General features: G+C 62.6%; 103 protein-coding genes, 3 tRNA genes, 1 pseudogene and 1 riboswitch (1 of these 108 only partly in view). Of the genes and pseudogenes, 55 read left to right on the top strand and 52 right to left on the bottom strand.

The genetic code is table 11. The features are described from left to right. The 3 genes in view from AB4037_RS18360 to AB4037_RS18350 are tightly spaced (at most 18 nt apart) and all read right to left on the bottom strand, a layout consistent with a single transcriptional unit that may run on beyond the window. Positions 1 to 220: the 5' end (the start) of a hypothetical protein gene (locus AB4037_RS18360; protein ID WP_434956067.1), read on the bottom strand. It extends 287 nt beyond the left edge of the window; 220 of the gene's 507 nt are visible here — the first part of the coding sequence; it begins with the start codon at positions 218 to 220; its stop codon lies off the left edge, out of view. Between the two features lie 18 nt (positions 221 to 238). After that, positions 239 to 1,750, bottom strand: a complete 1,512-nt coding sequence (gene trpE / locus AB4037_RS18355) for an anthranilate synthase component I (RefSeq protein WP_434956068.1) — start codon at positions 1,748 to 1,750, stop codon at positions 239 to 241. 9 nt (positions 1,751 to 1,759) lie between these two features. Then, a complete protein-coding gene (locus AB4037_RS18350; protein WP_441772491.1) occupies positions 1,760 to 3,655 on the bottom strand; it encodes a SurA N-terminal domain-containing protein in 1,896 nt (631 codons plus the stop codon). A 519-nt stretch (positions 3,656 to 4,174) separates the two neighbouring features. Between AB4037_RS18350 and tpiA the strand changes: the two genes are divergently transcribed. Then, positions 4,175 to 4,939, top strand: coding sequence for a triose-phosphate isomerase (gene tpiA, locus AB4037_RS18345; RefSeq protein ID WP_441772490.1), 765 nt, complete (start codon positions 4,175 to 4,177; stop codon positions 4,937 to 4,939). Then, entirely contained in the window at positions 4,936 to 5,403 is a 468-nt protein-coding gene (locus AB4037_RS18340) for a GNAT family N-acetyltransferase (RefSeq protein ID WP_434956071.1), read from the top strand. The genes tpiA and AB4037_RS18340 overlap by 4 nt, the downstream gene beginning before the upstream one ends. 206 nt (positions 5,404 to 5,609) lie before the next feature. Here the strand turns inward: AB4037_RS18340 and AB4037_RS18335 are convergent, their stop codons facing one another. The 8 genes from AB4037_RS18335 to AB4037_RS18300 form a co-directional block, all read right to left on the bottom strand. Further along, entirely contained in the window at positions 5,610 to 6,344 is a 735-nt protein-coding gene (locus AB4037_RS18335) for a phosphotransferase enzyme family protein (protein ID WP_434956072.1), read from the bottom strand. Positions 6,345 to 6,453: 109 nt separating this feature from the next. Continuing rightward, positions 6,454 to 7,302, bottom strand: coding sequence for an ABC transporter permease (locus AB4037_RS18330; protein WP_441772489.1), 849 nt, complete (start codon positions 7,300 to 7,302; stop codon positions 6,454 to 6,456). Positions 7,303 to 7,315: 13 nt separating this feature from the next. After that, positions 7,316 to 8,197, bottom strand: coding sequence for an ABC transporter permease (locus tag AB4037_RS18325; RefSeq protein ID WP_441772488.1), 882 nt, complete (start codon positions 8,195 to 8,197; stop codon positions 7,316 to 7,318). Further along, complete coding sequence (locus AB4037_RS18320) at positions 8,194 to 9,255, bottom strand: ABC transporter ATP-binding protein (protein WP_441772487.1); 1,062 nt, start codon at positions 9,253 to 9,255, stop codon at positions 8,194 to 8,196. Before AB4037_RS18320 ends, AB4037_RS18325 begins: the two co-directional genes overlap by 4 nt. 86 nt (positions 9,256 to 9,341) lie before the next feature. Continuing rightward, a complete protein-coding gene (locus tag AB4037_RS18315) occupies positions 9,342 to 10,526 on the bottom strand; it encodes an ABC transporter substrate-binding protein (RefSeq protein ID WP_434956076.1) in 1,185 nt (394 codons plus the stop codon). Between the two features lie 21 nt (positions 10,527 to 10,547). Further along, positions 10,548 to 11,291, bottom strand: coding sequence for a FadR/GntR family transcriptional regulator (locus AB4037_RS18310; RefSeq protein WP_434956077.1), 744 nt, complete (start codon positions 11,289 to 11,291; stop codon positions 10,548 to 10,550). A 125-nt stretch (positions 11,292 to 11,416) separates the two neighbouring features. Next, entirely contained in the window at positions 11,417 to 12,124 is a 708-nt protein-coding gene (locus AB4037_RS18305; protein WP_441772486.1) for an ArsR/SmtB family transcription factor, read from the bottom strand. Positions 12,125 to 12,212: 88 nt separating this feature from the next. Beyond that, positions 12,213 to 13,163 carry a LysR family transcriptional regulator gene (locus tag AB4037_RS18300; protein WP_441772485.1) on the bottom strand — a complete coding sequence of 317 codons (951 nt, stop codon included), beginning with the start codon at positions 13,161 to 13,163 and terminating at the stop codon, positions 12,213 to 12,215. Positions 13,164 to 13,355: 192 nt separating this feature from the next. Here AB4037_RS18300 and uraD point away from each other — a divergent pair, with 192 nt between their 5' ends. Next, a complete protein-coding gene (uraD, locus tag AB4037_RS18295) occupies positions 13,356 to 13,895 on the top strand; it encodes a 2-oxo-4-hydroxy-4-carboxy-5-ureidoimidazoline decarboxylase (RefSeq protein ID WP_441772484.1) in 540 nt (179 codons plus the stop codon). Positions 13,896 to 14,069: 174 nt separating this feature from the next. Continuing rightward, the gene (locus AB4037_RS18290; RefSeq protein ID WP_441772483.1) at positions 14,070 to 15,407 is read left to right on the top strand and encodes an MFS transporter; all 1,338 of its coding nucleotides are present in this window, start codon (positions 14,070 to 14,072) and stop codon (positions 15,405 to 15,407) included. A gap of 90 nt (positions 15,408 to 15,497) precedes the next feature. On the opposite strand, the gene AB4037_RS18285 is transcribed toward AB4037_RS18290, so the two are convergent. Both AB4037_RS18285 and AB4037_RS18280 read right to left on the bottom strand, forming a co-directional pair. Beyond that, a complete protein-coding gene (locus AB4037_RS18285; RefSeq protein ID WP_441772482.1) occupies positions 15,498 to 15,860 on the bottom strand; it encodes a hypothetical protein in 363 nt (120 codons plus the stop codon). 29 nt (positions 15,861 to 15,889) lie between these two features. Next, complete coding sequence (locus AB4037_RS18280; protein WP_434956083.1) at positions 15,890 to 17,008, bottom strand: 2'-deoxycytidine 5'-triphosphate deaminase; 1,119 nt, start codon at positions 17,006 to 17,008, stop codon at positions 15,890 to 15,892. A 92-nt stretch (positions 17,009 to 17,100) separates the two neighbouring features. Next, positions 17,101 to 17,180: riboswitch (SAM riboswitch) on the top strand. Between the two features lie 35 nt (positions 17,181 to 17,215). Here AB4037_RS18280 and AB4037_RS18275 point away from each other — a divergent pair. From AB4037_RS18275 to AB4037_RS18240, 8 genes are all read left to right on the top strand, one after another. After that, the gene (locus AB4037_RS18275; protein WP_434956084.1) at positions 17,216 to 18,424 is read left to right on the top strand and encodes an O-succinylhomoserine sulfhydrylase; all 1,209 of its coding nucleotides are present in this window, start codon (positions 17,216 to 17,218) and stop codon (positions 18,422 to 18,424) included. Positions 18,425 to 18,578: 154 nt separating this feature from the next. Then, on the top strand, positions 18,579 to 19,580 hold the full coding sequence (gene xdhC, locus AB4037_RS18270; RefSeq protein ID WP_441772481.1) for a xanthine dehydrogenase accessory protein XdhC: 1,002 nt from the start codon (positions 18,579 to 18,581) through the stop codon (positions 19,578 to 19,580). A 209-nt stretch (positions 19,581 to 19,789) separates the two neighbouring features. After that, positions 19,790 to 21,310 (top strand): ABC transporter ATP-binding protein, encoded by a 1,521-nt coding sequence (locus AB4037_RS18265; RefSeq protein ID WP_441772480.1) that lies wholly within the window; start codon positions 19,790 to 19,792, stop codon positions 21,308 to 21,310. Next, a complete protein-coding gene (locus AB4037_RS18260) occupies positions 21,300 to 22,370 on the top strand; it encodes an ABC transporter permease (RefSeq protein WP_441772479.1) in 1,071 nt (356 codons plus the stop codon). The genes AB4037_RS18265 and AB4037_RS18260 overlap by 11 nt, the downstream gene beginning before the upstream one ends. After that, positions 22,370 to 23,305, top strand: a complete 936-nt coding sequence (locus tag AB4037_RS18255; protein ID WP_441772478.1) for an ABC transporter permease — start codon at positions 22,370 to 22,372, stop codon at positions 23,303 to 23,305. Before AB4037_RS18260 ends, AB4037_RS18255 begins: the two co-directional genes overlap by 1 nt. Before the next feature lie 73 nt (positions 23,306 to 23,378). Continuing rightward, the gene (locus tag AB4037_RS18250; RefSeq protein WP_434956089.1) at positions 23,379 to 24,458 is read left to right on the top strand and encodes a BMP family ABC transporter substrate-binding protein; all 1,080 of its coding nucleotides are present in this window, start codon (positions 23,379 to 23,381) and stop codon (positions 24,456 to 24,458) included. A 226-nt stretch (positions 24,459 to 24,684) separates the two neighbouring features. Then, complete coding sequence (locus AB4037_RS18245; protein WP_441772477.1) at positions 24,685 to 25,953, top strand: allantoate amidohydrolase; 1,269 nt, start codon at positions 24,685 to 24,687, stop codon at positions 25,951 to 25,953. Positions 25,954 to 26,299: 346 nt separating this feature from the next. After that, positions 26,300 to 27,172, top strand: coding sequence for an EamA family transporter (locus tag AB4037_RS18240; RefSeq protein ID WP_441772476.1), 873 nt, complete (start codon positions 26,300 to 26,302; stop codon positions 27,170 to 27,172). On the opposite strand, the gene AB4037_RS18235 is transcribed toward AB4037_RS18240, so the two are convergent. From AB4037_RS18235 to rimO, 6 genes are all read right to left on the bottom strand, one after another. Further along, complete coding sequence (locus AB4037_RS18235) at positions 27,156 to 27,965, bottom strand: amino acid ABC transporter ATP-binding protein (protein ID WP_441772475.1); 810 nt, start codon at positions 27,963 to 27,965, stop codon at positions 27,156 to 27,158. The two genes, AB4037_RS18240 and AB4037_RS18235, sit on opposite strands and share 17 nt — an antisense overlap. 14 nt (positions 27,966 to 27,979) lie before the next feature. Next, complete coding sequence (locus AB4037_RS18230; protein WP_441772474.1) at positions 27,980 to 28,615, bottom strand: amino acid ABC transporter permease; 636 nt, start codon at positions 28,613 to 28,615, stop codon at positions 27,980 to 27,982. Positions 28,616 to 28,619: 4 nt separating this feature from the next. Then, on the bottom strand, positions 28,620 to 29,288 hold the full coding sequence (locus AB4037_RS18225) for an amino acid ABC transporter permease (protein WP_441772473.1): 669 nt from the start codon (positions 29,286 to 29,288) through the stop codon (positions 28,620 to 28,622). 107 nt (positions 29,289 to 29,395) lie between these two features. After that, positions 29,396 to 30,268 carry a transporter substrate-binding domain-containing protein gene (locus tag AB4037_RS18220; RefSeq protein ID WP_434956095.1) on the bottom strand — a complete coding sequence of 291 codons (873 nt, stop codon included), beginning with the start codon at positions 30,266 to 30,268 and terminating at the stop codon, positions 29,396 to 29,398. A gap of 216 nt (positions 30,269 to 30,484) precedes the next feature. Beyond that, positions 30,485 to 31,684, bottom strand: coding sequence for a class C beta-lactamase (gene ampC / locus AB4037_RS18215; RefSeq protein WP_441772472.1), 1,200 nt, complete (start codon positions 31,682 to 31,684; stop codon positions 30,485 to 30,487). 416 nt (positions 31,685 to 32,100) lie between these two features. Next, positions 32,101 to 33,453 (bottom strand): 30S ribosomal protein S12 methylthiotransferase RimO, encoded by a 1,353-nt coding sequence (gene rimO / locus AB4037_RS18210; RefSeq protein ID WP_441772471.1) that lies wholly within the window; start codon positions 33,451 to 33,453, stop codon positions 32,101 to 32,103. Positions 33,454 to 33,839: 386 nt separating this feature from the next. On the opposite strand from rimO, the gene AB4037_RS18205 reads away from it, so the two are divergent. The 8 genes from AB4037_RS18205 (at position 33,840) to AB4037_RS18170 (ending at position 41,897) form a co-directional block, all read left to right on the top strand. Beyond that, on the top strand, positions 33,840 to 34,493 hold the full coding sequence (locus AB4037_RS18205; protein WP_441772470.1) for a FadR/GntR family transcriptional regulator: 654 nt from the start codon (positions 33,840 to 33,842) through the stop codon (positions 34,491 to 34,493). 41 nt (positions 34,494 to 34,534) lie between these two features. Continuing rightward, positions 34,535 to 35,704, top strand: coding sequence for a PLP-dependent transferase (locus tag AB4037_RS18200; protein ID WP_441772643.1), 1,170 nt, complete (start codon positions 34,535 to 34,537; stop codon positions 35,702 to 35,704). A gap of 81 nt (positions 35,705 to 35,785) precedes the next feature. Then, entirely contained in the window at positions 35,786 to 37,051 is a 1,266-nt protein-coding gene (locus tag AB4037_RS18195) for an ABC transporter substrate-binding protein (protein ID WP_434956099.1), read from the top strand. Between the two features lie 256 nt (positions 37,052 to 37,307). Then, positions 37,308 to 38,231: a carbohydrate ABC transporter permease gene (locus tag AB4037_RS18190; RefSeq protein WP_434959629.1), complete on the top strand. Its 924-nt coding sequence runs from the start codon at positions 37,308 to 37,310 to the stop codon at positions 38,229 to 38,231. 2 nt (positions 38,232 to 38,233) lie between these two features. Continuing rightward, positions 38,234 to 39,073 (top strand): carbohydrate ABC transporter permease, encoded by an 840-nt coding sequence (locus AB4037_RS18185; RefSeq protein WP_441772469.1) that lies wholly within the window; start codon positions 38,234 to 38,236, stop codon positions 39,071 to 39,073. Between the two features lie 13 nt (positions 39,074 to 39,086). Continuing rightward, a complete protein-coding gene (locus tag AB4037_RS18180) occupies positions 39,087 to 40,154 on the top strand; it encodes an ABC transporter ATP-binding protein (protein ID WP_441772468.1) in 1,068 nt (355 codons plus the stop codon). A 161-nt stretch (positions 40,155 to 40,315) separates the two neighbouring features. Beyond that, positions 40,316 to 41,545, top strand: coding sequence for an MFS transporter (locus AB4037_RS18175; RefSeq protein WP_441772467.1), 1,230 nt, complete (start codon positions 40,316 to 40,318; stop codon positions 41,543 to 41,545). Position 41,546: 1 nt separating this feature from the next. Next, a complete protein-coding gene (locus tag AB4037_RS18170) occupies positions 41,547 to 41,897 on the top strand; it encodes an ArsC family reductase (protein ID WP_441772466.1) in 351 nt (116 codons plus the stop codon). Between the two features lie 128 nt (positions 41,898 to 42,025). Here the strand turns inward: AB4037_RS18170 and AB4037_RS18165 are convergent, their stop codons facing one another. The 6 genes and pseudogenes from AB4037_RS18165 to AB4037_RS18140 form a co-directional block, all read right to left on the bottom strand. Next, complete coding sequence (locus AB4037_RS18165; RefSeq protein WP_434956104.1) at positions 42,026 to 42,379, bottom strand: DUF1428 domain-containing protein; 354 nt, start codon at positions 42,377 to 42,379, stop codon at positions 42,026 to 42,028. A gap of 97 nt (positions 42,380 to 42,476) precedes the next feature. Continuing rightward, positions 42,477 to 42,968 (bottom strand): peptide deformylase, encoded by a 492-nt coding sequence (locus tag AB4037_RS18160; protein ID WP_441772465.1) that lies wholly within the window; start codon positions 42,966 to 42,968, stop codon positions 42,477 to 42,479. A gap of 31 nt (positions 42,969 to 42,999) precedes the next feature. Beyond that, positions 43,000 to 43,428: a Cu(I)-responsive transcriptional regulator gene (cueR, locus tag AB4037_RS18155; protein ID WP_434956106.1), complete on the bottom strand. Its 429-nt coding sequence runs from the start codon at positions 43,426 to 43,428 to the stop codon at positions 43,000 to 43,002. An 84-nt stretch (positions 43,429 to 43,512) separates the two neighbouring features. Then, a pseudogene (locus AB4037_RS18150) lies at positions 43,513 to 45,786 on the bottom strand (heavy metal translocating P-type ATPase); the annotation flags it as partial. Positions 45,787 to 46,029: 243 nt separating this feature from the next. Beyond that, on the bottom strand, positions 46,030 to 46,728 hold the full coding sequence (locus AB4037_RS18145; protein WP_441772464.1) for an SOS response-associated peptidase: 699 nt from the start codon (positions 46,726 to 46,728) through the stop codon (positions 46,030 to 46,032). 31 nt (positions 46,729 to 46,759) lie between these two features. After that, the gene (locus AB4037_RS18140; RefSeq protein WP_441772463.1) at positions 46,760 to 48,847 is read right to left on the bottom strand and encodes an ATP-dependent helicase; all 2,088 of its coding nucleotides are present in this window, start codon (positions 48,845 to 48,847) and stop codon (positions 46,760 to 46,762) included. A 294-nt stretch (positions 48,848 to 49,141) separates the two neighbouring features. Between AB4037_RS18140 and AB4037_RS18135 the strand changes: the two genes are divergently transcribed. The 6 genes from AB4037_RS18135 to AB4037_RS18110 are packed head-to-tail and all read left to right on the top strand — an operon-like array spanning position 49,142 to position 55,379. Beyond that, positions 49,142 to 49,822, top strand: a complete 681-nt coding sequence (locus tag AB4037_RS18135; protein ID WP_441772462.1) for a hypothetical protein — start codon at positions 49,142 to 49,144, stop codon at positions 49,820 to 49,822. Beyond that, the gene (locus AB4037_RS18130) at positions 49,819 to 51,054 is read left to right on the top strand and encodes a DUF4350 domain-containing protein (RefSeq protein WP_441772461.1); all 1,236 of its coding nucleotides are present in this window, start codon (positions 49,819 to 49,821) and stop codon (positions 51,052 to 51,054) included. The genes AB4037_RS18135 and AB4037_RS18130 overlap by 4 nt, the downstream gene beginning before the upstream one ends. Further along, positions 51,023 to 51,979 carry an AAA family ATPase gene (locus AB4037_RS18125; protein ID WP_434956111.1) on the top strand — a complete coding sequence of 319 codons (957 nt, stop codon included), beginning with the start codon at positions 51,023 to 51,025 and terminating at the stop codon, positions 51,977 to 51,979. The genes AB4037_RS18130 and AB4037_RS18125 overlap by 32 nt, the downstream gene beginning before the upstream one ends. Then, a complete protein-coding gene (locus AB4037_RS18120; RefSeq protein ID WP_441772460.1) occupies positions 51,976 to 53,286 on the top strand; it encodes a DUF58 domain-containing protein in 1,311 nt (436 codons plus the stop codon). Before AB4037_RS18125 ends, AB4037_RS18120 begins: the two co-directional genes overlap by 4 nt. Continuing rightward, a complete protein-coding gene (locus tag AB4037_RS18115) occupies positions 53,283 to 54,425 on the top strand; it encodes a stage II sporulation protein M (RefSeq protein ID WP_441772459.1) in 1,143 nt (380 codons plus the stop codon). Before AB4037_RS18120 ends, AB4037_RS18115 begins: the two co-directional genes overlap by 4 nt. A gap of 27 nt (positions 54,426 to 54,452) precedes the next feature. After that, complete coding sequence (locus tag AB4037_RS18110) at positions 54,453 to 55,379, top strand: RDD family protein (RefSeq protein WP_441772458.1); 927 nt, start codon at positions 54,453 to 54,455, stop codon at positions 55,377 to 55,379. A 28-nt stretch (positions 55,380 to 55,407) separates the two neighbouring features. Here AB4037_RS18110 and AB4037_RS18105 read toward each other — a convergent pair whose 3' ends face one another. Beyond that, the gene (locus AB4037_RS18105) at positions 55,408 to 56,376 is read right to left on the bottom strand and encodes a hypothetical protein (RefSeq protein WP_441772457.1); all 969 of its coding nucleotides are present in this window, start codon (positions 56,374 to 56,376) and stop codon (positions 55,408 to 55,410) included. A gap of 298 nt (positions 56,377 to 56,674) precedes the next feature. Continuing rightward, positions 56,675 to 57,784, bottom strand: a complete 1,110-nt coding sequence (locus tag AB4037_RS18100; protein WP_441772456.1) for a hypothetical protein — start codon at positions 57,782 to 57,784, stop codon at positions 56,675 to 56,677. Between the two features lie 403 nt (positions 57,785 to 58,187). On the opposite strand from AB4037_RS18100, the gene AB4037_RS18095 reads away from it, so the two are divergent. After that, complete coding sequence (locus AB4037_RS18095) at positions 58,188 to 59,051, top strand: hypothetical protein (RefSeq protein WP_441772455.1); 864 nt, start codon at positions 58,188 to 58,190, stop codon at positions 59,049 to 59,051. Between the two features lie 21 nt (positions 59,052 to 59,072). Here the strand turns inward: AB4037_RS18095 and AB4037_RS18090 are convergent, their stop codons facing one another. Then, the gene (locus tag AB4037_RS18090; protein ID WP_441772454.1) at positions 59,073 to 59,810 is read right to left on the bottom strand and encodes a hypothetical protein; all 738 of its coding nucleotides are present in this window, start codon (positions 59,808 to 59,810) and stop codon (positions 59,073 to 59,075) included. A 504-nt stretch (positions 59,811 to 60,314) separates the two neighbouring features. On the opposite strand from AB4037_RS18090, the gene AB4037_RS18085 reads away from it, so the two are divergent. Both AB4037_RS18085 and AB4037_RS18080 read left to right on the top strand, forming a co-directional pair. After that, on the top strand, positions 60,315 to 60,473 hold the full coding sequence (locus AB4037_RS18085) for a hypothetical protein (protein WP_441772453.1): 159 nt from the start codon (positions 60,315 to 60,317) through the stop codon (positions 60,471 to 60,473). A 455-nt stretch (positions 60,474 to 60,928) separates the two neighbouring features. Further along, positions 60,929 to 61,002, top strand: a tRNA-Gln gene (locus tag AB4037_RS18080). Between the two features lie 401 nt (positions 61,003 to 61,403). Here AB4037_RS18080 and AB4037_RS18075 read toward each other — a convergent pair. Then, entirely contained in the window at positions 61,404 to 62,198 is a 795-nt protein-coding gene (locus AB4037_RS18075; RefSeq protein WP_441772452.1) for a helix-turn-helix transcriptional regulator, read from the bottom strand. 518 nt (positions 62,199 to 62,716) lie between these two features. Between AB4037_RS18075 and AB4037_RS18070 the strand changes: the two genes are divergently transcribed. Further along, positions 62,717 to 63,112 (top strand): hypothetical protein, encoded by a 396-nt coding sequence (locus AB4037_RS18070; protein WP_434956122.1) that lies wholly within the window; start codon positions 62,717 to 62,719, stop codon positions 63,110 to 63,112. Positions 63,113 to 63,150: 38 nt separating this feature from the next. On the opposite strand, the gene AB4037_RS18065 is transcribed toward AB4037_RS18070, so the two are convergent. The 5 genes from AB4037_RS18065 to AB4037_RS18045 all read right to left on the bottom strand — a co-directional run bounded on the left by AB4037_RS18065 (position 63,151) and on the right by AB4037_RS18045 (position 69,114). Then, positions 63,151 to 64,080, bottom strand: coding sequence for a carbohydrate kinase family protein (locus tag AB4037_RS18065; RefSeq protein ID WP_441772451.1), 930 nt, complete (start codon positions 64,078 to 64,080; stop codon positions 63,151 to 63,153). Between the two features lie 9 nt (positions 64,081 to 64,089). Continuing rightward, positions 64,090 to 65,721 carry an HAL/PAL/TAL family ammonia-lyase gene (locus AB4037_RS18060; protein ID WP_441772450.1) on the bottom strand — a complete coding sequence of 544 codons (1,632 nt, stop codon included), beginning with the start codon at positions 65,719 to 65,721 and terminating at the stop codon, positions 64,090 to 64,092. A gap of 107 nt (positions 65,722 to 65,828) precedes the next feature. Continuing rightward, positions 65,829 to 66,980 carry a carboxylate-amine ligase gene (locus AB4037_RS18055; protein WP_441772449.1) on the bottom strand — a complete coding sequence of 384 codons (1,152 nt, stop codon included), beginning with the start codon at positions 66,978 to 66,980 and terminating at the stop codon, positions 65,829 to 65,831. 219 nt (positions 66,981 to 67,199) lie between these two features. Continuing rightward, positions 67,200 to 68,609: a type I glutamate--ammonia ligase gene (gene glnA, locus AB4037_RS18050; protein ID WP_434956126.1), complete on the bottom strand. Its 1,410-nt coding sequence runs from the start codon at positions 68,607 to 68,609 to the stop codon at positions 67,200 to 67,202. A 166-nt stretch (positions 68,610 to 68,775) separates the two neighbouring features. Beyond that, positions 68,776 to 69,114, bottom strand: coding sequence for a P-II family nitrogen regulator (locus tag AB4037_RS18045; RefSeq protein WP_068296275.1), 339 nt, complete (start codon positions 69,112 to 69,114; stop codon positions 68,776 to 68,778). A 286-nt stretch (positions 69,115 to 69,400) separates the two neighbouring features. Here AB4037_RS18045 and AB4037_RS18040 point away from each other — a divergent pair, with 286 nt between their 5' ends. Beyond that, the gene (locus AB4037_RS18040; RefSeq protein ID WP_441772642.1) at positions 69,401 to 70,870 is read left to right on the top strand and encodes an NAD(P)H-hydrate dehydratase; all 1,470 of its coding nucleotides are present in this window, start codon (positions 69,401 to 69,403) and stop codon (positions 70,868 to 70,870) included. A 171-nt stretch (positions 70,871 to 71,041) separates the two neighbouring features. Continuing rightward, entirely contained in the window at positions 71,042 to 71,875 is an 834-nt protein-coding gene (locus tag AB4037_RS18035) for a bestrophin-like domain (RefSeq protein ID WP_441772448.1), read from the top strand. Between the two features lie 20 nt (positions 71,876 to 71,895). Here AB4037_RS18035 and AB4037_RS18030 read toward each other — a convergent pair whose 3' ends face one another. Further along, positions 71,896 to 73,191: a multicopper oxidase family protein gene (locus AB4037_RS18030; RefSeq protein WP_441772447.1), complete on the bottom strand. Its 1,296-nt coding sequence runs from the start codon at positions 73,189 to 73,191 to the stop codon at positions 71,896 to 71,898. A 222-nt stretch (positions 73,192 to 73,413) separates the two neighbouring features. Between AB4037_RS18030 and AB4037_RS18025 the strand changes: the two genes are divergently transcribed. From AB4037_RS18025 to AB4037_RS18000, 6 genes are all read left to right on the top strand, one after another. Then, a tRNA-Leu gene (locus AB4037_RS18025) sits at positions 73,414 to 73,498 on the top strand. A gap of 61 nt (positions 73,499 to 73,559) precedes the next feature. After that, positions 73,560 to 74,978: a trigger factor gene (tig, locus tag AB4037_RS18020; RefSeq protein WP_434956129.1), complete on the top strand. Its 1,419-nt coding sequence runs from the start codon at positions 73,560 to 73,562 to the stop codon at positions 74,976 to 74,978. Positions 74,979 to 75,277: 299 nt separating this feature from the next. After that, positions 75,278 to 75,910 carry an ATP-dependent Clp protease proteolytic subunit gene (locus AB4037_RS18015; RefSeq protein WP_434956130.1) on the top strand — a complete coding sequence of 211 codons (633 nt, stop codon included), beginning with the start codon at positions 75,278 to 75,280 and terminating at the stop codon, positions 75,908 to 75,910. A 280-nt stretch (positions 75,911 to 76,190) separates the two neighbouring features. After that, positions 76,191 to 77,450 (top strand): ATP-dependent Clp protease ATP-binding subunit ClpX, encoded by a 1,260-nt coding sequence (gene clpX, locus AB4037_RS18010; RefSeq protein ID WP_434956131.1) that lies wholly within the window; start codon positions 76,191 to 76,193, stop codon positions 77,448 to 77,450. A gap of 533 nt (positions 77,451 to 77,983) precedes the next feature. Next, positions 77,984 to 80,407, top strand: a complete 2,424-nt coding sequence (gene lon / locus AB4037_RS18005; protein WP_434956132.1) for an endopeptidase La — start codon at positions 77,984 to 77,986, stop codon at positions 80,405 to 80,407. Positions 80,408 to 80,522: 115 nt separating this feature from the next. Next, a tRNA-Val gene (locus tag AB4037_RS18000) sits at positions 80,523 to 80,598 on the top strand. Positions 80,599 to 80,644: 46 nt separating this feature from the next. Here the strand turns inward: AB4037_RS18000 and AB4037_RS17995 are convergent. Further along, positions 80,645 to 80,857, bottom strand: a complete 213-nt coding sequence (locus AB4037_RS17995; RefSeq protein ID WP_441772446.1) for a hypothetical protein — start codon at positions 80,855 to 80,857, stop codon at positions 80,645 to 80,647. Between the two features lie 285 nt (positions 80,858 to 81,142). Here AB4037_RS17995 and AB4037_RS17990 point away from each other — a divergent pair, with 285 nt between their 5' ends. From AB4037_RS17990 to AB4037_RS17980, 3 genes are all read left to right on the top strand, one after another. Further along, a complete protein-coding gene (locus AB4037_RS17990; protein ID WP_434956134.1) occupies positions 81,143 to 81,634 on the top strand; it encodes a DUF4189 domain-containing protein in 492 nt (163 codons plus the stop codon). Positions 81,635 to 81,868: 234 nt separating this feature from the next. Continuing rightward, positions 81,869 to 82,126 carry a YjhX family toxin gene (locus AB4037_RS17985; protein WP_434956135.1) on the top strand — a complete coding sequence of 86 codons (258 nt, stop codon included), beginning with the start codon at positions 81,869 to 81,871 and terminating at the stop codon, positions 82,124 to 82,126. Positions 82,127 to 82,243: 117 nt separating this feature from the next. Beyond that, the gene (locus AB4037_RS17980) at positions 82,244 to 82,741 is read left to right on the top strand and encodes a GNAT family N-acetyltransferase (RefSeq protein WP_441772445.1); all 498 of its coding nucleotides are present in this window, start codon (positions 82,244 to 82,246) and stop codon (positions 82,739 to 82,741) included. A gap of 39 nt (positions 82,742 to 82,780) precedes the next feature. Here AB4037_RS17980 and AB4037_RS17975 read toward each other — a convergent pair whose 3' ends face one another. From AB4037_RS17975 to rfbF, 4 genes are read right to left on the bottom strand one after another with little or no spacing between them, the layout of a single operon-like run. Beyond that, positions 82,781 to 83,311, bottom strand: coding sequence for a dTDP-4-dehydrorhamnose 3,5-epimerase family protein (locus tag AB4037_RS17975; protein WP_441772444.1), 531 nt, complete (start codon positions 83,309 to 83,311; stop codon positions 82,781 to 82,783). Then, positions 83,308 to 84,552 (bottom strand): methyltransferase domain-containing protein, encoded by a 1,245-nt coding sequence (locus AB4037_RS17970; protein ID WP_441772443.1) that lies wholly within the window; start codon positions 84,550 to 84,552, stop codon positions 83,308 to 83,310. The genes AB4037_RS17975 and AB4037_RS17970 overlap by 4 nt, the downstream gene beginning before the upstream one ends. Positions 84,553 to 84,562: 10 nt before the next feature. Continuing rightward, a complete protein-coding gene (gene rfbG, locus AB4037_RS17965; protein ID WP_441772442.1) occupies positions 84,563 to 85,642 on the bottom strand; it encodes a CDP-glucose 4,6-dehydratase in 1,080 nt (359 codons plus the stop codon). After that, positions 85,639 to 86,412, bottom strand: a complete 774-nt coding sequence (gene rfbF / locus AB4037_RS17960; protein ID WP_434956140.1) for a glucose-1-phosphate cytidylyltransferase — start codon at positions 86,410 to 86,412, stop codon at positions 85,639 to 85,641. Before rfbF ends, rfbG begins: the two co-directional genes overlap by 4 nt. 75 nt (positions 86,413 to 86,487) lie before the next feature. Here rfbF and AB4037_RS17955 point away from each other — a divergent pair, with 75 nt between their 5' ends. Next, positions 86,488 to 87,666 (top strand): glycosyltransferase family 61 protein, encoded by a 1,179-nt coding sequence (locus AB4037_RS17955; RefSeq protein WP_434956141.1) that lies wholly within the window; start codon positions 86,488 to 86,490, stop codon positions 87,664 to 87,666. An 80-nt stretch (positions 87,667 to 87,746) separates the two neighbouring features. Continuing rightward, positions 87,747 to 88,109 (top strand): DMT family protein, encoded by a 363-nt coding sequence (locus AB4037_RS17950; protein ID WP_434956142.1) that lies wholly within the window; start codon positions 87,747 to 87,749, stop codon positions 88,107 to 88,109. Between the two features lie 6 nt (positions 88,110 to 88,115). Here the strand turns inward: AB4037_RS17950 and AB4037_RS17945 are convergent, their stop codons facing one another. Further along, on the bottom strand, positions 88,116 to 90,014 hold the full coding sequence (locus AB4037_RS17945) for a potassium transporter Kup (RefSeq protein ID WP_441772441.1): 1,899 nt from the start codon (positions 90,012 to 90,014) through the stop codon (positions 88,116 to 88,118). Positions 90,015 to 90,155: 141 nt separating this feature from the next. Here AB4037_RS17945 and recJ point away from each other — a divergent pair, with 141 nt between their 5' ends. Next, on the top strand, positions 90,156 to 91,961 hold the full coding sequence (recJ, locus tag AB4037_RS17940; RefSeq protein ID WP_441772440.1) for a single-stranded-DNA-specific exonuclease RecJ: 1,806 nt from the start codon (positions 90,156 to 90,158) through the stop codon (positions 91,959 to 91,961). Between the two features lie 18 nt (positions 91,962 to 91,979). Here the strand turns inward: recJ and AB4037_RS17935 are convergent, their stop codons facing one another. The 3 genes from AB4037_RS17935 to AB4037_RS17925 form a co-directional block, all read right to left on the bottom strand. Further along, the gene (locus AB4037_RS17935; protein ID WP_441772439.1) at positions 91,980 to 93,005 is read right to left on the bottom strand and encodes an aldo/keto reductase; all 1,026 of its coding nucleotides are present in this window, start codon (positions 93,003 to 93,005) and stop codon (positions 91,980 to 91,982) included. A gap of 240 nt (positions 93,006 to 93,245) precedes the next feature. After that, positions 93,246 to 95,072: a tetratricopeptide repeat protein gene (locus AB4037_RS17930; RefSeq protein WP_441772438.1), complete on the bottom strand. Its 1,827-nt coding sequence runs from the start codon at positions 95,070 to 95,072 to the stop codon at positions 93,246 to 93,248. A 349-nt stretch (positions 95,073 to 95,421) separates the two neighbouring features. Next, positions 95,422 to 96,084, bottom strand: coding sequence for a TetR/AcrR family transcriptional regulator (locus AB4037_RS17925; RefSeq protein ID WP_441772437.1), 663 nt, complete (start codon positions 96,082 to 96,084; stop codon positions 95,422 to 95,424). 112 nt (positions 96,085 to 96,196) lie between these two features. Here AB4037_RS17925 and AB4037_RS17920 point away from each other — a divergent pair, with 112 nt between their 5' ends. The 8 genes from AB4037_RS17920 (at position 96,197) to AB4037_RS17885 (ending at position 106,403) form a co-directional block, all read left to right on the top strand. Beyond that, positions 96,197 to 97,804, top strand: coding sequence for a carboxyl transferase domain-containing protein (locus tag AB4037_RS17920; RefSeq protein WP_441772436.1), 1,608 nt, complete (start codon positions 96,197 to 96,199; stop codon positions 97,802 to 97,804). Continuing rightward, positions 97,801 to 98,574 carry an enoyl-CoA hydratase/isomerase family protein gene (locus AB4037_RS17915; RefSeq protein WP_441772435.1) on the top strand — a complete coding sequence of 258 codons (774 nt, stop codon included), beginning with the start codon at positions 97,801 to 97,803 and terminating at the stop codon, positions 98,572 to 98,574. The genes AB4037_RS17920 and AB4037_RS17915 overlap by 4 nt, the downstream gene beginning before the upstream one ends. Continuing rightward, on the top strand, positions 98,571 to 100,583 hold the full coding sequence (locus tag AB4037_RS17910) for an acetyl/propionyl/methylcrotonyl-CoA carboxylase subunit alpha (RefSeq protein WP_441772434.1): 2,013 nt from the start codon (positions 98,571 to 98,573) through the stop codon (positions 100,581 to 100,583). The genes AB4037_RS17915 and AB4037_RS17910 overlap by 4 nt, the downstream gene beginning before the upstream one ends. Further along, complete coding sequence (locus AB4037_RS17905) at positions 100,580 to 101,551, top strand: hydroxymethylglutaryl-CoA lyase (protein WP_441772433.1); 972 nt, start codon at positions 100,580 to 100,582, stop codon at positions 101,549 to 101,551. Before AB4037_RS17910 ends, AB4037_RS17905 begins: the two co-directional genes overlap by 4 nt. Positions 101,552 to 101,566: 15 nt before the next feature. Then, the gene (locus AB4037_RS17900; protein WP_441772432.1) at positions 101,567 to 102,730 is read left to right on the top strand and encodes an isovaleryl-CoA dehydrogenase; all 1,164 of its coding nucleotides are present in this window, start codon (positions 101,567 to 101,569) and stop codon (positions 102,728 to 102,730) included. 98 nt (positions 102,731 to 102,828) lie between these two features. Then, a complete protein-coding gene (locus AB4037_RS17895) occupies positions 102,829 to 104,091 on the top strand; it encodes a thiamine pyrophosphate-dependent enzyme (protein ID WP_441772431.1) in 1,263 nt (420 codons plus the stop codon). Continuing rightward, entirely contained in the window at positions 104,091 to 105,104 is a 1,014-nt protein-coding gene (locus tag AB4037_RS17890; protein ID WP_434956154.1) for an alpha-ketoacid dehydrogenase subunit beta, read from the top strand. The genes AB4037_RS17895 and AB4037_RS17890 overlap by 1 nt, the downstream gene beginning before the upstream one ends. Positions 105,105 to 105,116: 12 nt before the next feature. Continuing rightward, positions 105,117 to 106,403 carry a dihydrolipoamide acetyltransferase family protein gene (locus AB4037_RS17885; RefSeq protein ID WP_441772430.1) on the top strand — a complete coding sequence of 429 codons (1,287 nt, stop codon included), beginning with the start codon at positions 105,117 to 105,119 and terminating at the stop codon, positions 106,401 to 106,403. Positions 106,404 to 106,451: 48 nt separating this feature from the next. Here the strand turns inward: AB4037_RS17885 and AB4037_RS17880 are convergent, their stop codons facing one another. The 3 genes from AB4037_RS17880 to AB4037_RS17870 all read right to left on the bottom strand — a co-directional run bounded on the left by AB4037_RS17880 (position 106,452) and on the right by AB4037_RS17870 (position 109,144). Then, positions 106,452 to 106,979, bottom strand: coding sequence for a DedA family protein (locus tag AB4037_RS17880; protein ID WP_441772429.1), 528 nt, complete (start codon positions 106,977 to 106,979; stop codon positions 106,452 to 106,454). 249 nt (positions 106,980 to 107,228) lie between these two features. After that, a complete protein-coding gene (locus tag AB4037_RS17875; protein WP_441772428.1) occupies positions 107,229 to 108,095 on the bottom strand; it encodes a glycosyltransferase family A protein in 867 nt (288 codons plus the stop codon). A gap of 29 nt (positions 108,096 to 108,124) precedes the next feature. Beyond that, positions 108,125 to 109,144, bottom strand: coding sequence for a class I SAM-dependent methyltransferase (locus AB4037_RS17870; protein WP_441772427.1), 1,020 nt, complete (start codon positions 109,142 to 109,144; stop codon positions 108,125 to 108,127). Positions 109,145 to 109,969: 825 nt separating this feature from the next. Between AB4037_RS17870 and AB4037_RS17865 the strand changes: the two genes are divergently transcribed. After that, on the top strand, positions 109,970 to 110,224 hold the full coding sequence (locus tag AB4037_RS17865; protein ID WP_441772426.1) for a hypothetical protein: 255 nt from the start codon (positions 109,970 to 109,972) through the stop codon (positions 110,222 to 110,224). A 6-nt stretch (positions 110,225 to 110,230) separates the two neighbouring features. Here AB4037_RS17865 and AB4037_RS17860 read toward each other — a convergent pair whose 3' ends face one another. The 5 genes from AB4037_RS17860 to AB4037_RS17840 all read right to left on the bottom strand — a co-directional run bounded on the left by AB4037_RS17860 (position 110,231) and on the right by AB4037_RS17840 (position 112,051). After that, the gene (locus tag AB4037_RS17860; protein ID WP_441772425.1) at positions 110,231 to 110,620 is read right to left on the bottom strand and encodes a cell envelope integrity protein TolA; all 390 of its coding nucleotides are present in this window, start codon (positions 110,618 to 110,620) and stop codon (positions 110,231 to 110,233) included. A gap of 36 nt (positions 110,621 to 110,656) precedes the next feature. Further along, entirely contained in the window at positions 110,657 to 110,956 is a 300-nt protein-coding gene (locus AB4037_RS17855) for a hypothetical protein (RefSeq protein WP_441772424.1), read from the bottom strand. Between the two features lie 292 nt (positions 110,957 to 111,248). Continuing rightward, positions 111,249 to 111,509 (bottom strand): hypothetical protein, encoded by a 261-nt coding sequence (locus tag AB4037_RS17850; protein WP_441772423.1) that lies wholly within the window; start codon positions 111,507 to 111,509, stop codon positions 111,249 to 111,251. Continuing rightward, positions 111,506 to 111,772: a hypothetical protein gene (locus AB4037_RS17845; protein WP_441772422.1), complete on the bottom strand. Its 267-nt coding sequence runs from the start codon at positions 111,770 to 111,772 to the stop codon at positions 111,506 to 111,508. The genes AB4037_RS17850 and AB4037_RS17845 overlap by 4 nt, the downstream gene beginning before the upstream one ends. A 15-nt stretch (positions 111,773 to 111,787) precedes the next feature. Then, complete coding sequence (locus AB4037_RS17840) at positions 111,788 to 112,051, bottom strand: hypothetical protein (RefSeq protein WP_441772421.1); 264 nt, start codon at positions 112,049 to 112,051, stop codon at positions 111,788 to 111,790. 161 nt (positions 112,052 to 112,212) lie between these two features. Here AB4037_RS17840 and AB4037_RS17835 point away from each other — a divergent pair, with 161 nt between their 5' ends. Together AB4037_RS17835 and AB4037_RS17830 are read left to right on the top strand one after the other, a co-directional pair. Continuing rightward, complete coding sequence (locus tag AB4037_RS17835) at positions 112,213 to 112,557, top strand: hypothetical protein (protein WP_441772420.1); 345 nt, start codon at positions 112,213 to 112,215, stop codon at positions 112,555 to 112,557. Positions 112,558 to 112,566: 9 nt separating this feature from the next. Then, positions 112,567 to 113,103, top strand: a 537-nt coding sequence (locus tag AB4037_RS17830) for an SOS response-associated peptidase (RefSeq protein WP_441772419.1), incomplete at its 3' end; no start/stop codon positions are given.

Genomic DNA, 113,103 nt, shown 5'->3' with positions numbered 1-113,103 from the left:
CGTAGTCGGCATAGGGTGCCGAGCGCTCGCTCTCGAACAGCCAATGGAAGAAGAAGATGCCATAGGCAGCGCCCAGGGCAGGCAGGGCAATCGCCAGCATCAGGGCGACGGCCTGCATGCCGCCCGGATAGAGGTAGAGATAGAAATCGGCGAACAGCACGACATAGGCGGCCCCGAAGGTCAGCAGGGCCGATCGCCGGGCACCGGGCCATTTAGCCATGGATGCCGTCCACCTGCCTTACTGTCCCCGCCCGGGCTGGCCGGCGAAGCGGACAGCTTCTTCGGCGGCGCGGAACAGGGCCTTGGCCTTGTTGACGCATTCGGCGTACTCGCTGGTCGGCACGCTGTCATAGACGATGCCGGCGCCGGACTGGACATGCATGGCACCGTCCTTGACCAGGGCGGTGCGCAGCACGATGCAGGTGTCCATCTGGCCGTCGGCGCCGAAATAGCCGATGGCGCCGGCATAGAGGCCGCGCTTGTCCCTTTCGAGTTCGTCGATGATCTGCATGGCGCGGACCTTGGGCGCGCCCGAAACCGTGCCGGCCGGAAAGCCTGCTGCGAGCGCATCGAGCGCGTCATGACCCGGCCCGATACTGCCTTCGACGTTGGAGACGATGTGCATCACATGGCTGTAGCGCTCGATGAAGAAGCGATCGGTCACGCTCACGCTGCCGATTGCCGAGACATGGCCGACGTCGTTTCGCCCGAGATCGAGCAGCATGAGATGTTCGGCCAGTTCCTTGGGATCGTTGAGCAGCGATTCGGCCAGCGCATCGTCCTCGGCCTTGGTCTTGCCCCGCGGGCGCGTGCCGGCGATGGGGCGGACCGTGACCTTGCCCTCGCGCAGCCGGACCAGGATTTCCGGGCTGGAACAGACCACGGAAAAGCCCTCGAGCTGGAGGTAGACCAGGAACGGGGCTGGGTTGATGCGGCGCAGGGCGCGATAGAGCGAGAAGGGCGGCAGCTGGAACGGGGCGCTGAAGCGCTGTGACAGCACGACCTGGAAGATGTCGCCGGCCTTGATGTACTCCTTGGCGCGGGCGACCATGGCCAGGTAATCCGCTTCGGCGGTGTTGGAGACCTGCTGGGCGTGGAGGGCGTCGAGATCGACGGTCTCGGCCAGCTTGGGCGTCGGGCGATCCAAGCCGTCGACGATGGTCATCAGCCGCTGTTCGGCACGCAAATAGGCCTGCTTGGCCGAGACATCCGCCTGCGGGCGAACCGGCGTCACGGCGGTGATGGCATCGCGCACCGCATCGAACACCACCATCACCGTAGGGCGCATTAAAATGGCGTCGGGAACCCCGATGGGATCCGGCTTGGCGGCGGGAAGCTCTTCCACCAGCCGCACCATGTCGTAGCCGAGATAGCCGAACAGGCCGGCCGCCATCGGCGGCGCGCCCTCAGGCAGCTCGATGCGGCTTTCCGCGATCAGGGCCCGCAGCGTCTCGAGGGGATGGCCATCCAACGCCTCGAAGGTCTGGTCCGGCAAATGGCGGTTGATCGAGGCCTTGCCGTTCTCGCAACGCCAGATCAGGTCAGGCTCCAGTCCGATCATGGAATAGCGCCCGCGCGTGGCGCCGCCTTCCACCGATTCCAGCAGGAAGGCGTTGGGCTTATCGCCCGCCAGCTTCATGAAGGCGGAAACCGGCGTCTCCAGATCGCCCACCAGCGTAAGCGTCAGGATCTGCGCCTTGCCGGCCGAGTAGGCGGCCGAGAAGGCCTCGAAGGAAGGTTCGAGAAGCATGGTATCGACTCAGAGGCTGCCGGTGCCGACAATACGGTCGACATTGGTCTGGTTGATGGTCACGCCGAGCTCACCTTCGACCTTCTTGACATATTCCGTCATCAGATCCTGGCCGATGCCGGCTGCAAGCTGCTTGGACAGAGTCTCGGTCTGCGGAGCCTTGGCATCGAGCTCGGGGATCACATTGTCCTCGACGTGGAAGATGATGCGATCGGTTCCGTTGGCGGCGAGCGCCGTACCAAAGCCCTTGAGCGGGGTGGCGAACACGGCAGTGACGACTGCCGGAGGCACGGGCTGGTTCTGGCCGTTGCGGGTGAGATCCCAAGCCGGCATGACCTGCAGGTTCAGGCCCTTAGCGAGGTCTTCGAGCGGCTTGCCGCCCCGCAACTGGGTCACGAGTTCGTCGGCCTTCTCCTTGAGCTTGGCGACTTTCTGATCCGCGGTCCAGGCAGTAATTACCTCGTTCTTGGCTTCGTCGAGCGTGCGGTCGCGAGCCGGAACGACGGTGTCGAGCGAGAACCACATCAGGCCTTCGTCGCGGCCGTCGACGGCTTCGGGATCGGAACCGGGTTCGGCGGTGAAGAGAGCGGGAAGGACCTGGGCGGCGAGCGGCACGGCAACCGGCTTGCCCTCGGCGTCGCGACCCTGCGTATCGACTGCGGGCAGCGTGACGGCCTTCAGCTTGAGCTTGCTGGCGATATCCTTGAGCGGGGCGCCGCCCATGCGCTCGTCCTCGATGGAATCACGCAGATTCTTGGCGGCTTCCGATGCGCGTTGGCGTTCCAGTTCCCCACGCAGGACGGTCTTGGCGTCGACGATCTTGGTGACCTTGACGATGACGTTGGCGAGGCTGCCCTGCACGGCGTCGGATGTGGCGCCTTCCTTCAGGGCGAAGGCTGCGTCGGCGATCTTCTGGTCGCCGAGCTGGCGCTTGGACACCGTGCCCAAATCGATGTCTTCGGGCTTGAGCTTGCGCTCAGTGACAAGGCCTTCGAAGGTGATCTGGCCCGAGGCGATTCGGGTGGCGGCGGCCTTGGCCTCATCCAGCGAGGGGAAGGCGATCTGCTCGACCGTGCGCTGCTCCAATGCTGCCGAGCCTGCCTTGTCCTTGTCGACGGCGGCCTGAACATCGGCATCGGTGACGGTGGCCCGGCCGGTCAACTCTGCCGGCGTCACGAGTATATAGCTCAGGCTGCGCAGTTCCTTGGTGCGGAATGCACCCTTGTTCTCGTCGTAATAGGTCTGCAGCGCGGTGCCGTCGGGCGGAGCGATGTCGCCCACGCTGCTCTGCGGCAGCACGACATAGGACGTATTGCGCTTTTCCTGTTCGTAGCGCGCCGCGGCCTGCAGGAGTGCCTGGGGAACGGGGCCACCGGCCGCCAGGCCCTGGTCGATCTGGCCGCGGACATAGACCTCGTGCTGGCGAGCGAAGAATATCGCTTCGTTCATGCCGTTGGTCTCGAGCATCTGACGGAAGGCGTTGGCGTCGAAGGCGGGCGGCTTGCCCGGCACGGAGACCTGGAAATCGGGGTCGTTCATCACGGTCTGAACCATGGCTTGGGGGTCGAGGCCGAGCCCAAGCCTGGCTGCCTGCACATCCATGGCCTTTTCCGAAATCAGGCCATTGAGCACCTGCTTGTCGATGCCGAAGGTGCGGGCGAGGTCGGGGGTGACTGCCTTGCCGGTGGCGCGGGTGATCTGCACGGTCCGCGCGCGATAGGCTTCGCTGTAGGTGTTGGCGGAAATCGAGGAACCGCCGACCGTAGCAACGTCGGAATTGCTGCCCCCCTGCAGCCAGCCTTCAACACCCCATAAGGCAAAGCTGCCGCTCAGGAGGAACATGAGCCCCGCCGTGATGATCTTGGCGGGTCCCTTGGTCATAACATCGCGGAATGAGCTCAGCATCGGTGTCTTGGTTCCATCAAGGCAAAAGGATTCTCCAGGCTCGTCTCGGAGAGCCCGGGAAACCCCGCATCGTTTCTACTCTTGTTCGAGCCCGCATGAACGGTCCCGGAAGGGGTGGCGCACGAAAAGCGGCGCATCATAGGGACGAGCACGTGGCGTCGCAATGGCGCGGCTGTGGGTTTCTTGCGGTGCCCACGCCTTGCTCCACCGGGATGAGGTTGCTAAGCACGCCAAGCAGAGTTTCTGGCAGAGTTTCTGGGCAAGGCCCGCGGATGGCCCTTGCCCAGAAACTCTGCAAATGTTTGATGCCTTGCGGCTTCCTCCCGATCGAACCACAGGTCCGATCGGGAGGAAGCCGCTCAGGTGAAGTCGGCGCATCGGGTGCGAGTTAATGAGCAAACCCGGCGCCAGCCCCGACAGGCGACAGGATTTTCGAGCCCGCCCCGCCGAGCAGCCTCGGCAATCCAGGGTGGTCTCAAATTTGAGACTGCCCTGTTTGACAGAAAGAGGATCAGCAAGATGACAGTAAACCGGCCGCGCCCGCTCGTCGCTGGCAATTGGAAGATGAACGGTCTCACCAAGGGGGTCACCGAGCTCGATGCCATTGCGACGGGCGTCGCAGCCGGAGAGGCCGGCGGTGCCGAGGTGCTGGTCTGTCCGCCCTTCACGCTGATTTCCCGCTTTGCGGCGCAGGCCGCGGGCCAGCATATCAAGATCGGGGCGCAGGACTGCCACGCCAAGGCCTCGGGTGCTCATACGGGCGACATCTCTGCCGAGATGCTGAAGGATGCCGGGGCGAGCTATGTCATCGTCGGTCATTCCGAGCGTCGCACCGATCACGGCGAGACGGACGCGACTGTCAAGGCCAAGGCCGAGGCGGCGCTGCGTGCCGGTCTTGTCGCCATCGTCTGTATCGGCGAGACCCGAGTGGAACGCGAATCGGGCAAGACCCTGGATGTCGTCGGGAGCCAGCTTGCGGGATCCCTGCCTGATGATGCCAACGCAGCCAATACCGTGATCGCCTACGAGCCCGTCTGGGCAATTGGCACCGGCCTGACCCCGACGGTAGCGGACGTGAAGCAGGTTCATGATTTCATCCGTGCCCGTCTGGTGAAGGCGCTCGGCGAAGAGGGCAATGGCGTGCGCGTGCTCTATGGCGGCTCGGTCAAGCCCAGCAATGCGGCCGAGCTGATGGGCGTCGACAATGTCGATGGTGCGCTGGTGGGCGGCGCTTCGCTCAAGGCCGAGGACTTTCTCGGCATCGCTTCCGCCTATCGTCGATGACCATGCGTATCCGCAAGGCGGAGGGAGAGCGGGATCTGAGTTTCATGCTCGGTCTCGGCCAGCGCCTTGCGGCGGTCATCGAAACCGAATTGCATGAGCAGGCCGAAATCCAGTCATTTCAGGATGCCTTTTCCGCCGCCAATCTCAGGGATCCCGCGGCGGGGAGTCTGAGCCTGATTGCCGAGGACGTCGTCGGCGTCGGCCTCGGTTTCCTGCATGCCTTGCCGGGGGCAGATGGCATAACCGGCCAGAAGATCGGCTATGTGGCGCTTCTGGCCGTCACCGATGCGGCCGAGGGCACGGGGGTGGCGAGGCAGTTGCTCACCGCCGCGGAGGACTGGGCGCGCGAGCAAGGCTATGCCGCCCTGTCCCTCGACGTCTTTGCCAGCAATCATCGTGGCCGGAATTTCTATGAAAAGAACGGCTTCGCCGCCGAAACATTGAGACTGGTCAAGAAGCTGTAGGCCGCGTGCGGGAAGCAGGCGCTCCAGCCGACGGCAATCGAATCTACCCGTCCGATGAAAGCTGCCTTTCGGACGGCGTACGATTGTGGGTCACAGACCTATTCTCAGCCGTAGCCTCGTGACGAGGGGGCGGGTTGAGGGGACCGCGTCGACCGAGCGGCGGAAAATCCGGCATTCGATGCGGGCTCGCGATTGGCTGCCGCTGCTCAGACTGCTCGAACTTCGGCAAGCCGCTTGACTGCATAATCGTCGTCCCAGCAGACGGCAGCCTCCCATGCGGCCGACGCTTGCGCGGCGATGTCATGAGCGCCGCCATCGAGGCCGGCGGCGTTGTGGGGCAGCGCTAGGTCAAGGTCGGGCACATCGACATGCGCCTCGTCCCAGTCGATCAATGCGACCCGATCCGCGGTCATGCGGATGTTGCCAGGGTTACTGGGATTGCCGTGGACGATGCATGTCTGACGTCCGATAAGCCGCGCCCACGCAACTCGGCATCGAGCAACGCCCTCAGGCGGCATCGCGCTGAGATTGATCTTGGTCCCGGTTTCGGCGTTGAGAAGATCGGTCGACGATCGCCAGCCCGGGCGCTGCGGCCAACCCCGCGTCAGGCGATGCAGCCGACGAAGCGTCTCGGCCACGCGACGCCAATCGGCCTCCGTTTCGGGCGGCCCGCCCTCCACATATGTCATCACCACCAGACCGTCCGCGAACAGCCTGCCGTCCGTCGTCGGAATCGGCATTGGCACGGTCAGACCTTCGCGGTCGAGATGCTGGAGGAGGTTGGTTTCCCAGGCGAGATCAGCATCGCTCCTGGCACCGAGACGACCAACCGCGAGGTGTCCGTCGACACGCACGCTCCAAACGTCGTTGGCAACTCCGCCAGCGAGCGGTTCGATGCGAGCGGCATCTTCACCCCACTGGCCGAGTGCTTCCCATCCCATTGGCAACATCATCCACCAACCCGACTGGTGCTTGATTCGTGCTTGAGCGCAAACTTCATCCCACTTCCGCGTCAGCGCAAGGCGGCTTGCGTCGGAGGGGGCGATTGGATCAGCGGGCAGGCTGGCGTTTTACCCGCGTCACCATCTGCGTCGGGTTGATGAAGCGAAGGGCGATGACCAGCCAGACCAGCGTGCTCAGCATGTAGATGACGGCCATGGCATCCACCGATTGCGGTGCCCTGACACCGGACGCCGTCACGGCGGCATAGAGCGAGACGACCAGCGTCTGGCTGTCCGAGCCCGCGATCAGGAAGGTCAGCTCGAACATGGCGATGGTACGCACCAGCACCAGCAGCAGGGCTGCAAGAGCTCCGGGCAGCAGTAGCGGGATCAGGACGTGCCGGAATACCGAGCCGGTGCGTGCCCCGAAGACCCGTGCCGCCGCCTCCAGGCGCGGATCGATCTGCTCGACGAAGGGAATCATCACCAGGATGACGAAGGGCAAAGCGGGCACCAGATTGGCGATGATGACCCCGGCCAGCGTACTGCCGAGCCCAGCCTTGTAGAGAACCGTCGTCAACGGAATGCCATAGGTAACGGGCGGTACCAGCAGCGGCAGCAGGAACAGCAAAGTCACCAGCTTCTTGCCCGGAAAATTCCGCCGCGCCAGGGCGTAAGCCGCCGGAATGCCGATCGCGGCCGAGAGCAGCACCACGCCGAACACAACCTGGAACGTAACGAGGAGCACGCCGCCGAGCTGGAACTCCTCCCAGGCCGAATCGTACCAGCGCGCAGTCCAGCCCTGCGGCAGCCAGGTTCCCAGCCAGCGCGTCGAGAAGGAACTGACGACAACCGCCGCGATGACGGCGAGGAGGTTGATCACAAAGAAGATGGTCAGCGCCCATACGGCCGTGGACCACAGGCGTTCTGAAAGCGGGCGGGAAATCCGGCGAACCATGGTCGTCTCCTCCCTAACCCTTGCCGCCGCCGGCCGGCCCGCGATAGGCGAGGGAGCGAAGGCCGAGCACGATGGCGATGACGACCAGCAGGATGGCGCCCATGATCATGGCGATCGCCGAGGCCATCGAATAATCATAGAGCTCGGTGGCGGCCTGGTAGGCTGGAATGGTGATGACGCGGGTGGGACCTGCCGGTGCGCCGAGCATCACGGCCGAGGGATAGACCGAGAAAGCCTGCACGAAGCTCAGGCAGAAGGTCACGGCGAGACCTGGCAGCAGCAGCGGCAGAAAGATGTAGCGAAAACGCGCGGCCGGCCTGGCGCCCAACGTTGCCGCCGCATTCTCCAGGGCCGGATCGATGCCGGTGACATAGGAGAGCGTCAGGAGGAAGGTGAACGGGAAGCCGGTGATCACCAGCGACAGGAACACCCCCCAGTAGTTGTGGACGAGCTTGACCGGGCCGACCCCCACAAGGGTGAGCGCCCGGTTGAACCAGCCTTGCGGCCCGAGATAGTTGAGCAGGCCCTCGGCTACCAGCACCGTGCCGAGTGTGATGGGCAGCACCAGGATGGTGGTGAGCAGGCGCTGATTGTCGAGAAGGCGGACGCGGAAAGCCACCGGTATGGCGGCGAGCAGGTTGAACAGTGTGGCCGGTACTGCGATCCACAGAGTGGTGGCGATCGTGCCGTAGAGTGCGGGGTCGCTGAAGAAGGCGATGTAATTGCCGAAGGTCGAGCCATCCTTGGGCTGGAACGACAGCCAGAGTCCGTAGAAGAACGGGTAGATGAACAGGGCCAGCAGGAACAGCACGGCCGGCAGGACGAGCAGGGTGACGCCATCGATACCGCGCGCGGCGAGGCGCGTCTTCAAACTGACGGCAGGCGGCATGTTCATCGCGCCACCTCGTTGAAGACCAGTACGCGCGCCGGATCCGCGCTCAGATGCACCTTGTCGCCCGGCTGCATGCGCTGCCGCGCCCTGAAGAAGAGCTCGTTGCCGGCAGGGCCCCGGGCTGCGCCGAAGAAGGCGTGGCCGCGATATTCGCAGATGTCGACGATGGCGGGGAAACCTCGTTCACCGGCCGTCAGGTCGTCGGGGCGAATCGCGGCGACCGCCCTTGGCCCGTTCAGCGCTTCACGGGGGACGCCGTCGATGCGCTCGCCGGCGATTTCCAGCGTAACGCCGTCGTCGGACGAGGCGATGATCGTGCCCGGCAGGCGGTTGCGGAATCCCATGAATTCGGCGACGTCCAGGGTCGCCGGGCGCTGATAGAGATCCTCGGGCGTGCCGATCTGGCGGATCTCGCCATCGCGCAGGACGATGATGCGGTCGGCAAGGGAAAGCGCCTCGTCCTGGTCATGGGTGACATAGAGGGTGATCGAGCCGAGCCCGGCATGGATGCGGCGGATCTCCTGGCGCATCTCAAGGCGGAGCTTGGCGTCGAGATTGGATAGGGGCTCATCCATCAACACGAGTGGCGGTTCCACCGCGATGGCGCGGGCGATGGCAACCCGCTGCTGCTGCCCGCCTGACAATTGGCCGGGCAATTTGGCGGCCTGGTCGGTGAGCCTGACCGTCGCCAATGCGGTGCCGATGCGCGCCGAGGCTTCATCCCGCGGCACGCTGCGCATGCGCAGGCCGAAGCCGACATTGTCCCTGACGCTCATATGAGGAAACAGGGCGTAGTTCTGGAACACCATGCCGAAACCGCGGTCTTCCGGACCGAGCGTGTCGATCCGCCGGTCGTCGAGCCAGATCGAGCCACGCGTGGTGGACAGCAGGCCGGCGATGCAGTTGAGGGCTGTCGACTTGCCGCAACCCGAGGGACCGAGCAGGGCGATGAACTCGCCCTGCTGAACCGTGAAGGACAGATCCTTCAAGGCGTTCATGGCGCCGAAGTCGCGCCCGACCTGGTCGAGCCTCAGATGGCTGAAGCTGTTGAGTGGTGACATCGAACCTGCCGCTTTACCGCGAATGCCGGAAAGGGAGGCCGCCACCCGGTGGGGAACGGTCTCCCGACGATACCCAAAAGTGGGCGTCATTTGGTCTTGGCGGCGCCGATCTGCTTGTCCCACATGTTGAATGCCACCACCATCTTGGCGGGCTCCAGCGGCAGTTCGGTGGGAATTTCGGCGATCAGCTTCTCATATTCCGGACGGCCGAATTCGCCGATGGCAGCCTGGCTATCCTCCGGTGCCATGGCGAGGGTGACGTTCTTGACCGCCGGTCCCGGATAGAAATAGCCCTGGTCGTAGGTATAGGCCTGCTGCTCAGGCGTCAGCATGAAGCTGATCAGGTCGAGCAGCACCGCGACCTTCTCGGGGGCGAGCCCCTTGGGAATGCAGGCGTAATGGGCGTCGGTGACCCAGTGAAAGCCTTTCAGCGTCGAGATCGCGGCGCTCTTGGGCACCACGCCGAGCACGCGCGGATTGATGTCCCAGCCAGTGGTGGAGACGGTCATATCGCGCGAGCCCTCGCCGAACTCCTTCATCGTCGCGCCCGTGCCGGTGGGATAATATTCGACGGTCTCGCCCAACTCCTTCAGATAGGCCCAGGTTTTCTCCCAGCCATTGACGGGGTCCTTCGGATCCTTGTCGCCGAGAATATAGGGAAGCCCCATCAGGAAAGTGCGTCCCGGGCCCGAATTGGCTGGCCGAGCGTAAATGAAGCGGTTCGGATTGGCCTTGGCATAGGCGAGCAGTTCTTCGGCCGTGGTTGGCGGCTTGGCAACGCGCTCGGGTGCATATTCGATCAATGGCCCGGAGGGATAGTAGGAAACGATGACGCCGGCGCCATTTGCCAGCCCCTGCATCCGGGCGGCCGGCGCGAGCAGGATGTCGTCGAGCTTGGGCAACGCCGAGGCGAGATCGGGCAGTAGCGGCACCCAGATCTTCTGATCCAGGCCGGCGGATAGCGCGTCCGTGCCGGTGAGAACGAGATCGATGTCGACCCGGCCAGCATCCTGCTGGGCCTTGAGCTTGCCGGGGAGGTCCGGTGCCGGTGCCTTGGTGAAGCTGATCTTCGATACCAGTTCCGGCTTGGCCTTGGCGTAGTTCTGGATGGCCTTCTGGGTGAGGGCGAGGTTGCCGGCAACATCGACGACATTGAGCGTGACAGGCGATTTCGGCAGGGCGGAGGTCTGCGCCCTGGCGCTCGCAAGGCCGAGCGTTGCGAAACCAATGCCGGCGCCGAGCGCCTGGCGGCGGGTTATCCGAGCAGTCATGACATCCTCCCGTTTTGATTATCAGCGGCGCGTCTTGCCGCGTGTGGCGTTCCCCGTCCGTATCGTGTGGCCGTCTTCCGCGGCATCCATCAGAAAATAGGCTTCGACATTGGCGATGTGAGCCTGCATGGCCCGGCGCGCCTTGTCGCCATCACCTGCGGCGATGGCATCGCGGATGGCTTGGTGGTCGGCCATATTGGTCCGCAGCTTGGTGGAGTTGTTGGTCAGTTCGCCCAGTCTGTCGAAGATGCGCCCGCGCATGTCCCCCCACAGGAGCTCCATCGTGCGGGTGAGCACCGGATTGCCGGTTGCCTCCGCGATGCCCAAATGGAAGGCGCGATCGGCCTCGAAGGAGTCTTCGCCCTTGAGATATTCCTGCCGGTACCAGGCCAGGGCTTGATCGAGGTGCTCGATATCTCCGTCCCCAGCCGCTGCAGCGGCGGTGGCTGCAATCTCGCCTTCTATGATACGGCGAGCGGCGAGGAGGTCGAAGGCGCTCGGGCCGGCGTCACCGAGTTCCCCGGAGCGGGACGAGTTGCTGCAAACATAGCTGCCCGTGCCGGTCTTCACTTCAACGAAGCCAGAGATCTCCAGGGCGATCATCGCCTCGCGTACGACAGGCCGGCTGACGCCCAGTTTCCTGGCCAGATCCCGCTCCGCGGGCAGGCGCGTGCCAGGCGGCAATTCGCCCGAGCGGATGAGCCCGACGACCTGCTCGGCAATCTGCTGAAACAATCTCTGCGACGCCACGGCCTGAAACGGCATGGTTCTGTCTCGCCGGTCATTCTGCTCGCTTCGAGCCTATCACCGACAGCTCAACATTCAAGTGGCTAGGTGGCCTGACCACACGACCCGAAAGCGGATATTATCCGGCCCCATGCAGGGAGGCCCTATGCCGCCAGGCTCGAAACGGGATCGATGCCGAGTTGCCGCCTGAGTTCGACCCAGCCCTTGGGCGTGACCTGAACCGCCCGCGACTCCTTGGCTCGGCGCAGCCATCCCAGGCTGCACATCACGCTCAGCAGGTTGACGCCGAGAGGGCCGGCGAGATGATGGCTTCGTTCGGTCCAGTCGAGACATTGACGGGCGAGCCCACGTGCGGTGGGTTTCAGAGCGTCGACATCGAGGCCTATCGACCTGAACCAGGCGGCCCCATTGGCCGTGACGTGAAACTGCTTGTCGGCGGCAGCGACAAGGTAGCCGTGCTCGACCAGGCCCTGAGTCACGGCGACGCCGACCTGTCCCGCCAGATGGTCGTAGCAGCACCGGCAGTAGCGCAATTCGCGCGCCTTGCCGCTGATCGCCTTGCGCCGGACCGGCTGCTCCGGTCCGAGCAGGGAAAGGTGCTCCAGTGCTTCGGCGACGTGGCTGCCCGCCAGACGATAATAGCGGTGACGCCCCTCCGTCTCGACGGCAACGAGGCCACCCGACAGCAATTTGGCCAGGTGCGAACTTGCGGTCTGAGGCGCAATCCGTGCGGCATAGGCCAGTTCACCGGCCGGCAAAGCGCGGCCGTCGAGCAGGGCGGTCAGCATCAGCGCGCGAGCAGGATCGGCGATCAGCGACGCAGTGGCGGCAAAATCCGGGATTTCTGGCATGGTATCCTCGTTCTGGCGTGATTATGCACCAATCCGCCACGGCATGCTTCGATGCCGACCGAAACATCCGGCGGCCGATAGACAGCTTCTAGACCTTGGAGTCCGGTCTGGCGGCGCGCGCGGTATCGATGCTGCTGCGCGAGCGGGCCATGAGTTCGCGCAGCCAGCGATGGGCCGGGGCATGATGCGAGCGCTCGTGCCACAATTGATAGAAGGTCATCGCCGGGAAACGGATCGGCGAGGTGCGGATCGCCAGGGGGAGGAAAGCCGTGAAATACCGTGCGAAATGGCGGCTGGTCGTGAAGATGAGATCGGATTCGAGCAGCAGATAGGGCGCCATGCCGAAATAGGACAACGCCACCGTCCGCTCGCGGACAAGCCGCAGGCGGCTCAGATGGGTTTCGACCAGGCCGCGATGGGCGACTGAGTAGGACACCGGCACGATATGGGCCGCGGAGAGATAGTCGGCCTGGGTGATCGGGCCATGTGCCAGGCGATGCTGGGCGCCCATGACACAGACGACCTCGTCTTCCAGCAGCACCGAGCGGCGCAAATAATTGGGCGGCGATGGCCAGTTGCCGATCACGGTATCGATCTCCCCCTTGGCCAGGGCACTTTCGAAGTCGAAATCGGGGCCCAGCGCCCGGATGACGAGGCGTACATTCGGCGCCTCGCGCCGGGCGGCCGCGATGACATCGCCCAGAAAGATGGGCGCCAGGTAGTCGGGGGAAGCGATCGTGAAGCTGTGATTGCTCGCCGATATGTCGAAGGGTGCAGTGTCCTCCGCCAGGGCTTCGGCATCCATCAAGAGGGCCTGGATGCGGGGCAGGATCGTCAGGGCACGGTCCGTCGGCACCATCCCGCCGCGCCCGCGCATCAGCAGTTGATCGCCGAAATGCTCCCGCAACCGACCTAGGGCGAGGCTGACCGCGGGCTGCGACATCTCCAGGCGCACGGCCGTGCGCGAGACGCTGCGCTCGCTCATCAGGATGCAGAAGACGCGAAGCAGACTGAGATCCACCAGTGCATCTTTCTTCATTCATCCTCTCCCCTGTTCAGGGTGGGCGTCAGAGGTCCGCCTCATCGATGCTGACCCCTTATTATTCGATTTTCCTAATATTGATCATTCATCTCATCAAATTGACCTAATATGTGTCAAGGCGCATCCTTTTGCTCACGGGAATTCAGCGATCCCGCCGGAGAACAACGACAAATCCCGTGGAGCGGTGCCTTGATCGATCTGACGAGCTTCAATACGGCCAGCCGCGAGGCATTTACCGCCCGGCTGGGGCCGGTCTTCGAGAATTCCCGCTGGGTGGCGGAAGCCGTTTGGCAGCGCAGGCCGTTCGACAGCGTGGATAGCCTGCATGCTGCGATGATGGCCGTCGTCCGCGGCCAGGATGAGGCGAGCCTTGCGGCCTTCCTGAACGCCCATCCCGATCTTGCCGGTCGCGAGGCCAAGCAGGGGACGATGACGGCCGAGTCGGTGGAAGAGCAGGGAACGGCCGGGCTTGATCGGCTTTCTGCCTCTGAAGTCGCGGCCATGGACGAACTGAACGGTAAATATCGCGCACGTCATGGCTTCCCGTTCATCATATGCGTGCGTCACTACACCAGGCTCGGCATCTTCGCGGAATTCCGCCACCGGCTCCTGCGCCGCAGCGACGAGGAGTGCCGCGAGGCCCTGCGCCAGATCGCGTTCATCAGCCGCTACCGGCTGGATGCCTTGCTCCATCACGAGGCCAGGCAGGCCGTGGCGCCTGCGGCCTGACGATCAGACTTCACCCTCCACCGCAGGTGCCGGGTGACAAGCGGTTCCGTCCCTGGACGAACCCGACAAGCGCACCGCTACCGGCATGAAGGCGGCTTGCGCAATGACGCAGACGGCGGGTTGCATCTCTCCGTTGCGAGGCCGGTCAATGAAAAAGACATAAGGGAGAAAACCATGACCGCAAATGCGATGACCGAGCCGGGAGGAGCACTCACGGATACGGCTGCTCCGCAACTGGAAGCGCTCTACAAGAAAGTGACCTGGCGCCTGCTGCCTTTCCTGATGTTCCTATGGGTGCTGGCATGGATCGACCGGGTCAATGTCGGTTTTGCCAAGCTGACCATGCTCCAGGACCTGCAGTTCAGCGAAACGGTCTACGGCCTGGGCGCGGGCGTGTTCTTCCTGGGCTACTTCTTCTTCGAAGTTCCGAGCAACATGCTGCTCGAACGGATCGGCGCCAAGCGAACCCTCGCCCGCATCACCATCGGCTGGGGCATCATCTGCATCCTGATGATGTTCGTCTCCGCGCCCTGGCAGTTCTACACGCTACGATTCCTGCTCGGCGTGTTCGAGGCCGGCTTCTATCCCGGCGTCATTCTCTACCTCACCTACTGGTTCCCATCCCTGCGCCGCGCCAAGGCCTTTGGCCTGTTCATGTCGGCCTCGGCATTGGCGGGCGTCGTGGGCGGGCCGATGGCGGGCACCATCATGACCCAGCTCGGCGGCGCGAATGGTTGGGCGGGCTGGCAGTGGGTGTTCCTGCTGGAAGGCGTCCCCTCGGTCCTGGCCGGCCTTGCCACCCTCTATTATCTGACCGACAAGCCCGACCATGCCCATTGGCTGACAGCGGATGAACGCGGGCTGCTGCTTAGCGATCTCGAGCGCGACCGCAAGGCGCTCGGGCATCGCGAGCACAATGTGCTGCAGTCATTGAAGAACCCGATCGTGTGGAAGTTCATCGCCATCTTCTTCTGCATCATCATGGCCAATTCCGCGCTGACCTTCTTCGGTCCCACCATCGTACGGGAGGTCGGCTTCACCAGCCCGGCCACGGTGGGCTGGATCATGGCGGCGATCTATGCCTGCGGAGCCGTCGGCATGATCTCCAACGGCATCCATTCCGACCGTGCCAATGAAGTGCGCTATCACTGCGGCCTGGCCGCTCTGGCCGGAGCGATCGGCCTCACCATCCTCGGTTTCGCCGTACCCGGCAGCGCGCCGCTTGCCCTAGGGGCGCTCGCCCTGGCGGTGGTCGGCACCATGTCGGCGATCCCGGTGTTCTGGCAGATGCCGAACCATTTCTTGGCCGGCTCGGCGGCCGCCGTCGGCATCGCCCTGATCAACTCGGTTGCCAATCTCGCAGGCTTCGGCGCGCCCTATCTGATGGGCTATCTCAGGGATGCCGGCGCCATGTCGACGGGCCTTTGGATCGTCGCCGCCGTGGAGGCCACCACCTTCCTTCTGATCGTCAAATTCGTCGTCTCCTTCGAGCGACGGGCGAAGCCGGCCTGACGCAACCATATCCGCAAACGAACAAAAGGGCGGCCCGCCGGGTCGCTCTTTCTCGTTACGACACCTCCGGCGAGAACATCCCGCCTGGGTTCACTTGCGTCTGGCCTGAGGTTTCAGCTCGATGAATTCGACCGAGCCATTCTTGAATTTTCGTGCAGCTCCTTCGCAGACACCTGCACCATATTGTCGTGAGGTCGAGGTGAATTCCTCATTACCAGTGACATTGGCAAGGGGGCGATTGCGCAGCGCCACCATCGCCCGCTCGAATTTGTCCCTCTTACTGGGGCGGATCTGAAATTGGGCAGGGCAGTCACGCACCACCTTGAAGGAGAATGCGGCCGCCCCGATTTCCTCGCAGCTGAAACCACCGAAGCAGTCCATGGCCCGCGCTTGCGGGGCATGAAATGTCAGAACCGAAACGCCAGCAGCAACGGCGATGACAAATTGCTTCAAGGTGCGAGACCCCAGCTAGAGGAAAAGCTTCATTTGAAATGCTTGGATAGTTTCAGCGCCTGGCCCTGATAGTTCGAATTGAGGCCGGAGCCGTATAGGATCTGGGGGCGTTCGAGCATGCGCTCATAGATCAGGCGCCCGACGATCTGGCCGTCCTCGACGATGAAGGGCACCTCGCGCGAGCGCACTTCCAGCACGGCCCTGGCCGCCTCCATGCCATCGGGCGAATAGCCGAAGCCGGGATCGAAGAAGCCGGCATAATGCACGCGGAACTCGCCCACGAGCGGGTCGAACGGCACCATTTCGGCCGCGAATTCCGGTGGCACATGCACGGCTTCCTTGGACGCCAGGATGTAGAACTCGTCCGGGTCGAGGATCATGTCGTTCTTGCCGCGATGCGGGATGGGCTCCCAGAAATCGAGCAGATCGCAGGCCGCCCGCTTGTCGACATCAACAACGGCGGTGTGGCGCTTGGCGCGGTAGCCGACGATACCGTCGCCGAAGCCGGTGAGGTCGACGGAGACGGCGACACCGCCGGCGATGTCCGGGTCGGGCGACGAAACCAGGCCCATGCGGCGCTGCAATTCGCGCAAGGAGGCATCGTCGATGCGGGCTTCGCCACGGCGGAAGCGGATCTGGCTCAGGCGCGATCCCGTCCGCACCAGCACCGGGAAGGTGCGCGGTCCGATTTCAGCATAGAGCGGCCCGTCATAACCCGCCTCGACCTGGTCGAAGGCGCGGGCATGGTCGGTGATGACACGGGTGAAGACGTCGAGGCGACCGGTCGAGCTCTTGGGATTGGTGGAAGCGAGAACGCCATCCGGCATTTGCAGGCTTTCGAGCAGGGGCACGATATAGACGCAGCCCGTCTCCAGCACGGCGCCCTTGGTCAGGTCGATCTCATGCAAGGCGAGGTCCCTGATGCGCTCGGCCACGGTGTTGCGCGGCCCCGGCAGGAAGCTCGCCCGCATGCGGTAGGCCTTGGCGCCGAGGCGCAGATCGAGACTGGCGGGCTGAATCTGATCCGAAGCCAGAGGTTGTTCGATGCGGACGGCTCCCGTCTCGACCAGGCCAGCAATCGCCTGGGAGGGCAGGATGCCAAAAGTGTGCAGAAGGCCTGGGGAATGCGGGATGTTCGGGGAGGGCATGGCTCTCGCTTTTTTCTGCCAGCTTATTGCGGTTCCTGGTCTTGCTAGACGAAACCATCCATTGACGCCATCCGGGAGTAGGGCTACTCAACAGTCTTCGTCGTGGTGGATTTGGGCCGGCCGGCTTGCAGCCACGTAAAACAACTCGCTAAAGGGCCGTGGGAAAGAGCGCTGGCGCTCGACTTGCGGCTATCGGGATTGCCGCAGATGACCAAACCTTTGACTTCAGCACCTTCCACCCGGGAATTGCGCCCGGCCACCCGGCTCGTGCATGCCGGCACGCTGCGCTCGCAATATGCGGAGACGTCGGAGGCGCTGTTCCTCACCCAGGGATTTGTCTACGAGAGTGCCGAACAGGCGGAGGCCCGCTTCAAGGGCGAGGATGTCGGCTTCATCTATAGCCGCTTTTCCAATCCCACCGTGGCGATGTTCGAGCAGCGCATGGCGGAACTGGAGGGAGCCGAGGCAGCTCGCGCCACCGCCTCGGGCATGGCCGCCGTCACCGCGACCCTGATCGGCCAGCTCAAGACCGGCGACCACGTCGTCGCCGCCAAGGCGCTGTTCGGCTCATGCCGCTATGTCATCGAGGAACTGCTGCCGCGCTTCGGCGTCACCTCCACCCTGGTCGACGGCACCGAGCTTGCCCAATGGCAGGCGGCGGTGCGGCCGGAGACGAAGGTGTTCTTCCTTGAAAGCCCGACCAATCCCACGCTCGAGATTCTCGACATCGCCGCCATAGCCAAGATCGCCAAGAGCGCCGGCGCCACGCTGGTGGTGGATAATGTCTTCGCGACGCCGCTGCTGCAGAGCCCGCTCGAACTCGGTGCCGATTGCGTGGTCTATTCGGCCACCAAGCATATTGACGGGCAGGGCCGCTGTCTGGCCGGCGTGATCCTGGCATCCGAGAAGTTCATCAACGACCATATCCAAACCTATTTGCGCCAGACCGGTCCCTCGATCTCGCCTTTCAATGCCTGGGTGATGCTCAAGGGCCTGGAGACTCTGGAACTCAGGGTCGAACGCCAGATCGCCAATGCGGTAAAGGTTGCCGATGCCCTGGGGAACCACAAGGCAGTCGAGCGCGTGATCTATCCCTTCCGCGACGATCATCCGCAGGTGGAACTCGCACGCCGCCAGATGAAGGCGGGCGGCACGCTGGTGACCTTCGAGGTGAAGGGCGGCAAGAGCGCGGCGTTCAAGGTTGCCAATGCGCTGAAGATCACCCGCATCTCCAACAATCTCGGCGACACCAAGAGCCTGATCACCCATCCTTCGACCACCACCCATCAGCGCTTCGAGGAAGACGCGCGCCTGGGCATGGGTATCCGCCAGGGCATGCTGCGCTTCTCGGCCGGCATCGAGAGCTCCGATGACCTGATCGCCGATTTCACGCAGGCGCTCGACAAGGCACTGTAATCGGGAGGCTGGTCCTCGGACCAGCCAGGAAATACCGCGCTCCCTGGAGGAGTCCGGGCTGGTCTGAAGACCGGCCCCCGAATTGAACTTTGGCGCGGTCGCCCCAAAGCGTTATCATGCTGGTACTTAAACCGGCATGGGTGCGGGCAGAGCGATGGGGATCTTCGCGACGCTGAAAGCCATGGTCGAGCGGGACGGCCGCGCCGTACTCGTCACCATCATGGACGCGCGTGGCTCGAGCCCGCGCGAGGCGGGCACGCGCATGGCCGTGCGGGCGGACGGGGCTTTTTCCGGCACGGTCGGGGGCGGTACCCTGGAATGGCAGGTGCTGGCGGAAGCTCAGGCTCTCCTCTCCGCCGGGGAGGGTCGCCGTCTACGTTCCATGGACAAGGCTCTGGGCCCTGATCTCGGCCAGTGCTGTGGTGGCCGGGTCGGCCTGATGCTGGAACGCCTGGAACGAGACGATCTCGTCTGGCTGAGCGAACTTGCGGCGCCATCGGTCAATAGGGGACATGTCCTCATCGGTATGCCGCAGGACCGGGGCGGTTTCATGCGTCGCCCGGCTACGGATGCCGAGGCGCAAGGGCTGCCCGCGGAAGCGGCCAGCCGTTTTCTGCCGGATGGGCGCCTGCTCGAAAGACTGGAGCCCGCCAACCCTTCTCTCTATCTGTTCGGAGCCGGCCATGTCGGTAGGGCGTTGATCCTGGCGTTGGCGCCTCTGCCGATCGATGTGGTCTGGTGCGATGCTCGGCCCGATGCCTTCCCGAGCCACGTGCCTCAGAATGTCGTGCTCCGCCGCGATGCGGAGCCCGGGCGGATCCTGGCCGGCGCGCCCGATCGTGCACGCATCGTCGTCATGACGCATAGCCATGCGCTCGATCTTGCCATCGTTTCGACGGCCTTGGCAGCGGACCGCTTTGCCTATGTCGGTGTGATCGGCTCCCAGACCAAGCGAGCCCGCTTCCTCTCGCAATTGCGGCAAGCGGGCCTGACAGAGCGCCTGATCGAGGGCATGATCTGCCCGATCGGGGTGCCCGGCATCGAGGGCAAGGAGCCGGCAGTCATAGCGGCTTCCGTCGTGGCCCAGATCTTGCAGTTACCCCGTCAGGCCGGCAGCCAGATGCCGGTCCTGAAAGACGGCCGGCGGCAGGCCTAGAGCAAAGCGCGTTCACGCTTGAACGCGTGTTTGCCCTAGCGTCTCTGCTTCGATGCGTCTTTGCGATTCTTGGTGATTCCACTCAATCGCAAAACGCTTCGGTCCTGGTACGTCGCTGAGTTGGGGAAAAGCTGCGTCACCATGCCTGAACTCTTCGCATCTGCTCTATTTGCGCCTATGGATTGGGCACGTCCATGAATGTGGCAGCAATGGCAGACGCTCACACGCCCCTGATCGAAGCGAGGGGTATCGTCAAGATCTTCGGTGCGCTGAGAGCGAATGACGGTATCGATCTCAAGATCATGCCGCATGAAATTCACGCCTTGTTGGGCGAGAACGGCGCCGGCAAGTCGACCTTCGTCAAGATTCTCTATGGCCTGCTGCAGCCGAACGAGGGACAGCTCTACTGGCAAGGCGAGCCGATCCAGCTGCCGCGCCCGGCTGCTGCCCGTGCGATGGGCATCGGCATGGTGTTCCAGCATTTCTCGTTGTTCGACAATCTCAGCGTGGCCGAGAATGTCGCCCTGGCGCAGCCGCCGGGTACGAAACTGCGGGATGTCGAGGAGGGCATCGCGGCAGTATCAGCCGCCTATGGGCTGCCGCTCGAGCCGCGCCGGCCGGTGCATACGCTCTCGGTGGGGGAGAGACAGCGCATCGAGATCGTGCGCTGTCTGATGCAGAATCCCAAGCTCCTCATTCTCGATGAGCCGACCTCGGTGCTGACACCGCAGGAGGCCGACCAGCTCTTCCTCACCCTTGAACGCATCACCGGCGAGGGCAGGGCGGTGCTCTATATCTCCCACCGGCTGGAAGAGGTGAAGCGCCTATGCCAAACGGCGACCGTGCTGCGTCATGGCAAGCTGGTGGCGACCTGCGATCCGCGCCGGGAAACTGCCGCCAGTCTTGCTCGCATGATGGTGGGCGCTGACGTCGCCATGGTCGAGCATGGTCGCCTGGCCAATCGGGACGGGCCCGTACGTCTCGCGCTGAAGGGGTTGAATCTACCGGCCGAAGACCTGCATGGCACCGCGCTGAAGGATCTCACGCTGAATGCCCGGGGCGGCGAGATTCTCGCCATTGCCGGCGTGGCGGGCAATGGCCAGAGCGAACTCTTCGCGGCCATCTCCGGCGAGCGGACGGTGGAGCCCGAGGCCGTGGCCGTCGACGGCAAGCCGGTGGGGGGGCTTGGCGTCACCGAGCGTCGGCGATTGCGTGCCGCCTTCGTGCCGGAGGAGCGGCTCGGCCATGCGGCGGCGCCGCGCATGACCCTATCGCAGAATGCGCTGCTGACTGGCCATGCCGCCAGCGGGCTGGTGTCATACGGTATGGTCGACATGCGCAAGGCTTCGGCCGAGGCAGTCAGGATTTCCGGCACGTTCGATGTGCGCAAGGGCAAGCCGGATCCCGAGGCCGGCTCGCTTTCCGGCGGCAATCTGCAGAAATTCGTGGTCGGCCGCGAGATGCTGCGCGAGCCCGGCGTGCTGGTGGTGAACCAGCCGACCTGGGGCGTGGATGCCGGTGCCGCCGCCCTGATCCGGCAGGCCCTGATCGATCTGTCGCGGCGCGGTGCGGCGGTGGTGGTGATCAGCCAGGATCTCGACGAAATCTTCGAGGTCGCCGACCATATCGCGGTCATCCATCATGGCCGGCTGTCAGCGCCGGAGCCCGTATCGACCATGACCCTCGAGCGGATTGGGCTGCTGATGGGGGGCGCCGATCATGCGGCTTGAACTCGAAAAGCGGGCCGAACGCTCTGTGGCGATGGCCCTGGTTTCGCCGCTCATCGCCATCCTGCTTACGGTGGTCTCGGCCGCCATCATCTTTGCGCTCTACGGCAAGGCGCCCGGCGAAGCGCTTTATGTCTATTTCATCAAGCCGCTAACCGGCCTGCGTACCGCTCAGGAACTGGTGGTGCGCGCCACCCCCTTGGTGATCATCGCCGTCGGCCTGTCGCTCTGCTACATCTCCAACAACTGGAATATCGGCGCGGAAGGCCAGTACATCATCGGCGCAACGGTGGGCGGGGGCGTCGCCCTGTTGTTCCAGGGCCAGACGCCCTTTTATGCCGTGCCGCTCATCCTCATCGGCGGCTTCGTCGGCGGTGCGCTCTGGGGCCTGATTCCGGCGATCCTGAAGACGCGCTTCAACACCAACGAAATCCTGACCAGCCTGATGCTGGTCTATATCGCGGACAAGATCCTCGATTATTGCGTGCGCGGTCCCTGGCGCGATCCGGCCGGGTTGAATTTCCCGCTGACCGCCAATTTCGACAATACGCTGCCGGCCCTGTTCAGGCGCAGCCCGATCCATCTCGATTCCATCTTCGCGCTGGTGGTGGTGGCCGCCGCGGCCGTGCTGCTGTGGCGCGGCCTCAAAGGGTTCGAGATCCGCCTTCTAGGGCAGGCACCACGCGCGGCCCTGTTCGCGGGTTTTTCGCCCCGGCGCATGACCTTGTTCGTCTTTGCCGTATCGGGTGGCCTTGCCGGCCTGGCCGGCATCAGCGTGGCCGACGGGACGATGGGATTGCTGCAACTTCCCTTTGCCAGCGGCTATGGCTTTACCGCCATCATCGTCGCCTTTCTCGGTCGGCTCAATCCGGTGGGCATCCTGTTATCAGGCCTGTTGCTGGCGCTGTCCTATCTCGGTGGCGAAGCGGCCCAGATCTCGCTCAAGGTGCCCATCGGCATCACCAGCGTCATCCAGGGCCTCCTGCTGTTCTACGTGCTCGCCTGCGACACGCTCATCCTCTACCGCATTCGCATCGTGCGCGGCGCAGTCAAGGTGGCCTGATGAATCTCACAGAAGCGATCATCCTCACCATCATCACCTCCTCGACGCCCTTCGTGCTGGCCGGCATCGGCGAACTCGTGGTGGAGCGCTCCGGCGTGCTCAATCTCGGGGTCGAGGGCATGATGATCATGGGCACGGTCTCAGGCTTTGCCATCGCCTACATGACCGGCAGCGCGCTGCTCGGCTTTCTTGCGGCGGTCCTGGCGGGGATGGTCTTCGCGGCGCTCTTTGCCTTTATGACCCTGGGGCTCGCCGCCAACCAGGTCGCCTCCGGCCTTGCTCTGACCATTCTCGGCCTCGGCCTGTCCGATCTCCTCGGCACCAGCTTCGTCGGGCTCAACCGGGCCAAGATCCCGTCGCTCGACATTCCCGGCCTGACCGATATCCCGGTGATCGGGCCTCTCCTCTTCGGCCAGGATGCCCTGGTCTATCTGTCGATCGTGCTGGTTGCCGCTGTCTGGTGGTTCCTTTATCGCAGCCGCAGCGGCCTGATCCTGCGGGCCGTCGGTGAAAACCATGTTTCGGCACATGCGCTGGGCTATCCCGTCAGGCTGATCCGCTTCGGGGCCGTGCTGTTCGGCGGGGCCTGCGCGGGCCTCGGCGGGGCCTATCTTTCCTTGGCCGACACGCCTTTCTGGGGCACGGGCATGACGGCCGGCCGCGGCTGGATCGCGCTGGCCCTGGTGGTCTTCGCGTCCTGGCGGCCCGGGCGGCTGTTGCTGGGCGCCTATTTCTTCGGGGCCATCTGGATCGGCAATCTGCACATGCAGGCGCTGGGCGGTTCGCTGCCGCATTGGCTGGTCTGGCCGCCGCAATTTTGGACGGGCCTGCCCTATCTTGCCACGGTGATCGTCCTGGTGATGATCTCTGCCGGCAAGGGGCGGCGCGGTGTGGCGCCAGCTTCGCTGGGCACTGCTTTTGTGCCTGATCGATAATTTTCGTTGGGCGCCGGGCATGGGCCGTGGCCCGGCGTTTCGATCCGTACGGCCCGCCATGAGGGGAAACTCTATGAAAAAAACGATATTGGCAGCCCTGGCCGTTTGCGGCCTCATGGCCGGTGCCGGGGTGACCTCGGCTAGCGCCGAGGAGAAGCTCAAGGTGGGCTTCATCTATGTCGGTCCGGTCGGCGATTTCGGCTGGTCCTACCAGCATGATGTCGGACGCAAGGCGCTGGTCAAGGCGCTCGGCGACAAGGTCGAAACCACCTATGTCGAGAGCGTACAGGAAGGCCCCGATGCCCAGCGCGCCATCGAGAACCTTGCCGATTCCGGTCACAAGCTGATCTTCACCACCTCCTTCGGCTTCATGGATCCCACCATCAAGGCCGCCAAGAACTTTCCGGACGTGAAGTTCGAGCACGCCACCGGCTTCAAGCGGGCCGAGAATGTCTCGACCTATGCCGGGCGCTTCTATGAAGGGCGCTATGTGGAGGGCGTGATCGCCGCCAAGATGTCGAAGAGCGGCATTGTCGGCTATGTCGCACCGTTCCCGATTCCCGAAGTGATCTCGGGCATCAATTCCTTCATGCGTGGCGCCCAGTCCGTACGCCCGGACATGAAGATCAAGATCGTCTGGACCTCGAGCTGGTATGATCCCGGCAAGGAAGCCGACGCTTCCAAGGCGCTGATCGCCCAGGGCGCCGACATCCTGGCGACCCATACCGACAGTCCCGCCGCCACCCAGGCCGCGGCCGAGAAGGGTATCAACTCCTTCGGCCAAGACTCCGACATGATCGCCTTCGGTCCGAAGACCCAGCTCACCGCGATCATCAACCACTGGGACGACTATTACATCGAGCGCGCCAAGGCCGTACTGGACGGGACCTGGAAGTCTGAGGATACCTGGGAAGGGCTCGACAAGGGCATGGTCAAGATGGCGCCCTACACCAACATGCCCGACGATGTGAAGAAGCTGGCGGAGGAGACCGAGGCGGGCCTCAAATCCGGCAAGATCCACCCCTTCACCTGCCCTGTCGCGAACCAGACGGGCGAGACGGTGGAATGCAAGGGCGGCGACAAGCTCGATGCCTCGCAGATCCTCGGCATGAACTGGTACGTCAAGGGCATCGACGACAAGTTCCCGAACTGATTGGCCCGCCGCGCATGCAGGCTCTACACTTGCTCGCGCATAGCGGCCCACGACCTCTCCGGTCCCCCCAACAAAAGGGGACCGGAGCGGCGTTTTCTGTTAGGGACGGGCTAACCTTTCGGAATGCCCTCCTGACGAGACCGTACCACCCCATGCCATTTGACCATGCCAGGCTCGATGCCATCCCCTATCCCGTGTTCTTCCTGCCGACAGGGGAGGCGACGAGATGATCGAACGAGCAATGGCGTTGGGCCGCGAGGCCGAGAGCATGATCCGCGCGCTTGCCACGATCAGTGCCGAGGAAGGACGCCTGACGCGTCTCTATCTCACACCCGAGCATCGGCAGGCGGCGGATCTGGTGGGCCGCTGGATGACGGAAGCCGGATTGGAGGTCAGCGAGGACGCGCTCGGCACGGTGCGAGGCCGGTTGGCACCGTCTTCGGGAACGCGCAATGCCGTGCAGCGGCTGCTGATCGGCTCGCATATCGACACCGTGATTGATGCCGGCGCCTATGACGGCACGTTCGGCGTCATCGCTGGTATCCTGGCGACACGCGAGATCCTCCGCAAACATGGCGCCATGCCCTTCGGTATCGATGTCCTCGCCTTCGGTGACGAAGAGGGCTCCCGTTTTGCGACGACGTTGCTCGGCTCCGAGGCCGTCGCAGGGCACTTCGATCCGGCGGTTTTGCAGATCGAATCCAACGATGGCGTCAAGCTGGTGGATGCCTTGCGACTCTATGGCAAAGATCCGGACGCCATTCCCTCGGCCGCCTATGAGCCCGGCGAGGCGGCGGCTTATGTCGAGGTTCATATCGAGCAGGGCCCGGTGTTGGAAGAGGCCGGCGAGGGGCTCGGTGTCGTGACAGCTATCGCCAGCCAGATACGCTATTCAGTGACGGTAGTGGGCGAAGCCGGCCATGCCGGCACGGTACCGATGACATTGAGGCGGGACGCCTTCTCGGCCTGCGCCGAAATGGCGCTTGCGCTCGAAAACCTCGCCAGAAGCCATGCCGATGATTTCATGGTCGGCACCATCGGCAAGTTGAGCCTGTCGCCCGGCGCCTCCAACGTCATTCCCGCCCGCATCGTCTTTACAGTCGATCTGCGCTCGCAGAGTGACGCCAGGCGCGTCGAGGCGATGAACGTCCTGCGCAAGGAGTTCCTCGCCATCGCCGAACGGCGCGGCGTCTCGGTCTGGATCGAGCAGACCCATGAAGCCAAGGCGGAGCCCTGCGATCCTTCCCTGCAGGCCGGATTTGCCGCAGCGATCATCGCCCAGGGCAGCAAGGCGATCCACCTGCCGTCGGGGGCCGGGCATGACGCCCAGTCGCTGGCCGCCCTCTGTCCGATCGGCATGCTGTTCGTGCGTTGCCGCGGCGGCGTCAGCCATAACCCTGCGGAATTCACCTCGATTCGCGACATGGGTCTGGCGGTGACGGCCCTGATCGATTTCATCGAGAAGTTCGATCCAGCGAAAGCAGCCGCGGGCTGAGAAGGAAGCGTCCTTCTTTCTCAAATCACGGCCGATCATGCTGCGAGCCGTCGCGCGGTCGGGTTGGCCGACCACCGTCGGGGAACTCTCTGGATCGTCTGAATGCGCCGATATTCCTTCCAAGATGAGGAGGTTTGTCGCCTCTGCCTCAGATTATCTATATATACTGATCTCCTGCCCGAATAGAATGATGCGAACTTTCCAGAGTTTGATCGCACGGACGGGAGGAGCGCAGCGATTGCAGGCACAGATCGGCATGCCCTGGGGCGGAAGCCGCAATTGTCATTTTGCCACTCTCCGCTTTGCCGTTTCGATGGTGTAGAAGCGCTCCCCTGAGGAGGGGACTTTGCAGGACAATTCAAGCAACGCGGCCGCAGCGTCGACATCGCAGACGGGCCTCGCCCTGGTCATGCTCACATGCTCGATGGTTTCGGTGCAGCTCGGCGCGGCTCTGGCTCATCCCACCATGGCCGCCTACGGTCCTTTCGCCACCACCTGGGGGCGGCTGGCCTGGGCAGCGATCATCCTCGGCATCATCGTGCGGCCGGATCTGCGCCGCTATCACCGCCGGGATATTCTGGCTGCGTTGGCGCTGGGCGCGGTTATCGCGATGATGACGCTCTTCTTCTTCGTAGCAATCACCCGTGTGCCGCTGGGCCTGGTGGTTGCGATCGAGTTCTTGGGGCCGCTAGGCGTCGCGGCCCTCGGCTTTGCCCGCAGTTGGCGGCTGATCTGGCTGGTGCTGGCCTTTGGCGGCGTGCTCCTGCTGGTGCGAAACCAGGCGGGCTGGAGCGTCGACATGCTCGGCTTCCTGTTCGCGCTTGCCGCCGGGACCGGGTGGGCCGCCTATATTCTTTTGAGCAAGCGGATCGGCAAATCCTTCAAGGGGCTGGAGGGGTTGGCGATCTCCTTCGCCGCGGCAGCCCTGATATCGACCCCCTTCGGCCTGTACGAAACCGGTTTTGCTCTTCCCGGCGGCCTCGCCCTGCAGACGGTCGGCCTGGCCGTCCTGACGCCGCTCTTGCCCTATGCCCTCGAAATGATGGCCTTGAGGCGCCTGTCTTCGGCGACCTTCGGGATCTTGATGAGTGCCGAGCCCGGTATCGGTGCGCTTGCCGGCTATTTCGTCCTGCATGAGCCGCTCAGCCTGCAGCAGATCGGCGGCATCGTGTTGGTGATGATCGCCAGCGCGGGCGCTGTCATCAGCGCGCGTGAGTAGGGGCAGGTTGCTGGAGGCCCGCGAAACGCGCGAGGAAGGCGCGCAGCCGCTCGTTCGGCTGTTCGCTGAAGACGAGCGCGGGTGGGGCATCGATCACGATCTTGCCCTGATCGGTGAAAACAACCCTGTCGGCGACCTCCCGGGCGAATGCCATCTCATGGGTCACGAGGATCATGGTGCGCCCCTCGGCTGCCAGCTCGCGGACGACGCCGAGGACCTCGCCGACGAGTTCGGGATCGAGGGCGGAGGTGATCTCGTCGAGCAGCAACACCTTGGGTTCCATCGCCACGGCGCGGGCAATGCCGACGCGTTGCTGCTGCCCGCCGGAAAGCTGTCCCGGCATCGCATCGATCTTTGCGGACAGGCCAACGCGGCCGAGCCATTTCTCGGCGATGCTCCGGGCCTCGGCCTTGCTCTTGCCGCGCGACTTGATCAGGCCCAGCATGATGTTCTGGGCCGCCGTCAGATGCGGAAACAGGTTGAACTGCTGGAACACCATGGCGGCATCGACGCGTATATGGGCGAGTTCCCGCTCGCTACGCCGCCGCCGCTTGCCATTCGCTTCGCTGAAGCCGACTTCGACCCCGTCGATGCGAACCGAGCCCCCATCATACTCCTCCAGGAAGTTGATGCAGCGCAGCAGGGTGGTCTTGCCGCTGCCGGAGGGGCCGATGATGGCGATGACCTGGCCCTTCTCGACGGCGAGGTCGACGCCTTTCAGCACCTGCAGGGCCCCGAAAGATTTGGTGAGATTGGCAATCTCGATCACTGGCTGCGTTGCGGCATTTGACATGGCGGTTCTTCCGATCAGACGAAGCGCTTTTCGAGCCGGCGGCTCAGGGCAGAGAGCGGGAAGTTGATGGCGAAATACATCAGCGCGCCCAGCACATAGAGCGGCAGGGCGACATGGGTACGGCCGATCACCTGCTGCAGCGAGAGCAGGAGATCGACGATGCCGAGCAGCGATACGAGCGAGGAGCCCTTCACCGTATCGACCATGCTGTTGATGAAAGGCGGCAGGAAGCGTCGGACAGCCTGGGGAGCAAGGACATAGAAGAAGCGATCGAAGAGACCGAGGCCGATCGACTGGGCTGCCTCCGTCTGCCCTTTCGGAATGGCCTGAAAGGCGCCCCGTGTGATTTCGACGATCTGGGCCGACTTGAAGGCGGTGAGCGCTACGATCGCCGCCAGCAGGCTGGGCAGATTGATGCGCAACGCCGGCAGGCCATAATAGATGAAATAGAGCAGGACCAGGATCGGGACGCCGCGAACGAAATCCGCATAGAGCCGGATCGGCAGTCGTGCCCAGGCCGGCCCGAAGACCAGTGCGCAGCCGAGCGGAATGCCGATCAGCAGCGAAATCACGACCACAGCCGCGGACACGAAGAGCGTGGTCCACAGGCCGCCGAGCAGGAAGGGGAGTGCCTCGAACATCGTGGACATGGTGTCACCGGTTGATGGCATAGCGCCGCTCGGCCAGCCTCAGCAGCAGGAGGATGGCGTAGCTGGTCACCAGATAGATGGGGGTCGCGAGCAGATAGACCTCGACGGTGCGGAACGTCTGTGTCTCGATCCAGCGCATGCCATAGGCGAGCTCGGGCACGGCGATGGCGGAGGCGATCGAGGTGTCCTTGAACAAGGAGACATAGGTGTTCGAAAGCGAAGGCAGGGCGATGCGCAGCGCCGTCGGCAGGCGAATGTGCCAGAGCACGCCGAAAGGTGTCAGGCCGATGCTCTTGCCCGCCTCGATCAGCCCTTTCGGCACGGCCTCCAGGCCTGCTCGCAGCACCTCGACGAGATAGGCGCCGGAATAGACGGCGAGCGTGGCCACGAAGGAGGTCGTCGCCCCATATTGCAGGTCGATGGCGCTGGGGATGCCGTAAAAGACCAGATAGACCAGCAGCAGCAGCGGCACGTTGCGGACGAACTCGACATAGCCCCGGATCAGGGGGCGAGCCCAGCGCGGCCCGTCGAGCTGGACCAAGGCGAGGACCAGCCCAATGAGCATGCCGATTGCGATGGTCGCGGCCGCCAGCTCGATGCTCAGCAGCAACCCTTCAAAGAGCTTGGCCGAATAGCGCCAGACGATGGCGAAGTTGAAATGATAATTCATCATGCCGAAGATCCAGCCATCACGCGCGACGGAGCCTTGCCATCGCCGGCCGGGATTGGCGCCGAGGTGCGCCGGCGATGCTGTCGGGAATTTGCGGGAGGAGCTGAAGCCTAGAAGGTCGGCAGGCCGGGTTTGCGGGCCGGCGGGGTCAGGCCGAAATAGTCCTTCAGCGCCGCGTCATAGATCTCATTCTGGTGGCCATGGATCGCCACGCCAAAGGTGGTGTCGACGAAACGGATCCAGTCAGGGTCACCCTGGCGCACGGCGGCGCCATACAATTGGGCGTTCCAGGACTTCCCCGCATCGAAATATTTGTCCGGATTGCGCTTGGCGAGCCACCAGACGTTGGAAAGGTCGACTGCGGCGGCGTCGACCCGCTTGGAATCCAGGGCGAGAACAACGTTGGGCTGGCTGTCGAGCTGCATCACGGTAGCCTCGGGCAGCACCTTCTTGACCGTTTCTTCGGCATCGACATTCTGCAGGATGGAGATGCGCGCCGCGGAACCCGCCTTGAGCAGGTCGTCGAAGGTCTTCTTGTCGCTGTCAGGCCGGGTGAGGAAGGCAACACCCTCGACATAATAGGGGCGGGAATAGGCGACGAGCTGGGCCCGGGCCGGCGAGATCGTCATGAACTGGATGACGACATCGACCTTGCCGGTGGTGATATTGGGGACGCGCTGGGCGGCATCCTGGCGGACGAATTCGATCTTGCTGGCATCATCGAACAGGCCTTTGGCCAAAATCTTGGCCATGGCGATGTCCATGCCTGCCAACTCGCCCTTTTCGTCCTCGAAATGCCAGGGCGCATTGGTGGAGCCGGTGCCGACGATGAGGTGGCCCCGATCAAGTATGGTGCGGAGCAGGCTGTCGGACGAGGCCTGGGCGGCTGCCTGCCGGGCGGAGCCAACGACGCTTGCCAGGGCCAGGCCACCGAGCAGGCCGCCCTTGACCAGATTCCGTCTGGTTTCGGCGAAGTCTTCCATAGTGCTGTACTCCCCGTTGTCTGGATGCTGTATTACATTATTATGTTATATTAGGCATAGTTATGGTATTAACGGTATCTGGGGGTGTCAAGATGGATGTCGGCCTGTGGCAGTGAGACGTTTCGGTTTCGGCGGAAGGGGAGCAATACAAAAAGCCCTGCACCGAGGCGGTGCAGGGCGGATTGCTGACCTGTCGCTGGAATGACGGGGGACGTCTCAGGGCTTGGGCGCCGGCTTTTTCTGGCCGTCGAGCGCACGCAGGATCTGCCAAGCGGCCTTGACCCGATCCGGTATGGGGTAGTTCTTGTTGGCTAGGATCGCGATGCCGATGCCCTTGGCCGGCACATAGGCGACATAGCCACCGAAGCCGTTGGTGGAGCCCGTCTTGTTGAACAGCATGTCGCGCCGCGCTGGCTGTGGCGGTACGAGTTTGTACGCCTCGTGCGGTTCGAAGGCCATCTTGGCTGAATTTCCGGCAAGCAGGCGCTCGAGCGTCGTCGGATAGCTATACATTTCCCATCCGAGGCCTTGCTGCATCACGCCTATCTTGTAGTAGCCTGCCTGCGTCGCGGCGATGGCACTCTGGAGCGTTTCGTCCAGCCGGGACCTATTCATATTGGCGTCGACGAAGCGGATGAGGTCTGTCGCGGTCGTCTTGATGCCATAGGCCTCTGAATCCATGGGGCCAGGCGACACCCGGACGGACCGGCCATCCTTGGTATAGCCGAGCGCATAGTCCGCCATCCGTTCCGGCGGCACCCGGACATAGGTATTGGAGAGGCCGAGCAGGGGCAGGATTTCTCCCTGCATGAGATCATCGAAGGGCTTGCCCATGGCCTGGGCGGCAAGATAGCCGAACAGGCCGATGCTCGGATTGGAATAGAGCCTGTGGGTGCCGGGCGAGAAGGCCGGACGCCATGCCTTGTAGTAGGCGATCATCTTGGTATCGTCGGTGATCTCGTCCGGAAACTGCAGGGGCAGCCCACCGGCCGTGTAGGTGGCAAGCTCGAGCAGGCTGACGCCTTCGAGGCTGCTGCCGACGAGTGCCGGCAATCTCTGGCCCGCCTTGTCCGACAGCGACAGGTCGCCACGCGCCACGCCATAGGCGCCAAGCGTGGCCGTGAAGGTCTTGCTGATCGAGCCCATCTCGAAAAGCGTATTGTCGGTGACCTTCTGCCCGCTCTCCTTCGAGGCAAGGCCGTAATTGAAGACGAATTGCTTGCCGCCGGCTGTGACGGCGATGGCCATGCCGGGGATTTTATCCCGCTCCATCAACGGCTTGATGGCGGCGTCGACGATTTGTTCGAGATGGCTCTGTTCGAGCGGTGTCTGGGCCGAGACCGGCTGGGCGGCAAGCATGGAGACTGCAAGCGCGGATGCGGCAATCATCCGCCTGCGCAACGTCGACGAGTTCATTCCCAACTCCATTTTTCGGGGATGTGTCCTGAGGAGGCCTGAGCCGCCAGCATTTTTATATGCTGTCGACCGCTGCCTGCTGGGACTCCGGATAGGAGCAAATCCGGCTGCCGCCAAACGATGAATATTTGGATTTGGTATGAGAAAATCTTGGCCTTGAGACATGGTAATGCTTGCCGCGGCACTCCAATTGGCTGCGGGATATAAGTCTACCTTTTGGGATTGAGATGAGAAGCTGGGAGCCCATGCCTCTGGAAATGCTGGGACCCCATCGACTCCGATTGGTGCAAGACGGTGATGATTTCAGCCGGCTTGAATCAGGCTTTCAGGCTAAGTGCATGCTCGCTCTTCGGCGACCGGTTTTGCAAAAGCAATGATGCCATCTCGGCAGCGCCAAGGCTTGCCATCTGCTGTTGTCAGACTGCGATGCCGTGCAGGTCGTAGGCGTCCGAGCGCTCGATCTTCACCGTGACGATGTCGCCGACGCGCAGCGGGCGGCGGCTGGCGACGTAGACGGCGCCGTCGATCTCCGGCGCGTCGGCCATGGAGCGTCCCTTGGCGACGGTCGGTCCGGTCTCGTCGATGATGACGGGCAGGCGCTTGCCGACCTTGTTCTTCAGCTTGCGGATCGAGATCTGCTGCTGGGTTTCCATGAAGCGGCGATGGCGCTGCTTCTTCACCTCGTCCGGCACCGGCATCAGGCCGAGGTCATTGGCGGTGGCGCCGGCCACGGGCTCATATTCGAAGCAGCCGACACGATCGAGCTGGGCTTCGCGCAGCCAGTCGAGCAGCAGTTCGAAATCCTCGTCCGTCTCGCCGGGGAAGCCGACGATGAAGGTCGATCGCAGGGTGATGTCGGGGCAGATCTCGCGCCATCTATGGATGCGCTCCAGCACCTTCTCCTGGTTGCCGGGGCGACGCATCGCCTTCAGCACTGTGGGGGAGGCATGCTGGAAGGGGATGTCGAGATAGGGCAGGATCTTGCGTTCCGCCATCAGCGGGATGACGTCGTCGACATGCGGGTAAGGGTAGACATAGTGCATGCGCACCCAGACCCCGAGTTCGCCGAGAGCCTTCGATAGATCGAGGAACTTCGCCTTGAGCGGCTCGCCCTGCCAGGTGCTCTCGGCATAGCGGATGTCGACGCCATAGGCGGAGGTGTCCTGACTGATCACCAGCAATTCCTTGACACCGGCCTTCACCAGCTTCTCGGCCTCGCGCATCACGTCGGCGGCTGGGCGGGAGACAAGATCGCCGCGTAGCTTGGGAATGATGCAGAAGCTGCAGCGATTGTTGCAGCCCTCGGAAATCTTCAGATAGGCGTAGTGGCGCGGCGTGAGCTTGAGGCCCTGCGGCGGCACCAGATCCGTGAACGGATCATGAGCAGGGGGAGCCGCTCTGTGAACCGCTTCCACCACCGTCTCATATTGCTGCGGGCCGGTGACGGCGAAAACGTTGGGGAATTTTTCCAGGATCGGATCGGGTTCGGCGCCCATGCAGCCGGTGACGATCACCTTGCCGTTCTCGGCCATGGCATCGCCGATGGCGCCAAGAGATTCCGCCTTGGCTGAATCGAGGAAGCCGCAGGTGTTGACGATGACGAGGTCGGCGCCCTTGTGGTTGCGGGTGATGCCGTAGCCCTCGGCCCGGAGCTGGGTGAGGATGCGCTCGGAATCGACCAGGGCCTTGGGGCAACCCAGCGAGACATAGGAGACCGTCGGGGCCGTCTTGCCGTCCGCCGTCTCTTGCGCTGCTTCGATCACCGCCATGTCCGCTGTCCATCCTGTCCGTTAAACGCGTTCCTTTGCGCCAAGACGGGCCGGAATGCAATTGCGGAGTGGGCATGGCTGACCAACGGCCGAGCATTTGGCGCCTAGGTCTCCCGGCCGACAGCAAGGCACGGCCGTACGAGAGGGCGCGATCGGAGGGCCGATCTTCGGTTCGCCCACTTGAATCGCAAGGCCGGCTCGCGGGACGATCTGGGGATCGGCACTTCAAAACGAATGGTCCGACTTTCTCCTTGACAACCCAACCAACTTTGAAAAATAGTCAGATGTCAGACCAATTTTAGATCGCCATCCGGAAATCCGATTTGCGCTCGCCGTCAGTCCAGGGACTTGCTCCGCTGCCATCCGCCGATCGGGCGGATGATGTGATGCGTGCGATCGGCCATTTCATCGCCACCTCCGGCATCAAGCCGGGCGAGCGCCTGCCGACCGAACGGCAGCTGATGCAGACCCTGGCGGTCGGCCGTTCCACGGTACGGGAAGTCATCCGCAAGCTGCAGGCCTTGGGTGTGGTTGAGTCCCGTAAGGGCAGCGGCACCTATCTCAAACGGGCGTTCTCGGCCGACGCCATCCATATGCCCCTGGTGATCGATGCCACCTTGCTGCGCGACCGCTTGCTGCAGACATTGGAGGTTCGGCGCGGGCTCGAAACCGAGGTGAGTGCGCTCGCTGCCCTCCGGGCAACGCCCGAGGACCTCGCCGTCATCGAGACCAAGCTCGACATCATGGAGGGGGTGCATCTGGAGAAGGGTACCTCCGGCCCCGAAGACCTCGCCTTCCATCTCGCCATCTATGATGCCAGCCACAATCCTTTGTTCGGCCAGCTCTTGGAGCGCATGCGGGAGGCTTTCGAGAGCTTCTTCGACGAGCCGTTCGATCGGCCGGATTTTGCCCGTCGCTCTTTTCGTTTTCATCGCGAGCTCTTCGACGCCATCGTCCGGCGTGATCCGGAGACGGCCCGTTTGAAGACGCTCGCCATTCTCGAAATTGTCGAAGAAGACATCAAGGACATGTCCAAATGACTGACCATCGGATGACCGAGGCCCAGATGAAGGAGGCCCAGATGACGGAGGTTTGGGCCGACTTCGACTATGCCAGCCTCGTCGTCGCCCATGACGATACTCACGCCTTCGAGGCCGTGGTGCCGCCTATCGTGCAGACTTCGCTGTTCACTTTTTCCAGCTTCGAGGAGATGGCGGCGACCTATCGCGGCGAGCAGGTGCGCCCGGTCTATTCGCGCGTCGGCAATCCGACCACGCGGCTGTTCGAGCAGAAGATCGCCGAGCTGGAGCGCACAGACGATGCCATCGGTTTTGCCAGCGGCATGGGTGCGATTTCCTCCAGCGTGCTGGCCTTTCTCGAGCCGGGCGACCGCATTGTCTGCGTGCGCCATGTCTATCCCGATGCCTATCGCCTGTTCGAAACTCTGCTGAAGCGCTGGAAGGTCGAAACGGTCTATGTCGATGGCCGTGACGCCGATGCGGTGGCGGCGGCGCTGCCGGGTGCCAAGCTGCTCTATTTGGAGAGCCCGAACAGCTGGATGATGGAGACGCAGGACATTCCCGCCCTCACGACCCTGGCGCGCAACCATGGGGTGATCAGCATCATCGACAACAGCTGGGCTTCGCCGGTATTTCAGCAGCCGGTACGCCTCGGCGTCGACCTCGTCGTGCATTCGGCTTCCAAATATATCGGTGGCCATTCGGACGTGGTTGCCGGGGTCGTGGCAGGGCGCAAGGAACTCGTCGAGATCATCCGGCGCACCATCACGCCCTATCTCGGCGCCAAGCTGGCCCCGTTCGAGGCCTGGCTGCTGCTTCGCGGTCTGCGCACGCTGCCGACGCGCATGAAGGCGCACGAGGCGGCGGGGCTGGCCGTGGCGCGCAAGCTTGGCGAGTTGCCCGAAGTGGTAGTGGTCCATCATCCAGGCCTCGGCAACAGCCTGCCACCGGGATTGAGTGGTACTTCGGGCCTGTTTTCCTTCGAATTCGACGACAGTGTCGACATTCCCGCCTTCTGCAACGCCCTGCGCCTGTTCAAGATCGGCGTGAGCTGGGGCGGGCATGAAAGCCTGGTGGTGCCGGCCCTGGTCGGACGCGGCCAGAATGCCGGCCCCAATTCGGCCGTTGATTTCGGTGTGCCCGAACGCATGGTGCGGCTGCATGTCGGCCTTGAGGGCGTGGATGCGCTCTGGGGCGATATCACCCAGGCGCTATCAGCTGCGAAGAGATAGGCCGAGCCCGGACGCAATCCGTCGGAAGGTGTCCGGGACGACCTTGGAAGTGAAGCGCAATAACAAGAGAGGGGAGTCTCAATGTTCAAGAAACTACTGCTGGCCGCCACGGCCTCGCTAGCGCTGGCTCTGCCAGCCTGGGCGGATACCACGCTCAAGCTGACGGAGGTGATCACCAGCCCCGAGCGCACGGAGACGCTCAAGCAGATCGTCAAGACCTTCGAGGATGCCAATCCCGGCGTGAAGGTCGAGATCACCTCGCTGCCCTGGGGCCAGGCCTTCGAGAAGTTCGCCACCATGGTTTCGGCGGGCGACACGCCGGATGTGGTCGAGATGCCGGATCGCTGGATCTCGCTCTATGCCAATAACGGCATGCTGGAGAACCTCGAGCCCTATCTGGCCAAGTGGGACCACACCAAGGACCTCAACGACAAGACGCTCCAGATGGGGCGCTACATCAACAACACCGCCTATGGATTGCCCTACGGCTTCTATCTGCGCGCGATGTTCTACAACAAGAAGCTGTTCAAGCAGGCCGGCATCGACAACCCGCCCAAGACGATGGACGAGTTCGTCGAGAGCGCCAAGAAGATCTCCGCCATTCCCGGCAAGTTCGGATACTGCCTGCGCGGCGGCCCCGGCGGCCTCAATGGCTGGATGATGATGGGCGCCACCGCGGCCGGCAACGACACCTTCTTCAAGGCGGACGGCACTTCCACCATGGCCGACCCCGCTTGGGTGAAAGGCCTCAGCGTGTTCGTCGATCTCTACAAGAACGGCTACGTTCCCAAGGACAGTGTGAACTGGGGCTTCAACGAGATCGTCACCGGCTTCTACTCCGGTACCTGCGCCATGCTTGACCAGGATCCGGATGCCCTGATCGCCGTGGCCGACAAGATGAGCAAGGACGATTACGACGTCGCTCCCATGCCCAAGGGAGCGGGCGGCAAGAGCTTCCCGACCCTGGGCTATGCCTCCTGGTCGATGTTCGCGGCTTCGGAGAACAAGGATCTGGCCTGGAAGCTGATCGCGGCTTTGGACAGCCCGGAAGGCAACATCGCCTGGAACAAGCGCACCGGTGCCCTGCCGATCTACAAGGCGGCGGAGCAGGATCCCTTCTATGCCGACCCTAAGTTCAAGGGCTGGTTCGAGGAACTGCGTGACCCCAATGTCGTGCCCCTGGTCATGCCGTTCCATCTGGAAGAGTGGGCCTTCTTCGACAGCTCCATCGCGTTGAAGACCACGCAGCAGGCCCTGCTCGGCCAGCTCGCGCCGGATCAGCTTGCCAGTCAGTGGGCCGAATATCTCACCAAGGCTCAGCAGGCCTACCTGGCGAAGAAGAAGTAATCGTTTCGTAGGCTCTGCGCGCGTCATCCTTCTCCCCTTGCGAGACCTGGCACTTCCTCCGGAAGTGCCTTGGGTGGCACGAATTGCCGGATGAGGGGAGAGATGCGACCTCTCCAGGGGCTCGCCGGAACCCCTCATCCGCCAACCATCCCCCGGTCCACTCCAAGTGGAGTGGACGATAACCGCAAGGGGAGAAGGGATGGTTGGGCGCGCCGGCTGTCTTCTCGGTCCCCAGCCCGTTCCCGATCGGATCATCATGGCTCTGGCAGATATCCCCGTCCAATCCAGCCGGCGCAGTCGAAGCGCCCGGCTGGCGTTCGAACCCTGGCTCTATGCCACTCCTTCGATCATTCTGATCGTGGCGATCATGCTGGTGCCTCTGGCAATCGGCATGTCCTACGCGTTTCGCGATATCCAGCTGCTGAAACCATTCGGGGGCGGCTATGTCGGCCTTGAGCATTTCCGCACATTGTGGGGCGACCTGAACTTCTGGAACGCCCTGTCCAATACCGTGCTGTGGACCGTGATTTCCGTCGCGCTGCAGTTCGTGCTCGGACTCATCCTGGCCTTGCTGCTGAACCGGCCCTTCCCGGGACGCGGCGCGGTACAGGCCCTGGTGTTCCTGCCCTGGGCCGTGCCGAGCTTCCTGTCCGGCCTCAATTGGGCCTGGATGTTCAATCCCATTGTCGGGCCCTTGCCGCATTGGCTGTCGGGACTGGGTGTGATGGCAGCACCCGACAATATTCTGTCCAGCCCTACCCATGCCATCTGGGGACCGATCGTCGCCAATGTCTGGTGGGGCTTTCCGTTCTTCGCCATCACCCTGCTGGCCGCCCTGCAGTCCATTCCGCAGGACATCTATGAGGCGGCCGAGATCGACGGGGCCGGACCGCTCAAGCGCTTCACCTCGATCACCATCCCGTTCCTGGCGCCGACGATCGCCATCACGGTGCTGCTGCGCGCCGTCTGGATCGCCAATTCAGCCGATCTCATCGTGGTGATGACCGGAGGCGGGCCGGCGGATTCGACGCAGATCGTCGCCAGCTACATCTACACCCAAGCCTATAAGCGCCTCGATTTCGGCTATGCCTCGGCGATCTCGCTGGTACTGCTCGTGCTGTTGCTTGCCTATGCCGCCACGCTGATCGCGCTCAGGCAAATGCTGATCCGGAGGGGATGATCATGCGCCGCTCCACACGTCGTTCCATCTACTGGGTCCTGCACTACACGCTGATCGGCCTGTTCCTGGCCTTCGCGCTGTTTCCGCTGTTCTGGCTGTTCAAAGTCTCGGTGACGCCCAATGACCTGCTCTACAGCGAAGGGGTCAAGCTGTGGCCCTCACGCTTCAGCTTCGATCATTATGCCTCGGTGATCCGCCACACGGATTTTCCGCTGTTCTTCCGCAACAGCGTGATCATTTCGGCCTTGACGGCCCTGTTTACCACGATCGTGGCGGCCGGTGCCGGCTACAGCTTTTCGCGCTTCGTCTACAAGGGAAAGTTCTGGCTGGTCGGACTGATGCTGATCACTCAGATGTTCCCGCTGGTGATGACCATCGCGCCGATCTTCAAGCTGTTTCAGCCGCTCGGGCTCAACAACAGCCTGACGGGCCTGGTCATCATCTACACCGCCTATAATGTGCCGTTCGCCGCCTTCTTGATGCAGTCCTTCTTCGACGGCATTCCGAAGGATCTGGAAGAGGCGGCGATGATCGACGGCGCCACCCGCTTCGGGGCGCTGCGCCAGATCATCCTGCCCCTGACCATGCCCGGCATCGCCGCCACCCTCGGCTTCGTCTTCACCGCAGCCTGGAGCGAACTGCTTTTCGCGCTGATGCTCAACACCAAGGACAATGTCATCACCTTCCCGGTGGGCCTGCTCAACTTCGTGTCGAAGTTCGCGGTGGATTTCGGGCAGATGATGGCGGCCGGCGTGCTCGCGCTCATCCCCGTCTGCATCTTCTTCTTCCTGATCCAGCGTTATCTGGTCCAGGGCCTCACCGCTGGCGCGGTGAAGGGCTGAAAGGTTTATTCCGATGGCCAATATCGAAGTGAAAGCCGTCCGCAAGAATTACGGCGCGCTGCCCATCCTCAAGGGCATCGACCTCTCCATCGCCTCTGGCGAGTTCGTGGTGCTCGTCGGCCCGTCCGGCTGCGGCAAGTCGACTTTGCTGCGTCTCATTGCCGGGCTGGAAGATACCACCCAGGGGCAGATCCTCATCGACGGCGCCATGGTGAACGACCTGCCGCCGAAGGATCGCGACATCGCCATGGTGTTCCAGTCCTATGCGCTCTATCCGCATATGAGCGTGCGCGACAATATGAGCTATGCGCTCAAACTGCGGAAGAAAGCGGCCGATTTCATCTCGGATGCTGTGACCAAGGCAGGTGCCAAGCTCGGCCTGGAAGCTCTGCAGGAGCGCAAGCCGCGGCAGTTGTCGGGCGGGCAGCGCCAGCGCGTTGCCATGGGCCGCGCCATCGTGCGCAATCCCAAGGCCTTCCTGTTCGACGAGCCGCTGTCCAATCTCGATGCGCGGCTGCGCGAGCAGATGCGGTTCGAGATCCGCAAACTGCACCGCGATCTCGGGGCAACCTCGGTCTATGTCACCCATGACCAGATCGAGGCGATGACCATGGCCGATCGCATCGTCGCCATGCAGGGCGGCGTGATCCAGCAGGTCGGCGCACCGCTCGAACTCTATGACGATCCCGCCAACATGTTCGTGGCCGGGTTCATCGGCTCGCCGGCCATGAACTTTCTCGATGCGCAGGCACAGCCGGGCGAAGGAGGCACGGCCTTGCGGGTCGGCGATAAGGTTCTTGCCGTCCTGCCGGGCCAGCGCCTGCCCGCCAAGGTCGTCGTGGGCATTCGCCCCGAGCGCGCGGTGCTGTCGCCGGCGGGTAACGTGCCGGCCCGCGTCGATCTGGTGGAGCCGACAGGGCTCGGCACGGTGGCGCACCTGGAGATCGGCGGACAGGGGGTGAAGCTCTTCACGACCGAGCGTCCCGCCTTGACGGTAGGCGAGATCGTGAAGCTGGCCATCGCTCCCGGCGATCTCAGGCTGTTCGACCCTGCCAGCGGGGAGCGCATCAGGCTTACCTGATGCGATCCGCGCCTGCCAGTGGCAGATGCGTGGAGCTTTTGTCGGACAAGGGCTGGCCAAGCCGGCATTGCCCGTGACAAAAGAAGAGCTGAATTCCTTTCAGGCTCGCATGACGCTTTCCCATAGCCGGGGGCTGCATGCCTTTTCTTTTGTGAGATTTGATGTCCCGCATTGCAACGAGCAGCGAGGCCGTGCAGGAGCCCGCCGCCTCCGCCTGGGTCACTCTGTTGATCGCTGCGGCTTGCGGCCTCATCGCCGCGAATATCTACTATGCCCAGCCGCTCGTCGGCTTGATCAGCGCTGATCTCGGCATGTCGCCAGGCGCGGCTGGGTTGATCGTGACGATGACGCAGATCGGTTACGGCGCCGGGCTGCTGTTCCTGGTGCCGCTCGGCGATCTGATCGAGAATCGCAAGCTCATCCTCTGGGTGATGGGGCTGGCGGTGATCGCGTTGGCAGGGGCCATGCTGGCCCGCGACAGCCTGCAATTCCTGGTCTCGGCCTTGCTGATCGGGCTCGGATCGGTGGCCGTGCAGATCCTCGTCCCCTTTGCCGCCCATCTCGCACCCGAGGCGCGGCGGGGCAGGGTGGTCGGCAATGTGATGAGCGGGCTGATGGTCGGCATCATGCTGGCCCGTCCGGTATCGAGCCTGATCACCTATTTCAGCTCCTGGCACACGGTGTTCCTGGTCTCCATCGTCGCCATGCTGGTGCTGGGCGCAGTGCTGGCCCGGGCCTTGCCCAAGCGCCAGCCGCCGCCGGCTCCGTCCTATGGCCGTCTTCTCCTCTCGATGGCGACCTTGATGCGCACCACGCCGATCCTGCGCAGGCGTGCTCTCTATCAAGCCTGCATGTTCGGCGCCTTCAGCGTGTTTTGGACCTGCACCCCGCTGCTGCTGGCGAGCCCCGTCTTTGGCATGACGCAGTCGGGCATTGCCTTGTTCGCGCTGGCCGGGGCGGCAGGCGCGGTGGCAGCCCCGCTCGCCGGGCGTATCGCCGATCGCGGCTGGGTGCGTCCAGCCTCGGCCTTCGCCATGACGCTCGGCGCCCTCAGCTTCCTGCTCACCCATTTGGCCGAGCCGGGATCGAGCCTGTCGCTCGGCCTACTGGTCACCGCCGCGATCGTGCTCGACTTCGGCGTTTCGGCCAATGTCGTGCTCGGCCAACGCCTGATCTACAATCTGGGTGCGGAATATCGCAGCCGCCTCAACGGCGTCTATATGGCGACGTTCTTCGTGGGCGGTGCGCTCGGCTCGGCGCTGGGGGGCTGGGCCTTTGCCCATGGCGGCTGGGCGGCGGTCTCCTGGCTGGGCTTTGCCCTGCCGGTCCTCGCCCTTATCTATTTTTCGACGGAAAACAGGGCCTTGTACGGCCCCGCAAACAGGACCTGACATGAGCGTGACGATCTACGGTATCAAGACCTGCGACACCATGAAGAAGGCACGCAGCTGGCTCGACGCGCATGGCAAGGCCCATGGCTTTCACGATTACCGGGCCGAAGGGATCGACCGCAAGCGCCTCGAGGCCTGGGCGGACAAGGTCGGCTGGGAAACACTCCTGAACAAGTCGAGCACCACGTTCCGCGCCTTGCCCGAGGCCGACAGGCAGAGTATCGACCGGGCCAAGGCGATCGCATTGATGCTGGCCGAACCGACCATGATCAAGCGCCCGGTCCTCGACCTCGGCGGTGGCAAGCTGCTGGTCGGCTTCAAGCCCGACAGCTACGCCGCCGCCCTGGCCTGATGGGACAGGGCGGTGGTGCTAACCTGGCGGACAAGAGCGCTTATGCTGGTGTGCCGATCTCCAGATCGGCACACCAATTCTGATGCCTTCGATTGGCGCTTATGAACAGGCGGCGATGAGGACCTGGCCTACCGCTCGATCAAGGTGGTGAAGCCGCCAAAGATCATGCGCTTTCCGTCGAAGGGCGCGTTCGCCATGCTACCCTCCAGCCGGGGATCGGCCATCACCTTGGCCATGATGGCGTCACGCTCCTCGCGCGAGCGGTAGGTCACCCAGGAGAACACCACGATCTCATCCTCCTTGGCCTGGACGGCGCGCGGAAAGGACGTGACCTCGCCATAAGGCACGTCGTCGGCAACGCATTCGACATAGCTGAGTGCGCCATGTTCCATCCAGACCTGGCCGCCGAGACGGGCCATTTCCTCATAGGCCTTGAGGTTCTGCTTGGGCACGGCGACAACGAAACCGTCGACATAGGTCATTTCAGCTTCCTCCTGTTTCGATCTCCCGAAGGACGTTCGGCATCCGGCCAAGCCGACAGCCCTGGCGAAATTTTGTTGTCTGCGGGGCTGGCCAGCGTCAGGATCGCTTTTGAAAACGCTTGATCAGCCTCTCGCGTTTCAGGCGCGACAGACGCTGGATCCAGAAAATGCCGTCGAGCTGGTCGATTTCGTGCTGCAGGCAGACGGCGAGCAATCCATCGGCTTCCTCGGTCTCCTCCGCCCCTTCGAGGGTCTGGAAGGCGACACGCACCCGGGCGGGACGTTCGACCGTCTCGGTCGCACCGGGCATTGAGACGCTGCCTTCGACATGCTCCCGTTTATCGTGCGATGACCAGACGACGCGCGGATTGACATAGATCCGCACTCGTTTCTCATCGGGCAGCTCGATCACCGTCAGTCTTTCGAGAATGCCCAGATGCGGGGCCGTAATGCCGATGCCGGGCGCGGCGCGCATGGTGTCGAGCAGATCCTCGGCCAGGGCGGCAAGCCTGGGCCCGAATTCGGTCACGGGATTTGCCGCCTGGCGCAAGCATGGATCGGGAAAACGCAGAATCGGTTGGACAGGCATGGCGGGAAGTTAGCTCACCTCATCATGCACATCACGCTCGGCGACGCTTGGGCTTGGGGGGTGCCGCCTCCTCGCCATGGGAAAGATCCTCCAGGATCGGGCAGTTGGGCCGGTTGTCGCCGTGGCAATTATGGACGAGATGGCGCAGGGTTTTCGCCATACCCTCGATCTCGCGCGCCTTGCGTTCGAGCTCGATGATATGAGCTGCGGCGATGCTCTTGACATCGGAGCTCGCACGGCTGCGATCGCTCCACAAAGCGAGCAAGGTTTCCATCTGCTCGACGGAAAAGCCAAGATCGCGGCTGCGGCGAATGAAACGCAGTGTGTGAATATCGCTGTCACCATAGACGCGATAGCCGGCTTCCGTGCGGGCTACGTTCGGTACGAGCCCGATAGATTCATAATAGCGGATCATCTTGGCCGAGACGCCGGAGGCGGCGGATGCTTCACCGATATTCATGACGGTTCTTCCTGTTCGTCCTTCACGCGAAGACCTCATCACGACCTTCGAATCTTGATGAGCTTTCTTCGATATTCCCTTGAATTAGCTTGATGAAGTTAATGCCTGTACACCTGTCTCTTGTGCTGGTGCAGTCTCGGGCTGGAAGCCCTTGAGCCTGAGCGCATTGGTCACCACGAAGACGCTTGAAAGCGCCATGGCGCCGGCTGCCAGCATCGGCGAGAGCAAGGTGCCGTTGACGGCATAGAGAGCGCCGCCAGCGATGGGGATCAACGCGATGTTGTACGCGAAGGCCCAGAACAGGTTCTGGCCGATATTGCGCATGGTCGCCCGTGACAGGCCTATGGCCCTGACGACTCCATTGGGATCGCCGGCCATCAGCACCACCGCCGCGCTCTCGATGGCGACGTCGGTGCCCGTGCCGATGGCGATGCCGACATCGGCGGTGGCGAGCGCCGGCGCATCGTTGATGCCGTCGCCGACGAAGGCGATCTTGCGCCCTCCGGCCGCCAGCCGCTGCACGGTCTGGGCCTTGCCGTCCGGCAGGACTTCGGCCTCGACGGTTTCGATCCCGAGCCTTGCCGCAATCGCCTGTGCCGTCCGCCGGGCGTCGCCCGTCACCATCGCAACCTGGAGACCGAGTGCCTTGAGGGCCGCGACGGCGGCCTTGGCCGTCGGCTTGATCGGATCCGCGACGGCGATGACTGCTGCGATCTTGCCGTCGACGGCTGCAAAGAGCGGCGTTTTGGCCTGTTCGCCGAGGGCTTCCGCCCGAGACGACAGAGCCGTGGCATCGATGCCCTGTTCTGTCATCCAGTGGGCCGAGCCGATCGAGATCTTCCGGCCATCGACGAGGGCGGAGGCGCCGCGCCCCGGGATCGCCTCGAAATCGGTGGCCGAGGGAATGTCGAGGTTACGCTCGCGGGCCGCCTTGACGATGGCGGTGGCGAGCGGATGCTCCGAACGCGCTTCCACCGAGGCCAGCAGAGCGAGAACCTCATTCTCCGAAAAGCCGGGGGCGGTTTCGATATCTGTGACCGCAGGCTCGCCCTGGGTGAGGGTTCCCGTCTTGTCAAAGGCGACGATCTCGACATCACGCAGGCTCTGCAGGGCATCGCCGCGACGGAAGAGCACGCCGAGTTCGGCCGCACGGCCTGTCGCCACCATGATCGAGGTGGGGGTAGCCAAGCCCATGGCACAGGGGCAGGCGATGATCAACACGGCAACCGCATTGACGAGAGCGAAGCTGAGGGCGGGGCTCGGGCCGAACAGCAGCCAGGCGAGGAAGGTCAGCGTTGCGATGGCGATGACGGCGGGCACGAACCAGGCGGTCACCTTGTCGACCAGCGCCTGGATCGGCAGCTTGGCGCCCTGGGCTGCCTCGACCATGCGGATGATCTGGGCGAGGAGGGTCTGCGAACCCACCTTCGTCGCCCGGAACGAGAAGCTGCCTGTTTTGTTGATGGTCCCACCGATGACTTCGGCACCCACGCCCTTGGTAACCGGTATCGCCTCGCCGGAGATCATCGACTCGTCCACGAAGGAGGAGCCTTCGACGATTTCGCCGTCGACGGCGATCTTCTCACCGGGGCGCACCCGGATGATGTCCCCCGGCTGGAGCTCGGCGATCGGCACTTCGGTCTCCGAGCCGGCGCGCAGGCGCAGGGCCGTCTTGGCCTGCAGGCCGGCCAATTTGCGGATCGCTTCGCTGGTCTCGCCCTTGGCACGGGCCTCGAGATAGCGGCCGAGCAGGATCAGCGTGACGATCACGCCGGCGGCCTCAAAATAGACATAGGCCGTTCCCTCCGGCAGGGCCGAAGGCAGGAAGGTCGCGACGACCGAGAACAGCCAAGCCGCACCGGCACCGAGGGCGACCAGGGCGTTCATGTCCGGAGCACCGCGCAGCAGCGCCGGAATGCCCTTGACGAAGAAGCGCAGCCCCGGCGCGAACAGCACCAGGCTGATCAGCACGAATTGCGCATACCAGTTCCAACGACCCAGATTCATCTGGACAGCGTGGTGCAGGCTCGGCACCAGGTGTCCGCCCATTTCTACCAGAAAGACCGGTACGGTCAGCAGGGTGGCAAGAGCCAGATCCCGGCGCAGTGTGGCGATCTCAGCCTTGCGGGCCGTGCGTTCAGGATCCTCGGCCCGGTCTTCTTCGATCACATGGGCGCCATAACCCGCTTTGGCGATGGCAGCCAGCACAGGAGGGAGGTTGGCCGGCCCCTCGAAGGCGACCTGCGCCCGCTCGGTGGCGAGATTGACGGCGGCCTGCACGACGCCTGGGGTGGCGGCGATGGCCTTCTCCACGCGACGAACGCAGGAAGCGCAGGTCATGCCCTCGATGGCGATGTCAAAAGTTGCGGGGTTCGAAGTCGAAGAGCTCAAAGTCGGAGGGCTCATAGTCGGAGACATGGGGCAATCCCTTTCCAGGTCATTGCCAAGATAGGTAAACCTTCCAGTCATGGGAAGGTCAAGAGCTCTTCTTCGGAGCGCGGACTTCCAGTCCGCTCTGTGAAATATCACGCTGACAGAAAGAGAAGAGCGGACATCGCCCTATGACTTCATGGAGCTGAGAAGTCCGCGCTCCCAGCCTCCTCACACAGGCCTGGCGATATCTTCCGTGTTGTTGGCTGGGCTGTTTACGCGCGAAGAAATCGGCCAGATCTCCATCAGCTCCGGCGGAAAGGGCACCATCAGGTCGAAGGGATCCGGCTCGATATTGTCGAGCCAGCGCTTATGGCTCTCCGGGGCCACTATTACCGGCATGCGGTCGTGGATCGTCGCCATCAGCGCATTGGCCTGGCAGGTGACGACGGCGAAGCTGCGCGTGATCTCACCAGAGGCCTTGTCGATCCAGCTTTCCCAGACGCCGGCCACGGCGAAGGGACGGTGATCCTTCATGGCGATGGCATATGGCTGCTTGGCTCCCTTCACCGGCTTGCCGTCCGGCTCAAGGATCTTCATCCATTCGAAGAAGAGATCGATCGGAACGAGACAGCGCCGTGCCTTATAGGCATCGCGGAAGGAAGGCTTGGTCTGGATGCCCTCGCAACGGGCGTTGATCGGCTTCGGCCAGTCGCTGGGATCTTTCACCCAGTTGGGAATGAGGCCCCATTGCAGGAGATCCCGAACATAGGTCGCCGATCCGGGTTTTCGGCGGAACACCCAGAAATATTGCGCCGGTGCGCCATTGAAATGGGCCTCCCAGGCACGAGCGACCTCTTCCGGCGTAGCGCCAGGTTCCGTCTGAAGGCCCGGCAGGTCCGGGCTGCGCTGCATGATCCGTCCACACATGGCCGGACCATGGCATGCTCAACCACACGTCTCAACGCCACATGCCGCGCATGCGGTCGCGCAGGTCGATCGAGCTGTGGATGCCGCCGGGTTGCCGCGCTCCGGATGCTGCCACCCTCGGCCACATCATCTGCTGGAAGCGGTCTAGGATCGAAGCCGGGATGAAGCGGGTGCGGTTGGCATAGACATGCCGGTCGCCCTGGGAATGCTGGCCATGGGTGAAGAAGCGCTGCGGCATGACAAGATGCAGGCTGTCGCGCGCCCGCGTCATCGCGACATAGAGCAGCCGACGCTCTTCCTCCAGATCGTTCTTGGTGCCGGCGGCGAGATCGGCGGGCAGGCAGCCATCCACGGTGTTGAGCACGAAGACGGCCTTCCATTCCTGCCCCTTGGCGGAATGGATGGTGGAGAGGATGAGGTAGTCTTCGTCCCGCAAGGGAGCTCCGGCCTCGTCGCTGGTGGCGTTGGGTGGATCGAGCGTCAGCTCGGTGAGGAAGCGTTCGCGGGATTCATAGCCCGCCGCGATCTGCTCGAGCTGGAGAAGATCGGCGCGGCGCGTCACCGCATCCTCATGCATGCGCTCGAGATGGGGCTCGTACCAGCGACGAACGCGCTCGATCTCGCCGGGCCAGTCGCTCGGTCCCTTGTGCAGGCTCGCGGCGAGGTCGACGAAATCGGGCCAGTCCGCGCCCGCGCGGGGAGGCGCCGGCAAGGCCGCGATGTCGTCGACACCGACGGCGTCGAGCACATTGGCGGCCGACGTGGGGCCGACGCCCGGCAGCAGTTGCAGGACGCGGAAACCGGCGACGCGGTCGCGCGGGTTCTGCGCCCAACGCAGCAAGGCCAGCATGTCCTTGACGTGGGAGGCGTCGAGAAATTTCAGCCCGCCGAACTTCACGAAGGGGATGTTGCGGCGGGTCAGTTCGACCTCGAGCGGGCCGGAATGATGGGAGGCGCGAAACAGCACCGCCTGCTGCTTCAGCGTCATGCCGCTCTCGCGATTCTCCAGGATTTGACTGGCGACGAAATCGGCCTGCCCAGCCTCATCCCTGACGGTGACGAGATGCGGACGCTCGCTCGATTGCCGCTCCGTCCACAAATTCTTGGTGAAGCGCTCGCTGGCAAGGGCGATGACGGCATTGGCAGCCGCCAGGATGGGTTGGGTCGAGCGGTAGTTGCGATCGAGCGTGATGATTTCAGCCGCGGGCGAGAACTGGGCCGGAAAGTCGAGGATGTTGCGCACGGTGGCGGCGCGGAAGGAATAGATCGACTGGGCGTCGTCGCCGACCACCGTGACGCCTTTGCCGTCCGGCTTGAGCGCCTTGAGGATCGAGGATTGCAGGCGGTTGGTATCCTGGTATTCGTCGACCAGGACATGGTCGAAACGGGCCGAAATGTCGGCGGCGATCATCGGTTCTGCCACCATATGCGACCACCACAGCAGCAGGTCGTCATAGTCGAGCACATTGTTGGCGAGCTTGGCTTCGACATAGGCGGCGAACAGGCTGCGAAGCTCCGCTGCCCAGGCAAGACACCAGGGAAAGGCCTCCTTCAGCACGTTTTCGAGTTCATCCTGCGCATTGACCACGCGCGAATAGATGGCCAGGCACGTGCCTTTGCTCGGGAAACGGCTTTCCGTCTTGGAGAAGCCGAGTTCATGGCGCGCCAGGTTGATCAGGTCGGCGGAATCCTCGCGGTCGTGAATGGTGAAGGAGGGATCGAGCCCGATCTGATAGGCATATTCGCGCAGGAGCCGGGCGCCGATGGCGTGGAACGTACCAGCCCAGGTCAGGCCTTCGCTCAGTGTCGCCCCCTTTGCCCCCATGACCTTGGCGGTGATCTGCTCGACCCGCCTTGTCATTTCGGAGGCGGCCCGGCGCGAGAAGGTCAGAAGGAGAATGCGCCTGGGATCAGCTCCTTCGGCGATGAGATAGGCAACCCGGTGAGCCAGCGTGTTGGTCTTGCCCGATCCGGCGCCGGCAATGATCAGCACGGGCCCGGCCGGCTGGCCCGAACCATGCTCGACCGCCCGGCGCTGGTTTTCGTTCAGGCCGGCAAGAGGGTCGACCGGCGATTGAATGGACACCTCGGGGACAAGAAGGGCTGCCTGCGCATTCATGCCTTGGTCGCGCGTCGTGAGGAACGAATCTGCCCACCGATTCGGCGGACCGTCTTCGGGAAAGGGTAGAAGTCACATATGAACAAAAATGGAACAGATTCGCGAATGACCCGTTTGCCGGCAACGACCTACCGCCGCGCTCCCGCTGGTGGATGAATTCGATCGAGGCGGCGTGAATGTGTTCCCTGGGCGCTTGCTCCGGATCGGCCATCACGCCATGTTCGCGGATATGAAGCAGGGCTGATTGGCGGTTTGGTGCGGGAACGGGGTCGAAAACATCCGACGGGAAGGATCATGCCGGCTATGGCCGGCTTGGCGGTTCTGCTCGCATTGACGCCGGCAACGCCGGCTTTCGCTGCCCCCGATCCACAAGCCGTGGTCAAGGATGTCGCGCGCGATCTCGGCCTGCAGCCGGATCTACCCGGCAACAAGGGCGAGGTTGTGACGCCCAAGACTGAACCGAAGCAGGATGAGCGGGCGCCACGCGTGTGGAACCCGTCGCTGGGAACCTTGCTGAGCATTCTGCTCTATGCCGCCATCGCTGCGGGTCTCATCTTCGCGATCTGGACGATGCGGGATCGTCTGCCAGCCCTGGGGCGGCGCAAGCTCGTTGCCAGTGTCGATACGGATGTCTCCGCTCAGGCCGCCTCGGTCGAGCGCATGGTGGTGGCCCAGGTCGAGGCCGACGAACTGGCGCGCCAGGGACGCCTTGCCGAGGCGATGCATGCCTTGCTGCTGCGCAGCCTGATCGAGGTGCGCAAGAGGCTCAATGTCAGCTTCGCGGACTCGCTGACCAGCCGCGAAATTCTTCGGGCCCTGTCGCTGCCCGACCGTGGCAAGCAGGCGCTGTCCGACATCATCGGTCGCGTGGAGCCAGTCTATTTCGGCGAAAGCCCCGCCGAAGAGCGCGATTATGCCGCTTGCCGGCAGAGCTATGAGGCCCTGACCGAAGCGATGCAGGCGAGGGCGGCATGAGCGAAAAAGCCACCTTCTCCGGTCCTGTCCTCGCCGTGCTGGTCGCTGGAGCCACGGCCGTCTTCGCCCTGTCCATGCTGTTGATGCTGAACGGCTCGTCCGAAGAACAGGGCTTCAGCACCACCACCAAATCGGTCTCGGCGATCGGGCATGCCGGCCTCTATGAGCTGGCGCAACGCCTCGATGTCCCCGTTGCCCGCAGCCGCATCAACGGTACCGTCGCCCCTGGTGAAGGCGGGCTGCTGGTGATGGCCGAGCCGACGTCGAGCCTGTCGAAGGACGACATCATTCGCCTGGGACGCGAGAGCAATGTCCTGCTGGTGCTGCCGAAACGCTGGGCGCTGGCCGACAGGAGCAAGCCTGCCTGGATCCGCTCCGCCACGCCGATGGACATTCCCTGGGTTACCAGCATTGCGCGGCTGGTCGAGCCCAAGCTCGAGGTGACGCGGGGAGACCCGCCCAAGAGCTGGGACCGCAACGATCTCAATGTGAATCCCTCTTTCGACGACGGCGCCCAACTGATCAAGAGCGAAGAGCTGACGCCGATCATCGGCAATCGCCAGGGCATGCTGATCGGCGAGAAACTCGACGGTGAGCGCCGCGTCTGGGTGCTTGCCGACCCCGACCTCATCGAGAATCATGGCCTGACCAAGGGGCGGAACGCCGAATTCGCGCTCGCTTTGCTAAATGCCATGCGCGATGCCGAACTCGGGGACGGCAAGGTCGTGTTCGACGAGACCATCCATGGCATGGTCAACAATGTCGACAGCCCCTTCAAGAAGCTGTTCCAGTTTCCCTTTGTCATCGTGCTGTTGCTCGTACTTGCCGCGATGGCGCTGCTGGCTTGGGCCACCACGAGCCGTTTCGGCAAGCCGCGCCTGGCGCCGCCGGCTTTCGACCTCGGCAAGGGGCGCCTGATCACCAACACGGCTACCCTGCTCGACCGTGCCGGCCACCATGCCTTCGTCATGCGCCGCTATGTGCGGGCGACATTGCGTGATGTGGGTCGGCTGTTTCACGCACCACGCCAGCTCGATGACGAAAAATTGGCAGAGTGGCTCGACAAGATCGGTGAGGCGAGGGGGCTGGAAACCAAGGCCTCCGACGTCCTCGCACGCACCGTGGAAGGGCAGGGTACGTCCCTGACCGGTTTGTTCCAGGCCACGCGCGATATTCATGATTGGAAGGAAGAAATCTCCGATGGAACTGCAGCGCGTCGCCCACATCGCTGACGGCATCCGCAAGGAAGTCGGCAAGGCCATCGTCGGCCAGGACGAAGTCATCGAGCTAATGCTCACCGGCCTGCTCTGCGGAGGGCATATCCTGCTCGAAGGCGTGCCGGGCACCGGTAAGACGCTGCTGGCCCAGGCCTTCGCCTCGACCTTGTCGCTGAAATTCGGTCGTGTGCAGTTCACGCCCGACATGATGCCGGGCGACGTGATCGGCACCAACCTGTTCAACTTCCAGACCAACGCCTTCATACTGACCGAAGGGCCGATTTTTACCGACCTCTTGCTGGCGGACGAGATCAACCGCACCCCGCCCAAGACACAGGCGGCGTTGCTGCAGGCGATGAACGAGCGGGCTGTCACCATCGACGGCAAGACCTATGCGCTTGGCGCCGACTTCATGGTGGTGGCGACCCAGAACCCGATCGAGCAGCAGGGCACCTATCCCTTGCCCGAAGCGCAGCTCGACCGCTTCCTGTTCAAGATCGATGTCACCTATCCCAGCCGTGACGAAGAGAGAGCCATCGTCACCCAGCACGGGCACCGCTCGGCCATGCCCAAGCTTTCCGATTTCGGCCTCCAGAGCCAGGCCGATCCGGCAACGCTCGCCGATCTCAGGGCCACCAGCGAACAGATCGTGCTGACGCCGCAGATTATCGACTATGTCGTCGACGTGGTGCGCGCCACCCGTCAGCATCCGGCGATCGAGACGGGCGGATCGACCCGCGCCGCCAATGCACTTGCGGCCTCCGTGCGGGCCTTGGCAGCGTTGAATGGGCGCGATTTCGTCATTCCCGACGATGTGAAGCGGCTGGCCCGGCCGATCCTGCGTCATCGCATCGTCCTGGCGCCCAATGCCGAGATCGATGGCCTCACTCCCGACCGCATCGTCAACGAAATCCTGGACCAGACGGCAGCGCCCCGATGATCCGGCCGACACCGCGCGCCGTGCTGCTGTTCAGCCTAGGCATCCCCGTTGCCCTGTTGATGGTGGTGTGGAATCCGGCGCTGTGGCCGTTTTCCTTCGACCTCAGCCTGCTGGCCCTGCTGGTGATCGCCATCGACGGGCTGCTGATCCCGCCACGCCGTGCCCTCATCGTCGACCTTCAAGCGCCGATTCGGTTGCCGGTCGGCAATGAGGGGCGGATCGATGTCACGCTGCGTAGCACGAGGTCGGCGCGCCCGCTCAGGATCGAGGCGGTGGTCGATCTCGATGGGCCACTGGAGACGCCGCCGATGGTTGCTGGCCGTTTCGGCGGGGCCCCGGAGGTGCTCAGCATTCCCTTTACGGCTCTGCGACGCGGGGTGGTGACGCTGGAAGCCCTCTGGCTGCGCTGGCGAGGACCTTTGGGGCTGGTGGAATGGCGCCTGAAGGAGGAATTGGCCCGCAAGATCGAGATCCTGCCCGCCGCCCGCATGTCCTTCGGCCCAGCCATCCAGGCGCTGAGCAAGAGCGCCATCTATGGCACCAAGACCCAGAACCAGAAGGGCGAGGGCACCGAGTTCGATACGTTGCGCGAGCATGTGGCGGGCCTCGACTCTCGCATGATCGACTGGAAGCAGTCGGCCCGCCATCGCAAGCTCCTGTCGAAGGAGTTTCGCATCGAGCGCAACCACCAGATCGTGCTGGCCTTCGACACCGGCCATCTCATGCTCGAGCCGATCGACGGCCTGGCGCGGCTCGATCATGCCATCGAGGCGGGGCTGATGCTGGGCTGGACCGGACTGAGGGCCGGCGATCTCGTCGGCAGTTTTGGCTTTGACGCCACCATCCGCCATTATCTCGAACCGGGCCGGGGCAGCACCTATTACGCCCGGCTACAGCGCTCCGCGGCCCAGCTTGTCTATCACACGGAGGAGACCAACTTCACCCTCGGCCTGGCCGAGTTGAACGCGCGGCTGAAGCGCCGGGCCCTGGTGGTGCTGTTCACCGAATTCGTCGACAGCGTGATGGCCGAGCTGCTGATCGAGAGCTTGAAGCGCATGGCCAACCGCCATGCCGTGATCTTCGTCACGCTGCAGGATCCATTGACCGCTCGGCTGGCCAATGCCGAGCCGGAGGATTTCACCGTCGTGGCCGAGGCCGTGGTGGCGCATGATTTCGCGCGCGAGCGGGCGATCGTGATGGAGCGCATCGCCCGTCTCGGCGTGCATTGCGTCGATGTACCGGTCGGTGGGCTTAGCGTGGCCTTGCTCAACCGCTATCTCCAAATCAAGCAGGAGGGCCTGCTATGACGGCCGTGGATGCGGGCATGCCGGAGGCCGGGCCGGCTCCGACGATCATCGGCGTGCCCAACGAACCTCGGGCTCAGCTCGTGCTGCGCTCGGCGGAGTTTCGGCGGGGGCGCGAGGAGAGCTGGCGGGAACTCGAAGACCTGGTCGCGCGCGTCGAAAAGCGGGGGATCCACGGCGTCTCCGCCGACGAACTGCAGAAGATGCCGCTGCTCTATCGCTCGGCGCTGTCTTCCCTGTCGGTTGCCCGCAGCATCGCGCTCGACCGTAATCTGCTGCGCTACCTCGAAGCCCTGACGTTGCGGGCCTATCTGGTGGTCTATGGGCCACGTACCAGCCTGCTGGCGGGGCTGGGCCATTTCTTCCGCTATGGCTTCCCCGATGCCGTGCGCAAGGCGGGCTGGCATATCTTGATCGCTTTCGCGGCGATGGCCCTGGGCATCGCGGCCGGGTTCGTGCTGGTGACCAGCGAAGCCGAATGGTTCAACGCCATCGTTCCCGACGGCCTCGCGGGCGGGAGGGGGCCGAGCGCCAGCACCGAATATCTGCGCAGCGTGCTGTTCGCGCCCTGGGACGGCTTCAAGGAGAGCTTCATCGTCTTTGCCAATTACCTGTTCCAGAACAACAGCATGGTCGCCATCCTCTCCTTCGGGGTCGGTTTCATGGCCGGCGTGCCGACCTTGCTGCTGCTGGTCTATAATGGGCTGATCGTCGGCGCCTTCCTGGCGATCCACTATCAACGCGGCCTCCTGATCGATTGCATCGGCTGGCTGTCCATTCACGGCGTGACGGAACTCGGTGCCTTCATCCTGTGTGGCGCCGCCGGCCTGGTGGTGGCCGAGAAGATCATTTTCCCGGGCCGCTATTCGCGCCTGGAAGCGCTTGCCATTCACGGCAGGCAGGCCGCCATCATCGCCTGCGGCGCGGTTGCCATGCTGTTCATCGCCGGTTTTATCGAGGGGGGCCTGCGCCAACTGATCAACGTGACCTCCTGGCGCTTCGCCTTCGCCGCCGTTACCGCCGTGCTGTGGGGGGTCTATTTCCTCTATTGCGGCAAAGCGTCTTTCGATTTGACGGGTTCACCAAGAAGCGCAAAGACGCGTCGAAAAAAACTGTTAGAGCAGGGAGGCGTTCAGCCATGAACACGCTTTGCTCCAAGGGAGGGCAGCATGGCCTCTCCGCGTGATCGCGTATCCCAACTGCTGGAGGGTCGGCAGCGCCGCACTCGCGAGATCGTCACGCCGGAAGGCGTTGCCATCCATGTCGAGGTCGCCGATCGCGGCGAAAGGCTGGGGGCCTTCCTGATCGACCTGGTGATCTGGTTCGGTGCCACCATCCTGATCTGGATCGCCCTGGCAACCACCTTCCTGCGCGGCGGCAGCGATGTGACGGTGACGGTGATCTCCTTCCTCTCCTTCACGCTGCGCAACCTCTATTTCATCCATTTCGAGCTGGCCTGGCAGGGCTCGACGCCCGGCAAGCGCGCCACCGGACTGAAGGTGATCGATCGCAAGGGCGGCGCTTTGACCCCAACCGCCGTCGTTGCCCGCAACCTCACCCGCGAAGTCGAATTCTTCCTACCGCTGCAGCTCTTCTTCATGTGGATCGGCGCCTCCAACAGCGGCGAATCCTGGCAGGCGCTTTCGATGCTGGGCTGGGTGGTGCTGCTCGCTGCCTTGCCCTTCTTCAACCGGGATCATCTGCGGGCGGGCGACCTGATCGGCGGCACATTGGTGATCGCCCTGCCGAAGCGGGCCCTTGCCCTCGACCTCACGCAGGGAGCAGCGAAAGCCGCAGCCCGCTACACATTCACCTCGGCGCAGTTGCAGGCTTATGGCGCCTATGAGCTGCAGGTGCTGGAGGAGATTCTGCGCCGGCCCGGCGGGACCGAAACCTGGCGGATCCATCGCGAGATCGCCGAGAAGATCATCCGGCGCATCGGCTGGCAGGGTACATTCGAGCCCAATGCGGCGACCGACTTCCTGCAGGCCTTCTATGCGGCGGAGCGGGCGGAACTCGAGCGCGGCCAGCTTTTCGGCCGCTATCGCGACGACAAGAACTCGGGCACCCGCAAGGCCGGTGAGCCGGCCAAGTGAGGGCCGGCTCCCTTCCGGAATAAAGCTCTCAATCGAAGACGTCGGCGAGCCTGTCGATGTCGATGCCTTCCTTGATCGAGCGCAGGCGGTAATAGACCAAGGCGGTGAGTACGCTGCCAAGTGCTGTCAGGTAAACCTGGAACAGATTGCCCAGCAAAGCACCGAATATCGGCCCCCCGAGGCCGCCGCCAATATATTCGATGATAATGGCGACGATCCAGCCGGCGATGCCGACGATCAGTACGAGGCCGAGAATCTGCCAGCGAAAGCCTGAGGTGAGTTCGCCGCTGCGGGACATACTGTCCGTCACGCCGCGCTGTTCGACGACGCAGACCGCGACGGCAGCGTAAAGCATGCAGATCAGCCACAGGCCGGGCACGATCAGCAGCATCAGGCCGACGGCAATTCCAAGGCCGACGAGAATCGAGAGGCCCAGCAGTGGCAGGAAGCGGGACAATCCCTTGGAAAGGGCATCGCCAACCGAAAAGTTTTGCCCGCGCAATTCGTTGAAGGCGCCGTAGATCATGCCGCCCTGAATGACAAAGAGCAGCGCGATGTAGATCAGCATCAGCACCACGATGGCACTGACATTCGGAAATGGGTTCTCCGGCGTCGGAACTCCGATGACCAGGGTCGAGATGATCAGGGGGACGATGGGAATCAGGCCCAGCGCCAGAAATCGCGGCAAGGCGCGGTGGAGAACGGCAAAGCTTTCGCTGATCAAGGCGCCGATGTTGAAATCACCGGAGCCGGTGCCTTGACTGTAGTTGGTCATGAGAGCGCATCCTGTTTGATGGCGTTCGGAGCCTGAGTACTGTGCCGGCCCATATCGACGATATGTCATGCCGATGACTTGCATTTGAAAAGCAAGCATCTGCGCTTCAATACAAGTGCTGAGTCGTTTCGATCGGGCAAGTGAAGGGGCAGATTGTCGGAAGCGGAAACGAAGCTGTTCACATCTGCCTTGCAAAGTATACCCCGGCGAAGGGGTATTCATCTGTTTCCTGACGAACAGAAGCTCCGCGTCCTGCCAAGGATTTCAAGACCGCGATACAGGGGAGCGCGCTTGCAGGTGACCTCTGAGGTCTTGCCGCTGGCTCATTCCGGCAAGGGCCGAGTATCCTCCGGCGGGCCGCTGATCTCGTGCAATCGCTCGAAAGTCGCCGTCGCGGTCCCCGCCGAGAGCGTTTTGCGATTTGGTGGAATCACCAAGCATCGCAAAGACGCGTCGAATCAAGGAGCTAGAGCAGAACAGCGTTTCCGTCTAAACGCGCTTTGCTCTGCAGAATGTCGTTTCAGCGGCTGGGAGGGCGCCAGGTCTCGGGCGGATATTGGTGCGGGCGCCGTACTTCCTCGTTCGGGTCCGGGGGCTGCTCGCCGAAGAGCACGTCCGGATCGGGCGCCGTGACACCCCACGGGTTGCCGTCGGCGGGCATGTAGCCGCTCTTGGCACCCCAGCCTTTGTCCTGTTCGAACCAGCGGGCGAAATTCGGCAGGCCGTCATATTCATATTTGCGCTCATAGGCCTCGCAGGCTTCGGGCTTGGGGCCGAGATTGAGGCACATGAGGGGCGAGCGCTCGTAATAGGAACAGCTCGGGTAGAGGCTGTGGGCGACCAGTTCGCCTTCATAGGTCCCGTCATAGCGAATCGTCAGCTTCAGTTCCGTCCAGATCGGCGGGAAATTCATGACTTTCTGCAGGATCTTGCCGGCGACGAAGCCGATGGGCGCAGGTGCCACGCCCGCAGCGAGTTCGGCGCTCTGGGTGCGGGCGCCGACGGTCTGGCGGAACACCACGCCCTCATCGATATATTGCGGCTCCTCCAGCTTGATCGGATAGGGATAGGAGGGAAAGCCGAGAAAGGATGGCGAGCGGTAGAGGCCTGTATCCTTCTCGTAGGCGACGCGATGGAGCAGCCTGATCGCCTTGGAGGAGGTGTCGGTGCTCTCGATGGTGGCTTCGAGAAAATTGGCGAAGCGATAGCCGCTGCTGCCGAGGATGAGCTTGCGATCGACGAGTTCACCCGGGCTGCCGGCATCGTGCTCCGGCAGGCCGGAGCGCGGGTCGATCCAGCTCATGGTGGCAATCGAATAGGTGAAGCTGTTTATCTTGAGGACGAGTTGGCCGTCATCTGGGGGAATCATGATGATTCCCGGATTGGCGCCGCTGCTGAATCGCCAGTTCCAACCCTTCGGGCTCGGCACGACGCAGCCAACGCGGTGGCGCAGATACCAGTTCACCTCGCGTGTGTTGAGCGTGTCGAAATTGTAGCTGATCAGATATTGCACGTTGATGCCATGCGCCCTGGCAACGGAAAGCCAATCGTCGCCATCCTTCACACGATAGGGACGGCCGCGCGGAATGGGAGCCAGCTTGGCAGGCTTGGTTTCAAGCGGTGTAGCCATGATCTTCTCCGTGAAGGCGGCATGCCTCTGTGGCGGAGCGATCGCGGTTCGTTGTGCGCGGCTCGCAGCAAGGCCGCGATGCCTGCCTGACGAGACAGTATGGGCAGATGGAGCGTGGTCGTCATCCCGAGTTCAGAGGAGGCGGCGCCGCCCTTTTTGTGCTCCAATCAAGCCTGTTGCGGGTCCATCTCCCTTGGAGCAGCACGCGTTCAAATGTGAACGTTTGTTTGCTCTAACTCTTTGTTTCCAAGTCAGTCCAACGGGGATTGGCTAGAGCATCTTTGCGATTCTAGGCGATTTCGCCCCATCGCAAACGCTGTTGCGGCGCTCGTTTCGATACCGTGCCATCCTGTCAACAACGCCCTCCTCAGCCCGTGGTGACGATGGCGCGAGAGTCCCTCAAATGACGAGTTTTCTCGACTTCAACAAAGATCCTGCCAACGACATCGATAACAAACCCCAGCAATATCATGCCTTTGGCGGCAAGGGCGTGCGCGTACAGGTCTATTGGGCTGCCGATGTCTGGCGCGACGTATCGCTTTGGAACAACAGCTGGGTGCTGCTCAAGGGCGCCGACGAAATCCTCCGGAAATATACGCTGGCGCTCGACATGCTGCCGCTGCAAACCGAACCGGCAGCACTGGCGCCAACGAAGGACAAGGCCACCCGCGAATTCGACAAGTCCGTAGGCAAACAGGTTGCGAGGCAAAAGAAGGCGAAGGGCGAGGTCGCCAAGAAACAGACCGAGGCTGCCGCCAAGGCAATCGAAGAGCAAGGCCGGGTGGCACGTGGCCTCTTGGATTTCAGCGGCTCGGTCTATGTGCCCATGCAGGGCGAGGCTCCCATTGATGGCCTCACGGCTCTCAGGAAAAGCCTCGGCACGATTCCGGATGAAACGCGGTTGGTCGTGGTGTTCGCCCATATCGATGGCGGGCCGAACGGTTACACAGTCCTGCGCCAGGAGTGGCTGCCCTGGGTCATCGTCGATCCGCAGCCGATCCAGGACAATCCCAAGACGTTGCTGCTCCATGAAATGGGACACGCCTGCCGCCTCAGCCACCAGCAAGACAGCGCCGGTTCGGCGACGGCCAAGAACATCATGTATTCCCTGGATTTCAAGGGACTGACCCATCTGTGGGGCTGGCAGGTGGACACCATCTACGATTCCTACTGGTGCAATGGCCGCAAGCCCTCGAACTGGTGGGATAGAATCAGCAATGCCAAGCTGCCGCCTGATCACCCCTTCCTCTGGGATGAGCCGCCCTAGCAGATGGCAGTGGGCAGCCTTTCAGGTCTTGCCGCTGGCCCATTCCGGCAAGGTCCGAGCTGCCTCCGGCATGCTGCGGATCTCACGCAATCGCTCGAAGGCCGCCGTCGCCGTTACCGCCGAGAGAATGCCAAAAAGAATCATGCCGGCCTCCTGACCCAGCACCTGCATCAGGCTCGCGGGTGCATAGGCGAGATCGCCGGTGACGGCACCGAGCCCGATCGTCGGCAGCAGCGTCAGGATGAAGAGACCGAGGAAGGACCAGCGATAGCCCTGGGTGAGTTGCCCGCTGCGCTCCAGGCTCTCCACCATGTCGGTGCGCTCGATCATGCAGGCCGGCAGTACGAGATAGAGCAGAGCAATTGCCATCAGGCCGGGTACCACCAGTGCAGCAAGGCCGAGCAGGACGAGAATGCCGCTGAGAAAGGCGGTGCCGAGTAGGGTCGGAAGCCTCTGCCAGGTTTGCCGCGCTGAAAAAAGCAGGTCGAAATCCTCGCCCTGCAGCAACCGGTACGTGCCGGCGATGGTGGCGCCCTGGGCAAAAACCAGCAGGATCACGGCGACGGGCAGGGCCACCAGATCGGCAAGCGTCGGCGTCTGCGAGACTTCGCCGTTCACCGCCAAGGCGAGGAAGGTCGGCAGGCTCGGCAGACTGTTGAGGAAGGCGATTGGAAAGAGGCCACGCCACAAGCTCTTCACGGCATTCGCAAGAAGAAGGGACAAGCGCAGAGGCGGTCGTTGAGAGGTATGTCTGCTCATGGGCAACTCGATCGAGACTGGCCACACCAATCAATCAGTTATGACCTGTGTGGGCGCCAAGAGGAAGAGCCTGCGTAGTGGTACCATAACGCCCGGAACGCGCTTTGGTCCCCGATGGCTAGGCCTGTATTATGGGACATGCGCGGCGATGCCGGTTCACGGAAATGCGCGCTGTCGTTCAGGGGGCCGCCAATTCGTCGAGCAGAGACCGCGTCGGGCATGGTTCACGCGGGCTTTTTGGTATTTCCTGGGAATCTCACTTCGTAAAAATCCAGAAAAATGGAATTTTTTTGTTAAAGAGAGGTTCTAATCATTGGGTATGTTCGAGACAAATTCAGAAAGGAGAGCTCGATGACACGCTAGATATCGATAGGTCTTGCGGTTTCAATGGGCGTTGCTGGTCCCTCGATGGTGTTTGATGTGCCCCTCGTGCTGCCTCCGGTCAAAGATGGTTCCGGCGTCACCCAGGGTCGGTATCATGGTGGATGTCCGCCCGAGTATAAGATGACCAGCCATGGAGGCTGCAAACTCAGCCATTATCTGCCTCGCCATCCAGGCCAGAATCCGAACAACTACTATTACGACGATCGACGACCCCGGTTCGGGTTTGGCTTTGACTATCGCGGCGACCACCGCCGTCGCTATTACGCCGATGGCTATTGAACCATTTTCAATCGGCAGGGGCGCCGTTGCAGCGCCTGTTTTCTTTCGGACCTGACGTGGCCTCTTCGGTGCCGCTGCGCCTCGCCGTCGATCTGCGATGGGCCGAGAGCGCCTTTCAGGGTACTGCCGACTGTGCACGATTCGTCTTCTGTATCCGGTATCCTGGCTCTCAACAGGAGGTGAGATCTTCGACACGGGACCGCGAGATCGCGCTTTGATTCGGATCTGGGCGACGCTTGGAAGACTGGAAAGCGGCCGCCAGCCGCGGCGTTTTCATCGAGGTGGTGAATAGGCGGCGCAAAGCGATCCCGTGGCCACAGAAAATCGACGAGACCTCTTGCAATGCGGGAGCGACTTCAATATGAAGCCCGAACGGAACGGGGCCACCCACTGGAAAGCACTCGTTGGAATTGGACAACATTCCAACCAGGTGATTGACCTAAAAGGCCTATTGTTCGGGGATAGTTCAACGGTAGAACAGCGGACTCTGACTCCGTTAATCTTGGTTCGAATCCAGGTCCCCGAGCCACCTGATTTTATTCGCATCCGGCTCTGAAATCCTCGGATGTCGTTTGGTCCCGTGATTTTTCACGGCACTGAATTCAAAGTACGTTCTCGACCTCCATGTCGTTCTCGGCCTCTTGTCGTTTTCGACAGGAGCTTCGAGCTTCTTGATTGGTTCATTGCCAATTTTCATGCCTGAAAAGGGAAGGGGCCGGTCTAGGGTCGTCCGAACGTCCGCCACGAAGTGCCGGTCAGTGTCGCGATCTTCGGGATGGTGCATCCGGGATTGCCAGTGCGGCCACAGCCGAGCCTCCGAGATCGCGACATGTGATCCTTGAAATGCAAGCGCCGTGGCACTCTCAGCCGCGGCTGCGCAGTGTATAGTAGAACGACTGTTTGATCAGCGTGCCCCAAACCCTGCCACACCTATGGTTTCCTCAATTTATAGGCAATCTCTGAGCGATTGCGCGCTCCGATCTTGCGCATGATGCGTAGGAGGCTTGCCTTGACCGTGCGTTCTTTCAGGCCGAGCTCAGCGGCGATCTCTTTGTTGGACATCCCTTTGGTGACGTATTCGACGATCTTGATTTGACGGGCAGTAAGAACCGAACCGTCAGCCTCGATCGACGAATTTCTCAGTATGTTCCTGCCTTCGGACAATAGCTCAAATGGGAAGTACAACTGCCCGATGATGACCAGCTGAATGATCGATCGCAGCATATCGAAGCTGGCTTGCACTCCAATGAAAGCCTTGGCCCCAGCAATGTAGGCCTGCTTCATGACATCGACATCAAGAAGTTCAGAAACAACAATTATGCGGGATCGTGGAGATTTGGAAACGATTGAGGCAATTGCATGCCGCAAATTGCGATAGAATGAGGTATCTTTCTTCCAGTATATTATAACGATAGGAGAATCGTCCGAATTATCTGGTCTCCAGTCTTCAGCGGCCTGATAGCCTTCTGTCAAAACAGATAATTTCGAATTGATAATATTCCTTACCATGGCATCTCGAACCAGCTTGATCTCACAGATCACGATCGCCCGTGTGATGAGAGGACCTGGGCTGAAGTCTTGCCCTCTAGATGAACCTGGTTGGCTCGAACCAGAAGGATACTCCGGGGATGCTGCATGTCTGATGGCAACATCTTCCCCTGTGCCGCAGCTGAGTATCCGCTGTTTATGGTGACATCGCGGGTTATGCTCGTCCCGGATTTGCATCACCGGCACTCCTACCAGAAATTTTTAACATGAGAACCATTCGATATCCTGAAACAAATTACCAGACGGTCAAAAGTTGTATGTGATGGGTATGTTTTTATCGCGGTACTATTTTTTCACGCTACGGAATGCCGCGGTGGATTATTTTAAAAACACGTATCTGTCCTTGCGGAATTATGACGTTGAGCAGGGTGAAACGCGCTGTTCTCGCTACGCAGTTAATTGATTCTCCCTTGACCCCTCGGCAGCGCATGATTGGCGCAGACGCATGCAACCCGCGTCATGAAACCTGCGTGTGGAGCCGCCGGTAGCTATTGCCCAGCCGCGGCAAGTAGAGATCCGGCACAGCCTACGGTCGGTCCGAGGCGTTTCGGGGGGTACAGAACACGCCCCCGCGCAATTTTAACGGTTGCCAGTACGGTGAAGCAGGGGGATTATTCAGTCCGGGCCTCGTGGACGTCTGCAAGCGCTGTCATTGTGCTTGAGCCGCGCCAAAGGCGTTGTTGGCGAGTACACGAATGGCGTCCGAGACTTCTCCCGAATCCCGCACCAAGGGCCTGGTTACCTGGGGGTTGCGTATCTTGGTGGCGCTGATCTTCCTCACGCCGGCACTGCTCACCCTGTGGGGGCATCGGATCATGGTCCGTCAGTTCGATGCGCTTGGCTTTGCACCCTGGATGCGCGTCACCTTGTCGTCGACGCAGGCTCTTGCCGCATTGCTGGTGCTCGTGCCCGTGGCCAGCCTGGCGGCGGCCGTGCTTCTGCTCTTGATCGACGCAGGCACGCTGATCGCCCAGTTCCTGCTGATCCGCGGCGGCTATGTGCATCTGGCGCTGTTTGCTTTGCCACTGCTCGCGCTGATCAGCCTGCAGAGCGGGCGTTTCGACAGGAAATTAGCCGAACTGGAGAAGTAGCGGCATCAATGCTGATGCCGCCATTAGGCGTTTTGTGATCAGGCCATCTCGTGGTTCCAGGGCGGATCCGCGCCCTCGCGCGAAACCGTGATTGCCGCCGTCCTTGCGGCATAGTCCATGGCTTCCTGGGCAATGGCCTCGTCGAGATTCTTCACGGTGTCGATGGAAACCACGTTGCGGCGCTGCAGGATGGTGAGCAGGCCCGAGGAATAGCTGTCGCCGGCGCCGACCGTATCGGCGACCTTCTCGACCCTGACCACGGGGCTCTTGACGGCAAAACCCCTGCCATAGCCTTCAGCGCCGTTGCCACCGTCCGTCAGCACGACGAAATGAGCGCCCTTGGCCACCAGGTCCCGCGCCCAGGCGGCGGGATCGATGCCGGGGTAGAGCCAGTTGAGATCGGCTTTGGAGATCTTGATGATCTCGGCGGCTTCCGTCATGCGCTTCATGCGGGCGCGATATTCGACGGCATCATCAACCACGGTCGGCCGGACGTTTGGATCCATGCCGAGCACGCGCTGGCCCTTGCTGGCGAAATAGAGCGTCTCATAGGCCGAGGCGATGGGATCGTTGATGAGGGCGACCGAGCCCGTCCAGATCATCGAGACTTCCGGCCCGATCGACGGAGCATCGCGCTCTGGGGAGAATAGACGGTTGGACGAGGCTTCGTCGATGAAGGCATATTCGGGTTCGCCTTCGCCGACGGAGACGAAGGCAAGCATCGACGAGTGCTTCGAGCGGGCGACATAGCGCTGATTGACCTTCGACTTGGTCAGGGCAACGGCGAGATCCTCGCCGAAGAAATCGGTGGACAGCGCGGCGCAGAACCCGACATCGCCCTCGAGCCGACCGATGCCGATGGCCGTATTGAACGGGCTGCCGCCGACAGCCGGCCGATAGGCGTTCCGGCCATCAGCGCTTTTGACAGGCAGGAAGTCGATCAGGGCTTCGCCGCAGACAAGAATCATGGGGTCTCCTCACTCCAGAACACCGACTGCCGATTCAACGGCGGCCAGGATGCGACCGCTGCGGGCAAGATCGAGTATGGATTGCATTTCGTGGTGGTACCAGCGGTCGCCGTCAAGGGCCGGTGTGATTTCTGCACGGATCGCTTCGAGCGCCGCCTGCGAGCCCTTGCCGATCGGATAGCCCTTGCTGCGATCGGCAACCAGCGAAAGCGCCTGGGCGGCCATCAGCATTTCGACGGCGACGATCTGTTCGACGTTCTCGACAATGGTGCGGGCCTTGCGGGCGCACCAGGTTGAGTTGGAGACGTGATCCTCCGCATTGCTCTTGCCAGGAATCGAGTCGACCGAGCCGGGCGTGGCGAGGCCGCGATTTTCCATCACCAAAGCGGACATCGAGCATTGTACCGTGGCAAAGCCGGTGTTGAGGCCGCGCTCGCCGGCGAGGAGGTTGCGCGGCAGGCCATAGCTCATCACCGGATCGATCAGACGGGCGAGGCGACGCTCGGAAATGGCGCCGAGATCGGTCATCGCGATGGCGAGGAGATCCATGGCCTGGGCGACATAGGCCCCGTGGAAATGGCCGCCCGAGATCGAGACGTAGCTGCCGTCGTCGTTGGCGAACATCAGCGGGTTGTCGGTGGCGGAATTCATTTCCACCCCGAGTATGCCGTCAGCATAGGCAAGAGCCTCGAAGACCGGGCCATGGACCTGCGGGGCACAGCGCAGCGAATAGACATCCTGCACGCGCGGCGGCACGGGCTTGGCTGGATCGCGCGTCTCGTCGGGGTACAGGATGGCGCGGGCGCCTTCCGAACAACGCTTGGAATCGCCGGCGATGCGCAGGAGGTTACGGGCGGTGCGTGCCTGGCCGCGATGCGGGCGTGCTGCGTGTACGCGCGGATCAAAGGCCGCCAACTCGCCGCGTAGGGCCTCCAGCGTCAAGGCGAGCGCGATGTCGGCATGTTTGAGGATACGCTTGGCATCCTCCTGGGCGAGGGCCGCGATGGCCAGCGACACGGTGGAGCCATTGATGATGGCCGAGGCTTCCTTGGCCCCCATCTTGTATTCGGGCTCGAAGCCGGCCCGGCGCGCGGCTTCCGGCGCTGGATAGATCTTGCCCTTATATTCGACCTGGACGTCCTCGAAGCCGCGAATGGCGCCAGCGAGATAGGCGAGGGGGGCGAGGTCGCCAGAGGCACCAACCGAACCCTTGGAAGGGATCACCGGATGCAGGCCGGCATTGAGGAAGCCGACCAGACGATCCATCAGCGGCAGTGTCGCACCCGAATAGGCGGAGGCAAAGGCATTGGCGCGCAACAGCATGGTGGCCCGCACGATCTCGCGCGCGAAGGGCTCTCCGATGCCGGTGGCATGGGCGCGAATGGTCTGGTCCTGGTAATGCGCCATGTTGGCGATGGGGATGCGCACTTCCTTGAACAGGCCGACGCCGGTGTTGAAGGCGTACATCAGCGGGGCCTGGTCGTTCAGCCAGTTGGCGTCGATATAGTCGCGTGCAGTACCCACCGCGGCGCGGGCCTTGGCCTCGATGCCGGCCTTCTCGAACCGGCCTGCCTTCTGGGAGCGCGCGACACGGACGACCTTGGCACCCGTCATACGTCGTCCGTCTATGGTGACAGTCATGGCCTCCCCCGTATCACGCTCGAACGCGGCGGTCAGCCGGGCCGCAAAGCCCGGAGACCGCTCATCTTCTTGACCTAGCAGAAGCGGATCGAAACGCAACCGGCCAGTCAGCCGCCGGCTGCGAGGCCCGCGGCGAGCGGCGCTGCAGTCTTGTTGGCGAGCCAATCGACCACGGCGTGGATGGCTTCGTCAGCCGTCGCGCCGGCAGCGATGCGCTCTTCATAGACGGCCAATTGTCCATCGGCGCTGGTGCCGTTGCGCAGAATCATCTGTGCTGTTGCCAGCTCTTCGCTGCAACCGAGCAGTTCGGCATCTTCCCAGACGAGATCAAGCAGTTCCGTCAGCATATTGGCGGCGCTTCTCGCCTGTCCGCTATTGAGATCAATGATCGAGCCGTGAATGCCATAGCGTTGCGCCCGCCATTTGTTTTCTTCGACGATGGCTCGCCCAGGTGACGTCAGGCCGCGATTGAGGTCCGGCTTGCGGACGAGATGCCGCACCAGGCTGCGATAGAGCGCGGCGATGGCGAGAGCGTCTTCCACATTGGTGCAGACATCGGTGATCCGCAGTTCCAGTGTGGGCAGATGGCCGGAGGGCCTTATTGCCCACCACAGGAAACTGGCGTCGTCGATGATGCGATTGCTGATCAGCGTGTCGACATAGGTCTGATAGTCTTCTTCGCTCTGGAAGAGGTCGGGCAGGCCCGAGCGGGGCAACTCGGCATAGATGTTCTGACGGTAGCCCATCAGGCCGGTCCGGCGCGACTGCCAAAAGGGCGAGGAGGTGGAAAGCGCCAGCAGCAGCGGCAGGTAGGGTAGCGCGCGCCCCATGAGGTCCACCCGAGACAGGTCCTGGGGAACCTCCACATGCACATGCATCCCGCAGATCATCTTGCGGCGCGCGAGCATCTGCAGGTCACGCGCCACCTTGCCATAGCGCGAGGCCTGGGTGGGGTGCTGCTCGGACCATTCGGCAGAAGGGTGGGTGCCCGCCGCCAGGATGCCGAGATCGTGCTTGAAGGCGAGATCCTGCAAAGCCTGGCGGCACCCCACCAATTGCAGCCTGGCATCATGCATGTTGCGGCAGGGCGTCGTGGCGATCTCGATCTGCGATTGCAGCAATTCGCGGGTGACGTGCTTGCCCAGTGCTTGCCGGGCCTCGTCGAAGAACTGGGGCGACATGGTTTCCTGGACGGCGCCTGTCTGGCGCTGGAACACGAAATACTCCTCCTCGATACCGAAGGTGTAGGGATGCTCCATGCTGTCCTCCGATAGGTGTCGGGCAGTGATCGGTTCCTCGATCCAACCCTCTAACGCAGGTCGCCTGCAGAAGGTCCCCCCTGGCAGGTCTGAATCCTCTCGCTGCCGGCAACGGCGGAGCGGCATCCGCTCATGTCCGCCATCAAGGCCGAAAAAAGAAAGGCCGGTGCATTGCTGCACCGGCCCTCGCTCGGTTCTCTCTGGATGGTTTTTGAGTTCTTAGACCGAGTAGTACATCTCGAATTCGACCGGATGCGGCGTCATCTCGAAGCGCATCACTTCCTGCATCTTCAGCTCGATGAAGCTGTTGATGAAGTCGTCGGTGAACACGCCGCCCTTCTTGAGGTATTCACGGTCCTTGTCGAGGGCGGAAAGGGCTTCGCGCAGCGAGCCGCAGACGGTCGGGATCTTCTTGAGCTCCTTGGGCGGCAGATCATAGAGGTCCTTGTCCATCGCCGGGCCAGGATCGATCTTGTTGAGAATGCCGTCCATGCCGGCCATGAACAGGGCGGCGAAGGCGAGATAGGGGTTCGCGGCCGGATCGGGGAAGCGAACCTCGACGCGCTTGGCCTTCGGGTTGGTGGTGTAGGGAATGCGGCAGGAGGCCGAGCGGTTGCGGGCCGAATAGGCCAGCAACACCGGCGCCTCATAGCCGGGGACCAGGCGCTTGTAGGAGTTGGTCGCCGGGTTGGTGAAGGCGTTCAGCGACTTGGCATGCTTGATGATGCCGCCGATGTAATGGAGGCAGGTCTCGGAGAGGTCGGCATATTTGTTGCCGGCGAACACCGGCTTGCCGTCCTTCCAGATCGACTGGTGCACATGCATGCCCGAGCCATTGTCGCCGAAGACGGGCTTGGGCATGAAGGTCGCGGTCTTGCCATAGGTGTGGGCGACGTTGTGGATGGCGTATTTGTAGATCTGCAGGTGGTCGGCCATCGTCACCAGCGTGCCGAACTTCATGCCGAGCTCATGCTGGGCGGACGCGACCTCGTGGTGATGCTTCTCGACCACGACGCCCATCTGCTGCATGGCAGCCAGCATTTCCGAGCGCATGTCCTGTGCCGAATCGAGCGGGGGAACCGGGAAGTAGCCGCCCTTGGTGTTGATGCGGTGGCCGAGATTGCCGCCCTCATATTCGGTGTCGAAATTCGTCGGCAGTTCGGTCGAGTCGAGCTTGAAGCCGGTGTTGTAGGGATCGGCCTTGAAGCGGACGTCGTCGAACACGAAGAATTCGGCTTCCGGGCCGAAATAGGCGACGTCGCCGATGCCGGTCGACTTCAGATAGGCTTCGGCGCGCTTGGCGATGCCGCGCGGATCGCGGCTATAGCCTTCGCCCGTGGACGGCTCGACCACGTCGCAGGTGATCGACATCGTCGCTGCGGAGAAGAAGGGATCCATGGTGGCGGTGGTGGGGTCCGGCATCAGGCACATGTCGGATTCATTGATCGCTTTCCAGCCGGCGATCGAGGAACCGTCGAACATCGTGCCTTCCGTGAAGATCTCCTCATCCACCAGGGATACGTCGAAGGTCACGTGCTGCCACTTGCCACGCGGGTCGGTGAAGCGGAAGTCGACATATTTGACGTCGTTGTCCTTGATCGCCTTCAGGACATCCTTGGCGGTCTTCATCGTGTGCAAACCTTTCGTTCGTTTGGGCACAATCTTTTTGAGGCGCGAGCTGGGCTCGCTGATTGCCAGAGCGTTTTGCGATTGGACGGAATCACCTGAAATTGCAAAGACGCGTCGAAACAAAGAGTTAGAGCAAACAAGCGTTCAGTCACGAACGCGCTTTGCTCTAGATGGCGTCGAGGCCGCTCTCGCCGGTACGGATGCGGATGGCTTCTTCGATGTTGAGGACGAAGATCTTGCCATCGCCGATCCGACCCGTCTGGGCGGCCTTGCGGATGGCGTCGATGGCGCGCTCGACACGCTCGTCCGGCACCACAACCTCGATCTTCACCTTCGGAAGAAAATCGACGACATATTCGGCGCCGCGATAGAGTTCGGTGTGGCCTTTCTGCCGCCCGAATCCCTTTGCTTCCGTCACCGTAATGCCCTGCAGGCCGACCTCCTGCAGCGCTTCCTTCACCTCGTCCAACTTGAAGGGCTTGATGATGGCTTCAATTTTCTTCATGGGGTCTCCTCGATTTCAGCACATAGTGCGCAGAAACCTTCTTGCTGGTAGCAGGTCGCATGCCAAACCGCCAACAGGAAAATTTTCTTTTATCTTCAAGGTGTTGAGGCGTTAGGTGCTGAAAAATGGGCAAGCGGTACCGAAAGACTGCACAATTTTTCGGCGGCCTGCCAATAAAATATGCGGCCTAAGAGGGTAATTTTCGGCACACGGCGGCGGCGATCGCATTTTTTCCACCGAATGCGACGAGGTAGCGCATGTCGGTGAAGGTTTGGAGGATGTCTTGATCGAGTTGCTGACCCCGTCCGAAATGGCCGATGCTGATCGCCTCGCCATTGCCGAGGCCATGACCGCCGACCAGTTGCTGGAACGGGCCGGGCGAGCGGTGGCCGACGCTGCGGCAAGGCATCCTTTCAACACACCGATCCTGGTTTTGTGCGGCACGGGCCTGAATGGAGGCGATGGTTTCGTTGCCGCCCGCATCCTCCGCGAAAGAGGCTATCGGGTCCGACTCGGCCTGCTGGGACCTGTGTCGATGCTGGGGGGAGAAGTCGCCTATGCCGCGGAGAAATGGGGACAGCCCGTCGAAGATGCCCTGACATTGTCGCTTCCCAGGGAAGGAATCATCATCGACGCGTTGCTCGGCGCCGGGCTCTCTCGCGACATAGGCGGCCCGCTCGCTACGCTGGTCGAGCGTATCAATGCCTCTGGCCTGCAGGTCATTGCAGTGGACCTGCCGTCCGGCATCGATGGCGCAACCGGCCAGATCCGCGGCGTGGCCGTCAAGGCGCGCGAGACCGTGACCTTCTTCCGGCGCAAGCCTGGGCACCTGCTCCTGCCGGGCAAACTGCATTGCGGCGCCATTCGGGTTGCGGATATCGGCATTGCGGACGACGTGTTGGCAACCATCCGGCCCCGGACGTTCGTCAACAAGCCCGCTTTGTGGCAGCCCTGTTTCCCGCGTCTCGAACCGGCGGGGCATAAATATGCGCGGGGGCACCTCGTCGTCCTGTCCGCCGGCATCGAAGGGACGGGGGCGGCACGCCTGGCGGCCAAGGCTGGATTGCGCGCCGGCGCGGGGCTCGTCACGGTCGCCAGCCCTTCCGAGGCCCTCGGCATCCATGCCGCCTCGCTCGATGCCATCATGGTGCGGCGCTGCGATGGCCCGGAAGGCCTCGCCATCATGCTGGAGGATATCAGGCGCAATGCTTTCGTCGTGGGACCGGCGCTGCCGCCGGACGAGGAGACCCGCGCCAAGGTCGACATGGTGCTTACCTCCTCGTGTGCCGTGCTGATCGATGCCGGGGCACTCTCCGCCTTTGCCGCCGAGCGCATTCACTTCATCGCCACGCTGCGGGCCGCGCTCGGGCCGGTCGTTCTCACGCCGCATGAGGGCGAGTTCGCGCGCGTCTTCGACGACATCGCCGGAAAACATGCGGCCAAGCTCGACCGGGCCCGCGCGGCCGCCGAGGCAACCGGCGCGGTGATCGTGCTGAAGGGGGCCGACACCGTGATTGCGGCGCCCGACGGACGGGCCGCCATCAACGCCAATGCGCCGCCGACCCTGGCGACGGCGGGCTCCGGCGACGTGCTCTCGGGCCTGATCGGCGGGCTGCTCGCCCAATCGATGCCAGCCTTCGAAGCCGCCAGCGCCGGGGTCTGGCTGCATGGGGAAGCGGCCAATCTGTTCGGGCCGGGCCTCACCGCCGACGATCTGCCGGCGATGCTGCCCAAGGCACTCGCCGCCCTGTCGTGAAGGGGTCCGGGTCTGATTGTATCGGAGCGACTGGTTCTTTGCTTGGTGAGGCGCGTGTTCCGGTAAAGCGACCTGCAGCAGGAGATCGCAGGTTCCGATTTCGGTGTGACACCCAGGTCACGCACGCTGAGCGATACTGCCGAGACAAGAAAAACATGGCGGTTCCCGGGCATGGAAGAAATCTACGGACTGAGTTTCCTGGTGCTTTTCAGCTTGAGCGCCATCGGCGGGGTGATCCTGCGGAAGCGTCTGCATGAGGAGCATCTCTCTAAGGAGAATATGGAGACGGTGCGGCTGGTGACGGGCCTGCTGGTGTCCTTCGCTGCCCTGATCCTGAGTTTGCAACTCTCCACCTCCCGAGCCAACTTCGATGCGGCCAGCAAGGACCGCTCGACCTATGCGGCGCATTTGGCGAGTCTCGATCAATGCCTGCGCGATCTCTCTCCGCGGATGGAACCGGCGCGGCAACTGCTGCATCGCTACACTGCCGCGGTGATCGCCAGCACCTGGCCCGATGAGCCCGCGCCGCAGGTCAAGACCATGCTCGATACCAAGGACATGCCGCTCAGAGGGGAGGATAAGGTTCTTGCCGGCGTGATGAACCAGATCGGTCTGGCGATCGATTCCTTCGAACCCACGGACAGCGTCAGCAAGAACATCGCCGCGCGATGCCAACTCGACTACCGCGCAGCGCTGACGGGACGCTGGGCTGTCATCGAGGATACGCACGCCCCGTCCGGCGTATTCTTCACTCTGATCATCGCCTTCTGGCTGGCGCTCGTCTTTCTCAGCTTCGGCCTGCAGATCGCGCACCGGCTGTTGAGCAAGGTCGTGCTCGCCATTGGCGTCGTTTGTGTATCGAGCGTCATGTTCGTCATCGTCGACCTGAAGATTCCCTATGGCGGATTCTTCGGCATCTCCAGTGCATCGATGCGCGATGCGCTGGCCGACATGAACCGCGACGAAAGCGTCGGGAGGGGTCGTCAGGAGCCCCCTGCACCATGACCAGATGCGGGTGCCAGAGTTCAGATCACTTCGAACCAGGTCACGAGATCCTCCTGGGCAGGGCCGCAGGGGCGGCCATGCAGAAGCCATTTGCCGGAATTGTCCGCCAGGAACACCGTATGGACGGTCTCTCCCGGGCCGATCGCGACCGTGTCGACCCAATAGGGCTGCCACTCATCGTCAAAGGGATGCAGGATGCGCATGGCGTGGCCGTGCACATGCACGACCTGGTCGACGCGCGTCTTGTTCGAGAGTGCCAGATCGACGAGGCTGCCGCGCTTGACCGAGAACAAAGGCCTGTCTGGCAGAAACTGGCCGCCGGCACGGCCGGGCAGGGGCACGGCAACGCGCTTGGCCTTCTGCAGGGCCAAGGCAGCGGGCAGATCGGGACGTGGGAGCGTCAAGGGGGGCAAGGGAGCCGGACGAAGCGGCGCCGCGCCGCTCGCTGCGAGATGGGCGAGAACGACGACTTCACCATCATGGTCGAGCGCGATGCCGGCCTCGCTCCCCGCTGCGAGCGTGCCGTCGACCGCAATATCGACACGACCACCGGGCGGCAGATCGATCCGGCCGTGATTGGGAGCAAAGGGCGTGTCGACGGGGTGGCCGTCGATGGCGATGATACTGGCCCCAAAGCCGGCCAGAGCCAGTTTGGCGATGCGCGTCATGGCGACGTTGACGATGCGCAGGCGCAGCCTCTCATTGGGAGCAAGGCTGATCGTTTCGGCCGCTTTCGAATTCACCGTGATGATGGACTTGCCACCGGCGCTGTGCGCTGCCGGCAGGATCTGCCCGTCGGGGCCGATATGCCAGTCGTCGATGACGAGAATCAGATCGCGGTCGACCTTGGGAGGTTCGTCTTCATCGACGACGAGAACGCCATAGAGCCCGGCCTCGCATTGGGACAGGGACGGCCCGAAAGCGGGCGGATGGTACCAGAAGGTACCGGCATCCGGCGGCGTGAACGCATAGTCGAAACCGTCACCCGGCTTCACCGCCTGTTGCGTCAGCGCAGGGACGCCGTCCATGGCGTTGGCGAGGCGTATGCCATGCCAGTGGATTGTCGAAGGCGCTTCGAGACGGTTGGCGAAGCGCACGGTCACGGCCTGGTTGCGTTTCACGCGCAGAAGGGGCCCCGGGGTCGAGGCATCGAAACATTGCGTCCGGGTCGGTCTCGCGCCGCCTGGCAAGGCGAGTTCGCCGGCGGCCGCCGTCAAGGTCAATCCTGAAGCCGCCGCAGGGCGGGCGAGGGCAAGACTGGTCAGGCTGACACCGAGCCCGGCAAGGAGCTGACGCCGATTGAGGCTGCCGGTCATCGGTGGGTCCTTCTGGGCTGGATAAGGGTGGATTCCCGCCTGCCGGGGCGGCCGTTCGGGCTCCGGCAATGGCCTCACGGCTGGGCATTGCCGCCGCCTGCGAATCCTGGACTCCAAATATCATGCAGGGGGCGGCATTTTTTTGCTGCATCAATTTCATGACATGCTATATGGCGCCACTCGTTTCGCGGAATGCAAGTTCCGCGATAGGGAGCCCTATTTGCGGGCGTGGCGGAACTGGTAGACGCGCTGGATTTAGGTTCCAGTGATGAAAGTCGTGGGGGTTCGAGCCCCTCCGCCCGCACCACGACCGGCCTTGATGGCCTTGAAACAGGGCGGCTACGAACTCACGGATTCGGGACAAGAATATGCAGGTGACCCAAACCCTGGCCGATGGCCTGAAACGGGAATTCAAAGTGGTGGTGCCGGCGGCCGATATCGCCACGCGCACCGACGCCCAGTTGGAAGACATGAAGGGCAAGGTCCGTGTCAACGGCTTTCGTCCGGGCAAGGTGCCGGTGGCGCATCTGCGTCGTCTCTACGGCCGCTCGGTGACTGCCGATGTCGTCAACAATTTCGTTGGCGAAGCCAATCGCAAGATCGTGGATGAGAACCAGATCAAGCTGGCCATGGAACCCAAGCTCGATTTCGGTGCCAACGATGAAGGCGTGACGCAGGTGCTGGACGGCAAGGCCGATCTCGCCTGGACCGTCGCCGTGGAAGTGCTGCCGACCTTCGAGGTCGGCGACATTTCCGGCATCAAGATCGTCAAGCCGGTGGCCGAAGTCGCCGACGAGGAGGTGCAGTCGCGCCTCGAGGATCTGGCGCGCCGCAACGTGACCTATGCCGACAAGAAGGCCAAGTCGAAGGCCGAGACCCACGACCGCGTGATCGTCGATTTCGTCGGCAAGATCGACGGCGTCGAGTTCGAGGGCGGCAAGGGCGAGGACATTTCCGTCGACCTCGGCTCCAACACCTTCATTCCCGGCTTCGAGGATCAGCTGATCGGCGTCACCGCCGGCCAGGAAAAGACCATCGAGGTCAAGTTCCCCACCAACTATGCCTCCGACACGCTGGCCGGCAAGGACGCCACCTTCGACGTCAAGGTCAAGGCGGTGCAGGCTGCGGGCGACCTGGTCGTCGACGACGAACTTGCCAAGTCCGTCGGCCTTGAATCGCTCGACAAGCTCAAGGAAGTGATCAAGAGCTCGATCGAGGGCGAGTACAACAACGTCTCGCGCAGCAAGGTGAAGCGCCAGCTCCTCGATGCGCTGGATGCGAAATATTCCTTCGATCTGCCGCCGACCCTGTTCCAGCAGGAGTTCGACAATGTCTGGCTGCAGGTCGAGCGCGAGATGCAGCAGACCGGCCGCACCTTCGAGCAGGAGAACACCACCGAAGAGGCTGCCAAGGAAGATTATCGCAAGATCGCGGCCCGCCGCGTGCGCCTTGGCCTCGTTCTGGCCGAGATCGGCGAGAGCAACAAGATCCAGGTGACCGAGGAAGAGGCGACCCGCGCCGTGATCGAGCGGGCCCGCCAGTTCCCGGGCCAGGAGCGCCAGATCTGGGAGTTCTATACCAAGAACCCGCAGGCGATTGCCGAGCTGCGTGCCCCGATCTTCGAGGACAAGGTCGTCGACCATATCCTCTCGCTCGCCGACGTCACCGAGGACAAGGTCTCCAAGGAGGAATTGTTCAAGGAAGACGACGAGCAGGCTGCTCCCGCCGCGGCAGAGGACAAGCCGGCCAAGGCCAAGAAGGCCAAGGCTGCCAAGTCTGCCGAGTGAGGCTGCGCCGAGCCGTCGTGGTTCGTCGAAACGGATATGCAATGGCCGGGCCTGCCCCGGCCATTGTCGTTCTCGAATGCCCTCGGTTTTCGCAAAAGGCGGAGAGGGGACTTGCAGGACGAGACTTGACGACACATTTGCGACGGGAGGGCCCGTTTCTGCTCAGGCAAGCCACCCTCGACACCCGTCGCGCCTTCATGTCCTAGCGGGGGGCGGGAAGGTTCACTTGACAAACAGGCTCGCGATCCCTGCCCTGACGGGAACATGGACTGCCGAGATTCGCTTGCTGGAGAGATTTGATGCGAGATCCGATCGACTTCTATACCAACAACCTCATACCGACCGTGGTCGAGAGCACCAATCGCGGCGAGCGTGCCTGGGACATCTATTCGCGCCTGATGCGCGAGCGCATCATCTTCCTGACCGGCCCGGTGGAGGACTACATGGCCTCCATCGTGGTGGCCCAGTTGCTGTTCCTCGAGGGAGAGAATCCCAAGAAGGAAATCGCAATGTACATCAACTCGCCGGGTGGGGTGGTGACGGCAGGCCTGTCGATCTACGACACCATGCAGTTCATTCGCTCGCCGGTTTCCACGCTTTGCGTCGGCCAGGCCGCATCGATGGGATCGCTCCTGCTTGCCGCCGGCGAGAAGGATCTGCGCTTCGCCTTGCCCAACGCCCGGATCATGGTGCATCAGCCTTCGGGCGGCTATCAGGGCCAGGCGACCGACATCCTCATCCATGCCGAGGAGACCCGCCGGGTGAAGCAGCGCCTGAACGAGATCTACGTCAAGCACACCGGCCAGGACATCAAGACGATCCAGGACGCTCTCGAGCGTGACAATTTCATGGAAGCCGAGCAGGCGAAAGCTTTCGGTATCGTCGACCATGTCAGCGAGAAGCGCCCCGATGAGGGCGCTGCCAAGGCCTGATATGACGTTGCAGGAGGCGACCTGCACGAGTTTCGCCACAGTTCATTGCGATGGATATCGGTAATGATCTGTTGACGTGAAGGGCGCTAGATTCCAGCATTGAACCTGCTGGATGCAGTGTCATCAAAGATTGCAGGGGCGAACGCCACTTGGCATAACCCTTGCAATACGAAACTTGTCGATGCAGGTACGCCTGCAGGATTGTGTTTACAGCCACGGGGGTTCCCGTGGGATTACGCGGAATGTCCGTTCCGCCGAGAGAGCCCGAAAGGGGGATGCCATGACCAAGGCCGGCAGCGATACCAAGAACACGCTCTACTGCTCGTTCTGCGGCAAGAGCCAGCACGAAGTTCGCAAGCTCATCGCCGGCCCGACAGTGTTCATCTGCGATGAATGTGTCGAGCTGTGCATGGACATTATCCGTGAGGAGAACAAATCCTCATTGGTGAAGTCGCGCGATGGGGTACCGACCCCGCGTGAGATCTGCAAGGTGCTCGACGATTATGTGATCGGTCAGATGCAGGCCAAGCGCGTGCTCTCCGTGGCCGTGCACAATCACTACAAGCGCCTCAACCATGCTACCAAGCACAGCGATGTCGAATTGGCGAAGTCGAACATCCTGATGATCGGGCCGACCGGCTCGGGCAAGACACTGCTTGCCCAGACCATGGCCCGCATCATCGACGTGCCCTTCACCATGGCCGATGCCACCACCCTGACGGAAGCCGGCTATGTCGGCGAGGATGTCGAGAACATCATCCTCAAACTCCTGCAGGCGGCCGACTACAATGTCGAGCGCGCCCAGCGCGGCATCGTCTATATCGACGAGGTCGATAAGATCAGCCGCAAGTCCGACAACCCCTCGATTACCCGTGACGTTTCGGGCGAGGGCGTGCAGCAGGCCTTGCTGAAGATCATGGAAGGCACGGTGGCCAGCGTTCCGCCCCAGGGTGGACGCAAGCATCCCCAGCAGGAGTTCCTGCAGGTCGATACCACCAATATTCTCTTCATCTGCGGCGGTGCCTTCTCGGGCCTCGAAAAAATCATATCGAGCCGCGGCAAGGGCACTTCGATCGGCTTCAGCGCTCGCGTGGTGACACCGGAGGACCGGCGAACCGGCGAGATCTTCCGCGAGGTCGAGCCCGAGGATCTCTTGAAATTCGGCTTGATCCCGGAATTCGTCGGGCGTCTGCCTGTCATTGCGACACTGGAAGACCTCGACGAGCCGGCGCTGATCAAGATCCTGACCGAGCCCAAGAACGCACTGGTGAAGCAGTATCAGCGCCTGTTCGAGATGGAGGGCATCGATCTGACCTTCCAGGAGGAGGCCTTGTCATCGATTGCCAAGAAGGCGATCGAGCGCAAAACCGGTGCGCGCGGCCTGCGATCGATCATGGAGGGCATCCTGCTTGACACCATGTTCGAACTGCCGGGCCTCGACGGTGTCGAGGAAGTGGTGATCTCCAAGGAGGTCGTTGACGGACAGGCTAAGCCGCTCTTCATCTATTCTGAAAAGCAGGAGGTTTCCTCCACCGGCTGATGCCGGCAGGAACAACGCTTGCACTGCAATGCCGGCCTGTGGGCCGGCATTGTCATGTCGGTGCCTGCCTGCAGTCATGTTGAAATGCATGGCTCGATCTGGTGAAGGTCGACCATTCGCCGCATCGGCCGTTGATTGCGCTGGACGTCGGAGGGGGGTATCGTGGGGCCAGGAGGGATCAGCTCGATTCGAGCTGGTTTCCGTAGAAAATTACGCGATTTAAAGGATTGTCGAAGCTTTTCGGGACGTCATTTCAAGGATAGCTCGTAGCTCCCCGCAATCAATCCAAAGTCGATCGGGCAGAAAATTACAGTGAGGTTCGCAGGTGCGAGAAGGAAAATCGAGACAGCGCAATTTACCGGGATTGGCCGGCTTGACACTGTGCTTGGTGCTCTCCACCTAACCCTTATCGAAGCAACTGTGCCCAGCCGGGGCAGTTGGGAATACCTCCGGGTCGCTCTTCATGTTGGCCAGGAGGATAGCGCCGCTGGCACGGCTATTGCAGCGTGGTACGGCGCAGGAAAGGATATGCAATGACAACGAATAAACAGCGTCCTCCGTTGCCGGCCGGCACCGTCGATACGTTCCCGGTGTTGCCGTTGCGCGACATCGTCGTGTTCCCGCATATGATCGTGCCGCTCTTCGTCGGCCGCGAAAAGTCGATTCGGGCGCTGGAAGAAGTCATGCGGACCGATCGCCACATTCTGCTGGCGACGCAGTTGAACGCCGCCGAGGATGATCCGGCGCCGGAGGCAATCTATAAGCTCGGCACGCTGGCTACCGTGCTGCAATTGCTGAAGCTGCCCGACGGCACGGTGAAGGTGCTGGTCGAGGGTGTCGATCGCGCGCGCGTGCTCTCCTACTCCGGGCATGATGATTTCTACCAGGCCGAAGCCGAAGTCCTGGGCGATGGCAGCGGAGAGAAGATCGAAGCCGAGGCGCTCGCCCGTTCCGTGGTCGCCGAATTCGAGAGCTATGTGAAGCTCAACAAGAAAGTGTCGCCGGAAGTCGTGGCCACGGTCACCCAGATCGAGGACTATTCCAAGCTGGCCGATACCATCGCGGCGCATCTTGCGGTGAAGATTGCTGACAAGCAGGAAGTGCTGGAGATCCTGTCGATCTCTGCGCGCCTGGAAAAGGTGCTCGCCCTGATGGAGAGCGAGATTTCCGTTCTGCAGGTCGAGAAGCGCATCCGTACCCGCGTCAAGCGGCAGATGGAGAAGACCCAGCGCGAATACTATCTCAACGAGCAGATGAAGGCGATCCAGAAGGAACTGGGCGACGAGGAAGGCAAGGACGAACTCGGCGAACTCGAGCAGAAGATCAAGGACACCAAGCTCTCCAAGGAGGCCCGCGATAAAGCGCAGGCCGAAATGAAGAAGCTGCGCCAGATGTCGCCGATGTCGGCCGAGGCCACCGTCGTGCGCAACTATCTGGATTGGCTGATTTCCTTGCCCTGGGGCGACAAGTCCCGGATCAAGAAGGATCTGCCGCATGCCCAGGAGATTCTCGATGCCGATCACCATGGCCTGGAGAAGGTCAAGGAGCGCATCATCGAGTATCTGGCGGTGCAGCAGCGTGCCAACAAGTTGACCGGCCCGATCCTGTGCCTCGTCGGTCCGCCGGGTGTCGGCAAGACCTCGCTCGCCCGTTCGATCGCGAAGGCGACCGGCCGCGAATATGTGCGCATGTCGCTCGGCGGCGTCAGGGACGAGGCCGAGATCCGTGGCCATCGGCGCACCTATATCGGCTCGATGCCCGGTAAGGTCGTCCAGTCGATGCGCAAGGCCAAGAAGCAGAATCCGCTCTTCCTGCTCGATGAAATCGACAAGATGGGCCAGGATTTCCGCGGTGATCCGTCTTCGGCTCTGCTGGAAGTGCTGGATCCCGAGCAGAACTCGACGTTCAACGATCATTACCTCGAGGTCGATTATGACCTGTCGAATGTGATGTTCGTGACCACAGCGAACACGCTCAACATCCCGCCGGCGTTGCTGGATCGCATGGAGATCATCCGTCTCGCCGGTTATACGGAAGACGAGAAGGTCGAGATTGCCCGCAAGCATCTCATCCCTTCCTCCGTGCAGAAGCATGGTCTGAAGGCGCGCGAGTTTTCGATCGATGACGAAGCGCTACTCAACCTGGTGCGCCGCTACACGCAGGAAGCCGGGGTGCGTAACCTCGAGCGTGAGATCTCGAACCTGACCCGCAAGGCCGTCAAGGACATTCTGATGTCCAAGAAGAAGAGCGTGAAGGTGACCAACACGGTGCTCGAAGAGTATCTCGGTGCGCCGCGCTATCGCTACGGCCAGGCCGAACTCGAGGATCAGGTCGGTGCGGTCACGGGTCTGGCCTGGACAGAGGTCGGCGGTGTGCTTCTGACCATCGAAGCGGTGATGATGCCTGGCAAGGGCAAGATGATCGTGACGGGCAATCTGAAGGACGTCATGCGCGAGTCGATCTCCGCGGCAGCCTCCTATGTGCGTTCGCGTGCCATCGATTACGGCATCGAGCCGCCGCTGTTCGACAAGCGCGACGTGCATGTGCATCTGCCCGAAGGCGCAACGCCCAAGGATGGCCCTTCTGCCGGCATCGCCATGGCAACTGCCATGGTGTCGGTGATGACGGGCATCCCGGTTCGCCGCGATGTCGCCATGACCGGTGAGGTCACTCTGCGCGGCCGCGTGCTGCCGATCGGTGGCCTGAAGGAGAAGCTGCTCGCTGCGCTGCGGGCTGGCATCAAGACCGTGCTGATTCCGGAAGAGAATGCCAAGGATTTGGCAGAACTTCCTGATAATGTGAAAAACGGCCTCGAACTGGTGCCGGTTTCCAGGATGGAAGAGGTTCTGCGCAGGGCGCTGGTGCGCATGCCCGAGCCCATCACCTGGGACGAGGACAAGAACGCGCCGCCGCCGGCCAAAGCCGGCGATGACGCCAACGCCGTCGTCGCCCACTGACACTGAAATGATCTGGGAGCGGCCGTGTCTCACAAAGGCACGGCCGCTTTCTTTTGCCTTGCGAAGCGCGCGCAAGCACAATAGACAGAGGCCCTGTGTGGTTCCCCGCGACTGGGGGCGGTTAGCTCAGTTGGTAGAGCATCTCGTTTACACCGAGAGGGTCGGCGGTTCGAGCCCGTCACCGCCCACCAATGATTCAATCGTTTAGCGTTGTCGTCCTGCAAGCGCGATTTGTGTTTAGCCTCGGCCTGCTGCTGCCTTGCGTGTCGCCGGTTGCAGGTCCTGTCTGTGCACTTCGATCGAATCCAGGCTTTTGTCGAACAAGGTTGGATCGCCTTCCAGATAGGTGGCCGCCCAAATCTCGGCCTCGACGAGATCGTCGAAAGTCGGCGCTTCCGGCAGCGGTACGACGTGAGCGCCGCGACGTTTCATGATGACGAACTGGGGCATTCGAGTCTTCCTGAATATTGAATTCATAGATGAAATGCACGCCGAGGCGCGCGGGTTCCACAGCGACGCTCGTTTCACACTCTCGCCTCGATCGACCTCCGTAAATTGCGGCCGGGGGAAATCGGCCCCAACAAGGATGCGAAATCACCGGTGTTGAGGTCGCTATAGTGTCAACGTCCCTTCAGCCGGGATGACCTCTTGTCAAAGCCTGAATTCTATATGCATATCCTTGCGTAAGGCCACCGGATCGGCGGGACGCGACCGGGCTTTCGGCGGGGACAGACAATGCGCAGGGCTTTCTTTATCGGTGTCACGCTGGCCGCGATGAGCTTGCCGGCCGGTGCCGGCGATAACAGGGACACGACCTACGGGGCTGTGCAACCCGATCCGCAGACCACTGCCGACCGAGCCGTCTGGGGGGCAATCGCCTATTCACCCTCGACAGGCAAGGATGGCATCTTCTGGGGAGCGGCGACACGTGAGGAGGCGCGCGAAACGGCGCTCCGCCATTGTCGCAATGCCATCGGGCAGAAGGACGGTGCGGGAGATGACTGCGCTCTTGCCGTGCTCGTTTACAATGACTGGGATGATCGGCGTATCGGCCGGACTGCCAGCGCCCACAATCGGGCGCCGCATTGCGGGGCGGTTGCCGTTGGTGAGCGCCATCGCTATGCCGCCGCGCGCGGACGCAGCCTGGCCGAGGCGAGGGATGGCGCACTCGCGGCGTGCGCGGATAAGAACGGCGCCTGCAAGGTGCAGCAGGATTTGTGTACCTGAGGCTTGTGACCCTCGGCAGGCCCTGATGACTGGGTCGGATTGACACCGGGCCAATGCCGAACTATGCGATGGCCACCTGCTGATTTGAGCGGAAGGTTTTATGTCAGAGCTTGTGGGAAACCGCTGATCGTCTCGATTTGACGAGACATGAGAAAGCATTGCGAGGCGCTGTGGCTGGATCAGCCGAGCGCCCGGGCGATGCTTGTCATGGTTTCTGCGACAGGCTCTACCATCATGAACATTTCACGGGGCGAGCAGCGTGTGCTGCACGTGCTGGCCCAGGGCGGCCATATCCGTCATCACCGCGGCGATAATGGCCGCATCCACCATGTCGACTGCTTCACGCGCGACGGCCATCGTCTGGCCGACTGCACGCTGGAGACATTCTGCAAGCTTCACCGCAAGAGACTGATCGAGTCGCATGCCTCCGGCCCTTACCGCATTTCGCGCAGGGGGCGGGAGAGCGTGCGCGCGCAGGCCGACAATCGCTGAACAAGAGAAAAGTGCGATTTCTTCGAATGGCACTTTTTCTCCAACGCATTGTTTCAACGCGGTTTCTTGATCAACAAGCCCATCGGCTTTTCTGAAAAACGCTTTAGAGGACAAATCATGCAAATCCGACCAGAACGTGCCGACGATATCGGCATCATTCGCGCGGTGACGAAGGCGGCTTTCGAGGGAATGGCGCATAGCAGCCAGACGGAGGCGGCGATCGTCGACGCCTTGCGGGCGGCGGGAGCCCTGACTTTGTCGCTAGTTGCGGAAAAAGCAGGCGAGATCGTCGGCCATGTTGCCTTCTCGCACGTCACCATCGACGGCGCTTTTCGGCACTGGTACGGGCTGGGGCCAGTATCAGTGCGGCCGGACTGCCAGAGGAGCGGCATCGGGCGAGCCTTGATCGAGGCAGGCCTAGCCGATCTTCGCCGGCTGAGGGCCGAAGGCTGTGTCGTGCTGGGAGATCCGGCCTATTACAGCCGTTTCGGCTTCAAGAACGAGGTGGGGCTTTGCCTACCCGGCCTGCCGCCGGTCTATTTCCAGTGCTTGCCCTTCGGGGCTGACACACCGCATGGAAACGTGGCCTATCATCCTGGTTTCGAGGCGAAATAGCGTGCCGTCAGCCGCGAAAGCCCCGCGGCTGACAGCCTTTCACGTACCGAAGGCCGGCCAGGCCTCGTCCGCCGGTGCGATCACCGCCGGCGGGTGAGGCCACTCGATGGAGAAGGCCGCGTCGTCGTAGCGATAGCCTCGGGCATGGCCGGGAACATATTTGTGGCCCATGCCGTACAGGACGTCCGTGCTGGCTTCGAGCGTCAGGAAGCCATGGGCGCAGCCCTCGGGAATATAGAGCTGGTGCAGGTTGTCGGCGCTCAGCTCCGCGCCGATCCATTGCCGGAAAGCTGGACTGTCCGGCCTCAAATCGACCACGACATCATGGATCGCGCCCCGTGCCACCTGGACGAGCTTGGCCTCGGCGTGAGGCGGGTCCTGGAAGTGCATGCCGCGCAGCGTGAAGGCCTTGTCGTTGCGCGAGAGATTGATCTGCACCGGCGCGAAGGTGATGCCGGCCGCGGCGAACTCATCCGGGCAATAGGTCCGGGCGAAGAAGCCGCGATCATCACGCCGCGGCTCCGGCTTGATGAGGAAGCAACCCGGGATCCGCGTTTCGCTGAAGATCACGGTGTAAGCCTGATGCTGGGCACGGCCGTCACGAAGGAACTGCCTGAGGGCATCAAGGGGCGCGTTTGCTCCATCACCTCTTCGGCGATGTTCCAGGGCAGGATGACCAGATAATCCGGCGTAATCTCGCTGATCTTGTCGGGCGAGAGGATCGGAATCTGGCTACCGGGTAGCAGGCGGCCCTGCTTGGCCAGGGACCGATCGAAGACCGCCACGATATCGGCAGGGCCGACGCCGCAGAAATTCAGGAAAGTATTGCCCTTGGCGGCAGCGCCATAGGCGGCGATGGTCTTGCCGGCGGCCTTGGCCTCGGCCAGGAAGGCGAGGAAGCTGCGCTTGACCTCGGCGACCTTGGCGGCAAAGCCTTCATAGCCTGCCAGGGTGTCGAGACCGGCGGCGTGCTCCTTGGCGCGCAGGGCATCGAGCCGCGCCGAAGGTTGGTGGCTGGAAGCTGCCGGCGCCGCGAACAGGCGCAGCGAGCCGCCATGGGTCGGCAATTCCTCCACATCGACGGCCTTGAGCCCGACGGCGGCAAAAACCTTTTCAACCGTCACCAGCGAGAGATAGGAAAAGTGCTCGTGATAGATGGTATCGAACTGTACCTTCTCGATCAGATTGAGCACATGCGGGAATTCGAAGGTGACGACGCCTTCGGGCTTGAGCAGGGTGGCGAAGCCGCCGACGAAATCGCGAATGTCGGGGACATGGGCGAGCACATTGTTGGCGGCCATCAGATCGGCGCGCTTGCCCTGGCCGACCAGGTGCCTGGCGGTTTCGACCCCGAAAAAGGCCACCTCGGTATCGATGCCCTTGGCCCGGGCCGTCTCGGCGACGTTGGCAGCCGGTTCGACACCGAGCACCGGCACGCCCGCGGCCTTGAAGTGCTGCAGGAGGTAGCCGTCATTGGAGGCGATCTCGACAACCAGCGAAGCGCCGTCGAGCTTGAAACGCTCGATCATCGCATCCGCATAGCGCTTGGCATGCGCGACCCAACTGTCCGAATAGGACGAGAAATAGGCATAGTCGGAGAAGATGGCATCGGGCGGCACGGAATCGTCGACCTGGACCAGCAGGCAGCTCGGACATACGCGTGCGTGCAGCGGGAAGCTGCGCTCGGGATTGCTGTCGTCGGGCAGGCGATAGTCATTGGCGAGCGGCATCGAACCGAGGTCGCACAGGGTCGTCGTCAGCGGCGTGGCGCAGAACCGGCAATGGGGAAGCGTTGACTTGGCATCGGTCATGGCGGCGGTCTCAAAGCGTCGAGAAACGGGAGATCTGGTCGAGGGTGAAGGCGTGCATATCCTGGCCGGCGGCCTCGGCCGCATACCATTGCGCGGTCCATTCCAGGCTGGCCGGGCCGGCCAGCCTGTCCTGCCAGCCGAGCAGGTGGCGGGCGCGGTCGGAGTTGACGGTCAGGGCCTTCATCTCGATGGAACCGGGTACCGGCTTGTGCAGCCAGTCCGGCTTGCGGTCGAGGGCGTGGAAGACAGCGTCCGCCACTGCCGAGACGGGCAGGGGGCGAGACGGATCGGGGCCGAAATTGAGCGCGCGCGGCGTATCGGCAACGGTGGTGAGCCGCTCGGCATAGACGAGATAGCCGTTCACACAGTCCAGCACATGCTGCCAGGGACGTGTCGCTTCCGGATGGCGCAGTTCGAGCGGCCTCCCGCTGCGCACGGCACGTACGATATCGGGAACCAGCCGGTCGGCCGAATGGTCTCCGCCGCCGATGACATTGCCGCCGCGCGCCGTGGCAACCGGCACACCCGCTTTGTCGAAAAAAGAGCGGGCATAGGCATAGGTGACGATCTCGGCCGCCGCCTTGGAGGCAGAATAGGGGTCCTTGCCGCCGAGCTTATCGTCCTCGCGGAAGGCCGATCCTTCTTCCTGGTTGAGGTAGACCTTGTCCGAGGTCACCGCGAGGATACAGGCGAGGCCGGGGCGAGAGCGCAGGGCGTCGAGAAGATGGACAGTACCCATCACGTTGGACCCGAAGGTCTCGACCGGATCGGCGAGGGAGCGTCGCACCAATGCCTGGGCCGCGAGATGCAGCACGATCTGTGGCTGCGCCACATTCACTGCTTGGCGCACGGCCTCGGCGTCACGCAGGTCGCCCAGAATCGAGCGGACCGCGCTGTCCACGCCGGCTGCGGCGAACAGCGGCTGGTCGGCGGCCGGCGGCAGCGCAAAGCCGGTGACCTCGGCCCCCAGCCGATGCAGCCACAAGGCCATCCAGCTTCCCTTGAAGCCGGTATGGCCAGTCAGGAGCACCTTCTTGCCCCGCCAGAAGCCCGGTGAAGGCAATGCGCCTGCGGCAGCTGCCCCGATCACGGCCAGACCTTCCAGGGCGCCTTGCCTTGTGCCCACAATTGTTCGAGATGGTTCTTGTCGCGCAAGGTGTCCATGGGCTGCCAGAACCCCGAATGCCGATAGGCCATCAATTCGCCGGAGGCGGCCAAGGCTTCGAGCGGTGCGCCTTCCCAGGAGGTCTGGTCCGTCTCGATCAGATCGACCACGCCCGGTTCCAGCACGAAGAAGCCGCCATTGATCAGCGCATTGTCGCCCGGAGGCTTTTCGATGAAACGGGTGACTTTTTCGCCGTCGAGGGACAGGGAGCCATAACGGCCAGGGGGGATCACGCCCGTCAGCGTGGCATGCTTGCCATGCTTCTTGTGGAAGGCGATGAGGGCGCCAATGTCGACATCAGCGACGCCGTCGCCATAGGTGAAACAGAAGGATTCGCCCGGCGTCAGGAAGGGCGCGACCCGCTTCAGCCGGCCGCCCGTCATGCTGGTCTCGCCGGTATCCACCATGGTGACCCGCCAGGGCTCGGCCTTCTGGTTGTGATAGGTGACCTCGTTCTTCTCGGCGTCGATCGTCACATCCGCATTGTGCAGGAAGTAATTGGAGAAATACTCCTTGATCATATAGCCCTTGTAACCCAGGCAGATCACGAAATCATTGATGCCGTAATGGCTGTAGATCTTCATGATATGCCAGAGGATCGGCCGGCCCCCGATCTCGATCATCGGTTTGGGGCGCAGATGCGATTCTTCGGAAATGCGTGTGCCCATGCCGCCGGCGAGAATGATAGCTTTCAAGGTCTGATCCGATAGACAGAGGGTGGTGGCGCGGCTATAGCCGCTTGGCTGTTCAATGGCAATCAAACGGCAGAAATGGCCCGCGTCAAATCCGGATTTCGAAAGCGTTTCAATATCCGCTACTGGCGCTGGCGCATGACGCGGGCGACCATCGGGCGGGTAGGGCTGTTGCGGCGCCATTTTTCCTTCTATCCGCGCGGGGTCGATCCCCAGATTGCCGCAGCCCTGGTCATCGAAGATCGCAAGGCCGAGATGGCAACCTCGTTCACGCCGGAGGAATGCGCCTTTGTGCGGGACCGGTGCTGGCCCTACGACACTTTGGCACGCGAGTGGACGGGAGGCGTCACGGTTCCGGTGCAGGAACTGGCGGTGACAGTGAAGCCCGCCGAGCTGCTCGGCCATGTCAGCCGCATTTTCGCGCCCGGTAAGGGGGGCGTGGTGATACGCGACGTGGAATGGGTCAATTGGAACTTCGCCAAGGCCAAGCGGCTTCGCACCTTGCCCGCTCTGGCCGGGCGTTGCCTTCTGCTGGCCCGCACGGACAACTATTATCATGCCCTGTTTGAAGACCTGGTGCCCGTGGTCGACTATCTTGAGCGTTTTCACCCCAGGGGCCTGCCACTCACCTTGTTGCTGCCGCCCTCGCGCCTGGAGAGCCTGCATCTGGGCTGCGCCTTGCTGGAGCAGGCCTATCCCGGGGTGCGTGTGGTTGCTCTGCCGGACGATGCGAAGGTTGCGGTCGAGGAGGCTCTGTGGCTTTCCTTCGATGCCGGCAACGCCGAATGGAGTTTTGCCGAAGCCGCACCGGTATGGCGGTTGGCCGAGCTCTTCCGGGAGCATTACCGGGTGGAGCGCCGAGGCGCCCAGCGCATCTTCTTTTCGCGAGGGAGCAGCAAGATCCGGCGTCTGCTCAACGAAGACGCGCTCTGGGACATTGCAAAGGAGCACGGCTTCGAGCGCTTCGAGGCCAGGGGCGACAATCATGCCGAGCAGGTCCGCCTGTTCTCCCAGGCCGAAATGGTCATCGGAGTACATGGTGCCGGGCTCGGCAATCTGGCGTTCTGCCGGCCGGGAACGCAGGTCATCGAGCTGTTTCCCGAAAATTTCACCAAGAGTACCTATCTATGGCTCAGCAAGCGCCTCGGTCTCGATTATCACTGGCTCATCGGTGGGCCGGGTGATTATGACCAGGCTTTCACGCTGAACGAGGGCTTGCTGCGCAGCAAGCTCGAGGAACTTTCCGCTCCCTCCTGAGGATCCCATCCTTCGCATCGACCCCCGCCCGCAAATCTGCGCGATCGGGACTGCGTTGCGACCATAACCCTGGAATATCGATGCTGTCCTTCATTCCCGCCTGGCTGCTGCCGATCGTTCTGCTGACCTTTTCCAACGTCTTCATGACCTTTGCCTGGTACGGGCATCTCAAATTCGAGAACCGGCCTCTCTGGCTGGTGGTCATTGTGAGCTGGGGCATTGCCTTCTTCGAATATTGCCTCGCGGTTCCCGCCAATCGCTTTGGCAACCACGTCTATCAACCGGCCGAACTCAAGACGATGCAGGAGGTGATCACTCTGGTGATCTTTGCCCTGTTCTCGGTCTTCTATCTGGGTGAGAAACTCACGATCAACCACGCCATCGGCTTTGCCCTGATCTGCGCCGGCGCCTTCTTCGTCTTCAAGGGGCCGATCGCGTCCTGAGGGCGTTCAGATCTCGATCTCCGTTCCAAACTGCACCACTTGCGGCGCCGGGATGCGGAAATAGGAAGCCGAGCGTTCGGCATTGCGCTGGAGCATGGCGTAGAGGACCTCGCGCCAGAAGGCCATGCCCGCGATCTTTTTGGACGGAATGATGGTCTCACTGCCGATATAGAAGGAGATCTCGGCAAGGTCGAAGCCGGAGATCAGGCCTTGCGAGATGGCCAGCCGCATGCCCTTGAGCACATCCGGTTCCTCCATGAAACCGAAGCGCAGGATGATGCGCTCGAAACCGGGGCGAAGAGAGGTTACCGTCACGCGGTCGACATCCTTGACGCGAGGGGTCTCAGCGCCCTTGACGGTGACCAGCAGCACGCGCTCTGGAATGGCGTGGGTGTGGCGCCAAAAAATGCTCAGCGAGAGCGGCATGCCGACTATGGCCGAACTCAGGAAGGCGGCCGTGCCCGGCAGCCTGACGGGACGCTGGGTTTTCATCGCTGCAAAGAAGGCCGTTTCCTCCACGCGCAGATGCCTGCGGGCCTGTTCGGCAAGGATCTGGCCGCGGCGCCAGGTCAACATCAGCATGGCGACGAAGATGGCCAAGAGCAGCGGGTACCAGCCGCCTTCGAAGAGCTTGACGCCATTGGCGGAGACGAAGATCAGATCGACGATGAAGAAGGCGCCATTGACCAGAATGACGAGGAAGAGATTATAGCCCCAATGCCGGGCCACGAGCGCTGCCAGCAGAGTCGTGATTGCCATCAGCAGCGAGACGGCCACGCCATAGGCGCCTGCGAGAGCCGCGGACGAGCCGAAGCCGAGCACGGCGCCGAGTGTTGCGATGCACAGCAGCCAGTTGACCAGAGGAACGTAGATCTGGCCGAACTCCTGATTGTCGGTTTGCTTGATGGTGAGGCGCGGGAGGAGACCAAGCTGTATGGATTGTCGCGCCAATGAAAACGCTCCCGATATGATGGCCTGGCTGGCGATCACGGTGGCTGCCGTGGCGAAGATGATGACGGGAAAATGGAGCCAGTCCGGCACCAGATTGTAGAACGGATTGGAAGCGGCGGCGGGATTGCCGAGCAGCAGGGCGCCCTGGCCGAAATAATTGAGAACCAGGGCGGGCAGGGCGATCGTGAACCAGGCGAGGCGGATGGGGTTCCGGCCGAAATGCCCCATATCCGCGTACATCGCCTCGCCGCCGGTGACGGCGAGAAAGGCCGCCCCCAGGATGGCGAAGCTGACGGCTGGATTTGCCGTCACCAGGAAATTCAGGGCCACGAACGGATTGAGTGCGGTGAGGATGGCGGGATTTCGCACGATGCTGGCCAATCCCAGCAGGCCGATGAGGATGAACCAGGCCAGCATGATCGGGCCGAAGAAACGGCCGATCATGCCGGTGCCGTAGCGTTGGACCATGAACAGAACGAGGAGGATCACCAGGGTCAAGGGCACCACGACATGGGCCAGCGACGGGGCGGCGATCTCCAAGCCCTCGATGGCGCTGAGCACCGAGATGGCCGGCGTGATGGCGCCGTCGCCATAGAGCAGCGCAGCGCCCACCAGCCCGATGATCAAGAGGACGACCTGGCGACGACCCTCGCGCCGGCCACTGCCTTCCAGAATCGCCAGCAGGGCGACGATGCCGCCTTCGCCCTTGTTGTCGGCGCGCAGGATCAGGATGGCGTATTTCAAGGATACGATCAGGATAAGGGCCCAGAAGATCACCGAGACGACGCCCGTGACGATCCAGGCCTGGCCCGCACCGCCATCGCCGCTGGCAGTGATGGCCTGGGCAAAGGCGTAGAGCGGGCTGGTGCCGATGTCCCCGTAGACGACACCAAGCGCCGCCAGGGCCAAGCCTGGTGAAAACCGAGATCCATTAGCGCCCGCCGCAGCCGTCATCACCATCACCCCGTGAGCGTTCCGGAAGTCTGCGATTGATGGCAGATTGTCGCACATGGTCAAGGATACCGAAGGTGTTATGCGGGGTCGTCGAAGCATTTCCGCTGGCTTGGATCATGGCTTCGCCGATATGGTCCGCGCATGCAGTCACCCACTCCCCCTTCTCGTTATTTTCTCGGCGTGCAATCCTCCTTCACCGGCAAGGCCTGGCGGGAAAGGCTGGATGCGCAGGGGCAGATGCAGGCCATGACCTTGGCCCAGCGCTCCGGTCAGCCCGATCTGCTTGCACGCATCCTTGCCGGCAGGGGCGTGACGGCCGAGGAGGTCGACGCTTATCTCGCTCCCACCTTGCGCCACTATATGCCCGATCCCTCCCGTTTGACCGATATGGACAAGGCGGCGGAACGGCTGGCCGATGCAGTGATGGCACGTGAAAGCATTGCTATTTTCGGTGACTATGATGTCGATGGCGCCACCTCCGCGGCGCTGCTTGCGGGGTGGTTGCGCGAGGCCGGCGTGCCGGCGCGAATCCACATCCCCGACCGCATCTATGAAGGCTATGGCCCGAACGAGGAGGCGATTCGCCTGCTGCGGGCCGACGGGGCCAGCCTGCTTGTGACGGTGGATTGCGGTACGACCAGCGTCGACGTTCTCGGCAAGGCCGCGGAACTCGGCTTCGAGACGCTGGTCGTCGACCATCACCAGGCCGGTGAGGCTCTGCCGCCGGCGGTGGCGGTGGTCAATCCCAATCGTCTCGACGATCTCTCCGGGCAAGGGCATCTATGTGCCTGCGGCGTTACCTTCATGCTGCTCGTCGCCGCCAGCCGGAGCCTACGCAAGCGCGGTTGGTGGCGGGATCGGCCAGAGCCGGATCTGATGGCGCGTCTCGACCTGGTCGCTTTGGGAACGGTGGCCGACGTGGTGCCGCTCAAGGGCCTCAATCGAGCCTTTGTGGCCCGGGGTCTCGCCGTCATGCGCCAGCGCCAGCGCGCCGGCTTGCGCGCGTTGATGGACATGGCTCGCCTGGACGGGCCGCCGAGGCCCTATCACCTCGGATTCCTGCTCGGGCCGCGCATCAATGCGGGTGGGCGCATCGGCGATGCCGCGCTGGGTGCAAGGCTGTTGATGAGCGAGGATGGCGAGGAGGCGGCTTCGATCGCCGCGACATTGGACCGTCTCAACCGGGAGCGCCAGACAGTCGAAGCCATCATGCTGGAGGAAGCGCTGGCGGAGGCTGTCGCCGCCCTCGGCCTCGAGGAGACGGGCGCGACTGTGGTGACGGCCTCGCGAAATTGGCACCCTGGTGTCGTGGGTTTGGTTGCTGCCCGTCTGAAGGAGCGTTTCGGCCGGCCTGCCTTTGCGATCGCCTTCAACAAGGATGGGGTCGGCACCGGATCCGGACGTTCCATCGGCGGCGTGGATCTGGGCAAAGCCGTAAGGCAGGCAGTGGAAACCGGCCTCATCGTCAAGGGCGGCGGCCACGCCATGGCCGCGGGCATCACTTTGGGCCAGGACCAGCTCGGCGCCTTCCGGGCCTATCTGGAGGCTGAGCTTGCTGTGGCCGTCGAGGCGGCCCGGGCAGATGCTGCCCTGGAGATCGACGGCGCGCTCGCCGCCGGCGGAGCAACCACCGGCCTGATCGAGATGCTCGAAAAAGCCGGTCCGTTCGGCCAGGGCAATCCGGAACCCCTGCTGGCGCTGCCAAGCCACCAGCTTGCCTTCGTCGACACAGTAGGCGAAGCGCATTTGCGTCTGCGCCTCAAGGCGCATGACGGCGCCATGCTCGACGCCATCGCCTTCCGGTCTGTCGGGCAGCCCTTGGGCGATGGCCTTGTCAGCCATCGCGGCAAGGCCGTGCATGTCGCCGGTACCTTGAGCGTCGATCGCTATGGCGGGCGTGAGCGCGTGCAATTGCGGGTGATCGACGCGGCTCCCGCCAATGGCTGAACGCGCATACCGGAACGACTAGACCGGCGGCGGGTTGCGCTCGGCGAAGCCGCGCTGGTGCCAATAGGGATAGGGCAGGGTGACGGTGCTGGCCTCATCCAGCCTTGCGATTTGCTTCGATGTGAGCGACCAGCCGATAGCCCCGAGATTCTCGCGCAATTGCGCCTCGTCGCGCGCGCCGATGATCACATTGGCTACCGTCGGCCGCTGCAGCAACCAATTAAGAGCAATCTGGGGCACGCTCTTGCCGGTTTCGGCGGCAATCGCGTCGATAGCATCGACGACGCGGTAGAGCAGATCATCGCTCACCGGGGGCCCCTCGGCGGCCGTCTTGTGCAGGCGGCTCGTGGCCGGCAAGGCCGCGCCGCGGCGCAGCTTCCCGGTCAGGCGGCCCCAGCCGAGCGGGCTCCACACCACGGCGCCGACTTTCTGGTCGAGGCCGAGCGGCATCAATTCCCATTCATAGTCGCGGCCGACCAGCGAATAATAGGCCTGGTGGGCGACATAGCGCGGCAGCCCATAACGGTCCGAAACCGCCAGTGACTTTGCCAGATGCCAGCCGGAGAAATTGGAGACGCCGATATAGCGGATCTTGCCGGCCCGGACCAAGTCGTCGAAAGTCTGCAGCACCTCTTCCACCGGTGTCTGGGCGTCGAAACCATGCAGTTGGAAGAGATCGATATAGTCGGTGCCCAGGCGCTTCAGCGCCTTGTCGACGGCATCGGTGAGATGGAAACGGGAGGAGCCGACATCGTTCGGCCCCTCGCCGGAGCGAAAGGTCGCCTTGGTCGAGATGATCACCTGGTCGCGACGCCCGGCGATGGCTTTGCCGAGAATCTCCTCGGCGAGACCGGAAGAGTAGACATCGGCACTGTCGAACATGGTCAGGCCGGCATCGATGCAGATGTCGAGCAGGCGCCGTGCGCCTTCCGCATCGGTCGAACCCCAGGCCTTGAAGAAATCACCGCCGCCACCGAACGTGCCTGTGCCCAGGCTGAGGACCGGCACCTTGAAGCCCGAGCCGCCTAATTGACGATATTCCATGGATATTCCTCGTTGCTGAAGCGTTTTGAAATTTGATGAATGACTTCAAATGGCAAAGACACGCCGACGCGATCGCACGATATCCCATCCAAGGCGAACGCGATTTGTCAGAGGATATTCCGGTTGTGATTTGACGACAATCTGAATCGGGGCGAGAGCGGGTACCTCGCGAAAATAGCGCAATCCGATCCGTCCTCAGGTCAACGGCCTCGCGTGGCGGCTGTAGCCTGTCGTCCGGTTCTATGGGGAGGCCGATGCCTTGAGTGTCTTCTTCTCAGGAAAGTTTTTGTCTCTTATTTCTATGGCCTTGGCGCGATTTCTTATAGCGCGGTCGAATTTTGGTTTGATGCGGATGGCGTGATCGAAATCCGTGATCGCCCTGTCGTAATCACCTATGCCCAAATAGGTGATGCCGCGATCATTATAGGCCTCGGCATAGTCGGGGTCGATGCTGATGGCCAGATTGAAGTCCGTCAGCGCCCTGTCGGACTTTCCCAGATTGTCGTAACTGGAGCCGCGCTTCCTATAGGCGAGGGCATTGTTCGGCTTGATGCGGATCGCCTGATTGAAGTCCTGGATCGCGCGGGCGTGGTCACCCTTGTTGTCGTAGCTGACGCCTCGATTGACGAAGGCGGCCGCATTATCGGGATCGAGCCGGAGAGCCTGGTCGAAGTCGCGGATGGCGCGGTCGTAATGGCCCTGCCGGTCATATGTGATGCCGCGGTTCCTATAGGCGAGGGTGTAGTCGGGTTTGAGGCGAATGGCTTGATCATAATCCGCTAGAGCGCGGTCGCGATCGCCTTTGTCGTCATGGGCGTTGCCGCGGTTGTTGAAGGCGAGCGCGTAACCGGCGTCGAAACGTATGGCCTGGTCGAAATCCTGGATGGCGCGCTCATAGTCGTCCCTGTCGTAATAGACGTTGCCCCGCGCATTGTAGGCCCTCGCATAATCAGGCTTGAGGCGAATGGCTTCGTCGAAATCCCGGATCGCGCGATCGGGGTCGCCCTTTTCGGCATATACGCCACCCCGATTGTTGAAGGCGATGGCCAAATTGGGGTCGAGCCGGATCGCCTGATCGTAGTCCTGAAGCGCGTGGTCGCTGTCGCCCTTGTCGTCATAAGCGTTGCCCCGGCCATTATAGGCGAGAGCATGGTCCGGCTTGATGCGGATGGCCTGATCGTAGTCCTGAATGGCGCGGTCGAATTGGCTCTTGTCGTAATAGGCGTTGCCGCGGTTCGAATAGGCGATGACGTAATCGGGATCTATGCGGATGGCTTCATCGTAATCCCGGATGGCCTTGTCATTGTCACCCTTGTTCTTGTTGGCGACGCCGCGGTTGTTGAAGGCGTAGGCATAGTCAGGCTTGAGGCTGATGGCCTGATCGTAATCGCGGATAGCGCGGTCGTAGTCGCCCTTGTCATCATAGGTGCTGCCGCGGTTGTTGAAGGCATCGGCGTAATTGGGCTTGAGGCGGATGGCGCGATCGAAGTCCCGAATGGCCCGATCGTACTCGCCCTTGTCTTGATAGACGCTGCCACGGTTATTGAAGGCGTAGGCATAATCAGGCTTGAGACGGATGGCCTCGTCGAAGTCCTGAATGGCGCGATCGCGATCGCCCTTGGCGTCATGGGCCTTGCCACGGCCGTTGAAGGCCGTGGCATAGTCCGGCCTGATGCGAATGGCGTGGTCGTAATCCTGGATGGCGCGGTCGCGATCACCCTTGTCGGCATAGACGCTGGCGCGATTGTTGAGCGCGAGGGCATCGTCCGGCCTGAGGAGGATGGCTCGATCAAGGTCCTGGATGGCGCGGTCATAGTCCCCTCTGTCGGCATGGGCGTTACCGCGATTGCTCAATGCCAGCGCGAAGTTCGGGTTCAGGCGAAGGGCTTGGTCGTAATCCTGGATGGCGCGACCCGTATCGCCCTTGTCGGCATAGGCGTTGCCGCGATTGTTGTAGGCGGAGGCGTGATCGGGTTTCAGGAAGATCGCCTGGTCATAATCCGCGATGGCGCGGTCCCCGTCGCCCTTGTGTTGATAAGCTACGCCGCGATTGTAATAGGCGGTCACCAGATCCGCCTGGGAACTGCCCCCTCCCACAATGAGCCAACTGCAGCCAGTGATAGTCTGATCGTCGGTGGATTTGGCGTCGAAGCAAAATGTCTCAGCCTGTTTGCTCGAAATCCCTCTGGCGAACCCGGTTGTGGGGACTAACGACAACACGATTGCCATCGCCCATAGCGCTTGTTTCCCGTTCAACGAAGACCTCACCCAGCGAAATCAGCCCTATTTGTAGTAAAGCCTATCTTAGCAATGGTGAAAAGGCTCAATGTCTGCTCGCTCGATCAGTCGGCGTTGCAAGCTATGCTTGTGCAGCAGCATACAGAGCCAAGCACCCAGGCATCGATGCCGGTTTGCCTCAACCGATTGCCTGCATTCGGGTAGTGCCGATCCCGGTGACGGCTGCCTCGCCGGGGAACTCCGCCGAAGCGCCGGGTAACAACCCGCCGATAACGAGCTGCCGGTGGATGGCGATGATTTCGTCCTCACCGAGCCGGCCATTGGGATCGTACCAGCCGACCACGCCGGTGAGTTGGGCGATGATCGCGAAGGTGGCGACGGTCACATCAGGCACCAGCAGGGCACCGCTCTTGGTCCCTTCGGCCAGGATCTGCTCCAGGCGCCGTTCATAGTCGCGCCGCAGTCCGGTCACGACAGCCCGGTTTTGCGGCTCCAGGCTGCGCAGTTCGGAGTTGTTGATGAAGACTTCCATCCTCCGGGTCAGGTGATAGCGCAGATGGAATTCGATGAAGGTGTCGAGGCGGGCAAGCGGGCTCTCGACGCCTGCAAGCGCCGCGTCGAGCGCTTCGGTCAACCTCGTCATATGCTCAACCAGGAAGTCGAACAACAGCGCTTGTTTGGTGGTAATATGATTGTAGAGCGAACCTGGCTGGATGCCGACGATCTGGGCGAGATCCCTCAAGCTCATGCCCTCATAGCCATGTTCGAAGATCAGGCGCAGGCCGGCGGCTCGGATCGCCTCCGCCGTCCTGCTGCCATCCGCTCCCACCTTGCGCGCCATATGAAACCACTTGCGGAGAAACCCGCCCCCGACTATAGAAACAAACGTCCGTTCGTTTATGATCCAATCAGGGCCGCATCGCAAGCGGCTTGCAACAGGCAAGGCGGTCTGCATGCCGGTCATAGGGAGTGCCATCGATCGGCGGTCGGAGGCTTTTCAGCGCAATCACGATGCGCTGGCAGCGCTCGCCGCTGAATTGCACGAACGCAATCAGCGCGCTGGTGGCGGCGGTTCGGCCTCCGCGCGCGAAAAGCATCTCAAGCGCGGCAAGCTGCTGCCGCGCGACCGCATTGAACTGCTTCTCGATGCCGGAGCTCCGTTCCTGGAGCTTTCCCAACTTGCCGCCTTCGGCCTTTATCGCGATGAGGTTCCGGCTGCCGGGCTGATCACCGGCATCGGCCGGGTCTCCGGCCAGGAATGCATGATCGTCGCCAACGATGCCACGGTGAAGGGCGGCACCTATTTCCCGATGACGGTGAAGAAGCATCTGCGGGCGCAGGCCATTGCCGCCGAGAATCATCTGCCTTGCGTCTACCTGGTCGATTCCGGCGGGGCCTTCCTGCCCAAGCAGGACGAGGTGTTTCCCGACCGAGAGCATTTCGGCCGCATCTTCTTCAACCAGGCGCGCCTGTCGGCCGCCGGCATTCCACAGATCGCGGTGGTGATGGGCAGTTCGACGGCGGGCGGCGCCTATGTGCCTGCCATGGCCGATCAGGTCGTGATGGTGCGCAACCAAGCCACGATTTTCCTCGGCGGCCCGCCGCTGGTGAAGGCAGCCACTGGTGAGACGGTCAGCGCGGAGGTGCTGGGCGGCACCGACACCCACACCCGCACCTCGGGCGTCGCAGACTATGCTGCGGAGAACGATGCCCATGCCCTTGGTGTTGCGCGGGAGATCGTCGGCAATCTCAACCGGCGTAAGCATGACGACGCCGACCTCGCGGCGCCCAGGCCGCCGCTCTACGATCCCAAGGAAATCTACGGCATCGTCTCAGCCGATCCCCGCAAGCCGTATGATGTGCGTCAGGTCATCGCCAGGCTGGTCGACGGTTCGGAATTCGACGAATTCAAGGCCGATTTCGGCACTACGCTGGTCACCGGTTTTGCCCGGATCTGGGGCTATCCCGTCGGCATCATTGCCAATAATGGCATCCTCTTCTCCGAATCGGCGCTTAAAGGGGCTCATTTCATCGAGCTCGCCTGCCAACGCGGCATTCCCCTACTCTTCCTGCAGAACATCACCGGTTTCATGGTCGGCCGGGAGTATGAGGCGGGCGGCATCGCCAAGGACGGCGCGAAGCTGGTGGCGGCGGTGGCGGCGGCAAACGTGCCGAAATTCACCGTTGTGATCGGCAACAGCTTCGGCGCCGGCAATTATGCCATGTGCGGCCGTGCCTATGATCCGCGCTTCCTGTGGATGTGGCCCAATGCCCGCATCTCCGTGATGGGAGGCGAACAGGCCGCCAATGTGCTGGCGCAAGTGCGCCGGGATGCGGCCGGGACCGATGAGTCCAAAATCGACACCGAGGCCGAGGAAGCCTTCAAGGCGCCGATCCGGGCCCAGTATGAGGAGCAGGGCAACCCCTATTACTCGACGGCGCGGCTGTGGGACGACGGCATCATCGATCCGGCCGAAACCCGCATGGTGCTGGCGCTGGCCCTGTCGGCCGCGCGCAATGCTCCAGCCAGGGAGACACGCTTCGGCGTGTTCCGGATGTGAGTCTGAGGGTCGAACGGAATGGGCCGGTCGCGGTCCTCACCCTGGATCGTCCCGAGGTGTTGAATGCCTTCGACGAAGCGCTCATCGCCGAACTGACCCGAACCTTTGCCGAGGTGGGCGCCGACGGCACGGTCAGGGCCGTACTGCTGCAGGCCGAGGGCAAGACCTTCTCGGCCGGGGCCGATCTTGCCTGGATGCGCCGCGCCGCCGATGCCTCGCCGGAAGACAATCTGGCCGATGCGCGCCAGCTTGCCGAACTGCTGCGGGTGGTCGATACCTGCTCCAAGCCGACGCTCGCGCGGGTGCAGGGGGCGGCCTTTGGCGGGGCGGTCGGCCTGGTGGCTTGCTGCGACATCGCCATTGCCGTGCCGCAGGCGCGTTTCTCCCTCAGCGAGGTGCGCCTCGGTCTCATCCCCGGGGCGATCAGCCCCTATGTCGTCAGGGCGATCGGCCAGCGTGCCGCGCGCCGCCTCTTCCTCACGGCTGAGCGCTTTTCGGCCGAGGATGCCCTGAGATACGGCCTGATCCATGAAATAGCGTCGCCCGAGACGCTGGACGAGACGGTGCAGCGCTGTCTTTCGGATATCTTAGCGGGGGGCCCCGAGGCTGTCGCCGCCGCCAAGAAACTGGCTGATGACATGGCCGGACCCATCACGGCCGAACGCATCGAGGAAAGCGCCCGACGCATTGCCACGATCCGCTCTTCGCCCGAGGCGCGTGAGGGCCTCGCCGCCTTCTTCGCCAAGCGCAAGCCTGGATGGATGTCATGACCGCCCATCGACCCAGACCCATTCGCGTGCTCTTGATCGCCAATCGCGGCGAGATCGCCGTGCGCATCATCCGCACGGCCCGCGCCATGGGCATCCGCACCGTCGCCGTCTATTCCGACGCAGATGCCCACAGCCTCGCCGTGGCGCTGGCGGACCGGGCGCTGCGTCTCGGCCCCGCCCCCTCCCGAGAAAGCTATCTGTCGATCGACAAGTTGATCGCCGCCGCCAAGGCAAGCGGCGCCGACGCCATCCATCCCGGCTATGGCTTCCTGGCCGAGAATGCCGAGTTCGCCCGGGCCTGCGCGGCTGAAGGCATCACCTTCGTGGGGCCGTCGGCCGAGACCATCCTCGCCATGGGCGACAAGGCGCAGGCGCGTTCCCGCATGGCCGCTGCCGGCGTGCCGGTGTTGACGGGCTATGAGGGCGAGGACCAGAGCCTCGACACGCTGATGCGTGCGGCGGAGGCCATCGGTTTTCCGGTGCTGCTCAAGCCTTCGGCCGGCGGCGGCGGCAAGGGCATGCACATCGTCAGCCGCAGCGAAGACCTGGCGGCCGCCTTGCAGGCGGCCCAGCGCGAGGCGCGTTCCTCCTTCGGCGACGACCGCATGGTGATCGAGCGTTATCTGCAGGTCGCCCGCCATGTCGAGGTCCAGGTCTTTGCCGACCACCACGGCAATACCGTGCATCTGTTCGACCGCGACTGCTCGGTGCAGCGCCGCCACCAGAAGGTGATCGAGGAGGCGCCGGCGCCCGATCTGCCGTCCGCCCTGCGCGACGGCCTGCACCAGGCGGCGGTCACCTGCGCCCGTTCGGTTGACTATGTCGGGGCCGGCACGGTCGAATTCCTGGTCGCCGACGACCATTTCTATTTCATGGAGATGAATACCAGGCTTCAGGTCGAGCATCCGGTGACGGAGGCGGTCACCGGCCTCGACCTGGTGTCCTGGCAACTGCGGGTGGCTGGCGGCGCGCCGCTCCCGCTGGCGCAGGAGGCGATCACCTGCACGGGCCACGCCCTGGAAGCGCGCCTGTGCGCCGAGGATCCGGCCGGTGGCTTCCTGCCGAGCATCGGCAGGATCGAGCATCTGGCGCTGCCCGAGGGCCTGTCCGGTCTTCGTGTCGACAGCGGCTTTCGTAGCGGGGACACCGTCTCGATGCACTATGATTCCCTGCTCGCCAAGGTGATTGCTGCCGGCACCGACCGCGCCGAAGCTATTGCCCGGCTCGGGGCCGGGCTCGATGCCGTCGAGGTGGTCGGGCCCCATACCAATCGGGATTTCCTCGCCGCCATCATCCGCCACCCAGCCTTTGCCGCAGGCGGGGTCGACACACGTTTCATCGAGCACCACCAGGCCGAGTTGCTGGAACCATCCCCGTATCCGGCGGATGAGGTGATTGCGGCGGCTGCCTTCGTGGCGCTGCGGGCCACCGAGAGCCAGGCCAAGACGGGCGATCCGACCGATCCCCATTCGCCCTGGGGCGAGACCGGCGGCTGGCGCCTCTCCGGTTCGGCGCGGCGCAAGCTGGAGCTGGCCTGGGGTGACACGCTGATCGGCGTCGATGCCGCCTGGTTGGCCGAGGGGTATGAGCTGCATCTCGCGGACCAGCGGGTCAATGTCGCGGGTAGCCTCGATGCCGACGGAACGGCGCGGCTGCGGATCGGCGAGACCGTGCTGAAGGCCCGCGCCGTCTTGTTCGGCGAAACGCTGACCTTGTTCGTGGATGGCCGATCCTATGCTTTCGGGTTGCGCGACGCCCGCAAGCCGCGCGGCGTGGAAAGCGAGGGCGTGGGCCGCATCCTGTCGCCGATGCCAGGCCTCGTTCTTTCGGTGAGCGCCGTGGCTGGAGCGACGGTCGAGAAGGGGCAGCCTTTGGTGGTGATCGAGGCCATGAAGATGGAACACACCGTCTCGGCGCCTCGAGCCGGTATCGTCAAGGTCGTCGATGTCGCCGTGGGCGATCAGGTCGTCGCCGGCGCCGAGCTGGTGGTGCTGGAGATCGAGCCGTGAGCCGGGCCGGTACCATCGAGATCTTCGAGGTCGGCCCCCGTGATGGCCTCCAGAACGAGGCGAAGGTGCTGCCGGTCGAGACCCGCATCGCCTTGATCCGCGATCTTGCCGCGGCCGGGCTGCGCACGGTGGAAGCCGGCAGCTTCGTCTCGCCCAGAAATCTGCCGCAGATGGCTCAGACCGCCGACGTGCTGGCCGGGCTGTCCTCGTTCGGTGGGTCGATCTCCAGATCGACCCATAGCGCGGAGGCAGGGAGTAAGGTCGATCTGGAGATCGACCCACCCATCCACCTGCCTGTGCTGGTGCCCAATGCTCGTGGCTTTGCCGACGCGCTTGCGGCCAAGGCGAAGTATATCGCGGTCTTTGCTGCGGCCTCCGAGAGCTTCAGCCGTCGCAATATCAATCGCAGTATCGAAGAGAGCCTCGACGAATACCGCCCGATCGTGGCTGAGGCCCGGGCCAAGGGCCTGAAGGTGCGTGGCTATGTCAGCTGTGTCCTGGGCTGCCCCTATGAAGGGCAGGTGGCTGTCTCCGCCGTGGTCTCGGTGGCGACGGCCTTGGCCGCGATGGGGTGTGAGGAAATCTCACTCGGCGACACCATCGGCGTGGGAACGCCCGATGCGGCGCGCGCGATGACGGCGGCGGTGGCCAGCGAGATCGGTATCCAGCGCACCGCCGTGCATTTCCACGACACCTACGGCCAGGCGCTCGCCAATGTCCTGGCCTGTCTCGATCTCGGCGTCACCGTGGTGGATTCCTCCGTCGCCGGCCTTGGCGGCTGCCCCTATGCACCGGGGGCGAGTGGAAACCTGGCCACCGAGGATCTCGTTTACCTGCTCGATGGCCTTGGCGTCGAAACCGGGGTCGATCTCGACAAGGTCGCGGCGGCGGGCAGGGCTGTCTGTGCGGCGCTCGGCTCAGCCCCGCGCTCGCGCACGGGCCAGGCTCTGGCGGCTAAAGTAAAATAATCAGGGAGAGGGCTCATGTATGACGGCGGCCTGAACTTCAATCTCGGCGAAGACATCGAGGAATTGCGCCGCATGGTGCAGCGTTTCGCGGCGGAGAAGGTTGCGCCGCGTGCCGCCGCCATCGATCGCGACAATGCCTTTCCGCGCGACCTGTGGCCCGAACTCGGTGCCCTCGGCCTGCTCGGCGTCACTGCCGAAGCGGAGTACGGCGGCTCGGGCATGGGCTACCTTGCCCATTGCGTCGCCATGGAGGAAATCAGCCGGGCCTCTGGCGCGGTGGGGCTTTCCTATGGCGCTCATTCCAATCTGTGTGTCAACCAGCTCACCCGCCATGCCAATCCCGATCAGAAGCAACGTTATCTGCCCAAGCTGATCTCGGGCGAACATGTCGGCTCGCTGGCGATGTCGGAGGCCGGCTCCGGCTCGGACGTGGTATCGATGAGCCTCAAGGCCGAGGCTCGCGACGGTGGTTTCGTCCTCAACGGCACCAAGATGTGGATCACCAACGGTCCCGATGCCGACGTGCTGGTCGTCTATGCCAAGACTGATCCGGCCGCCGGCCCGAAGGGCATCTCCACCTTCATCGTCGAGCGCGGCTTTGCCGGTTTCCGGACCTCGCCCAAGCTCGACAAGCTCGGCATGCGCGGCTCCAGCACCTGCGAGTTGGTTTTCGAGGATTGCTTCGTGCCGTCAGCCAATCTGCTCGGCAAGGTCGGCGATGGGGTCCGCATCCTGATGTCCGGCCTCGATTTCGAGCGGGTGGTGCTATCGGGTGGGCCGATCGGGTTGATGGCTGCGGCGCTCGACCTCGTCGTGCCCTATGTCCATGAGCGCAAGCAATTCGGCGAAGCCATCGGCACCTTCCAGCTGATGCAGGGCAAGCTCGCCGACATGTACACCCTCTACAATGCCTCGCGCGCCTATACCTATGCGGTGGCCGCTGCCTGCGACCGCGGCGAGGTTGCCCGCAAGGACGCCGCCGGCTGCATCCTCTATTCGGCCGAGAACGCCACCAAGGTCGCACTCGAGGCCATCCAAGCCCTGGGCGGCAACGGCTACATCAACGATTTTCCGGCCGGACGCCTGCTGCGTGACGCCAAGCTTTACGAAATCGGCGCCGGCACCTCCGAAATCCGACGCATGCTGATCGGCCGCGAGATCTTTCGCGAGACGAGCTGACATCGCAGGACACGCCCGAAACGATACGGCCAGACGCATTCTCACGCCAGCCGGACAGCACGACGGTCACAACAAGACCTCCTGGGAGCGCCCGTTCGATGACCAAGAAGACCACGCTTAGCCTGCACATTCCGGACGCACGCTTCCGGCCGGGCGATACGCCCGATTTCAGCTATCTCAATCTGCCGGGTGCGGGCGAGGCCCAGCGCCCGCCGGTCGGCGCCGTCGCCTCGGAAACCCGCGACCTTGCCTTCGGTCTGGTGCGGGTGCTCGACGACGAGGGCAGGGCGCTCGGCCCCTGGGATCCCAAGCTCGATGCCGATACTCTGCGCAAGGGCCTGCGCGCCATGATGCTGACGCGCTATTTCGACGACCAGATGTTCAAGGCACAGCGCCAGGGCAAGACCTCCTTCTACATGAAATGCACCGGTGAGGAGGCGGTCGCTGTCGGCCAGGCGCTGGCGCTGGAAGCCGGTGACATGTGCTTTCCGACCTACCGCCAGCAAGGCCTGCTGGTGGCGCGTGGCTGGCCGCTGACCGACATGATGTCGCAAATCTATTCCAACGGGCAAGACAGGCTGAAGGGGCGGCAATTGCCGGTGCTCTATTCCGCCAAGGAGGCCGGTTTCTTCTCCATTTCTGGCAATCTCGCCACCCAGGTGCCGCAGGCCGTCGGCTGGGCCATGGCGTCGGCCTACAAGCGCGATCGCCGCATCGCCGCGGCCTGGATCGGCGACGGTTCCTCTGCCGAGGGTGATTTCCACCACGGCATGGTGTTCGCCTCGGTCTATCACGCGCCAGTGCTGATCAATCTCGTCAACAATCAATGGGCGATTTCATCAAGCCAGGGCGTCGCCGGCGGGGAGGAGGCGACCTTCGCCTCGCGCGCCATCGGCTTTGGCATGCCGGGCATCCGGGTCGACGGCAACGATCTGCTCGCCGTCTATGCGGTGACGCGCTGGGCCGCCGAGCGGGCCCGCTCCAACCATGGCCCGACCCTGATCGAGCTGTTCACCTATCGCGTCGCGGCTCACTCTACCAGCGATGATCCCGGCCGCTATCGCCCGGGCGACGAGGAGAAGTACTGGCCTTTCGGCGACCCGGTCGAGCGCCTGAAACGCCATCTCATCGGCCTGGGCGAATGGAACGAGGAGCGCCATCAGGCGCAGGCAAAGGAATTGCAGGCCGAGGTCAAGGCGGCCAATGTCGAGGCCCAGCGCCACGGCATTCTCAGCGACGGGCCGCATCACGGCAATGAGACCATGTTCGAGGACGTCTTCAAGGACATGCCCTGGCATCTCAAGGAGCAATTGGCCGAACTCAACCAATTCGAAGCCGCCAATAAGAAGGAGGGCAAATAATGCCCGCCATGAACATGGTGCAGGCCCTCAACTCGGCCATGGATGTCCTGCTCAAGAATGATCCCAACGTGTTGATCTTCGGCGAGGATGTCGGCTTTTTCGGCGGCGTGTTCCGCTGCACTGACGGCCTGCAGCAACGCTACAGCTCGCAACGCGTCTTCGATACCCCGATCGCCGAAGGTGGCTTGATCGCCATTGCCATCGGCATGGGCGCCTATGGGCTGAGGCCCATCGTCGAGTGTCAGTTCGCCGATTACATCTATCCCGGCTTCGACCAGATCGTCTCGGAAGCGGCGCGCCTGCGCTATCGCTCGGGCGGAGAATTCACCTCGCCGATCACCATCCGCTCGCCCTATGGCGGCGGCATTTTCGGCGGTCAGACCCACAGCCAGAGCCCGGAAGGCCTGTTCAGCCATGTCTGCGGCATCAAGACGGTGATCCCGTCCACCCCTTATGATGCCAAGGGCCTGCTGATCAGCGCGGTCGAGGACGACGATCCCGTGCTGTTCCTCGAGCCGAAGCGACTCTACAACGGTCCCTTCGATGGTCATCACGACCGCCCGCTGAAGCCCTGGACCGATCAGGCCGGGGCCGACGTGCCGACGGGGCATTACAAGGTGCCGCTCGGCAAGGCCGCAATCGTGCGGGAGGGCAGGGAACTGACCATTCTGGCCTATGGCACCATGGTGCATGTGGCCGTAGCCGCGACGCAGGAGACCGGTATCGATGCCGAGATCCTCGATCTGAGGACGATTCTGCCCGTCGACATCGAGGCGATCGAGGAATCGGTGAAGAAGACGGGCCGCTGCCTGATCGTGCACGAAGCGACGCGCACCGGCGGCTTCGGTGCCGAATTGTCGGCGCTGGTGCAGGAGCGCTGTTTCCACCATCTGGAAGCACCGATCGAGCGTGTCACGGGTTGGGATACGCCCTATCCGCATACCTTCGAATGGCAGTATTTCCCCGGCCCCAGACGGGTGGGGGAAGGCATGCGCAAAGTGATGGCAGGCTGAGGGGAGACGATCATGAGCAATTTCGTGTTCAAATTGCCGGATGTCGGCGAAGGCATCGCCCAGGCCGAGATCGTCGCCTGGCATGCGGAGATCGGGCAGGAGATCCAGGAGGACGACCCGCTGGTCGATGTGATGACCGACAAGGCGACGGTGGAGATCACCTCGCCCGTGTCGGGCCGCATCCTGGCGCGTCATGCCGAGGTCGGCGTGATGGCTTCGATCGGCAGCGAATTGGTGGTGATCGATACAGGCGGCAAGGCCGAGGTACCTGCTGCGGAGCCCGTGGCCGTCTCCACACCGGAGCCGGCGAAACCCACCAGGGCGCCTGCCAAGACCCCGTCAGCCCCGGTGCCGGCTGCTGCGCCTGCTGCCGCGTCGCCGCCTGCGGTCACTCCGGCAGGCTCGGGCAAGGTCCTGGCGGCACCGGCTGTGCGCTCCCGGTTGGCGGCTCTCGGGCTTGATGGTGCCAAGATCCGCGGCAGCGGTCCCGATGGGCGCATCGAGCATGCAGATCTCGACGATCATCTGACCCGCAGCCAACCCCAGGCCCCGGCCTCAGCCCCGGCCGCACGCGCGCCCGTGCCACCGCCGCCCACGGTCGGCGATGACGGCATCGAAGATATCAAGGTGATCGGCCTGCGACGCCAGATTGCCGAGCGCATGCTGGAAGCCAAGCGCAGCGTGCCGCATTTCACCTATGTCGAGGAGATCGACGTCACCGCCCTCGAAGCGGCGCGCGCCGAGATCAATACGGCCGCCGTCGGCTGGCCGAAGCTGACGCTGCTGCCCTTCCTGATCAAGGCGATGGTGCGCGGCATCGCCCAGCACCCCATCGTCAACGCCCGCTACGATGCCGAGGCGGCTGTCATCCATCGTTACAACGCCGTGCATATCGGCGTGGCGACGCAGACGCCCCGCGGCCTGGTGGTGCCGGTGATCCGCCATGCCGAAATGCTGACGCTGCATCAGCTCGCTGCCGAGATCGTCAAGCTCAGCGAGCTCGCCAGAACCGGCAAGGCCAGCCGCGAGGTACTGACGGGCTCGACCATTACGGTCTCCAGCCTGGGGGCGCTCGGCGGCATCGCCGCGACGCCGATCATCAATCCGCCCGAGGTCGCCATCGTCGGCGTCAACAAGATTGTCGAACGGCCGGTGGTGAAGAACGGTCAGATCGCCGTCGCCAAGCTGATGAACCTCTCCTCATCCTTCGATCACCGCATCGTCGACGGCTTCGATGCCGCCGCCTTCATCAAGACGGTAAAGGGCGAGTTGGAGGCACCGGTTCGGCTGATGGTGTAGTGTCTTTCCGGATCGGGATTCGAAGATGCTGCCCCATTCAAACCCCGATCAGAACAGTGATTGCAGCCAGTTCAGCCCCAGGGCACCGGGCGCCAGCACGCCGAAGGCCCAGATCACGGCCGAGGAGGCGTTCACGAGCTGAAACGGGAGTGCCGGCATCTGGCAGATGCCGGCAACCAGCGGTACCGAGGCCCGCAGAGGCCCGAGAAAACGACCGAAGAAGACGCCGAGCGTACCCCACTTCTCAAAGAAGCGATGGCCGCGCGGCAGCAGGTCCGGATAGCGCGAGAGCGGCCAGCAATGGGCCGCGCGATTTTCAAGCTTGAGACCGATCCAATAGGACAGCCAATCGCCCAGAAAGGCCCCCAGCGCCGCCGCAGCCCAGAAGGGCCAGAGCGACATGCCGCCTTCCCCGATGAGAAAACCGATTCCCAGTAGGATGACCGTCGCCGGAACCAGCAGCGAGACGAAGGCGAGCGATTCCCCGAAGGCCAGCAGCAGCACAACGAGGATGCCCCAGCCTTCATGCGTGCGGACAAAGGCGATGACGGTTTGCGTGATATCGGCGAGTGTCATAGGGCGCAGGGACGCGGTTTCACAATGGGGCAGATGCAAAATGCGGGCGGGACATCCGCACGCCACGACGGATTTGAGCGACGGCCTGCGGGCCAGCCACCGTCGTATTCGGCTCGAATCCGTAACGCGGCCAGTAAGGGATAGCCGCGCTGCCGTGTCAATTTACCGAGTTGTAAGGGGGCGATCAGGCCCGCTCCGCCCAACGCGTCTTTGCGATTCTTACCGCCGCCGGCAAATCGCAATGCACCTCTAAGGGCAAACTTGCCTTTTCAACTTTCGTACCTTTCTTGCCGGATAGATCCGATGCTCGACGAACCAGGAAATGAGATAGGCAAGCAAGGCCTTGCTGACCCAGCCAGCGGCGTGGAACCCGGATTTGCTTTGGAGGAAGTCCCGCGCGGCGTTCCTGTAGGTCACCACGTTTTCAAGCTTGACGGTGAGCTGCTCGGGCGCTGCCTTGTAATCACGCTCGATGATCCGCTGGTAGAACGTCGATCGGTTCGACCCGGCGACGCGAGTGCGGTAGAGAGTCTCGAAGAGAACGACGAAATCTCCGCCCCAGGCGAACGGGTAGCAGGGGATCACCTTATCGAGACGGTCCTGGAGAGTTCGTGTTCTCCACAGGCTGTATAGCCAGCTTGCATGCGCTCGTTTCATCAGGCGAATGCTCGCCGTGCGTCCTGTCGGCAGGCCTTCGAGCGCCGGGGTGACGATTTTTTTCCGGGAGCGATGTTCTCGCAGGGTCTCGACGCGTCCGACGGCAAGTTCCGCATCCGGGTGCGAATCCAGGAGCTTTACCATTTCTTCGAGGTAATTCTCGTCGCTGTGATCATCATAGGCGCGCCATATGAAGTATTCGCTGTCGCATGCCTTCGCCAATGCGACCAGGTTGGGCCACGCGCCGATATTTTCTTCATTGAGGTGATAGGAGAAGCGAGCGTCCAGGTCGACATATTCCTTGCAGATCGCCGGGGTGTTGTCAGTGGAACGATTGTCGAAGATCACAACCTTGAAATTGATGAAGGTCTGTCTGCGCAGATTTTCAAGGCAGGAACGCAGCAGCTCTCCGCCGTTGAAAATCGGAACACCGATGGTGACGCGCGGAACTGGTTTCATGAAACGGGCTTTCTCGGCAAATGACGCAGTCATGCAGCGGACGCAGGCTGCGCGTCACCTCGGGGCAGGGGCGTCGCCGGTGTGCCTTCGAGACCGATGACCTTGGCGCTGCCGCCGAGTGCGCGAAACATGGCATCGACCTCGTCGCGGTAGAGCGGATTGGCGACGATGATCGTCCTGACGCCAGCTTGCACGGCTTCCTGGGCCGAAACGATTCGATGGCCTGTGATCGGTACGAAGCATCCCTGCTTGGCCGGATTGATATCGACCAGCATTTCGATCAGGTCGCTGCCGGGATCTACCAATTGGGTGAAGCCGACACCCTTCGCCGCCGCTCCCCACACTGCAACCGGCCCCTGGCTCTCGGCAACCAATCCACGCCAATAGGCGATGTATTGCTCGCGATACGCGATCAGATTCGGAAGCTCCGGCGGCCTGTAAACCGTGGATGGCCGTGCCGTTGCAAGAAAGTACTGGTCTCCGAAGACCGAGGTCGAAGACACCATGTCGAAGCCGCTCAACCGGCATGCCATGGCAAGACTCGATGGCGTATAGAATGAACAGGTTTCGTAGAATATATCTTGGATGGCTCTGTTATTCAGAACCCACGCAGCGTCGGGTGATTCAATGAACAATGTGGTTTCATTGTCATCGATAATTTCGCGTAGCAAAGTCAGGAATCCGACGGGATCTTGCACGTAACCAAGTACATGCCTGAGAATGATTAGGTTTGGTTTTACCGAAAGAATTTTAGAGGAAGCCTTGTTGAAATATTGACTATGAATGTTGATATTGTTGCCAAACGCTCCCTTCAATCCTCGATACGCCGGATCGAATCCATCGATCGTTTCGATTCGATTGTCCTTGTCCATTCTGATCAGATGGCAAAGGAATTGTCCTTGTCCGCACCCGATTTCCAGAATTCTAAGTTTTTCTACAAAATTTATGCTTTTAATTGCTTTTGAGGCGACCTCATCTAGATACGACCTGTAAGAAGACGAATAGGTTCCATCTTGTTCGTACTCGCCGTCAAAATGTATAGATTCCATTGTGAAGGCATTATTCCATAAAAACCCGCATCTCTTGCATCCGATAACATGTAAGTTTCTTGATGGAAATCTTATTGCATTTGAATGGTTCACCGGAAGGCGATTTGAAAATACAGGTGCATGTCTACGTTCTTCGACAACTTGGACATCGTCGAATCTGCACAAGGGACAATTGATATTTGTGTGGTTCTTAAACAATTTTGGGAGCTCTAAGGATGAACTTTTATTACTCCGCTGAAGTATGTAAGTAAACGTGACTCCGCCGTGAAATTGCCGCGAGAGAGAAACAATTTAGCATTGTAGATGAACGCTGCGGCAAGAACGCAAGGATCCGGCGCTGAATGGGCGTTCATATGGGCAAGAATGCCAACATGGAACGGTTGCCGGTCGCTAGCTGGGTCGATCTGGCTGAGCCGGGGGGGGGCGTCTAAGGCCTAAGCCGCGCTCCTGTCGGAGGCATTCGACGTGCGCTCGGGTCGAACTGAAGTCGACGGATGGCCATGAAGATGCCAGATGCCGAGCGTCGACACGGTAATCCCGACAATGGCAGCCTCTGATCAGATTTATCGAGATTGGATCTATGAGAAGATTTTTCGGCGGGTATGGAGAGGGCAGCAAAATCAGGCTTTGCGCCTATGACCAAGTCAATGCTGACTTAGCGGTGTGGCGCGCCCTAGGGGCTACTAACGATTCAGTAAAATCAATCACTTACGCGCCGTGCCCGTCGCACCTTGCGAGGGGGAATTGCTGGGCTTTTCGCCGAGGCGTGTCGCACCTTTTGACGCCGAATGCAATTTCCATCATGGCGGTGTAATATCGCATGTCATGAGCGCTCCCATCGCCGGCCCTCGGCGAACCAGTGACATCTCCGACCGCCTGCTCGAATGCGAGGAGGCTTTGGAGCGCGCCTTTCAGGACCTAGTCGAGCAAGCGGAACGGGCAGGGTGGGATACGATCGAGATCACCCTCGCGCTGCAGAGCCTAGCCGATCACCACATGCTGGCCAAAGCGGCGAATGCCGGAACCGATGCCATGATCGCCTTCGCAAATGATAGACGGCGAATGCTGAAAGGCGATTGAAGGCATTCAGTGCGGCAGTCGCTCGGAGGTGTAATTGAACTCCTTCCAAGCAGCATATTTTTCTGGCGAGAATCTGAGCGGTGTTTCTGGAGTGATACAGCGGCTGAAAGCTCGAATGAGTATGGAGCCATCAGCTGCCGACGTGGAGGAAAGCACCACCGGTGCCCCTGCTAGGGTGCCGTTTGGGTTCATCCGGACGCGCAAAATCACTTTGCCCATCTGAACGGCCGCATGCGGCGGAATACAGGGTTTGATCTGCTGCATAAGCATGTGCTGCATCTGCGCCATATCGGACAAGGTGAGCTTCGGTGCATCCTGAGCGCTGGCGTGCAACGGCATCAGAAGGGTAGCGGCAGCCGCGCTGATCCGCGTTACTCTCACCATAATTTTGAACATCGCGGACCTTAAACTGAGCGCTGCACCTCGTCCAAGCTACTTCGCCCTTAGGCGTTCCAGCAATGCCTTTCGCGCCTTTGGGGTGGTCTCAATCGGAAACCCACCGAATCGCTCCTGAAATTCTTTGGCGTAACGCTCTTCCTTGAAACAGAAGATGTGATGGAACGTCGCCCAGTCGCCGACGCTGCGATGCCGCGGCGCTCCGCCAAATGCACGGGAGAACTCGTCGACCTCCGCCAGATTCGGAACCTTGCCGTTCGGGGAGTGCCGGGCGATGTGAAACGGGTATTGACTATCCAGGCTCGACAGTTGGAACTCACCTTTGCGATAGACCATTGCTCACTCCCTTGACGGCCGGATCACCATGCCTTCGAAAAAATCGACGCGCTTGGTGTGCCATCCGCCGCTGTCCAATTGGAATGCCAAGCTCCCCGTTGTCGGCCGCGCTCCGCACCGGGCGCACACCGCGCATCCAAAGAGCGCGAAGAGAGAGCCGGGGCGTCGGAGCATGTGCTGCAGGAAGTCGATCTTGCCTTCATGCCTGCAACGCCGGCATTCAATCGACAGGTGCGTCCAGCCAAACTCCAGTGCCTGGTGAATTGTTTGGGGTGGGTTGTCTCTCCCCATGTCAGTCGTCCGGTTTGTAGGGGATCGGCACCTCGGCGCGGGTCAGGAGATCCTCCCAACGCCCTCGCGAGTAGCCCCGAGAGATGTCTCGGGCTAGTTGCCCAATCTCTTCGTTTCGTTGTTCAAGCTCGGTCTGGCAATGATCCAGCGCCACCAGCAGGACGCGCACGGCCGCTCTCGCGTCGCCATCACAGGCTGCGATTGCACCGTCCACACTGGTTTCGAGATCATCGTCGACCGGCTCAGAGGCCGGTCGGGTCATTGCGGCGCCCTAAGCGGGTCGTGCCACTCGTCGCTCGGCAGGCCTTTCAATTCTCGTATCTCTGCCCGGTGAAGGCAATCGAGCAGCTCTATCCGGTCAAGAGATTCTTCGTTCTCCTGATGTGAGATCAGAGCCACGCGGTAGAGCCAGAGCAGAGCGGTGTTGGCGCTTGCACACCGTGTCAGGATCTCACCCAGTGCTTCCTGCTCTTCGTCGCTCGCAGGACTTCGGTCGGGCTTCTCAAGAAAGTCGGCGATTTCCATAGGCGGCCACCGTCGCTAGTGCTTCGGATCGACGGCAAGAATGTGCTCGCCATGTCTAATCTCATCATTGGGTGCGGCGTAAAAGACATCGTCAGGAAGCGGCTTGCCGCGCAGCCTTTGGGCCATCGCCAGATCGTTCGCCAGGCTTTCAGCCACTCGCATGAGAGCGAGCGCGGCGCGCTTGGGTGAGCCGCAGATCTGAATTGCATCTTTAACCAGCCGCGCTTCCTCGGCCGTCGGGGCGGTATCGGGGTCAAGACCGAAGCGAATGCCGGACATGGGAGCCTCCATCAAGGGTCATCATGCCAAAGAGGCTAATCCCGATTTTCGGATGAGTCGACTCTTTTGTTCTTATTTCGTTCACGGCATAGGGAAGGGGTTGCGCGGGGCGCGAAGGCGCAGCATGCTGGATCGCAGAACCCCGGCAGAAGGATCGCAGAATGAGCATATTGAGCTATTCGTTGGTAGTCGGATTGGCCTTCGGCCTTGCTGGGTGCGCCATGGAGCAAACCATTCGCCAGGAGAACGCCGCCGCGGAGCAGCGATGTGCCAGCCGCGGTCTGCATCCTGCGAAAGTGAACACGCCGGAGCAGATGAATTACATAGACTGCATCGGTGTTGAGCGGGCGAGGATACGTAAGGCGAATGGAACAGCCGAATGTATCGGTTCTGGCTTTCAGGCAGGTACACCCGCGATGGCCCAATGCGAAGCCTCAAGAGCTAAAGCGAGAAGCGACCAGATCGTAGCGGACTTCAATGCGGACAAGGCCCAAATGGCACGGTGAGGCGCATCCATGTGCAACCTGTTCAACCAGCGGATGACCCAGGAGGAACTTCGGCTTCTGGGCCCGGTCATTCGAGACACCGTCAACTGGCCGGACGCGGTCGATGTCTTTCCAGACTACCCGTCGCCCATCATTCGAGATGGCGCCGACGGCGTCAGAGAGCTTGTGCTCGCGCGCTGGGGAATGCCGACGCCTCCGAAGTTCCTGGAAGGCAAGAAGACTGATCCCGGCGTCACCAATATCCGCAACGTGTCCTCGCCTCATTGGCGGCGTTGGCTCGGCACTGAAAATCGCTGCCTGGTTCCGATGACGGCCTTCTCCGAATATTCCGACAGCGAGAAGAACGAGAAGGGCGGCAAGGCGCTGAAGTGGTTCGCCCTCAACGACAACCAGCCGGTCGCGTTCTTCGCCGGCATCTGGACGAACTGGACCTCGGTCCGGAAGGTGAAAGAGGGCGAGGTCACGGCAGATGTCTTCGGGTTCTTGACGACGGAGCCGAATGCAGTCGTGAAACCGCATCACGCCAAGGCCATGCCCGTGATCCTC

The organism is Labrys sp. KB_33_2 (assembly GCF_052114505.1).
GTDB lineage: Bacteria > Pseudomonadota > Alphaproteobacteria > Rhizobiales > Labraceae > Labrys.
The sequence above is the reverse complement of the archived record's forward strand: the minus strand, read 5'-3'. Positions and strand labels throughout refer to the sequence as shown.

Bases quoted from the DNA above. Each gene is read 5' to 3' on its own strand.
- trpE (WP_434956068.1), bottom strand. From the start codon at position 1,750: ATGCTTCTCGAACCTTCCTTCGAGGCCTTCTCGGCCGCCTACTCGGCC.
- AB4037_RS18350 (WP_441772491.1), bottom strand. From the start codon at position 3,655: ATGCTGAGCTCATTCCGCGATGTTATGACCAAGGGACCCGCCAAGATC.
- tpiA (WP_441772490.1), top strand. From the start codon at position 4,175: ATGACAGTAAACCGGCCGCGCCCGCTCGTCGCTGGCAATTGGAAGATG.
- AB4037_RS18340 (WP_434956071.1), top strand. From the start codon at position 4,936: ATGACCATGCGTATCCGCAAGGCGGAGGGAGAGCGGGATCTGAGTTTC.
- AB4037_RS18335 (WP_434956072.1), bottom strand. From the start codon at position 6,344: ATGGGATGGGAAGCACTCGGCCAGTGGGGTGAAGATGCCGCTCGCATC.
- AB4037_RS18330 (WP_441772489.1), bottom strand. From the start codon at position 7,302: ATGGTTCGCCGGATTTCCCGCCCGCTTTCAGAACGCCTGTGGTCCACG.
- AB4037_RS18325 (WP_441772488.1), bottom strand. From the start codon at position 8,197: ATGAACATGCCGCCTGCCGTCAGTTTGAAGACGCGCCTCGCCGCGCGC.
- AB4037_RS18320 (WP_441772487.1), bottom strand. From the start codon at position 9,255: ATGTCACCACTCAACAGCTTCAGCCATCTGAGGCTCGACCAGGTCGGG.
- AB4037_RS18315 (WP_434956076.1), bottom strand. From the start codon at position 10,526: ATGACTGCTCGGATAACCCGCCGCCAGGCGCTCGGCGCCGGCATTGGT.
- AB4037_RS18310 (WP_434956077.1), bottom strand. From the start codon at position 11,291: ATGCCGTTTCAGGCCGTGGCGTCGCAGAGATTGTTTCAGCAGATTGCC.
- AB4037_RS18305 (WP_441772486.1), bottom strand. From the start codon at position 12,124: ATGCCAGAAATCCCGGATTTTGCCGCCACTGCGTCGCTGATCGCCGAT.
- AB4037_RS18300 (WP_441772485.1), bottom strand. From the start codon at position 13,163: ATGAAGAAAGATGCACTGGTGGATCTCAGTCTGCTTCGCGTCTTCTGC.
- AB4037_RS18290 (WP_441772483.1), top strand. From the start codon at position 14,070: ATGACCGCAAATGCGATGACCGAGCCGGGAGGAGCACTCACGGATACG.
- AB4037_RS18280 (WP_434956083.1), bottom strand. From the start codon at position 17,008: ATGCCCTCCCCGAACATCCCGCATTCCCCAGGCCTTCTGCACACTTTT.
- AB4037_RS18275 (WP_434956084.1), top strand. From the start codon at position 17,216: ATGACCAAACCTTTGACTTCAGCACCTTCCACCCGGGAATTGCGCCCG.
- xdhC (WP_441772481.1), top strand. From the start codon at position 18,579: ATGGGGATCTTCGCGACGCTGAAAGCCATGGTCGAGCGGGACGGCCGC.
- AB4037_RS18265 (WP_441772480.1), top strand. From the start codon at position 19,790: ATGGCAGACGCTCACACGCCCCTGATCGAAGCGAGGGGTATCGTCAAG.
- AB4037_RS18260 (WP_441772479.1), top strand. From the start codon at position 21,300: ATGCGGCTTGAACTCGAAAAGCGGGCCGAACGCTCTGTGGCGATGGCC.
- AB4037_RS18255 (WP_441772478.1), top strand. From the start codon at position 22,370: ATGAATCTCACAGAAGCGATCATCCTCACCATCATCACCTCCTCGACG.
- AB4037_RS18250 (WP_434956089.1), top strand. From the start codon at position 23,379: ATGAAAAAAACGATATTGGCAGCCCTGGCCGTTTGCGGCCTCATGGCC.
- AB4037_RS18245 (WP_441772477.1), top strand. From the start codon at position 24,685: ATGATCGAACGAGCAATGGCGTTGGGCCGCGAGGCCGAGAGCATGATC.
- AB4037_RS18235 (WP_441772475.1), bottom strand. From the start codon at position 27,965: ATGTCAAATGCCGCAACGCAGCCAGTGATCGAGATTGCCAATCTCACC.
- AB4037_RS18230 (WP_441772474.1), bottom strand. From the start codon at position 28,615: ATGTCCACGATGTTCGAGGCACTCCCCTTCCTGCTCGGCGGCCTGTGG.
- AB4037_RS18225 (WP_441772473.1), bottom strand. From the start codon at position 29,288: ATGATGAATTATCATTTCAACTTCGCCATCGTCTGGCGCTATTCGGCC.
- AB4037_RS18220 (WP_434956095.1), bottom strand. From the start codon at position 30,268: ATGGAAGACTTCGCCGAAACCAGACGGAATCTGGTCAAGGGCGGCCTG.
- ampC (WP_441772472.1), bottom strand. From the start codon at position 31,684: ATGAACTCGTCGACGTTGCGCAGGCGGATGATTGCCGCATCCGCGCTT.
- rimO (WP_441772471.1), bottom strand. From the start codon at position 33,453: ATGGCGGTGATCGAAGCAGCGCAAGAGACGGCGGACGGCAAGACGGCC.
- AB4037_RS18205 (WP_441772470.1), top strand. From the start codon at position 33,840: ATGCGTGCGATCGGCCATTTCATCGCCACCTCCGGCATCAAGCCGGGC.
- AB4037_RS18200 (WP_441772643.1), top strand. From the start codon at position 34,535: ATGACGGAGGTTTGGGCCGACTTCGACTATGCCAGCCTCGTCGTCGCC.
- AB4037_RS18195 (WP_434956099.1), top strand. From the start codon at position 35,786: ATGTTCAAGAAACTACTGCTGGCCGCCACGGCCTCGCTAGCGCTGGCT.
- AB4037_RS18190 (WP_434959629.1), top strand. From the start codon at position 37,308: ATGGCTCTGGCAGATATCCCCGTCCAATCCAGCCGGCGCAGTCGAAGC.
- AB4037_RS18185 (WP_441772469.1), top strand. From the start codon at position 38,234: ATGCGCCGCTCCACACGTCGTTCCATCTACTGGGTCCTGCACTACACG.
- AB4037_RS18180 (WP_441772468.1), top strand. From the start codon at position 39,087: ATGGCCAATATCGAAGTGAAAGCCGTCCGCAAGAATTACGGCGCGCTG.
- AB4037_RS18175 (WP_441772467.1), top strand. From the start codon at position 40,316: ATGTCCCGCATTGCAACGAGCAGCGAGGCCGTGCAGGAGCCCGCCGCC.
- AB4037_RS18170 (WP_441772466.1), top strand. From the start codon at position 41,547: ATGAGCGTGACGATCTACGGTATCAAGACCTGCGACACCATGAAGAAG.
- AB4037_RS18165 (WP_434956104.1), bottom strand. From the start codon at position 42,379: ATGACCTATGTCGACGGTTTCGTTGTCGCCGTGCCCAAGCAGAACCTC.
- AB4037_RS18160 (WP_441772465.1), bottom strand. From the start codon at position 42,968: ATGCCTGTCCAACCGATTCTGCGTTTTCCCGATCCATGCTTGCGCCAG.
- cueR (WP_434956106.1), bottom strand. From the start codon at position 43,428: ATGAATATCGGTGAAGCATCCGCCGCCTCCGGCGTCTCGGCCAAGATG.
- AB4037_RS18145 (WP_441772464.1), bottom strand. From the start codon at position 46,728: ATGTGTGGACGGATCATGCAGCGCAGCCCGGACCTGCCGGGCCTTCAG.
- AB4037_RS18140 (WP_441772463.1), bottom strand. From the start codon at position 48,847: ATGAATGCGCAGGCAGCCCTTCTTGTCCCCGAGGTGTCCATTCAATCG.
- AB4037_RS18135 (WP_441772462.1), top strand. From the start codon at position 49,142: ATGCCGGCTATGGCCGGCTTGGCGGTTCTGCTCGCATTGACGCCGGCA.
- AB4037_RS18130 (WP_441772461.1), top strand. From the start codon at position 49,819: ATGAGCGAAAAAGCCACCTTCTCCGGTCCTGTCCTCGCCGTGCTGGTC.
- AB4037_RS18125 (WP_434956111.1), top strand. From the start codon at position 51,023: ATGGAACTGCAGCGCGTCGCCCACATCGCTGACGGCATCCGCAAGGAA.
- AB4037_RS18120 (WP_441772460.1), top strand. From the start codon at position 51,976: ATGATCCGGCCGACACCGCGCGCCGTGCTGCTGTTCAGCCTAGGCATC.
- AB4037_RS18115 (WP_441772459.1), top strand. From the start codon at position 53,283: ATGACGGCCGTGGATGCGGGCATGCCGGAGGCCGGGCCGGCTCCGACG.
- AB4037_RS18110 (WP_441772458.1), top strand. From the start codon at position 54,453: ATGGCCTCTCCGCGTGATCGCGTATCCCAACTGCTGGAGGGTCGGCAG.
- AB4037_RS18105 (WP_441772457.1), bottom strand. From the start codon at position 56,376: ATGAATACCCCTTCGCCGGGGTATACTTTGCAAGGCAGATGTGAACAG.
- AB4037_RS18100 (WP_441772456.1), bottom strand. From the start codon at position 57,784: ATGGCTACACCGCTTGAAACCAAGCCTGCCAAGCTGGCTCCCATTCCG.
- AB4037_RS18095 (WP_441772455.1), top strand. From the start codon at position 58,188: ATGACGAGTTTTCTCGACTTCAACAAAGATCCTGCCAACGACATCGAT.
- AB4037_RS18090 (WP_441772454.1), bottom strand. From the start codon at position 59,810: ATGAGCAGACATACCTCTCAACGACCGCCTCTGCGCTTGTCCCTTCTT.
- AB4037_RS18085 (WP_441772453.1), top strand. From the start codon at position 60,315: ATGACCAGCCATGGAGGCTGCAAACTCAGCCATTATCTGCCTCGCCAT.
- AB4037_RS18075 (WP_441772452.1), bottom strand. From the start codon at position 62,198: ATGCAAATCCGGGACGAGCATAACCCGCGATGTCACCATAAACAGCGG.
- AB4037_RS18070 (WP_434956122.1), top strand. From the start codon at position 62,717: ATGGCGTCCGAGACTTCTCCCGAATCCCGCACCAAGGGCCTGGTTACC.
- AB4037_RS18065 (WP_441772451.1), bottom strand. From the start codon at position 64,080: ATGATTCTTGTCTGCGGCGAAGCCCTGATCGACTTCCTGCCTGTCAAA.
- AB4037_RS18060 (WP_441772450.1), bottom strand. From the start codon at position 65,721: ATGACTGTCACCATAGACGGACGACGTATGACGGGTGCCAAGGTCGTC.
- AB4037_RS18055 (WP_441772449.1), bottom strand. From the start codon at position 66,980: ATGGAGCATCCCTACACCTTCGGTATCGAGGAGGAGTATTTCGTGTTC.
- glnA (WP_434956126.1), bottom strand. From the start codon at position 68,609: ATGAAGACCGCCAAGGATGTCCTGAAGGCGATCAAGGACAACGACGTC.
- AB4037_RS18045 (WP_068296275.1), bottom strand. From the start codon at position 69,114: ATGAAGAAAATTGAAGCCATCATCAAGCCCTTCAAGTTGGACGAGGTG.
- AB4037_RS18035 (WP_441772448.1), top strand. From the start codon at position 71,042: ATGGAAGAAATCTACGGACTGAGTTTCCTGGTGCTTTTCAGCTTGAGC.
- AB4037_RS18030 (WP_441772447.1), bottom strand. From the start codon at position 73,191: ATGACCGGCAGCCTCAATCGGCGTCAGCTCCTTGCCGGGCTCGGTGTC.
- tig (WP_434956129.1), top strand. From the start codon at position 73,560: ATGCAGGTGACCCAAACCCTGGCCGATGGCCTGAAACGGGAATTCAAA.
- AB4037_RS18015 (WP_434956130.1), top strand. From the start codon at position 75,278: ATGCGAGATCCGATCGACTTCTATACCAACAACCTCATACCGACCGTG.
- clpX (WP_434956131.1), top strand. From the start codon at position 76,191: ATGACCAAGGCCGGCAGCGATACCAAGAACACGCTCTACTGCTCGTTC.
- lon (WP_434956132.1), top strand. From the start codon at position 77,984: ATGACAACGAATAAACAGCGTCCTCCGTTGCCGGCCGGCACCGTCGAT.
- AB4037_RS17995 (WP_441772446.1), bottom strand. From the start codon at position 80,857: ATGCCCCAGTTCGTCATCATGAAACGTCGCGGCGCTCACGTCGTACCG.
- AB4037_RS17990 (WP_434956134.1), top strand. From the start codon at position 81,143: ATGCGCAGGGCTTTCTTTATCGGTGTCACGCTGGCCGCGATGAGCTTG.
- AB4037_RS17985 (WP_434956135.1), top strand. From the start codon at position 81,869: ATGAACATTTCACGGGGCGAGCAGCGTGTGCTGCACGTGCTGGCCCAG.
- AB4037_RS17980 (WP_441772445.1), top strand. From the start codon at position 82,244: ATGCAAATCCGACCAGAACGTGCCGACGATATCGGCATCATTCGCGCG.
- AB4037_RS17970 (WP_441772443.1), bottom strand. From the start codon at position 84,552: ATGACCGATGCCAAGTCAACGCTTCCCCATTGCCGGTTCTGCGCCACG.
- AB4037_RS17955 (WP_434956141.1), top strand. From the start codon at position 86,488: ATGGCCCGCGTCAAATCCGGATTTCGAAAGCGTTTCAATATCCGCTAC.
- AB4037_RS17950 (WP_434956142.1), top strand. From the start codon at position 87,747: ATGCTGTCCTTCATTCCCGCCTGGCTGCTGCCGATCGTTCTGCTGACC.
- AB4037_RS17945 (WP_441772441.1), bottom strand. From the start codon at position 90,014: ATGACGGCTGCGGCGGGCGCTAATGGATCTCGGTTTTCACCAGGCTTG.
- recJ (WP_441772440.1), top strand. From the start codon at position 90,156: ATGCAGTCACCCACTCCCCCTTCTCGTTATTTTCTCGGCGTGCAATCC.
- AB4037_RS17935 (WP_441772439.1), bottom strand. From the start codon at position 93,005: ATGGAATATCGTCAATTAGGCGGCTCGGGCTTCAAGGTGCCGGTCCTC.
- AB4037_RS17925 (WP_441772437.1), bottom strand. From the start codon at position 96,084: ATGGCGCGCAAGGTGGGAGCGGATGGCAGCAGGACGGCGGAGGCGATC.
- AB4037_RS17920 (WP_441772436.1), top strand. From the start codon at position 96,197: ATGCCGGTCATAGGGAGTGCCATCGATCGGCGGTCGGAGGCTTTTCAG.
- AB4037_RS17910 (WP_441772434.1), top strand. From the start codon at position 98,571: ATGACCGCCCATCGACCCAGACCCATTCGCGTGCTCTTGATCGCCAAT.
- AB4037_RS17900 (WP_441772432.1), top strand. From the start codon at position 101,567: ATGTATGACGGCGGCCTGAACTTCAATCTCGGCGAAGACATCGAGGAA.
- AB4037_RS17895 (WP_441772431.1), top strand. From the start codon at position 102,829: ATGACCAAGAAGACCACGCTTAGCCTGCACATTCCGGACGCACGCTTC.
- AB4037_RS17890 (WP_434956154.1), top strand. From the start codon at position 104,091: ATGCCCGCCATGAACATGGTGCAGGCCCTCAACTCGGCCATGGATGTC.
- AB4037_RS17885 (WP_441772430.1), top strand. From the start codon at position 105,117: ATGAGCAATTTCGTGTTCAAATTGCCGGATGTCGGCGAAGGCATCGCC.
- AB4037_RS17880 (WP_441772429.1), bottom strand. From the start codon at position 106,979: ATGACACTCGCCGATATCACGCAAACCGTCATCGCCTTTGTCCGCACG.
- AB4037_RS17875 (WP_441772428.1), bottom strand. From the start codon at position 108,095: ATGAAACCAGTTCCGCGCGTCACCATCGGTGTTCCGATTTTCAACGGC.
- AB4037_RS17870 (WP_441772427.1), bottom strand. From the start codon at position 109,144: ATGGAATCTATACATTTTGACGGCGAGTACGAACAAGATGGAACCTAT.
- AB4037_RS17865 (WP_441772426.1), top strand. From the start codon at position 109,970: ATGAGCGCTCCCATCGCCGGCCCTCGGCGAACCAGTGACATCTCCGAC.
- AB4037_RS17860 (WP_441772425.1), bottom strand. From the start codon at position 110,620: ATGTTCAAAATTATGGTGAGAGTAACGCGGATCAGCGCGGCTGCCGCT.
- AB4037_RS17855 (WP_441772424.1), bottom strand. From the start codon at position 110,956: ATGGTCTATCGCAAAGGTGAGTTCCAACTGTCGAGCCTGGATAGTCAA.
- AB4037_RS17850 (WP_441772423.1), bottom strand. From the start codon at position 111,509: ATGACCCGACCGGCCTCTGAGCCGGTCGACGATGATCTCGAAACCAGT.
- AB4037_RS17845 (WP_441772422.1), bottom strand. From the start codon at position 111,772: ATGGAAATCGCCGACTTTCTTGAGAAGCCCGACCGAAGTCCTGCGAGC.
- AB4037_RS17840 (WP_441772421.1), bottom strand. From the start codon at position 112,051: ATGTCCGGCATTCGCTTCGGTCTTGACCCCGATACCGCCCCGACGGCC.
- AB4037_RS17835 (WP_441772420.1), top strand. From the start codon at position 112,213: ATGAGCATATTGAGCTATTCGTTGGTAGTCGGATTGGCCTTCGGCCTT.